108 protein-coding genes, 2 tRNA genes, 1 pseudogene and 2 riboswitches (2 of these 113 cut by a window edge) are annotated in these 110,893 nt (G+C 70.7%); of the genes and pseudogenes, 56 read left to right on the top strand and 55 right to left on the bottom strand.

Features of this window, described 5'->3' with window-relative positions:
- The 3 genes from AC3RXY_RS01045 to AC3RXY_RS01055 form a co-directional block, all read left to right on the top strand.
- Positions 1-163, top strand: the 3' portion of a protein-coding gene (locus AC3RXY_RS01045) for a cyclase family protein (protein ID WP_491509022.1). It extends 617 nt beyond the left edge of the window; the window shows 163 of its 780 coding nt (coding positions 618-780); the start codon falls outside the window, past its left edge; the stop codon is at positions 161-163.
- The gene (locus tag AC3RXY_RS01050; RefSeq protein WP_491509023.1) at positions 160-1,869 is read left to right on the top strand and encodes a thiamine pyrophosphate-binding protein; all 1,710 of its coding nucleotides are present in this window, start codon (positions 160-162) and stop codon (positions 1,867-1,869) included. Before AC3RXY_RS01045 ends, AC3RXY_RS01050 begins: the two co-directional genes overlap by 4 nt.
- Positions 1,870-1,946: 77 nt before the next feature.
- Positions 1,947-2,729, top strand: a complete 783-nt coding sequence (locus tag AC3RXY_RS01055; protein WP_491509024.1) for an alpha/beta fold hydrolase — start codon at positions 1,947-1,949, stop codon at positions 2,727-2,729.
- A gap of 219 nt (positions 2,730-2,948) precedes the next feature.
- Here the strand turns inward: AC3RXY_RS01055 and AC3RXY_RS01060 are convergent, their stop codons facing one another.
- Positions 2,949-3,620, bottom strand: a complete 672-nt coding sequence (locus AC3RXY_RS01060; protein ID WP_491509025.1) for a FadR/GntR family transcriptional regulator — start codon at positions 3,618-3,620, stop codon at positions 2,949-2,951.
- A gap of 175 nt (positions 3,621-3,795) precedes the next feature.
- Between AC3RXY_RS01060 and AC3RXY_RS01065 the strand changes: the two genes are divergently transcribed.
- From AC3RXY_RS01065 to AC3RXY_RS01085, 5 genes are all read left to right on the top strand, one after another.
- Positions 3,796-5,574, top strand: coding sequence for a 2-isopropylmalate synthase (locus AC3RXY_RS01065; RefSeq protein WP_491509394.1), 1,779 nt, complete (start codon positions 3,796-3,798; stop codon positions 5,572-5,574).
- Positions 5,575-5,655: 81 nt separating this feature from the next.
- Complete coding sequence (locus AC3RXY_RS01070; protein ID WP_491509026.1) at positions 5,656-6,882, top strand: serine hydrolase domain-containing protein; 1,227 nt, start codon at positions 5,656-5,658, stop codon at positions 6,880-6,882.
- A gap of 108 nt (positions 6,883-6,990) precedes the next feature.
- The gene (locus AC3RXY_RS01075) at positions 6,991-7,884 is read left to right on the top strand and encodes a hypothetical protein (RefSeq protein ID WP_491509027.1); all 894 of its coding nucleotides are present in this window, start codon (positions 6,991-6,993) and stop codon (positions 7,882-7,884) included.
- A gap of 81 nt (positions 7,885-7,965) precedes the next feature.
- Positions 7,966-8,778, top strand: coding sequence for an alpha/beta fold hydrolase (locus AC3RXY_RS01080; protein WP_491509028.1), 813 nt, complete (start codon positions 7,966-7,968; stop codon positions 8,776-8,778).
- Positions 8,771-9,334 carry a TetR-like C-terminal domain-containing protein gene (locus AC3RXY_RS01085; protein ID WP_491509029.1) on the top strand — a complete coding sequence of 188 codons (564 nt, stop codon included), beginning with the start codon at positions 8,771-8,773 and terminating at the stop codon, positions 9,332-9,334. Before AC3RXY_RS01080 ends, AC3RXY_RS01085 begins: the two co-directional genes overlap by 8 nt.
- Before the next feature lie 52 nt (positions 9,335-9,386).
- On the opposite strand, the gene AC3RXY_RS01090 is transcribed toward AC3RXY_RS01085, so the two are convergent.
- From AC3RXY_RS01090 to AC3RXY_RS01105, 4 genes are all read right to left on the bottom strand, one after another.
- Positions 9,387-10,181: a FadR/GntR family transcriptional regulator gene (locus AC3RXY_RS01090; protein ID WP_491509030.1), complete on the bottom strand. Its 795-nt coding sequence runs from the start codon at positions 10,179-10,181 to the stop codon at positions 9,387-9,389.
- 71 nt (positions 10,182-10,252) lie between these two features.
- Positions 10,253-11,263 carry an ABC transporter substrate-binding protein gene (locus tag AC3RXY_RS01095; RefSeq protein ID WP_491509031.1) on the bottom strand — a complete coding sequence of 337 codons (1,011 nt, stop codon included), beginning with the start codon at positions 11,261-11,263 and terminating at the stop codon, positions 10,253-10,255.
- Complete coding sequence (locus AC3RXY_RS01100) at positions 11,260-12,066, bottom strand: ABC transporter ATP-binding protein (RefSeq protein ID WP_491509032.1); 807 nt, start codon at positions 12,064-12,066, stop codon at positions 11,260-11,262. The genes AC3RXY_RS01095 and AC3RXY_RS01100 overlap by 4 nt, the downstream gene beginning before the upstream one ends.
- On the bottom strand, positions 12,063-13,070 hold the full coding sequence (locus AC3RXY_RS01105; protein WP_491509033.1) for a FecCD family ABC transporter permease: 1,008 nt from the start codon (positions 13,068-13,070) through the stop codon (positions 12,063-12,065). Before AC3RXY_RS01105 ends, AC3RXY_RS01100 begins: the two co-directional genes overlap by 4 nt.
- 255 nt (positions 13,071-13,325) lie before the next feature.
- Between AC3RXY_RS01105 and AC3RXY_RS01110 the strand changes: the two genes are divergently transcribed.
- A complete protein-coding gene (locus tag AC3RXY_RS01110; RefSeq protein WP_491509034.1) occupies positions 13,326-14,441 on the top strand; it encodes a ferrochelatase in 1,116 nt (371 codons plus the stop codon).
- 53 nt (positions 14,442-14,494) lie between these two features.
- On the top strand, positions 14,495-15,199 hold the full coding sequence (hemQ, locus tag AC3RXY_RS01115) for a hydrogen peroxide-dependent heme synthase (protein WP_491509035.1): 705 nt from the start codon (positions 14,495-14,497) through the stop codon (positions 15,197-15,199).
- 131 nt (positions 15,200-15,330) lie between these two features.
- On the opposite strand, the gene AC3RXY_RS01120 is transcribed toward hemQ, so the two are convergent.
- From AC3RXY_RS01120 to galU, 3 genes are all read right to left on the bottom strand, one after another.
- Entirely contained in the window at positions 15,331-16,215 is an 885-nt protein-coding gene (locus tag AC3RXY_RS01120; protein ID WP_491509036.1) for a hypothetical protein, read from the bottom strand.
- A 123-nt stretch (positions 16,216-16,338) separates the two neighbouring features.
- Positions 16,339-16,986 (bottom strand): GNAT family N-acetyltransferase, encoded by a 648-nt coding sequence (locus AC3RXY_RS01125; RefSeq protein ID WP_491509037.1) that lies wholly within the window; start codon positions 16,984-16,986, stop codon positions 16,339-16,341.
- Between the two features lie 4 nt (positions 16,987-16,990).
- Positions 16,991-17,881 carry a UTP--glucose-1-phosphate uridylyltransferase GalU gene (gene galU, locus AC3RXY_RS01130; RefSeq protein WP_491509038.1) on the bottom strand — a complete coding sequence of 297 codons (891 nt, stop codon included), beginning with the start codon at positions 17,879-17,881 and terminating at the stop codon, positions 16,991-16,993.
- Positions 17,882-17,917: 36 nt separating this feature from the next.
- Here galU and AC3RXY_RS01135 point away from each other — a divergent pair, with 36 nt between their 5' ends.
- From AC3RXY_RS01135 to mscL, 3 genes are read left to right on the top strand one after another with little or no spacing between them, the layout of a single operon-like run.
- On the top strand, positions 17,918-18,511 hold the full coding sequence (locus tag AC3RXY_RS01135; RefSeq protein WP_491509039.1) for a 5-formyltetrahydrofolate cyclo-ligase: 594 nt from the start codon (positions 17,918-17,920) through the stop codon (positions 18,509-18,511).
- A gap of 25 nt (positions 18,512-18,536) precedes the next feature.
- Complete coding sequence (locus AC3RXY_RS01140; protein WP_491509040.1) at positions 18,537-18,824, top strand: FmdB family zinc ribbon protein; 288 nt, start codon at positions 18,537-18,539, stop codon at positions 18,822-18,824.
- Between the two features lie 39 nt (positions 18,825-18,863).
- Entirely contained in the window at positions 18,864-19,259 is a 396-nt protein-coding gene (mscL, locus tag AC3RXY_RS01145) for a large conductance mechanosensitive channel protein MscL (RefSeq protein ID WP_491509041.1), read from the top strand.
- 80 nt (positions 19,260-19,339) lie between these two features.
- On the opposite strand, the gene AC3RXY_RS01150 is transcribed toward mscL, so the two are convergent.
- Both AC3RXY_RS01150 and AC3RXY_RS01155 read right to left on the bottom strand, forming a co-directional pair.
- Complete coding sequence (locus tag AC3RXY_RS01150; protein WP_491509042.1) at positions 19,340-19,537, bottom strand: hypothetical protein; 198 nt, start codon at positions 19,535-19,537, stop codon at positions 19,340-19,342.
- A complete protein-coding gene (locus AC3RXY_RS01155; protein ID WP_491509395.1) occupies positions 19,534-23,166 on the bottom strand; it encodes an AAA family ATPase in 3,633 nt (1,210 codons plus the stop codon). The genes AC3RXY_RS01150 and AC3RXY_RS01155 overlap by 4 nt, the downstream gene beginning before the upstream one ends.
- Positions 23,167-23,443: 277 nt before the next feature.
- Here AC3RXY_RS01155 and AC3RXY_RS01160 point away from each other — a divergent pair, with 277 nt between their 5' ends.
- The 3 genes from AC3RXY_RS01160 to AC3RXY_RS01170 all read left to right on the top strand — a co-directional run bounded on the left by AC3RXY_RS01160 (position 23,444) and on the right by AC3RXY_RS01170 (position 24,883).
- Entirely contained in the window at positions 23,444-24,013 is a 570-nt protein-coding gene (locus tag AC3RXY_RS01160) for a methylated-DNA--[protein]-cysteine S-methyltransferase (protein ID WP_491509043.1), read from the top strand.
- A 53-nt stretch (positions 24,014-24,066) separates the two neighbouring features.
- Positions 24,067-24,133: riboswitch (guanidine-III (ykkC-III) riboswitch) on the top strand.
- A gap of 11 nt (positions 24,134-24,144) precedes the next feature.
- A complete protein-coding gene (locus AC3RXY_RS01165; protein ID WP_491509044.1) occupies positions 24,145-24,471 on the top strand; it encodes a DMT family transporter in 327 nt (108 codons plus the stop codon).
- Between the two features lie 55 nt (positions 24,472-24,526).
- Complete coding sequence (locus tag AC3RXY_RS01170) at positions 24,527-24,883, top strand: histone-like nucleoid-structuring protein Lsr2 (protein ID WP_491509045.1); 357 nt, start codon at positions 24,527-24,529, stop codon at positions 24,881-24,883.
- Positions 24,884-25,075: 192 nt separating this feature from the next.
- Here the strand turns inward: AC3RXY_RS01170 and AC3RXY_RS01175 are convergent.
- From AC3RXY_RS01175 to AC3RXY_RS01190, 4 genes are all read right to left on the bottom strand, one after another.
- Positions 25,076-25,150: transfer RNA gene (locus tag AC3RXY_RS01175), tRNA-Arg, on the bottom strand.
- A gap of 32 nt (positions 25,151-25,182) precedes the next feature.
- Positions 25,183-25,680, bottom strand: coding sequence for an HNH endonuclease (locus tag AC3RXY_RS01180; RefSeq protein ID WP_491509046.1), 498 nt, complete (start codon positions 25,678-25,680; stop codon positions 25,183-25,185).
- Between the two features lie 312 nt (positions 25,681-25,992).
- Positions 25,993-26,859: a M23 family metallopeptidase gene (locus tag AC3RXY_RS01185; RefSeq protein ID WP_491509047.1), complete on the bottom strand. Its 867-nt coding sequence runs from the start codon at positions 26,857-26,859 to the stop codon at positions 25,993-25,995.
- Between the two features lie 235 nt (positions 26,860-27,094).
- Complete coding sequence (locus tag AC3RXY_RS01190; RefSeq protein ID WP_491509048.1) at positions 27,095-27,796, bottom strand: iron-dependent transcriptional repressor DtxR; 702 nt, start codon at positions 27,794-27,796, stop codon at positions 27,095-27,097.
- A 133-nt stretch (positions 27,797-27,929) separates the two neighbouring features.
- Here AC3RXY_RS01190 and serC point away from each other — a divergent pair, with 133 nt between their 5' ends.
- On the top strand, positions 27,930-29,039 hold the full coding sequence (gene serC, locus AC3RXY_RS01195) for a phosphoserine transaminase (protein WP_491509049.1): 1,110 nt from the start codon (positions 27,930-27,932) through the stop codon (positions 29,037-29,039).
- 90 nt (positions 29,040-29,129) lie between these two features.
- Here the strand turns inward: serC and AC3RXY_RS01200 are convergent, their stop codons facing one another.
- Positions 29,130-29,753 (bottom strand): DUF3027 domain-containing protein, encoded by a 624-nt coding sequence (locus tag AC3RXY_RS01200; protein WP_491509050.1) that lies wholly within the window; start codon positions 29,751-29,753, stop codon positions 29,130-29,132.
- Entirely contained in the window at positions 29,737-30,117 is a 381-nt protein-coding gene (locus AC3RXY_RS01205) for a cold-shock protein (protein ID WP_491509051.1), read from the bottom strand. Before AC3RXY_RS01205 ends, AC3RXY_RS01200 begins: the two co-directional genes overlap by 17 nt.
- 118 nt (positions 30,118-30,235) lie before the next feature.
- Between AC3RXY_RS01205 and AC3RXY_RS01210 the strand changes: the two genes are divergently transcribed.
- From AC3RXY_RS01210 to AC3RXY_RS01235, 6 genes are all read left to right on the top strand, one after another.
- Complete coding sequence (locus AC3RXY_RS01210) at positions 30,236-30,508, top strand: multidrug ABC transporter ATPase (protein WP_491509052.1); 273 nt, start codon at positions 30,236-30,238, stop codon at positions 30,506-30,508.
- Positions 30,509-30,530: 22 nt separating this feature from the next.
- A complete protein-coding gene (locus tag AC3RXY_RS01215) occupies positions 30,531-32,225 on the top strand; it encodes a helicase-associated domain-containing protein (protein WP_491509053.1) in 1,695 nt (564 codons plus the stop codon).
- Positions 32,226-32,360: 135 nt separating this feature from the next.
- Complete coding sequence (locus AC3RXY_RS01220) at positions 32,361-34,001, top strand: DNA repair helicase XPB (protein ID WP_491509054.1); 1,641 nt, start codon at positions 32,361-32,363, stop codon at positions 33,999-34,001.
- A 159-nt stretch (positions 34,002-34,160) separates the two neighbouring features.
- Positions 34,161-34,847: a response regulator transcription factor gene (locus AC3RXY_RS01225; RefSeq protein WP_491509055.1), complete on the top strand. Its 687-nt coding sequence runs from the start codon at positions 34,161-34,163 to the stop codon at positions 34,845-34,847.
- Positions 34,848-34,907: 60 nt separating this feature from the next.
- Positions 34,908-36,677: a sensor histidine kinase gene (locus AC3RXY_RS01230; protein WP_491509056.1), complete on the top strand. Its 1,770-nt coding sequence runs from the start codon at positions 34,908-34,910 to the stop codon at positions 36,675-36,677.
- Between the two features lie 162 nt (positions 36,678-36,839).
- The gene (locus AC3RXY_RS01235) at positions 36,840-37,127 is read left to right on the top strand and encodes a WXG100 family type VII secretion target (protein WP_491509057.1); all 288 of its coding nucleotides are present in this window, start codon (positions 36,840-36,842) and stop codon (positions 37,125-37,127) included.
- 113 nt (positions 37,128-37,240) lie between these two features.
- Here the strand turns inward: AC3RXY_RS01235 and groL are convergent, their stop codons facing one another.
- The 4 genes from groL to AC3RXY_RS01255 form a co-directional block, all read right to left on the bottom strand.
- On the bottom strand, positions 37,241-38,860 hold the full coding sequence (gene groL, locus AC3RXY_RS01240) for a chaperonin GroEL (protein WP_491509058.1): 1,620 nt from the start codon (positions 38,858-38,860) through the stop codon (positions 37,241-37,243).
- A gap of 105 nt (positions 38,861-38,965) precedes the next feature.
- Positions 38,966-39,520, bottom strand: coding sequence for a LytR C-terminal domain-containing protein (locus tag AC3RXY_RS01245; protein ID WP_491509059.1), 555 nt, complete (start codon positions 39,518-39,520; stop codon positions 38,966-38,968).
- A gap of 45 nt (positions 39,521-39,565) precedes the next feature.
- Positions 39,566-39,856, bottom strand: a complete 291-nt coding sequence (locus AC3RXY_RS01250) for a DUF3263 domain-containing protein (RefSeq protein WP_491509060.1) — start codon at positions 39,854-39,856, stop codon at positions 39,566-39,568.
- Positions 39,857-39,916: 60 nt separating this feature from the next.
- Complete coding sequence (locus tag AC3RXY_RS01255; protein WP_491509061.1) at positions 39,917-40,882, bottom strand: DMT family transporter; 966 nt, start codon at positions 40,880-40,882, stop codon at positions 39,917-39,919.
- Between the two features lie 125 nt (positions 40,883-41,007).
- Between AC3RXY_RS01255 and msrB the strand changes: the two genes are divergently transcribed.
- Together msrB and AC3RXY_RS01265 are read left to right on the top strand one after the other, a co-directional pair.
- Positions 41,008-41,418: a peptide-methionine (R)-S-oxide reductase MsrB gene (msrB, locus tag AC3RXY_RS01260; protein WP_491509062.1), complete on the top strand. Its 411-nt coding sequence runs from the start codon at positions 41,008-41,010 to the stop codon at positions 41,416-41,418.
- Entirely contained in the window at positions 41,415-41,948 is a 534-nt protein-coding gene (locus tag AC3RXY_RS01265) for a nitroreductase family protein (protein WP_491509063.1), read from the top strand. The genes msrB and AC3RXY_RS01265 overlap by 4 nt, the downstream gene beginning before the upstream one ends.
- Before the next feature lie 102 nt (positions 41,949-42,050).
- Here AC3RXY_RS01265 and AC3RXY_RS01270 read toward each other — a convergent pair.
- The 6 genes from AC3RXY_RS01270 to AC3RXY_RS01295 all read right to left on the bottom strand — a co-directional run bounded on the left by AC3RXY_RS01270 (position 42,051) and on the right by AC3RXY_RS01295 (position 47,160).
- Positions 42,051-42,123, bottom strand: a tRNA-Thr gene (locus AC3RXY_RS01270).
- 286 nt (positions 42,124-42,409) lie between these two features.
- Positions 42,410-43,726 carry an NtaA/DmoA family FMN-dependent monooxygenase gene (locus tag AC3RXY_RS01275; protein WP_491509064.1) on the bottom strand — a complete coding sequence of 439 codons (1,317 nt, stop codon included), beginning with the start codon at positions 43,724-43,726 and terminating at the stop codon, positions 42,410-42,412.
- Entirely contained in the window at positions 43,723-44,457 is a 735-nt protein-coding gene (locus AC3RXY_RS01280) for an amino acid ABC transporter permease (RefSeq protein WP_491509065.1), read from the bottom strand. The genes AC3RXY_RS01275 and AC3RXY_RS01280 overlap by 4 nt, the downstream gene beginning before the upstream one ends.
- Positions 44,454-45,101: an amino acid ABC transporter permease gene (locus AC3RXY_RS01285; protein ID WP_491509066.1), complete on the bottom strand. Its 648-nt coding sequence runs from the start codon at positions 45,099-45,101 to the stop codon at positions 44,454-44,456. The genes AC3RXY_RS01280 and AC3RXY_RS01285 overlap by 4 nt, the downstream gene beginning before the upstream one ends.
- A complete protein-coding gene (locus tag AC3RXY_RS01290) occupies positions 45,098-45,877 on the bottom strand; it encodes an amino acid ABC transporter ATP-binding protein (protein ID WP_491509067.1) in 780 nt (259 codons plus the stop codon). The genes AC3RXY_RS01285 and AC3RXY_RS01290 overlap by 4 nt, the downstream gene beginning before the upstream one ends.
- Positions 45,874-47,160 (bottom strand): Zn-dependent hydrolase, encoded by a 1,287-nt coding sequence (locus AC3RXY_RS01295; protein WP_491509068.1) that lies wholly within the window; start codon positions 47,158-47,160, stop codon positions 45,874-45,876. The genes AC3RXY_RS01290 and AC3RXY_RS01295 overlap by 4 nt, the downstream gene beginning before the upstream one ends.
- A gap of 213 nt (positions 47,161-47,373) precedes the next feature.
- On the opposite strand from AC3RXY_RS01295, the gene AC3RXY_RS01300 reads away from it, so the two are divergent.
- Positions 47,374-48,225, top strand: coding sequence for an ABC transporter substrate-binding protein (locus AC3RXY_RS01300; protein WP_491509069.1), 852 nt, complete (start codon positions 47,374-47,376; stop codon positions 48,223-48,225).
- Entirely contained in the window at positions 48,222-48,935 is a 714-nt protein-coding gene (locus AC3RXY_RS01305; protein WP_491509070.1) for a maleate cis-trans isomerase family protein, read from the top strand. Before AC3RXY_RS01300 ends, AC3RXY_RS01305 begins: the two co-directional genes overlap by 4 nt.
- A 63-nt stretch (positions 48,936-48,998) precedes the next feature.
- On the opposite strand, the gene AC3RXY_RS01310 is transcribed toward AC3RXY_RS01305, so the two are convergent.
- Both AC3RXY_RS01310 and AC3RXY_RS01315 read right to left on the bottom strand, forming a co-directional pair.
- Positions 48,999-50,165 carry a helix-turn-helix domain-containing protein gene (locus tag AC3RXY_RS01310; RefSeq protein ID WP_491509071.1) on the bottom strand — a complete coding sequence of 389 codons (1,167 nt, stop codon included), beginning with the start codon at positions 50,163-50,165 and terminating at the stop codon, positions 48,999-49,001.
- A 174-nt stretch (positions 50,166-50,339) separates the two neighbouring features.
- Positions 50,340-51,332: a DsbA family protein gene (locus tag AC3RXY_RS01315; protein ID WP_491509072.1), complete on the bottom strand. Its 993-nt coding sequence runs from the start codon at positions 51,330-51,332 to the stop codon at positions 50,340-50,342.
- Positions 51,333-51,607: 275 nt separating this feature from the next.
- On the opposite strand from AC3RXY_RS01315, the gene AC3RXY_RS01320 reads away from it, so the two are divergent.
- Positions 51,608-52,705 carry an ABC transporter ATP-binding protein gene (locus AC3RXY_RS01320; protein ID WP_491509073.1) on the top strand — a complete coding sequence of 366 codons (1,098 nt, stop codon included), beginning with the start codon at positions 51,608-51,610 and terminating at the stop codon, positions 52,703-52,705.
- 109 nt (positions 52,706-52,814) lie between these two features.
- Positions 52,815-54,122, top strand: coding sequence for a DUF4032 domain-containing protein (locus tag AC3RXY_RS01325; RefSeq protein WP_491509074.1), 1,308 nt, complete (start codon positions 52,815-52,817; stop codon positions 54,120-54,122).
- 63 nt (positions 54,123-54,185) lie between these two features.
- Here the strand turns inward: AC3RXY_RS01325 and rlmB are convergent, their stop codons facing one another.
- The 4 genes from rlmB to AC3RXY_RS01345 form a co-directional block, all read right to left on the bottom strand.
- Complete coding sequence (gene rlmB, locus AC3RXY_RS01330) at positions 54,186-55,196, bottom strand: 23S rRNA (guanosine(2251)-2'-O)-methyltransferase RlmB (protein ID WP_491509075.1); 1,011 nt, start codon at positions 55,194-55,196, stop codon at positions 54,186-54,188.
- Positions 55,189-56,643 (bottom strand): cysteine--tRNA ligase, encoded by a 1,455-nt coding sequence (gene cysS / locus AC3RXY_RS01335; RefSeq protein WP_491509076.1) that lies wholly within the window; start codon positions 56,641-56,643, stop codon positions 55,189-55,191. Before cysS ends, rlmB begins: the two co-directional genes overlap by 8 nt.
- Positions 56,644-56,721: 78 nt before the next feature.
- Positions 56,722-57,909 carry a 2-C-methyl-D-erythritol 4-phosphate cytidylyltransferase gene (ispD, locus tag AC3RXY_RS01340; RefSeq protein ID WP_491509077.1) on the bottom strand — a complete coding sequence of 396 codons (1,188 nt, stop codon included), beginning with the start codon at positions 57,907-57,909 and terminating at the stop codon, positions 56,722-56,724.
- A 216-nt stretch (positions 57,910-58,125) separates the two neighbouring features.
- Positions 58,126-58,608, bottom strand: coding sequence for a CarD family transcriptional regulator (locus AC3RXY_RS01345; protein ID WP_491509078.1), 483 nt, complete (start codon positions 58,606-58,608; stop codon positions 58,126-58,128).
- A gap of 188 nt (positions 58,609-58,796) precedes the next feature.
- On the opposite strand from AC3RXY_RS01345, the gene AC3RXY_RS01350 reads away from it, so the two are divergent.
- The gene (locus AC3RXY_RS01350; protein WP_491509079.1) at positions 58,797-59,270 is read left to right on the top strand and encodes a DNA modification methylase; all 474 of its coding nucleotides are present in this window, start codon (positions 58,797-58,799) and stop codon (positions 59,268-59,270) included.
- 70 nt (positions 59,271-59,340) lie between these two features.
- Here the strand turns inward: AC3RXY_RS01350 and AC3RXY_RS01355 are convergent, their stop codons facing one another.
- Positions 59,341-60,093, bottom strand: a complete 753-nt coding sequence (locus AC3RXY_RS01355) for a phosphoglyceromutase (RefSeq protein ID WP_491509080.1) — start codon at positions 60,091-60,093, stop codon at positions 59,341-59,343.
- Positions 60,094-60,247: 154 nt separating this feature from the next.
- On the opposite strand from AC3RXY_RS01355, the gene AC3RXY_RS01360 reads away from it, so the two are divergent.
- Complete coding sequence (locus AC3RXY_RS01360; RefSeq protein ID WP_491509081.1) at positions 60,248-61,084, top strand: class I SAM-dependent methyltransferase; 837 nt, start codon at positions 60,248-60,250, stop codon at positions 61,082-61,084.
- A gap of 113 nt (positions 61,085-61,197) precedes the next feature.
- Positions 61,198-62,133 (top strand): hypothetical protein, encoded by a 936-nt coding sequence (locus AC3RXY_RS01365; protein ID WP_491509082.1) that lies wholly within the window; start codon positions 61,198-61,200, stop codon positions 62,131-62,133.
- Positions 62,134-62,316: 183 nt separating this feature from the next.
- Here AC3RXY_RS01365 and AC3RXY_RS01370 read toward each other — a convergent pair whose 3' ends face one another.
- The 5 genes from AC3RXY_RS01370 to AC3RXY_RS01390 form a co-directional block, all read right to left on the bottom strand.
- Complete coding sequence (locus AC3RXY_RS01370; protein ID WP_491509083.1) at positions 62,317-63,039, bottom strand: YidC/Oxa1 family membrane protein insertase; 723 nt, start codon at positions 63,037-63,039, stop codon at positions 62,317-62,319.
- 110 nt (positions 63,040-63,149) lie between these two features.
- Positions 63,150-63,452 (bottom strand): DUF6412 domain-containing protein, encoded by a 303-nt coding sequence (locus tag AC3RXY_RS01375; protein ID WP_491509084.1) that lies wholly within the window; start codon positions 63,450-63,452, stop codon positions 63,150-63,152.
- Positions 63,449-64,585, bottom strand: a complete 1,137-nt coding sequence (gene ygfZ / locus AC3RXY_RS01380; RefSeq protein ID WP_491509085.1) for a CAF17-like 4Fe-4S cluster assembly/insertion protein YgfZ — start codon at positions 64,583-64,585, stop codon at positions 63,449-63,451. Before ygfZ ends, AC3RXY_RS01375 begins: the two co-directional genes overlap by 4 nt.
- Before the next feature lie 2 nt (positions 64,586-64,587).
- Positions 64,588-65,190, bottom strand: coding sequence for a heme-binding beta-barrel domain-containing protein (locus tag AC3RXY_RS01385; protein WP_491509086.1), 603 nt, complete (start codon positions 65,188-65,190; stop codon positions 64,588-64,590).
- A gap of 257 nt (positions 65,191-65,447) precedes the next feature.
- Positions 65,448-65,735: a hypothetical protein gene (locus AC3RXY_RS01390; protein ID WP_491509087.1), complete on the bottom strand. Its 288-nt coding sequence runs from the start codon at positions 65,733-65,735 to the stop codon at positions 65,448-65,450.
- 138 nt (positions 65,736-65,873) lie between these two features.
- Here AC3RXY_RS01390 and AC3RXY_RS01395 point away from each other — a divergent pair, with 138 nt between their 5' ends.
- The 5 genes from AC3RXY_RS01395 (at position 65,874) to AC3RXY_RS01415 (ending at position 71,158) form a co-directional block, all read left to right on the top strand.
- Complete coding sequence (locus AC3RXY_RS01395; protein ID WP_491509088.1) at positions 65,874-66,554, top strand: winged helix-turn-helix transcriptional regulator; 681 nt, start codon at positions 65,874-65,876, stop codon at positions 66,552-66,554.
- A 101-nt stretch (positions 66,555-66,655) separates the two neighbouring features.
- Complete coding sequence (locus AC3RXY_RS01400; protein ID WP_491509089.1) at positions 66,656-68,818, top strand: RNA degradosome polyphosphate kinase; 2,163 nt, start codon at positions 66,656-66,658, stop codon at positions 68,816-68,818.
- The gene (locus AC3RXY_RS01405) at positions 68,815-69,753 is read left to right on the top strand and encodes an NUDIX hydrolase (protein WP_491509090.1); all 939 of its coding nucleotides are present in this window, start codon (positions 68,815-68,817) and stop codon (positions 69,751-69,753) included. The genes AC3RXY_RS01400 and AC3RXY_RS01405 overlap by 4 nt, the downstream gene beginning before the upstream one ends.
- A 140-nt stretch (positions 69,754-69,893) precedes the next feature.
- On the top strand, positions 69,894-70,628 hold the full coding sequence (locus tag AC3RXY_RS01410) for a DUF6882 domain-containing protein (RefSeq protein WP_491509091.1): 735 nt from the start codon (positions 69,894-69,896) through the stop codon (positions 70,626-70,628).
- A 65-nt stretch (positions 70,629-70,693) separates the two neighbouring features.
- Entirely contained in the window at positions 70,694-71,158 is a 465-nt protein-coding gene (locus tag AC3RXY_RS01415) for a hypothetical protein (RefSeq protein WP_491509092.1), read from the top strand.
- Between the two features lie 22 nt (positions 71,159-71,180).
- Here AC3RXY_RS01415 and AC3RXY_RS01420 read toward each other — a convergent pair whose 3' ends face one another.
- Together AC3RXY_RS01420 and glyA are read right to left on the bottom strand one after the other, a co-directional pair.
- Positions 71,181-72,062, bottom strand: coding sequence for a bifunctional methylenetetrahydrofolate dehydrogenase/methenyltetrahydrofolate cyclohydrolase (locus AC3RXY_RS01420; RefSeq protein ID WP_491509396.1), 882 nt, complete (start codon positions 72,060-72,062; stop codon positions 71,181-71,183).
- 108 nt (positions 72,063-72,170) lie between these two features.
- On the bottom strand, positions 72,171-73,445 hold the full coding sequence (gene glyA / locus AC3RXY_RS01425) for a serine hydroxymethyltransferase (RefSeq protein ID WP_491509093.1): 1,275 nt from the start codon (positions 73,443-73,445) through the stop codon (positions 72,171-72,173).
- A 37-nt stretch (positions 73,446-73,482) separates the two neighbouring features.
- Positions 73,483-73,565, bottom strand: a riboswitch (ZMP/ZTP riboswitch).
- Between the two features lie 108 nt (positions 73,566-73,673).
- Between glyA and AC3RXY_RS01430 the strand changes: the two genes are divergently transcribed.
- The gene (locus AC3RXY_RS01430; protein WP_491509094.1) at positions 73,674-75,200 is read left to right on the top strand and encodes a beta-N-acetylhexosaminidase; all 1,527 of its coding nucleotides are present in this window, start codon (positions 73,674-73,676) and stop codon (positions 75,198-75,200) included.
- 538 nt (positions 75,201-75,738) lie between these two features.
- Positions 75,739-76,386, top strand: a pseudogene (locus AC3RXY_RS01435) (sigma-70 family RNA polymerase sigma factor); the annotation flags it as partial.
- A gap of 211 nt (positions 76,387-76,597) precedes the next feature.
- On the opposite strand, the gene AC3RXY_RS01440 reads toward AC3RXY_RS01435, so the two are convergent.
- Positions 76,598-77,284, bottom strand: a complete 687-nt coding sequence (locus tag AC3RXY_RS01440; RefSeq protein WP_491509397.1) for a pentapeptide repeat-containing protein — start codon at positions 77,282-77,284, stop codon at positions 76,598-76,600.
- 719 nt (positions 77,285-78,003) lie between these two features.
- On the opposite strand from AC3RXY_RS01440, the gene AC3RXY_RS01445 reads away from it, so the two are divergent.
- From AC3RXY_RS01445 to AC3RXY_RS01455, 3 genes are read left to right on the top strand one after another with little or no spacing between them, the layout of a single operon-like run.
- Positions 78,004-78,378 carry a YrdB family protein gene (locus tag AC3RXY_RS01445; RefSeq protein WP_491509095.1) on the top strand — a complete coding sequence of 125 codons (375 nt, stop codon included), beginning with the start codon at positions 78,004-78,006 and terminating at the stop codon, positions 78,376-78,378.
- Complete coding sequence (locus AC3RXY_RS01450; protein WP_491509096.1) at positions 78,375-79,733, top strand: FAD-binding oxidoreductase; 1,359 nt, start codon at positions 78,375-78,377, stop codon at positions 79,731-79,733. Before AC3RXY_RS01445 ends, AC3RXY_RS01450 begins: the two co-directional genes overlap by 4 nt.
- On the top strand, positions 79,726-80,127 hold the full coding sequence (locus AC3RXY_RS01455) for an NUDIX hydrolase (RefSeq protein WP_491509097.1): 402 nt from the start codon (positions 79,726-79,728) through the stop codon (positions 80,125-80,127). The genes AC3RXY_RS01450 and AC3RXY_RS01455 overlap by 8 nt, the downstream gene beginning before the upstream one ends.
- Before the next feature lie 21 nt (positions 80,128-80,148).
- Here the strand turns inward: AC3RXY_RS01455 and AC3RXY_RS01460 are convergent, their stop codons facing one another.
- Positions 80,149-80,631: an Lrp/AsnC family transcriptional regulator gene (locus AC3RXY_RS01460; RefSeq protein ID WP_491509098.1), complete on the bottom strand. Its 483-nt coding sequence runs from the start codon at positions 80,629-80,631 to the stop codon at positions 80,149-80,151.
- A gap of 113 nt (positions 80,632-80,744) precedes the next feature.
- Here AC3RXY_RS01460 and AC3RXY_RS01465 point away from each other — a divergent pair, with 113 nt between their 5' ends.
- Positions 80,745-81,950, top strand: coding sequence for a trans-sulfuration enzyme family protein (locus AC3RXY_RS01465; RefSeq protein WP_491509099.1), 1,206 nt, complete (start codon positions 80,745-80,747; stop codon positions 81,948-81,950).
- A gap of 127 nt (positions 81,951-82,077) precedes the next feature.
- Positions 82,078-84,471, top strand: coding sequence for a transketolase-like TK C-terminal-containing protein (locus AC3RXY_RS01470; protein ID WP_491509100.1), 2,394 nt, complete (start codon positions 82,078-82,080; stop codon positions 84,469-84,471).
- 80 nt (positions 84,472-84,551) lie between these two features.
- Here AC3RXY_RS01470 and AC3RXY_RS01475 read toward each other — a convergent pair whose 3' ends face one another.
- Both AC3RXY_RS01475 and AC3RXY_RS01480 read right to left on the bottom strand, forming a co-directional pair.
- Positions 84,552-85,331, bottom strand: a complete 780-nt coding sequence (locus tag AC3RXY_RS01475; RefSeq protein ID WP_491509101.1) for a glucosamine-6-phosphate deaminase — start codon at positions 85,329-85,331, stop codon at positions 84,552-84,554.
- A 41-nt stretch (positions 85,332-85,372) separates the two neighbouring features.
- On the bottom strand, positions 85,373-86,554 hold the full coding sequence (locus AC3RXY_RS01480) for an ROK family transcriptional regulator (RefSeq protein WP_491509102.1): 1,182 nt from the start codon (positions 86,552-86,554) through the stop codon (positions 85,373-85,375).
- 189 nt (positions 86,555-86,743) lie between these two features.
- On the opposite strand from AC3RXY_RS01480, the gene AC3RXY_RS01485 reads away from it, so the two are divergent.
- Complete coding sequence (locus AC3RXY_RS01485; protein ID WP_491509103.1) at positions 86,744-89,221, top strand: L,D-transpeptidase family protein; 2,478 nt, start codon at positions 86,744-86,746, stop codon at positions 89,219-89,221.
- 186 nt (positions 89,222-89,407) lie between these two features.
- Here the strand turns inward: AC3RXY_RS01485 and AC3RXY_RS01490 are convergent, their stop codons facing one another.
- Positions 89,408-91,627: an NADP-dependent isocitrate dehydrogenase gene (locus AC3RXY_RS01490; RefSeq protein ID WP_491509104.1), complete on the bottom strand. Its 2,220-nt coding sequence runs from the start codon at positions 91,625-91,627 to the stop codon at positions 89,408-89,410.
- A 166-nt stretch (positions 91,628-91,793) separates the two neighbouring features.
- Between AC3RXY_RS01490 and AC3RXY_RS01495 the strand changes: the two genes are divergently transcribed.
- Positions 91,794-92,252, top strand: coding sequence for a GNAT family N-acetyltransferase (locus tag AC3RXY_RS01495; protein ID WP_491509105.1), 459 nt, complete (start codon positions 91,794-91,796; stop codon positions 92,250-92,252).
- A 664-nt stretch (positions 92,253-92,916) separates the two neighbouring features.
- Here the strand turns inward: AC3RXY_RS01495 and AC3RXY_RS01500 are convergent.
- The 4 genes from AC3RXY_RS01500 to AC3RXY_RS01515 are packed head-to-tail and all read right to left on the bottom strand — an operon-like array spanning position 92,917 to position 96,918.
- Positions 92,917-94,290 carry an FAD-dependent oxidoreductase gene (locus AC3RXY_RS01500; RefSeq protein WP_491509106.1) on the bottom strand — a complete coding sequence of 458 codons (1,374 nt, stop codon included), beginning with the start codon at positions 94,288-94,290 and terminating at the stop codon, positions 92,917-92,919.
- Positions 94,291-94,299: 9 nt separating this feature from the next.
- A complete protein-coding gene (locus tag AC3RXY_RS01505; RefSeq protein ID WP_491509107.1) occupies positions 94,300-95,358 on the bottom strand; it encodes a polyprenyl synthetase family protein in 1,059 nt (352 codons plus the stop codon).
- The gene (locus tag AC3RXY_RS01510) at positions 95,355-96,134 is read right to left on the bottom strand and encodes a class I SAM-dependent methyltransferase (RefSeq protein ID WP_491509108.1); all 780 of its coding nucleotides are present in this window, start codon (positions 96,132-96,134) and stop codon (positions 95,355-95,357) included. The genes AC3RXY_RS01505 and AC3RXY_RS01510 overlap by 4 nt, the downstream gene beginning before the upstream one ends.
- 34 nt (positions 96,135-96,168) lie before the next feature.
- Positions 96,169-96,918, bottom strand: a complete 750-nt coding sequence (locus AC3RXY_RS01515) for a hypothetical protein (protein ID WP_491509109.1) — start codon at positions 96,916-96,918, stop codon at positions 96,169-96,171.
- 149 nt (positions 96,919-97,067) lie between these two features.
- Between AC3RXY_RS01515 and AC3RXY_RS01520 the strand changes: the two genes are divergently transcribed.
- The 4 genes from AC3RXY_RS01520 (at position 97,068) to AC3RXY_RS01535 (ending at position 100,925) form a co-directional block, all read left to right on the top strand.
- On the top strand, positions 97,068-98,030 hold the full coding sequence (locus AC3RXY_RS01520) for an ABC transporter substrate-binding protein (protein ID WP_491509110.1): 963 nt from the start codon (positions 97,068-97,070) through the stop codon (positions 98,028-98,030).
- A gap of 80 nt (positions 98,031-98,110) precedes the next feature.
- Entirely contained in the window at positions 98,111-99,058 is a 948-nt protein-coding gene (locus AC3RXY_RS01525; RefSeq protein WP_491509111.1) for a FecCD family ABC transporter permease, read from the top strand.
- Positions 99,055-100,134 (top strand): FecCD family ABC transporter permease, encoded by a 1,080-nt coding sequence (locus tag AC3RXY_RS01530; protein ID WP_491509112.1) that lies wholly within the window; start codon positions 99,055-99,057, stop codon positions 100,132-100,134. Before AC3RXY_RS01525 ends, AC3RXY_RS01530 begins: the two co-directional genes overlap by 4 nt.
- Complete coding sequence (locus AC3RXY_RS01535; protein ID WP_491509113.1) at positions 100,131-100,925, top strand: ABC transporter ATP-binding protein; 795 nt, start codon at positions 100,131-100,133, stop codon at positions 100,923-100,925. The genes AC3RXY_RS01530 and AC3RXY_RS01535 overlap by 4 nt, the downstream gene beginning before the upstream one ends.
- Positions 100,926-100,985: 60 nt before the next feature.
- Here the strand turns inward: AC3RXY_RS01535 and AC3RXY_RS01540 are convergent, their stop codons facing one another.
- The gene (locus AC3RXY_RS01540) at positions 100,986-101,549 is read right to left on the bottom strand and encodes a DUF402 domain-containing protein (RefSeq protein WP_491509114.1); all 564 of its coding nucleotides are present in this window, start codon (positions 101,547-101,549) and stop codon (positions 100,986-100,988) included.
- Positions 101,550-101,943: 394 nt separating this feature from the next.
- Here AC3RXY_RS01540 and AC3RXY_RS01545 point away from each other — a divergent pair, with 394 nt between their 5' ends.
- Together AC3RXY_RS01545 and AC3RXY_RS01550 are read left to right on the top strand one after the other, a co-directional pair.
- Complete coding sequence (locus tag AC3RXY_RS01545) at positions 101,944-102,402, top strand: hypothetical protein (protein WP_491509115.1); 459 nt, start codon at positions 101,944-101,946, stop codon at positions 102,400-102,402.
- A 17-nt stretch (positions 102,403-102,419) separates the two neighbouring features.
- Positions 102,420-103,646: an isochorismate synthase gene (locus AC3RXY_RS01550; protein WP_491509398.1), complete on the top strand. Its 1,227-nt coding sequence runs from the start codon at positions 102,420-102,422 to the stop codon at positions 103,644-103,646.
- Between the two features lie 19 nt (positions 103,647-103,665).
- Here the strand turns inward: AC3RXY_RS01550 and menD are convergent, their stop codons facing one another.
- Positions 103,666-105,345, bottom strand: coding sequence for a 2-succinyl-5-enolpyruvyl-6-hydroxy-3-cyclohexene-1-carboxylic-acid synthase (gene menD / locus AC3RXY_RS01555; RefSeq protein ID WP_491509116.1), 1,680 nt, complete (start codon positions 105,343-105,345; stop codon positions 103,666-103,668).
- Entirely contained in the window at positions 105,342-105,710 is a 369-nt protein-coding gene (locus AC3RXY_RS01560; RefSeq protein ID WP_491509117.1) for a PLD nuclease N-terminal domain-containing protein, read from the bottom strand. Before AC3RXY_RS01560 ends, menD begins: the two co-directional genes overlap by 4 nt.
- A gap of 113 nt (positions 105,711-105,823) precedes the next feature.
- Here AC3RXY_RS01560 and AC3RXY_RS01565 point away from each other — a divergent pair, with 113 nt between their 5' ends.
- On the top strand, positions 105,824-106,141 hold the full coding sequence (locus AC3RXY_RS01565) for a DUF4229 domain-containing protein (RefSeq protein WP_491509118.1): 318 nt from the start codon (positions 105,824-105,826) through the stop codon (positions 106,139-106,141).
- Here the strand turns inward: AC3RXY_RS01565 and AC3RXY_RS01570 are convergent.
- Together AC3RXY_RS01570 and AC3RXY_RS01575 are read right to left on the bottom strand one after the other, a co-directional pair.
- Entirely contained in the window at positions 106,105-107,067 is a 963-nt protein-coding gene (locus AC3RXY_RS01570; protein ID WP_491509119.1) for a 1,4-dihydroxy-2-naphthoate polyprenyltransferase, read from the bottom strand. The two genes, AC3RXY_RS01565 and AC3RXY_RS01570, sit on opposite strands and share 37 nt — an antisense overlap.
- Before the next feature lie 123 nt (positions 107,068-107,190).
- A complete protein-coding gene (locus AC3RXY_RS01575) occupies positions 107,191-107,640 on the bottom strand; it encodes an Lrp/AsnC family transcriptional regulator (protein ID WP_491509120.1) in 450 nt (149 codons plus the stop codon).
- Between the two features lie 72 nt (positions 107,641-107,712).
- Between AC3RXY_RS01575 and AC3RXY_RS01580 the strand changes: the two genes are divergently transcribed.
- Both AC3RXY_RS01580 and AC3RXY_RS01585 read left to right on the top strand, forming a co-directional pair.
- The gene (locus AC3RXY_RS01580) at positions 107,713-109,143 is read left to right on the top strand and encodes a DUF6421 family protein (protein ID WP_491509121.1); all 1,431 of its coding nucleotides are present in this window, start codon (positions 107,713-107,715) and stop codon (positions 109,141-109,143) included.
- Between the two features lie 29 nt (positions 109,144-109,172).
- Complete coding sequence (locus tag AC3RXY_RS01585) at positions 109,173-109,835, top strand: SDR family NAD(P)-dependent oxidoreductase (protein ID WP_491509122.1); 663 nt, start codon at positions 109,173-109,175, stop codon at positions 109,833-109,835.
- On the opposite strand, the gene AC3RXY_RS01590 is transcribed toward AC3RXY_RS01585, so the two are convergent.
- The gene (locus AC3RXY_RS01590; protein WP_491509123.1) at positions 109,801-110,127 is read right to left on the bottom strand and encodes a hypothetical protein; all 327 of its coding nucleotides are present in this window, start codon (positions 110,125-110,127) and stop codon (positions 109,801-109,803) included. The two genes, AC3RXY_RS01585 and AC3RXY_RS01590, sit on opposite strands and share 35 nt — an antisense overlap.
- A gap of 128 nt (positions 110,128-110,255) precedes the next feature.
- On the opposite strand from AC3RXY_RS01590, the gene AC3RXY_RS01595 reads away from it, so the two are divergent.
- On the top strand, positions 110,256-110,893 hold the 5' portion of the coding sequence (locus tag AC3RXY_RS01595) for a threonine aldolase family protein (protein ID WP_491509124.1). It continues 430 nt past the right edge of the window; 638 of the gene's 1,068 nt are visible here — the first part of the coding sequence; it begins with the start codon at positions 110,256-110,258; the stop codon falls past the right edge of the window.

A 110,893-nucleotide genomic window follows, 5' to 3' on the forward strand; every position in this document is an offset into this window, starting at 1 on the left:
GCACTATCACCTCCTCGGTCACGACAAGTACGGCATCACCTCACTGCAGAATCTCGGCGAACTGCCCACCACGGGCGCCGTGATCGTGGTGGCTCCGCTGCCTCTGGTCGGCGGCACCGGCAGTCCGGCGCGCGTGCTGGCCCTCGTGGAGGCGCAGGCATGACCGCCACCGACATCCGGCCTGCCACGGAAGCCCCCGATGCTGCGAGCACGATCAGCGTCGCTGAGCTCGTCGGCCGCGTGGTCGCGCGCCTCGGCGCCGGGCACGTGTTCGGCGTGGTGGGCTCGGGCAACTTCGAGGTCACGAACGCGTTGCGCGCCGCGGGCGTTCCGTTCACGGCGACGCGGCACGAGGGGGGTGCCGCCACGGCGGCGGACGCCTATGCCCGGGTCAGCGGCACGGTCGCGGTGGTCAGCGTTCACCAAGGCTGCGGATTGACCAACGCGACCACCGGCATCGGCGAGGCGGCCAAGAGCCGCACCCCGGTTCTCGTGCTGGCCGCGGAGAATGCGCGGGCCGCCGTCCAGTCGAACTTCGCCATGGACCAGTCGGCACTCGCCGACAGCGTGTACGCCACCCCAGAGCGCGTCAACAGCGCCGCGACCGCCCTGGTCGACACGGTGCGCGCATTCCGCATCGCGCAGAACGAACGCCGGACCGTCGTGCTGAACCTGCCGCTCGATGTGCAGCACGAGCGGGTGGCGGCGACCCTGCTCGATCAACTGCCTGCCGTCGAGCCACCCGCCGCGGTACGCCCCGGCGTCGAGGCCATCCGCCGGCTCGCGGATCTGGTCGAGGCCGCGCAGCGGCCCGTCATCGTCGCCGGACGCGGCGCCCGTCACGCCGGCCCGGCACTGCGGGCTCTGGGCGAGCAGGCGGGCGCACTCGTGGCGACCTCGGCCGTCGTCAAAGGACTGTTCGCCGGCGATCGCTTCGATCTGGGCATCTCCGGCGGGTTCTCCTCGCCCACGACCGCGGACCTGGTGCAGAGCGCCGACCTCATCCTCGGTTTCGGCTGCGCCCTGAACATGTGGACGATGCGACACGGCACCCTCATCGGCGAAAGCGCCAAAGTCGTTCAGATCGACGTGGAAGACGCCGCGCTCGGTCGTAACCGCCCGATCCACCTCGGGATCCTCGGCGACAGCGAGACGACCGCGATCGAGCTCACGAAGGAGCTCGCGGCACGCGGCGATGCGCGAACCCGTTATCGCACAGAGGAGGTTGCGGCCACCATCGCCGCGACGAGCCGCTGGGCGGACACTCCCTACGAGAGCCTGTCCACCACGACGCGGATCGACCCGCGCGACCTCACCCTGGCGCTCGACGAGATGCTCCCGGAGCAGCGGATCGTCTCGATCGACTCCGGCAATTTCATGGGTTACCCGAGCCAGTTCCTCCGCGTCCCGGACGAGCAGGGATTCGCCTTCACCCAGGCCTTCCAGTCCATCGGGCTGGGCCTCGCCACGGCCATCGGCGCAGCACTCGCACAACCGCACCGCCTTCCCGTGCTCGGCACCGGCGACGGCGGTTTCCTGATGGCGATCGCCGAGTTCGAGACCGCCGTCCGGCTGCGGATACCGCTGTTGGTGATCGTCTACAACGATGCCGCCTACGGCGCCGAAGTGCATCACTTCGCCGCCGAGGACCCCACGGTCGACACCGGCATCGTCGAGTTTCCGGAGACCGATATCGCCGCCATCGCCCGCGGGTACGGGGCACAGGCGACCACGGTGCGCAGTCTGGACGATCTGGCTCCGGTGGCGCAGTGGCTACGCAGTGATCCGACCGTTCCGTTCCTGATCGACGCCAAGATCGCCTCCGATCAGGGCTCCTGGTGGCTGAAGGAGGCGTTCCAGGGCCACTGAGACCGCCCGGTCGGGCGACGTCGGCCGGGGTGGTTGCGTTCTGGGCGGTGGGGCCGGCCCGCCGGTAATCTTGATCGATGCATGTCGTCGAGCGAGGGTCGGGCCGCCCCCTGGTGTTGCTCCATGGTTTCGGCGTCGACCACCGGCTCCTGCTTCCGTTGGACCCGGTCATCGATGCCACGGGGAGCTGGCGACGGCTTTACTTCGACCTCCCCGGCCACGGCGCGTCTCCCGCAGGGGATGTATCGAGCAGCGAAGACCTCGTCGCAGCAGTGGAGGCCGAGCTGCGTTCTCGGGTCGGAGCAGAACCGTTCGCCATCATCGGCAATTCCTTCGGCGGGATGATCGCCCGGCGTGTCGCACACGACTTCCGCGATCAGGTGATCGGGCTCGCGGTGATCGCCCCGGTCATGGTCGCCTCTCACCACCGACGGGTGGTGCCAGAGCAGGTCGTGCTGTCTGCCGATCCTGCCCTCCTGGAAGAACTCGGGGACGCCGGCTCTGCGTATGCGGACATGGCCGTCGTCCAGTCCCGCACGAACGCCGAGGCGTTCTTTTCGCACGTTCAGCCGGGGCTGGCCGCGGCAGACCAGCTGGCGTTGCGTCGCATCTCCGAGAGCTACCCGCTCGACGAGGAGCCCGAACGGGCTTCCCCTGGGCGCTTTACCCAACCGGCGTTGTTCCTGACCGGGCGACAAGACCAGGTCGTCGGGTACGAGGACGCGTGGCGGAATGTCGAGCACTATCCACGCGCGACGTTCGCCGTGCTGGACGCGGCCGGCCACAATCTGCATCTGGATCAGCCTGTTCTCACAGGTGCGCTCATCACGGATTGGCTCACCCGGGTCGGCGCTCCGTAGTCTGCGTGGTGTTCCGGGTTCGGCCGTGAGGACAGGACCACGAGAATGCGCGGCTCCTGCCCACGGCCCGCTGCGTGGCCGTCTCGGTGCGATGGCCACCGCTCTTCTGCGTGCGTCAGGCGGATGACCGGGCGGTGTGTGTTCCTGCTCCGGCGTGGCGATCTTGCGTTGTGCGTGAGGCGCCGGTGAGCGCCCACGCGCCGTCCGAGCCCGACGCGCTCACGCCAGTCCGTCCTTGAGGGTCAGCAGATGCGTGCGGCTGCGGTCGGCGGCTGCCTCCGCGTGACGGGCCGCGATCGCGTCGGCGAGATCGATGTGCGCATCCTGATCGTCGTGGGCATGGCGCGGACGACGGATGCGGAGCATGTCGACCATCGCGTCGCGCAGGCGCGGCGTGAAGCTGTCGAAGAGCTCGACCAGCACCGGGTTGTGCGCCGCCGCCACGACCGCACGGTGGAACGCCATATCCGCGTCGACATACGCCGCCCCGCCCGCGGCAGCGGCACCCGCGCGCACGGCGAGCGCACGCCGGATGCCGCGCAGGTCGGCCGGCGTCCTGCGCGCCGCGGCCAGGGCCGCCGCCTCGGTCTCGATCGCGATGCGCGCCTCGATCACCGAGATGATGTCGGCGCGACGCAGCACCGCGTCCCAGTCCTCGGGGGCATCGAGCGCGGTGACGAAGACGCCGGAGCCCTGGCGCGACGCCAGCACGCCCCGGCCCGCGAGCTGCCGGATGGCCTCGCGCACCGTCGAACGGCCCACGCCCAGCTGCGGGGCCAGCGTGGTCTCGCCCGGGAGCCGCTCCCCCAGCGCCCATTCGCCGGCACGGATGCGCTCGAGCAGCAGCTCGGCCGCCTGGTCGGCCAGCGGTGCACGTCTGATCTGAGCCATCTCGCCTCTCCGCTTCTCTACTTGTCTGAGGAGTTGTGCTACATTCTAGCCGTGCTCGCTCACGTGTTCCTTCTCCTTCGTCGCCACGGCGGGGCCTGATCAGACCGGCTCCCCGTCGTGGAGTCGTCGCCCGCGCCGGTCCAACGACCTCGAAGAGAGAACGCACGACATGACCATGACACCCTTCGCCCGCATCTCGTCCCCCGCCGGCCCCGTACCCGCGCACGCTCCCGCCTGGAACCGCCAGCGCGGCTCGCAGATGCCGTCCCACCGCTACGCCGACGTCTACTCCCGCGTCGACGTGCCGCTCACCGAACGGAACTGGCCGTCACGCCGCCTCACGGCAGCACCGCTCTGGGTGCCGGTCGACCTCCGGGACGGCAATCAGGCTCTCGCCGAACCGATGGATCCGGCCCGCAAACGTCGTTTCTTCGAGCTCATGGTCCGCATGGGCTACAAAGAGATCGAGGTGGGCTACCCCTCTGCCTCGCAGACCGACTTCGACTTCGTCCGCCTGATCGCCGAGACCGACATCGCCCCCGACGATGTCACGATCGTGGTGTTCACCCCGGCGCGACGCGACCTGATCGAGCGGACCGTGGCGTCCATCGCCGGCATCCGCAACGAGGTCGTCATCCACATGTACACCGCGACAGCGCCGACCTGGCGGAGCATGGTGCTCGGCAAGGACCGCGCCGAGCTGCGTGAGCTGATCCTGCAGGGCGGCCGCGACGTGCTCGCGTTCGCCGGGGATCTTCCGAATGTCCGATTCGAGTTCTCCCCCGAGGTGTTCAACCTCACAGAGCCCGACTTCGCGCTCGAGGTCTGCGACGCGATGACCGCACTGTGGGACGCCCGCCCGGAGCGCCCGGTGATCGTCAACCTGCCGGCCACGGTCGAGGTCGCCACGCCGAACGTCTACGCCGACCAGATCGAGTACATGCACCGGAACCTCGCGCGGCGCGACGGCGTGATCCTCTCCGTGCATCCGCACAACGACCGTGGCACCGGCATCGCCTGCGCGGAGCTCGCGGTGCTGGCCGGCGCGCAACGCGTTGAGGGGTGCATCTTCGGAAACGGCGAGCGCACCGGCAACGTCGACATCGCGACCCTGGCGCTGAACCTCCACGCGCAGGGCGTGGACCCGATGATCGACTTCTCCGACATCGATGAGATCCGCCGCACGGTCGAGCACTGCAACCGGATCGAGGTGCACCCCCGGCATCCCTACGTCGGGGACCTGGTGCACACCGCCTTCAGCGGCACCCACCAGGACGCCATCCGCAAGGGCTTCGCGGAGCATCGCGGCCGCGCGGCAGCGCTGGGCCGCACAGAAGGCGAGATTCCGTGGCACGTGCCGTATCTCCCGATCGACCCCGCCGACATCGGGCGCACCTACGATGCGGTGATCCGCGTGAACTCGCAGTCCGGCAAGGGCGGGATCGCCTACCTGCTGGAGACCGAGCACGGTGTGGAGCTGCCGCGGCGGCTGCAGATCGACTTCGCCCGGCGCGTGCAGCAGCGCACGGATGCGAGCGGCGGGGAGGCCACGGCTGCCGAGCTCTGGCAGGCGTTCGCCGACGCATACCTCGCGGACAGCGGCGATGACGTGTCGCTGATCGGCTATGAGACCGCCATCGATGACGACGCGGCACGCACCCGCATCGCACTGCGCGTCGACGGGGTGCAGCACACCTCGGAGCACACCGGCATCGGCCCGGTGGAGGCGCTCGTCTCAGCGCTGGAGCCGCACGGCGTCGGCATCGAGGTCCTCGGCCTGCATCAGACGGCGATCGGCACGGGCAGCGACTCCGACGCGCTCACCCTGCTCGAGTACCGCACCCCCGGGGCGGAAGCCGCGTGGGCGGCCGGGCAGCAGCGATCCGTGCTGGGCGCAAGCCTCGCGGCGGTGATCCGCGCGGCCAACGCGGTCCGCACGGCCGCTGCCCGCTGAGCGCGGCGCGGCAGGCCGGGGCGGGGTGCGTTCACGCCCTGCCCCGGCCTGCCCCAGACCCCGGTCTGACACGATGGCACCATGACCCCCGCAGCCGCCCCCGCTCGCTCCGCCCCCGCCCGCACCGCGATCGCCCTCGCGGCGTCGGCCGGCCTCGTTGCGGGAGGCATATGGCTGTGGCGCAACCAGGGCACGATCGCGATGCGACGACCGGTGAACGAGTGGACGTTCACCCACATGGACGCGCTGATGCCGACCGAGGCCGTCCCCGCCCGCGCTCCGCGCCCGTGGATCGGCGCACCGACCGACCTCCACGGGTTCCGCTACACCTTCGAGGGCCGTTCGCGCGCGCTGGCGGACCTGTACCGCGCCGTGCACACGACCTCCCTTGTGATCGTGCAGGACGGCGTCGTGGTGTTCGAGGACTACCCGGGCGCCTTCGCGAACCCGCGACGGCGGTTCCAGCAGTTCTCCCTCACCAAATCGGTCACCTCGCTGCTGGTGGGGATCGCGCACGGCGAGGGGCTCCTCAACCTCGACGACACCGTCGGCCAGGTCGTGCCGGAGCTCGCCGACAGCCCGTTCGCCACCGCGACGGTCGACGACCTGCTGCAGATGCGCAGCGGCGTGGGCGGCCCGGAGGACTGGACCATCCCGGACGCCCTGATCAACCGCTTCGAGCGCGCCGTGACCGGCGGAGGCTCCGTGCTCGAGGTGCTGCGCACCGCGGAGCAGGCGGGGGCACCCGGCGCCGCATACAACTACTCCACGATCGACACCCACGTGCTGGGATTGATGCTCGAGCGCGCGACGGATACGACGATCGCGGACTGGGCATCGCGACGGCTGTGGACCCCGATCGGCGCGGAGACAGACGCGTTCTACTTCCTCACCCGCGGTCGACCGCGCACGGCGCTCGGCGGCGGCTCGCTCAACGCCACCCCGCGCGACCTCGCTCGCGTCGGTCAACTGTTCCTCGACGAAGGGCGCTGGGGTGACGCGCAGATCGTGCCGAGCCGCTGGATCGCCCGGTGCCGCGTCGCCCCCCACCCCGATCAGCGGGTGGGCTCCTTCGTGGACGCCGGTGACGCTGCGCACTACGGATACGCGACCCAGTGGTGGCTGGCCGATGCCCGGCCGGGGATCGTCACCGGGCGCGGGGTGCACGGGCAGTATCTGTGGACGGATCCGGACGCACGGCTGGTCGTGGTGCACACCGGAGCGTGGCCCAGCGCAGACGACCTGCCGCGCGACGCCGAGTGCTTCGCCGCGTTCTGCGCCCTGGGCGAGCATTTCGCCCGACGCTGAGCGGGAGCACCCACCGGGCACCGATGCCGGCCGGCCGGCCGTGTCGATCTCGTCGCGCGCATCGGTCGCGGGCGGTCATGGCCAGAAGCCTCGGCCTAGGCTGGCGGGGTGTCCACCTCCGAGGACGGCCTCGCCTGGCTCCCCGTGCGGCTGCGCCGCAGACGTCCGGCGACGGGCGCGGATCTGGCCGCCCTGATTCGCGATGCTCTCGGACTCGCGGGCATCTCCGAGCGGATGCAGCGCGCGATCGATGTCCAGGCCGAGATGGACGGCGATGACGTCGCACGCCTCGCACTCACCGCCACGCGACTTCGCCTGGACGAGCTCTGGAGCGCGGAGAATGAGTCCGCCAAGCCCGCCCCCGCATCTGACGTGCCGGCGCCAGCGGCCACGACCGTCGTACCCGCCGTGCTGCGCGAGCTGACACTGCACGCCAGCCGGGTGCGATGGGAGCGGGCGAGCATCGACATCGAGACGCGCCTGCACGAGCTCGCGTTCTCCTGGCTGATGGCGGAGGACACGCTCGTGGGTGTCGACATGCACGCCACGCGACCGCACGGCACCTTCCGGATCGAGACCGATCTCGACCCGCTTGTCGATGCGCTCCGGCGCCGGGTCGACCGCGAAGCCCGGAGCGCGGGCATCCGGGTGCGCCGGCTCGCGGTCGATCTGCACCAGCAGGGGCCGCAGGAGATCGTGGTGAGCGTCCGCGCTGCCGGCCGGTGGCGGGTGCTGCCGCTGTCCGGGCGTTTCCAGGCGACGGTCTCGGTGCTCGCCGAGAACGGCGGACCCACCGCGCTGCGCATCGCCGGTGCACGCATGTCGAGCCGCAACCCCCTCGTGGCCGCGGCCATGCTGGCCGGACGCGGTACCCTGCGGCGCAGCCTGGCCGAGCCGATCCCGCTGCGCGACCTGCTCGGCGGCGGATCCGACGGGCCGGAGCTCACGGACCTGCGGATCCGGGTCTCGCCGCGCCTGCGTGTCGCGGGCGCGTTCACCTGAGCCCCCCGGCGCCCCGGCAGTGCTGGGCCAGGCCATCGCGCCCCCCTCGACAAATGATGTTACGTTGCATAACATATGTCTATGGACCGTAACATCATGGCCGTCGACCGAGGCCGGGGCAGCATCGCCGTGGAGACGCTCGGCGCCGGTCCGCTCATCCTGTGCCTCCCGGGCATGGGCGAGTCGCGGGCCGCCTACCGCCATCTGCTCCCCGGGCTCGCCGCCGCCGGTCACCGCGCCGCCGCTCTGGATCTGCGCGGTCACGGCGACAGCACGACCTCCTTCGACGCGTACGACGACCCGGCCGCGGCCGGCGACGCCCTGGCCGTGATCGACGCCCTCGGTGAGCGCCGCGCCGTGCTGGTGGGCAGCTCGATGGGCGCCGCCGCCGCCGTGATCGCCGCGTCCGAGCGCCCGGAGGCCATCGCAGGAATCGTGCTCATCGGCCCGTTCGTTCGCGACCATGCGACGCCGATCGCGCGGCTGCTGCTCCGGATCGCCCTCACGCGCCCGTGGGGGCGCGCGGTCTGGCGGAGCTACTACGCATCGCTGTTCGGCGCGGAGCGCCCGGCAGACCACGAGGCCCATGTCAGAGCAGCAGACGCGCTGCTCCGACGGCCCGGGCGCTGGCGCGCGTTCCAGAAGACCACGCGCACCAGGCACGCGCCCGCCGAGGCCGCGCTGCCCGGGGTCGCGGCACCGGCGCTGGTGCTCATGGGCGACCGCGACCGCGATTTCGCCGACCCGGAGGCCGAAGCCCGCTGGATCGCAGACGCCCTGACCGGACGATACCGGATGATCCCCGGCGCCGGGCACTATCCGATGGGCGAGCAACCCGACGCCGTGCTCGCCGAGGTCCTCGCCTTCCTGGACGACGAGGTGCACCGTGGCTGAGCGGCTGAGTCGCGCCGCCGTCGTCGCCCGGGCCGCCGTCCTGGCCGACGAGATCGGCCTCGAAGCCCTCACGATCACGCGGCTCGGCCGCGCGCTGGGGATCGCCCCGCCGGGGGTCTACCGGCACGTGGCGGATGCAGACGACCTGCGCCGGGCCATCGCCCGGGACGCCGCACACGACCTCGCCGCGACGCTCGGCACCACGTGCACCGGGCTGGCCGGGCGGGCCGCGCTGCATGCCCTCGCCACAGGGCTGCGCGACTGGGCTGCACACCACCCCGGCCGGTACGCCGCCCTGCAGATCGCCCCGGAGCCCGACGACGCCGCCGGGCAGGAGGCCGCGGGCACCCTCCTCGACGTCATCGCTGCGACACTGCGGGCCTATCCGCTCGCGGACGACGATCTCACCGATGCGGTACGGATGCTGCGATCAACTCTGCACGGCTTCCTCACGCTCGAACAGAGCGGCGGATTCCGGCAGGCGCGCGCCGTCGACGCCTCCCTGGCGCGGATCGTCGACGCCCTCGACACGGCGTTCGCCACCTGGCGCGCCTGACCGCCGCGCCCGCTCACCCGCCCCGCGGAGCCGCCGCCGTTCGCGTCGCCGCTCAGGCGACGCCGCGATGGTGCCCAGGCATCGTGCCGGACCGCGCCGCCTGGGCGAGCACCGTGAGGTCGGTCACCGCCGGGGCATGGGTGATGCCGCGCAGCGCGGCATCGGCGTGCACGGCCATGTGGTGCGCTGCCGCCCCTGGCTCACGTGCGCGGATGGAGACGAAGATGCGATCGTGCTCCGAGATCCGCACCGCCTCGTCCTGCGCGGCGACGATCTCCTCCGCGAGACCGGAGGCCTGCAGAGCGGCGACGAGGCTCGCGTGGAGATCGGCGAGCAGGCGATTGCCGGCGGCCTGGACCACCGCGGCGTGGAACCGCACGCAGCCGCAGACGCCGGTCCCGCCGCCGCGCACGTGCTCGGTGTCCTCCAGCAGAGCGCGCTCCAGGAGGGCGAGATCGCTCTCGGTCCAGCGCGCGGCCGCGGCCTGAGCCGCCTCGACGTCGAGTGCGCGGCGCATACCCACCAGCTCCGCCGGTTCGTACACCGACATGGCGTTGGCGAGGAGGCCGGGTGCCGGAGTGGCCGAGGTGACATAGGTGCCGTGGGCGCGCTTGGTCTCGACCATGCCGAGGGTGGCGAGCGAGCGCACCGCCTCCCGGATGGTGGACCGGCCGACCCCCAGCAGGGCGCTCAGCTCCGGTTCCGTGGGGATGCGGGCGCCGACGCCCCACTCCCCCGATGAGATCCTCTCGCGCAGCGTCGCGAGCGTGCTGCGCGCGAGCACCGTGCCCGTCGCCGTGACACCGGGCATCGTGTCCCGCGTCGCCGGGTCCATGATGTCGTTCACTTCCTCGTCTCCTTCGCCGGGGATCGATGGGTCCTGTTCGCATCCAACCACACGCCCTCGTGCGGGCGCGGTCACCGCAGCCCCGCCACCCATGCGCTGAGCTCGTCGAGTCCGGCCACCGTGCCCCCGAGTCCCAGTGCCTGCACCTGCCGCCCCTCGACGAGAAGCAGCCGATCCTCCGCGACGGCGGAGATGCCGGCGACGGCGGGGTTGGCGAGCAGTTCTGCGAACAGACGGTCGCCGGAGCCGTTCATGTCGATGAGCAGAATGCCGTCCGGCGCCGCCTGGACGACTTGCTCCGCGGTGATGGGCCCGGTCCGCTCCAGACCCAGCTCCGCGCTCGCATCCGCCCCTCCGGCCAGGCCGAGGAGCGCGAGAGGGAAAGCAGCTCCCGCTGTGACGAAGGGCCGCCCGGCCTGATTGCTCAGCACCAGGACGCGCGGGCGCTTCCCGGCGTCCGCCGCCGGCTGCAGGCCGGCGCGGATCTCCTCGGTGAGCGCAGCGGCGGCATCGTCGGCGCCGATCGCCGCTCCGATCAGGCCCACATTCGCGATGAGGTCGTCTGGCGTCGCCCACAGGTTCGGCAGCTGCAGCACGGGAACGCCGGCCTGAGTGAGCGCCTTCCCCACACCGGAGTCCAGCCCGTGCCGCGGACTCAGCAGCACCAGATCCGGCGCGAGCGAGAGGATCACCTCCGGGTCCGTCTCGCTCTCCATCGGAACGGTGGTCTCCACCTCGGCCATCTGGTCGGCATGGTGGCTGAGCACAGGGTTCTGCACCGCGGCCGGCACGACCACGAGCCGGTCGCCGAGCCCGAGGGCGGCCACCGCCTCGGCGGTCTCATAGGTGAGTGCCGCGATGCGCTGCGGCTCCGCGGCGATCGTGAGGTCATAGGCATCCCCGCCCGCCCCGGCCGGCACGGCGACGGTACGCGGGAACGCGCCGTCCTCCTCGTCCGGGGTCTGTGCGGGCGTTGCGCTGGCCGCGATCGACGCCGGCGCGGATGCGGACGTCGCGCACCCCGGGAGTCCGAGCACGGCGACGACGGCGAGGGCGACGGCGGCGAGGCGAAGACGGGTCATGCGAGGTCCAATCGGTGCGGGATGTCGTCTGCCGGGGTGAGGAAGCTGCGGCCGCCGGGGGTGACATGGATGGTGGTGCGCACGCCGTAGACGTCGTGCACGAGGTCGGTGCGCAGGACGTCGGCGGGCGAGCCGTGATGATAGCCGCCCGCACCGTCGAGGAGCATGACCTCTGTGCAGGCGTTGAGCGCGAGGCTGAGATCGTGCACCGCGATGATCACGATGCGTCCGGCGTCTCCGAGGCTCCGGACGACCCGTTCCACGACGCCCTGATGGGTGATGTCGAGGGCGGACGTCGGCTCGTCGAGCACCACGACCGGCGTGTTCTGGGCGAGCACGCGGGCGAGCTGCGCGAGCTGCCGCTGACCGCCGGAGAGGGTGGCGCAGCGGCGATCCGCCAGATGCAGGATGCCGAGGGCATCCAGCGCAGCATCCGGGTCGCCGCCGTCCGCGGATGCGCGCGCTCCGACGGCGACCAGCTCGCGCACCCGCAGCTCCTCGGGGGCGCGGCTGTCCTGGGCGAGCAGGGCGAGGATCGCCGCCCGGCGGCGCGCTCCCCTGGTCGAGAGGTCGTGTGCGCCGTAGCGGATGGCGCCGTCGAAGCGGATGCCGGTGTGCGCGATCGCGGCGAGCAGGGAGGACTTGCCTGCGCCGTTGGGCCCGACCAGGCCGAGCACGGCGCCGGGCTCGAGCCGCAGGTCGACGGGACGGCTCAGGGCCCGTCCGCCGCGGATGGCACGCACGCCGTCGAGCGTGAGCGCCGTGCCCTGATGCGACGCCGCCGCCACGCGAGGGAGCGTCATGCGTTCTTTCCCTTCGCCAGGAGCAGCAGGAGGAACACCGGGGCGCCGACCAGGGCGCAGACCACGCCCGTCTGGAGGATGACCGGGCTGAACGCCGTGCGTGCCACGGTGTCGGCGAGCACCAGGAACACCGCCCCGCACAGCGCCGAGAGCGGCAGCATCCGGGCGTGCGAAGCCCCGACGATGAGCCGCAGCGCATGCGGGACCACGAGCCCGACGAAGCTGATGATGCCGGAGACGGCGACAGCGGCCCCGGTCACGAGCGACGCGACGAGGAGCAGCACGAGACGCTCGCGGTGCACGTTCACCCCGCTCGTGGCGGCGACGTCCTCCCCGAGGGCGAGGGCGTCGAGGCTGCGGATCCGGGTGAGCAGATAGGCGACGCCGGCCAGGATCGGGATGCCCGCGATGAGCGCATGGCTCCAGTCCCGCAGTTCGAGGTCTCCGGCCAGCCAGAACATCGCACCGCGGGCGAGCGCATCGTCTCGCGCATTGGCGATGAGCACCGCGATCCCCGCTCCGGCGAGCGAGTTGATCGACACACCGACGAGGATGATCGACGCCGGCCCCAGGTCGCGCCGGGTCCGCAGCACCGTCTGCAGCACGAGCGCGACCAGGGCGGCGCCGACGAAGGCCGCGATCGGCACACCCCACTGGAGCGAGCCGGCCAGTCCCAGGACGATCCCGGCGACAGCACCCAGCGCGGCTCCCGCCGAGACGCCGGTGACCCCTGGCTCGGCGAGGGGGTTGCGCAGGATCGCCTGCATCACCGCACCGACCGTGGCCAGCGCCGCCCCGACGAGGATGGCGACCACCGTGCGCGGGAACCGGATCGACCACACCACGGCCGCGTCCTGGGGAGACGCGGAGCCCGGGTCGACGAGGGCACCCCAGACGGCGCCGGGCGGGATGGGCACGATCCCCAACGACAGCGAGGCGAGGGACGCCGCGATCAGCAGCAGAGTGCCGACGGCGAAGGCCACCGCGGTCCGCGTTCTGCTCACGTCGCTCCTCAGAGGTTGTGCATAGGGAAATGGTCGAGAATGGGCTCCGTCCGTCCGCCGTGCTCTCATCGAGCACGCGGGTGACAGTCTCCGCCGATGGTGGCGAGACGATCGGGTCCCGGGCTCTTCGGCGGGACAGCCACCCGGGCGGAACCCCCTCGACGAGCTCCGGATTCCGGGGCCGCCCGCGGAGCTCTGCCGCGGGCCCGCCACGAAGAAGCCCTATCATCAGATGATAGGTTAGAAAGCGTGTCTATGACTCCGCATGACCCCGCTGCCGAGCTCACTGCCCCGTATGACGCACTCCTGCTGTGCTCCTTCGGCGGACCGAACCGGACCGCGGATGTCGTGCCCTTCCTGCGCAATGTGACGCACGGCAAGAACATCCCGGAGGAGCGCCTCGAAGAGGTCGGCGAGCACTACCATCTCTTCGGCGGACGCAGCCCGATCAACGAGCAGAACCGTGCTCTGCGCGCCGCGCTGGCCGCCGAGTTCGAGCGTCGCGGCATCCACCTGCCGGTGGTCTGGGGCAACCGCAACTGGCACCCCTACACCGTCGACACCCTGCGCGATGCCGCCGCCTTCGGGGCCAGACGATTCCTCACGCTCGTCACCAGCGCCTATGCCTCCTACTCGGGCAGCCGCCAGTACCGCGAGCATCTGTCCGCCGCCCTCGCCGAGCTCGGCGAGGACGACATCGAGATCGACATGCTGCGCCCCTTCTTCAACGATCCCGGCTTCATCGCAGCCAACCGGGAGCTCATCGCGGACGCTGCCGCATCCCTGGAGGGCGGCGCAGACGACGTGCACATCGTCTACGCGACCCATTCCATCCCCGACGCCATGCAGCGCGGGTCCGCGGCCACCGGCCCGGGTTATGCCGAGCAGCACGAGGACGTACGTGCCACCATAGACCGGATGCTGGGCGAGCGCTTCGGCGTCACGCCCACGTCGTCACTGGCCTTCTGCTCCCGATCTGGCGACCCACGCACCCCGTGGCTCGAACCGGACATCAACGACCACCTCACCGACCTCGCCGCCCGCGGCGTACGCAAGGTGGTCATCGCCCCGATCGGATTCGTCTCCGACCACATCGAGGTGGTCTACGACCTCGACGTCGAAGCGATGGCGACCGCGCGCCGGCTCGGCATGAGCGCCGCCCGCGCGGGAACCGCCGGAACCCACCCCGCGTTCATCTCGGGTCTGGTCGACCTCGTCCTCGAGCGCGCCGCGCGCGAACGCGGAGAGCACACCGAGCCCGTTGTCGTCGGCGCTCTTCCCCCGTTCCCCGACGTCGCACCTCCCGGCAGCTGCCGGATGCGCGACGGCGAGATCACCGGTGTCCCGGTGATCGCCGGAACGGCCGACTGACGTCTCGGGCGACCGCATCCGCCGCCGCCCCCACCGCAACGACAGGAGAGAACATGTCTGACGACGCTGCGCGTCCTCACGTCGACCACTCGGCGGTCGCCGAGTCCGTCAACGCCGCGATCAACTACACGATGTACGCGGTGTTCGCGGCCACCCGCAGCGGCGCCGGCAGCGCTGCGGCCGTCGCGAAGGCGGTCGAGGGCATCGAAGGGCTGACCGTCCGCGGTTGGTACGACGTGTCCGGCTTCCGCGCCGACGCCGACATCATGGTCTGGTGGCATGCCCCGTCCACCGAACCGCTGCAGGCCGCCTACCGCGCTGTCCTGGACGCCGCAGACGGCGGCCTCGAGCCGGTGTGGTCCTCCGTCGGCGTGCACCGCGCCGCCGAGTTCAACCGGGCCCACGTGCCCGCGTTCCTCGCCGGAGACGCACCTCTCGGTTACATCTGCGTCTACCCCTTCGTGCGCAGCCGCGAGTGGTATCTGCTGCCGGACGACGAGCGCAGCCACCTGCTGCGCGAACACGGCATGGCCGCGCGCGGCTACGGCGACGTCCTCGCCAACACGGTCTCGTCCTTCGCACTGGGCGACTACGAGTGGCTGCTCTCTTTCGAGTCGAATGAGCTGGTCCGCCTCGTCGACATGATGCGCGACCTGCGCGCCACGGGCGCCCGCAGGCACGTGATCGAGGAGACGCCGTTCTTCACCGGACCGCGCGTCGAGGCCGTGGAGCTGCTGAGCCGCGTGCTTCCCGCCTGACCGCACGATGCGAACGGGGCGTTCTCCTTCGGGGGTCCGCCCCGTTCGCGTCTGCGTCCGGCGAGGCCGACCACGATACGGCCCGGCTCATCACCGGTCGGCCGCGGGGGGCGTGCGCGGGAACGGGCGGGTCAGCCGGCGCGCGACTGCAGGATCTTCCGCACGTGCGCTTCGATCTCGGCGTCGTCCACGTAGCCCATCCTCGCGAAGGGCGACTCCGGGCGCGGCTCCGGCGCCGGCACCGGCACCGGCACCGGCAGGGGCGTGGGGGCCTCCTCCGCGGCGATCTCCGCAGCGCGCCGACGCAGTTCCTCCAGGCGGGCCGCGCGGGCTGTCGCCTCGCGTTCCTCGATGCGCTGGCGCTCGATGTGCGCGCGGGATCCGGCGACAGAGGTGAGCGGCTCCGGCAGCGCCCGAGGCGTCCAGCTCTCGCCACGGGGGCGCTCGGAGAAGTCCGTCAGCTCCGGTGCGGTGCGCGGCGACGGCGCGACATCCTCCGGCCGGCGTGCCGCGCGTGCGGCGACCGCCGACATACGCTGCTGAACGGCCGCCGCGAGGGCGACCAGGACGACGCCGGCCCAGAAGGTCACGAGCGGCACGCCGGCGACCACCCACTGCCACACGCCGAGTGCGGTGATGCCGAGTCCCATCGCGAGCGCGACTGTCGCAGAGGCGCGCACGCGCCGACGGGCCTTCGCCTGCCGCACAGCCGGATCGGCACGGGTGACGGCCAGCTCCTGGCGCAGCTCCTCAAGCCGCGCCGCCTCACGCTCGGCCTGCAGCCGCTTGGCGAGCCGCTGCTGGGCGAGGGCGGTGCGAGCGTTCAGCTCGAGCTGCACCTCACCGGGCGTCTCACTGGTCTCGGCGAGGACGCGCAGGGCCTGGTTGAGCCGCACGGCGTTACGCTCGGCGGCACGGTACTGGTGCGCTCCTCGCCAGGACGGCAGGAGGTAGAGCATCCACAGGAGGGCAGCGACCAGAACGATCACTCCCCCGCTCAGCACCGGCCCGTCCATGTCCTCAACGGTAGGCGACAGGTCTGCCCTGCTCCGGCATGTCGGCGCGTGTCGTACGACGGATGCGCAGAAGAGATCGCCGGACGTGTCGCGCGGCCCACCGCTGGCCGCGCACCACCGTTGTCAGCGGGCGCCGATCTCCGGCACGCGTCCGACGTCGTCTGGCACGCGGCCCGCCGCGAATCGCGGGAGCACCCCGCTCGGCACCTCGCCCTTGACCAGCGCGAAGGCATGGTGGTCGCGCCAGTCGCCGTCGATGTGGATGTACGACCGACGCATGCCCTCATAACGGAAGCCGAGTTTGCGCACGACCCGCAGGCTCGCGACGTTCTCCGGCCGGATGCAGATCTCGATGCGGTGCAGCCCGAGGTTCTCGAAGGCCATGTCCGTGGCCAGCGCGACCGCCGTCGGCGTGATGCCGCGGCCGGCGAAGCGTTCGCTCACCCAGTAGCCGATCGTGGCGGAGCACAGCGACCCGCGCATCACGCCCCAGATGTTGAGCTGGCCGACCACCTGCCCCTCGTAGAGCATCACGAAGGGGTATCCGCCGCCGTCACGATACTGCTGCAACAGGCGGCGGATGCCCAGACGCATGTCGGTCGTGGTCACCGCGTTCGGCAGGGTCGCCTCCCACGGCTTCAACCAGGAGCGACCCTGCAGAAGCTCGCGTTCCAGAACCCCCGCGTCGCGCGGACGCACGATCCGGATCTCGACCGGTCCATGAGAGGACCCGGCGAGGTCACCGCTGCGGGGGTCGGAACCGAACGGCATCCGCTCAGAGACCCTTCGAGAACTCCTTGAGCCACGGACGCAGCTCCGCGCCGAGGTCGCTGCGGTCGATGGACAGCTGCACGATCGCCTTGATGTAGTCGACCCGGTCCCCGGTGTCGTAGCGCCGGCCACGGAAGATCACCCCGTGCACGCCAGGGCCGTCCGGGTCGGCCGCGAGCTCCTGAAGCGCATCGGTCAGCTGGATCTCGCCGCCCTTGCCCGGCGCAGTGCGCTCGAGGATCTCGAAGATCTCGGCCGGCAGCACGTAGCGGCCGATCACGGCGAGGTTCGACGGGGCGTCCTCGGCGGCGGGCTTCTCGACCAGGCCGGTCACGCGGACGACGTCGTCGGTCTCGGTCGGCTGCACAGCGGCGGCGCCGTAGAGGTGGATGCTGCTCGGGTCGACCTCCATCAGAGCGATGACCGCTCCGCCGCGGCGCTGCTGCTCCTCGATCATGGTGGTCAGCAGCGGGTCGCGCTCATCGATGAGGTCGTCCCCGAGGAGCACGGCGAAGGGGCTGTCGCCCACGTGCGCGCTCGCGCGCAGCACCGCGTGTCCGAGGCCCTTCGGCTCGCCCTGGCGGACGAAGTGGATGTCGGCGAGGTCGCTCGACTCGACGACCCGGGAGAGCCGGCTGTGGTCGCCCTTGTCGGAGAGCTTGAGCTCCAGCTCCGGCACCGAGTCGAAATGGTTCGAGATGGCGTTCTTGTTGCGGCCGATGATCACGAGGACGTCATCGATGCCGGCAGAGACCGCTTCCTCGACGACGTACTGGATGGCCGGCTTGTCGACGACCGGCAGCATCTCCTTGGGCAGCGCCTTCGTGGCGGGCAGGAATCGCGTTCCCAGTCCCGCAGCAGGAATGACGGCCTTGATCTTGTTGTTGTTCCCCACCCGCCCAGCTTAGGCCACCCCTCGTAGAATCAGGACATGGCGACGACGAGCACCGACGAGGCCAAGCGCGCGCTGCGTGCCACCGTACGAGCGCGGCGGCACGAGCGACCCGCTGCCGAGCGCGCGGAGGCGGCCGCCGCCCTGCGCCTCCGTCTCGAAGCCCTGACCGCCGGTCTGTCATCGATCTCGTGCTTCCTCTCGACCCCCACGGAGCCCGGCACCACCGGGTTCGTGGCGGATGCCGTGCGCCGCGGGGTGCGTGTGCTGCTTCCTGTCACGCGGCCGGACGGGCTGCTGGACTGGGCGGTGGCCGGCGAGAGCGAGCTCGCCGAGGGGCCGCTGGGCATCCTCGAACCCGTCGGAGAGCCGCTGAGCCCGCTGGCCGTGGACGAGGTCGAGATGATGCTGATCCCGGCCGCGGCCATCGACACCGACGGCATGCGGCTGGGCTGGGGGAAGGGGTACTTCGACCGCACCCTCGGGTCGATGGCCTCGTGTCCACCTGTGTATGCGATCATCTACGACGACGAGCTGCTCGACGCGCCGCTCCCCCACGACGAGCGTGACCAGCCGGTCACCGGGGTCGTGACCCCGGTCCGCACGATCGATCTCACCTCGTCACGACACTGATCCCCGCACACGATTCGGAGCCGCCATGCCGACCTACAGCTACTCCTGCACCTCGTGCCAGCACCGCTTCGACGCCGTGCAGAGCTTCTCCGACGCCGCCCTGACCGAGTGCCCGGAGTGCGGCGGCCCGGTGCGCAAGCGCTACGACACGATCGGCGTCAGCTTCAACGGCCCCGGCTTCTACCGCACAGACTCGCGCGGATCGGCGGGCGGATCGTCCGACGCGTCCACGTCCTCGAGCGAGGCATCGTCCAGCTCGTCCGGCTCGTCCGGCTCGTCCGGCTCCCCCGCGCCGGCCGCCGCCTCATCCTGAGGCGACGGCTTCACTCCATCTCAGAACAGGAGCAATCGCATGATCAAGGGATTCAAGGAGTTCATTCTCCGTGGGAACGTCATCGACCTCGCCGTCGCCGTCGTCATCGGCGCGGCGTTCACCGCGATCGTCAACGTCATCGTCGAAAGCCTCATCAGCCCGCTGATCGGGCTGCTGTTCAACGCAGAGAGCCTCAGCACCGCGATGGTGGTGACCGTCGGCGACGCCAAGTTCGGCTTCGGCGCGATCCTTGCGGCGATCATCAACTTCCTCGCCGTCGCCGCGGTGGTCTACTTCGTGTTCGTGCTGCCGATGAACAAGGCCAAGGAGGTGCAGGAGCGCCGCGCCGGCACCGCGGCGGCGCCCGTCGAGCTGCCCTCCGAGCAGGAGCTGCTGGTGCAGATCCGCGACCTGCTGGAGAAGAACAAGGCCTGACGGCCTTCCCCCGGAAGCCCTGGTCGATCCGCGCGATCGGCCGGGGCTTTTCGGCGTGCGGGGTGTTCGATCACCCACGGTCAGTAGTGCGGGGGCACCTCGCGCCGCATCCGCTCGTCGTTCGGGCCCGCGTCCGCCCGCCCCGCGCCACCCACGCCCGCGTCGGACGCGGTGAGCGCGTCGGCAGCGGGCTCCGGCTCGGTTCCCGCGGCGGGCGTCAGGCGCGCGCGGCGGCGCCCCGGCACCCGCTCGACGCGCTGCCGCTCAGGCACCGTCATCGCCCTGCCGAACCTCGCGCCCCGGCGACCGGCAACGTCTCGCCGCCCTCCGGTCCGGACGACGGAACGGCTCCCAGCGTCTCTGCCACGCGGCGCGCGGCCGAGACCGGGTCGCTGTAGAGGTCGAACGCATGCACCCGGATGTAATGCCAGCCCAGGCGACGCAGCACATTGGGACGAAGGCGCAGCGACTCCCGCAGCGACTCGCCGCGCGACTCCGGGTCCGGTTCGATGACCGCGGCATTGCCGTTGTGCTGCGCGACCATCGGCAGCACACCGCGGTAGTCGAGCTCGACGCGGATGCCGAGGCGGCGCAGCTCGCGCGCGAGCGCCGACGTCAACGGGTCTGCGTCCTCGTCACGCCGCTCCGCAGGAACCTCGCGGTCGAGCCCCGCGAGGATCGACATGAGGGTGGCAGCCCCGTGCACGAGACGCCCCTCCTCGAACGCGCTCGGCTGCAACGAGGAGACGATCACCATCGACCGGCGCGCGCGCGTCATGCCGACGGTCAGGAGACGCTCGCCGTCGGGCTGCGAGAGATCGCCGAAATCGGTGAGCGCGCGGCCGTGGCGGGTCTTGCCGAAGCCCAGCGAGAAGATCACGCGATCACGGCTCTCGGCCGCGGACTCCTCCAGGGTGAGCACCGCCAGCGGTTCCGCCGTGTCACGGCCCACGAAGTCTGCGACGTCGGATCGCCCGGCGAAGGCCGCCGCGATCCCCGCCATCACGCGTTCGGCATGGCGTTTGCTCACGGTCACCACCATGAGCGATTCCTGTGGTCGGTGCACGGCGTGCTCGACCACAAGGGTGACCACCCGCGCGACCTCGGCATCGGGGCTCTCCAGCGCACCGGACTCGGGATCGGGGGCGACGACGCCGCCCTCGACGTAGTCGACCACGAGGCTTCCCCGGCCGAGGTAGGACCCCGCCCACGGGTAGGAGACGATGTCGCCGCCGTAGAAGGCGTCGTTGATGAGGCCGGCCAGATCCTCTCCTCCGGCGCGATAGCTGCGCGTGAGGGTGGCGACGGGGAGGACGTCTGCGAGCCGCTCGAAGACCGAGACCTCGTCGAAGGGCGCGATCGGCTCCCAGTCCGGCGAGGGGATCGTGGACGTCTCGAAGGGCTGCGGGCGCTGGATCACCGGGTCTCCGAACGCCACGATCTGCTGCGTCCGGCGCACTGCCCCGGCGGCCTCGGCGAGGTTGATCGCCGCGGCGTCCGCCAGGAGCAGCGTGTCGAAGCGCACATCGTCGGGGATCTCGTGCACCTGATAGGGCGAGGCGATCCACACCGGCGCGAGCACGGAGAGCAGTTCTGGCGCCGCGGCGAAGGTCTCGGCGGCGGTCGCATCGCCGTCGCGCAGAAGCCGGCGCAGCCGTGCCGCCTCGGCGGCGTGATCGACGATGCCGATCCGCCACTGGTCTCCGAGCTCGGCGGCGAGCAGCGGGCCGGAGGCGGCGTTGTGGGCGCGATCGACGAGCCGGAAGTCGCGCTCCAGCCGGTCGAGGATCTCGGTGTTCGCCCCCAGCAGCGCTCGACGCTCCCGGAGCTCGTGCTCGAGCAGCGACTGCCACCACGCGAACTCCAGCTCGGCGCCGACGCGGTCCTCCGGGACGTGCCGCACCGACAGGTCCGCCAGCAGCGGACCGAGCCCGAGCCGCGACAGCTCCCCCCGGATCTTGGTGCGCTCGACGAGGTTGTCGAAGACATCGGATTTCGCCGCGAGCTCGGCGAGCGTGCGAACGAGACGGGTGATGGGGAGCGTCGCCAGCGGCTCACGGCGTCCGAGCACGTCGTCGAGCACGGCGAGGTCGTCCTCGACGTGCTGCCAGGCCTCCTGCACCTCCGCGATGCCCAGCGGCACCTCCGGGGCCACGCCGGCGTCGACATAGCGCTGCCACTGGGTGCGCTGCTGCTGAATGCGGACGAGCGGCTCGTAGAGGTCTGCCACGTGCACACCGGGACGCACGTACTCCTTCGCCAGTCGCCGCAGCCTGCGGCGCTGGGCACCGGTCATGTTCTGCGCGTCGCGGCGCGGCCCGTGCGCGAGGATGAGCTCGCCCAGCGGGCGCTCGAAGACCGCAGGGCTGAACCGGTCGAGGGAGTCCCGGATGCCCTGAAGCAGGCTCAGGTAGTCTCCCAGCTCATCGATCGTGGAGAACGCCCGCATGTGGGTCTGCCCGATCAGCTCGTAGCCGCGTTCGAGCAATGCCGGGACGTCCTCGGCGTGCAGTCGGGTGGCCAGATCGTGCGCATCGCGCGCGGCCTGCGCACTGTCGAACGTCACGCCGTACCAGGGCGAGTCGTCCGGCCCGAACCGGAACTCGCCGAGACGAGCCGCCAGCGCGAGCATCTTCGCCGCCGTCCTGCGGTCGCCGGACAGTCGGGCGATCGTCGCCGCGCTGAGCCGCGCCCTGGTCGACGGGGGCGTGGACAGCGAGGCGAGCCTGGTGAGCTCGCGCGTGGCGTCGAGCACCGAAGCGCCGAACTCGGGGTCCGGTTCGGCGAGCGCCTTCCGGTAGTCGCGGAGCACCGCACGCAGGCGAACCAGGGCGTGATCGACGTCGCTCAGGTCTGGTGCTGCGGCCTTCTCGTTCCGGCCGATGGCGCGCACCAGGTCACGCCGCAGCGTCGCCGGCGAGACCGCCAGGCCGTCGAGGCCGATGCCGGAGAGACGGTGACGCACGCCGTCGAGCGTCGAGCGCCTGGCCGAGACCACGAGCACCCGGCGCCCGGCACGGACCAGCTCGCCGATCGCGTTGATGATGGTCTGCGTGCCACCCGTCCCCGGCAGCGTCGAGACGACCAGCGAGCGCCCCGCCACGATCTCGGCCAGCACGGCCTCCTGCTCGGCATCTGCGTCCAGCAGCAGCACATCGGAGGCGGGTGCGCGATCGTCTGCGCTGACCGCCTGCGGTCGTCCGCCGCCCGAACGCAGCCGATCCCGCGCCTCGTCGTCTCCGGCCAGGGCGTTGAGCACCGTGCTGTCGAGGTCGACGGCGTCCTCCCGCATGGCGCGGCCGACCTCCGCGAACGTCGAGACCACGAGCCGGGGATGCACGGAGAATGTGTCGAACGCGGCCGTGGCGGCGCGCAGATGGTCGATCACGGACTGCGGCTTGAAGACGGCGTCGTCATACGCGAGCGCAGCGAGGGAACGCGAGTCCACCACGAGATCGAAGTGCTCGCGCAGCAGCCGCACGAGCGTCGGGTTGACGAAGAACGCGCCGTGCAGCTTGAGCTCGAAGTCGGCGTGGTGGCGGCGGATCGCCAGTGGCCGCAGCAGCACGGGGGCGGCGTAGTCGACGCCGCCGATGCGCCACGTCGCCAGTCCCACCGCGAGGTGCACGGCGTCAATACCCCGCACGGTGCGCAGTTCGATGTTGCGGGCGACGATGCGCTCGGCCGCCCGGCGCGCGGTACGCAGTCCGACCTCGTCACGGAACAGGTTCGACAGCAGCGTCGAACGTCCGGTGATGAACTGCGGGAGGCTTCCGGGGTGCGCTCGTGAGATGTCGACGCCGGACTCGGGGCTGTCGACGAAGCGGGCCAGCGGTGAAGAGCCGCCCAGATCGCCGGCCTCGGAGCGCAGGCGGTCACGCTCGCGGGCAGGGTCGAGCGGCGCCACGGCGTCGATCGTCTCCGCCTGCGAGGGCGATGCGTCGCCCGTCGTCTCGCCACCCGTCTCGGCGGGGGTACCGTCCGGTCGCTCCACAAGACCAGATTAGGCGTGTCATCAGCCGAGACCGCGGATACCGGGCCGGTTTCCCTCGATTCTCCGACCCGCGCGCGCCACGGCGGAGCCGCGCCCGTCGTCCGGATCCACAATCCGGCGGGCGGATTTGTTGCCCACAGCGGGTGCAACCACCGTCCGGCGCGCAGGCCCGGAGCGCGAGGATGGGGCTATGACGTTGCGCTATGACCTCGCACCGACGCCGTTCGGAGATGCCCTCGCGGTCTTCTCCGACGACGGCCTCGTGCTGCTCCAGCTGCCGGAGACCGCCGCGGCGGACGATGGCGCTGAGCGTGTGATGCTCCGCTGGATGCTCTCCGCATCGGCGGAGCGCCTGGGCTCACTGCCCGAGCCGGCGCCGGGTGCGGCCGATGAGCTCACCGGCCTGCTGACCGACTACTTTGCGGGCACCCCCGTGCGCTTCGACACCGAGCTCGCGCTGGACTGGCGCCTGACCGCGGGATTCGCCCGCGACGCGCTCCAGGCGGTGTGCGCGATCCCCTGGGGCGAGACGATGAGCTATGGCGAGGTCGCCATCGTCGCGGGTCGCCCGGGCGCGCACCGGGCCGTCGGGACCGCGTGCCGCCTGACGCCGATCTCGATCGTCGTGCCGGTCCACCGCGTGATCCTCGCCGACGGCGGAATCGGGCAATACGGTGCCCACACCGAACGCAAGCGATTCCTCCTCGACCTCGAAGCGCGCGCCTCGGAGCATCGGAGCAAAAAACGCACCATACGGTGAAGGAATCCGCCGCCGCCGGGACGCACGCATTCATTCGGTGCTATTGTCTGGGGCAGGCGTCGGCGAAGACGACCCCGGACGAGGTGGACCAGTACCCGGAAAGCGACAAGACTGGCCCGAAAGGGATCGCCATGTCATGGCTCGTTCTTGTTCTCTCCGGAATCCTCGAGGCCGTCTGGGCCACGGCCCTGGGGCGGTCGGAGGGGCTGTCCAAGCTCTGGCCGAGCGTCGTCTTCCTCGTGGCCCTGGCCGCGTCCATGGGTGGTCTCGGCTGGGCGATGCGCGAGATCCCGACCGGCACCGCGTACGCGGTATGGGTGGGTATCGGCGCATCCCTGACGGTGGCCTGGTCGATGCTCTCCGGGGAGACCGAGATCTCGTGGATGAGAATTCTGCTGATCCTGGGGCTCGTCGGCTGCATTGTCGGGCTAAAACTGATCGATTCGTCCGCGGAATGATCAGCGCGCCGCCGCAACATTGCGTTCTGCGAAGTAACTCTAATATGCTATCGACATGGCAAAGAAGATCATTCACCAGCTCGTCGACGATATCGACGGTTCCGAGATCGCGGCCGGCGACGGCACCAGCGTTCACTTCTCCCTCGACGGCGTCGCCTACGAGATCGACCTGACGAACGAGCACGCCGCTGAGCTGCGCGCCGCGTTCTCCCCCTACGTCGAGGCCGGCCGCCGGACCGGCTCGGTGTCCTCCGCACGGAGCGCGTCGACCACGCGCTCCGGTGGACGTTCGCCCGGCCGCAGCCCCGAGGCAGCGAAGATCCGCGCCTGGGCCGCCGAGAACGACATTCCGCTGTCGTCGCGTGGCCGCATCCCCGAGCCGGTCATCGCCCAGTACCGCGCCGCACACTGACACCCCTGCACCGCGAGAGCGCCCCGGACTCTGGTCCGGGGCGCTCTCGCGTTCGCGGCGACGGATGTCTCGTCAGAGCGATACGTGCGGAGGACCACCGCGCCCCGCTCGACAGCACAACGATGGACCACCAGGCCGCCCCGCGTGGGGCCGGGCCGGTGGCACGGTCTCGCTGGCGGACAGACAGCACAGTGGTGCCCCTGGAGGGACTCGAACCCCCAACCCTCTCCTTAGGACGGAGCTGCTCTTCCATTGAGCTACAGAGGCAGGCCCGTCCAGTTTAGAGGAACCTGCCGCCCTCACGCCGCGTACGCCAGATAGGGTTCCCACCGCGGGTCACGAGAATCGACCCCGCGCATCGCCCACCCGGTGCTGCGCGGCGGCGCGGGACGGAACAGCAGGCGCCACCCCATCTCCTGCGGCGTGCGGTCGCTCTTGACGTTGTTGCAGCGCAGGCAGCACGCCACCAGGTTCTCCCAGGAGTCGACGCCCCCGCGCGAGCGGGGCAGGATGTGGTCGATCGTGCTCGCCGACGCCGCACAGTATCCGCAGCGGTTGCCGTCCCGTCGCAGCACCCCGCGCCGGGTGACCGGCGTGCGCCGGGCCAGCGGCACCCGCACATACCGGCTCAGCACGATCACCGCGGGACGCTCGTAGCTGCCGCACACGGCGTGGACGGGCTCTCCTTCGACGGTCTCGATCACGGCTGCCTTGTCGTTGATCACCAACATCAGGGCGCGTTTGAACGACACCACCGCGAGCGGCTCGTAACCGGCGTTCAGGACCAGCGTGCGCATTCATGCTCCTCTCGTTCCGCCAGAACGGCTTCCTGGCGCTCACGACGATGTCGCGCGCAGAGCGAGGGAAGAACGAGAAAAGGCGCCGTCTCTCAGCAGAGACAGCGCCTTCCGGCCGAGGCAGCACCGTGGTGCGCCTGGAGGCAATGCCGCCAGAGCCCGCGTCCGTGCACATCCGTGGTTCGGATGTCGAACATGGGCTCCATCGGCTCTCTCCCGTCTCTGTGACGACAACGGGAACAGAGTAGCGCACGCCTCCGACGTTCCGGCGAACATCGGAGGAACGACGCGCGTCGTGTCAGCGCGGGAAGCTCAGCCCGCGTTGGCGTTGAGCCAGTTGAGCGGGTCGACGATGCTGCCGTTGATGTACACCTCGAAATGCAGGTGCGCACCGTAGGAGTTTCCGGTGTTGCCCACGAGACCGATCTGCTGACCAGCGGTGACGGACTGGCCTGCCTCGACGAAACGGCATCCGTAGCACATGTGCGCATACGTGATGCTCACATGCTGGCCGTTGATGACCGAGTCCACGACGACCGCGTTGCCGTAGCCGCCGTAGCTGTCCTGGCCGACGGTGACGGTGCCGCTGGCGATCGCGAAGATCGGGGTGCCCTCGCTCGCGACGAGATCCTGCCCCTGGTGGCCACGCCCTGCCCCCAGGCCCTCGCCCACGTAATAGCTGCCGCCGGCGAGCGGCCAGCGGACCTCACCGGACCCCGGAGCCACCAGGCTCAGATCAACGGATGAAAGAGAGAAGCTGCCGCTGCTGCTGGCCGATGCGGCCTGCTGCTCGGCGAGCTGGCGGGCGCGCTCAGCGGCGGCCTCCTCCGCCTTCTTCTTCTCGATCTCCTCGAGGCTGGTGGCTGTGTACGTGCCGCGATCGATCGGAGCGGCCGTCGCCTCTGAGGCCACGACGAGAGACTGCGCGTCTTCGAAAGCGAGCTGCTGCAGCGTCGTGGGGGTGTCCCCGCCGGACGCGAAGGCCGCAGGAAGCACGGTCGAGCTGAGCGCGGGCAGCGCGATGGCCGCGACAAGAGCACCGACGGCGCCGAGGATCGTCACAGAGCGCACGGCCTTGACCATCCGCCGCGGGGCGGGCGAGCCGGACACCGGGATCGCCGAGGGGCGGTCCAGAGCGCTCTGTTCGGTTGCTTCGGGCTTTTCGACGTCAGATGCCAAGATTCTCCTCCGGCCTCGACGCTCGGGTGCGCCTGACTCGTCCGCACTCATGTCGATCATGCTGCGTAGACCCTGCGGAGGTGACGAGTCAGTCGAGGCGTTCTTCGCAGGTGCCGCTGTCGGGTGTCTTTCGGCGACCGGACCGACGTTACCGGAAGATAACGATCCTGTCACCTCCGAGCGCCTGGGAAACGCCTCCACGCGGCTCCTGCTCCTTCGCCTGCCCGCGGGCAGGTCAGGCGCCCTCGGCGACCAGGAAGATATGCGACGCAAGCTCGACGGGCAGTTCCAGCCCCTCGGTCTTGCCGTCCATCTGGATCAGCACGTAGCCCTCGTTGAAGCGGAACTCCCCGGATGCTCCCGGGACGACACCGGCCTCGCGCAGCTGCGCGAGCAGCTCAGGGTCGACCTGCGCCGGCTCCGCGAGGCGGCGCACCGTGCCCTGCACCGGGGCAGCGGCCTTGTTCATCTTCTCGACAAGTCCCACGACCCCCTCGTCGAACGTCCGCGCTGGCACATCACCGAGGAGGTCAAGGCCCGGGATCGGGTTGCCGTAGGGCGATTCCGTCGGGTGGCCAAGCAGCTCCACGAGACGGCGCTCGACCTGCTCGCTCATCACGTGCTCCCAGCGGCACGCCTCTTCGTGCACAAAGGCCCAGTCCAGACCGATCACGTCGGAGAGCAGGCGCTCGGCGAGCCGGTGCTTGCGCATCACGTCGACGGCCTTGCGGCGCCCGGGCTCGGTGAGCTCGAGGCGGCGATCTTCGGAGACGATGACCAGCCCATCGCGCTCCATGCGGCCCACGGTCTGCGACACGGTGGGGCCGGAATGACCAAGGCGCTCCGAGATGCGCGCGCGCAGCGGCACGATGTTCTCCTCCTCCAGTTCGAGGATGGTGCGGAGGTACATCTCGGTGGTATCGATCAGGTCAGTCATCGCAGCCCCTTGCGCGCCGTGTCATCAGGTATGCCGTGTCATCAGGTATTAGGCAAGCCTACATTCCGCGGAGGGCATCCGCTCCCCTTCGCGCGCGCAAGGCGCGGGTTTTCGCTCCCCTAGAATCGGGCGCATGGTGCTCGAAATCCCCCGCGAACTGCTTCCGTCCGACGGCCGCTTCGGCTGCGGCCCCTCCCTGGTGCGCCCGGCGCAGATCGACGCGCTGGCGGCGGCCGGTCGGTCGCTCCTCGGAACCTCACACCGGCAGGCACCCGTCAAGGGGCTCGTGCGCAGCGTGCGCGAGCGTCTCGCCGATCTGTTCCGGCTCCCCGACGGCTACGAGATCGTCCTGGGCAACGGCGGATCGACGGCCTTCTGGGATGCGGCCGCGTTCGGGCTGATCGACAAGCGCAGCCAGAACCTCGTCTTCGGCGAGTTCGGCGGCAAGTTCGCCGCCGCAGCGCGCGCGCCCTGGCTCGAGGCGCCGGACGTGCGCACCGCGGAGCCGGGGACCCGTGCCCAGGCCGAGGTCGTGGACGGCGTGGACGTCTACGCCTGGCCGCACAATGAGACCTCGACCGGGGTGGCCGTGCCGGTGCAGCGCATCGCCGCCGACGGCGCCCTCACCGTGATCGACGCCACGAGCGCGGCCGGGGGCATCGACGTCGACGCGTCACAGTTCGACGTCTACTATTTCGCCCCGCAGAAGAACCTGGGATCTGACGGCGGCCTGTGGCTCGCCGCGATGTCCCCCGCCGCGATCGAGCGGATCGAGCGGATCGCGGCATCAGACCGTTACATCCCCGACTTCCTCAGCCTGAAGAACGCGGTGGACAACTCCCGGCTCGATCAGACGCTCAACACCCCCGCTCTGGCGACGCTGCACCTCCTCGACTCGCAGCTCGAGTGGATCGGCGAGAACGGCGGGCTCGGGTGGGCCGCAGCGCGCACCGCTGAGTCGTCGCAGGCGCTGTACGCATGGGCGGAGGCTTCCGAGGTCGCAACGCCCTTCGTCGCCGATCCGGCCGACCGTTCACCGGTCGTGGTGACGATCGACTTCGACGACCGCATCGACGCCGCCGCGATCGCCAAGACGCTGCGCGCGAACGGCATCGTCGACACCGAGCCCTACCGGAAGCTCGGCCGCAACCAGCTGCGCGTCGCCACCTTCGTCTCGATCGAGCCGGACGACGTGCGTGCTCTCATCGGCGCCATCGACTACGTGCTGGAGAACCTCGGCTGACCCAGGACCAACAGGTGAGGCCCCGTGCATGCACGGGGCCTCACCTGTCTCGGCGACCGCATCGGATCGGGCGAGCGCCGGAACGGGCGGTCAGTTCTCGCCGGCCGGGCCGACCTCTTCTTCTGCGTTCCGCTCGTCGGCGTCGTCCTGGCCGTCGTCGCCCGCCGCGCTCTCGTCGAGGGCATCGATGTCCACCCCGTCGATGTCGAGATCCGCGCCGTCCAGCGTGTCGAGAATGTCGGCGTCACCGAGCTCGTCGTCGTCGTCGTCGTCGAGGTCATCCTCGTCGTCGAGGTCATCCTCGTCGTCGTCAGTCTCGTCGTCGGATTCCTCCGAGCCGGCTTCGGCTGCGGCCTGTGCGAGATGTGCGCGGTACTCCGCGAGTCGCTCGGCCCACGGCACCCAATCCGGGGCCAGCAGGGCGCCATCGCCCGGGAGCAGCTCGACCTCGAGCACGGTGGGCTCTGCGTCGTCCACTCGGGCGACCGTCACCGTCCAGTACCAGCCCGGGTAGCCAGGGAGGCGGTTCTCGAACCGCAGCGAGACGGGCCCGTCGTCCTCGACGACGTATCCGGCCGGTGGCCCGATCGTCGCCGGCGGGGTGATCTCGTGCAGCGCGGCGAGCGCGAGATCGCGCGCCTCCAGCAGGCGGGCGTCCGGCTCGGCGGCCGCAGCGGGCACCGGGAGCGTCTGGTCCTCAGGCGTCGATGTCATCGGCGACCTTGCGGAGGACTGCGGCGATCTTGCGGCTGTGGCCGGAGGACGGGTATCGGCCGCGCCGGAAGTCAGCGCCGACGCCGTCGAGGAGCTTGACGAGGTCTTCGATGATGACCGCCATATCGTCTGCGGGCTTGCGCTTGGCCTTCACCAGGCTGGGCGGCGCCTCCAGTACGCGCACGGAGAGCGCCTGCGGGCCGCGGCGGCCGTCAGCCACCCCGAACTCGACGCGGGTGCCCTGTTTGACCTCCGCCCCCGCGGGCAGGGCGGAGGCGTGCAGGAAGACGTCCTGGCCTTCATCGCTGGTGATGAAGCCGAACCCCTTCTCGTCGTCGTAGAACCTGACCTTGCCGGTGGGCATGGAACAACCTCGCTGATTGAACTCGCAGTGGGACCAGCACAGTGCGGATGCTGGATTCCGGGAGGAAGATCCCGGCCTTCCAGCCTACCGTGTCGGCGCAGCCGGTAGTCTGGTGCGGATGAGCACGCAGCCCTCCTCGGCAGAGGTCCCGATCCGACGCATCGATCGTCTGCTCGCGTACGCCTCTGTGGGCATCATCGTGGTGTCGGTGGCCTGCTTCTTCACGATCATCATCAGCTCGGCGGCCGGCATGCAGCACACCGACTTCCAGCGGGGAGCGTGGCCGCTGGTCGCCGCCGTCCCCCTGTGGGGCCTGCCGATCGGTCTGCTGCTGATGATCACGCTGCTCGTGACGAGCTTCGTGCGGAGAGGGCGCGCCGCGCGCTCCTGAGGATCAGGACCGCCGCCCGAGCATGAGCACCCACGCCCGCCCGCTGGCCGAGTGGCTGGCCGCTCAGAGCGACGAAACGCTCGATCGCCTTTTCCTCGCGCGAGAGGTACGGCCGGACCCCGGCTGGTCGGACTTCTTCGATGCCGCCGAGGCCCTGCTCTCCCCGCCGTCGATCGATCGGGCGCTGCAGCAGCTGCCCCGCGACGAGATCGCCGCCCTGCTCGCGGCGGCCGAGCGCCGGCCTGCGGACCTCTCCGTCGGCGCCCTGCCTGCCCTCGTGCGCAGCGGGCTGGTCGCCGCCGACGGCGCCCTCTACCCCGAGGTGCGCGACGCGGCGCTCTCCCGCGCCTCCCTTCCGACGGCCCCGCGCGACGCGGCTCCGCTGACCGCCTCCGCCGAGCAGAGCGCCAGGGCGGCGGAACGGGCCGCCGCCGTCGTCGGCGCCGTGGCCGAGCTGGTCCTGCTCGCCGGCCAGGGGCCGCTCGCTCTGCTCACCGACGGCTCGCCCGCTGCCGTGGAACGCCGTCGAGCGCAAGAGCTCGGCATCGTCGTCGACGGCGCGGACCTCGACGACGTCCTCGCGTTCGCCCTCGACGCAGCCCTCCTGGCGGTGCGGGGGCGCAGCGCCGTCCCCGCACCGGCGGCGCAGACGTGGCTGCCCCTGCCCCGCGGAGCGCGCTGGGCGGCGCTGGTGACGGGCTTCGGCGCTGCGCTCCCCCCGGCGCTGCGCACGGACGCGGGCGGATGGCTTCCGCTCGAACTCTGGCCCTATCGCTACCCGTGGCACCCCGAGTGGCCGGATCGCGCTGCGTCCCTCGTCCGTCGGGCTCAGCTTCTCGGGCTCGCCGAGGGTGACGCCGAGCCGGAGTGGGCTGCCGCGGCGCGGGGCGGAAGCACTCCCGTCTCGGCGGGCCTCGAAGCCCTGCTCGGCCCGGAGGTCGACCGCATCTTCCTCCAGAACGACCTCACCGCCATCGCCCCCGGTCCGCTCTTGCCCGCCCTCGACCTGCGGCTGCGGCGTCTGTCTGAGCGGGAGCCGGGTGCGACGGCCTCGTCCTACCGGTTCGGCGAGCGCTCGATCGCCCTCGCCATCAGCAGCGGCGAGACAGCGGAGTCGATTCTCGGTTTCCTCTCCGCGGTCTCGCTCACCGGCATCCCCCAGGCCCTCCGCTATCTGGTGACCGAGGCCGCCCAGCGCCACGGCCTGCTTCACGTGGCGCCGGATCCGAGCGGAGGATCGCGGATCGAGAGCGCCGACGCGACGCTTCTCGCCACGATCGAGGTGGATCAGGCCCTGCGCATGCTACGGCTGGATCGTGACGGCACGCATCTGGTGACGCCGATCGATCCGGTCACGGTTCAGCAGGCACTCTCCGATGCGCGATACCCGGTGCCGGCTCCGCCGCCGACCACCGCACCCCGCACCGAGGCCGCATCCGCCTCTGTGGAGCCTGCCGATCACTCCGTGCTCATCGCCCGGCTCCGTGGCAACCAGGGGGCCGACGCGGATGCCGCCTGGCTGGTGCGCCAGCTCGACGCCGCCGTGCGGGCGCGCGCCACCCTGGTCGTCGAGGTCGGAATGCCCGACGGATCGGCACGCGAACTCACGCTCGAGGCGAACGGTCTCGGTGGGGGCCGCCTGCGCGGCCTCGACCGCGCCGCCGACGTGGAACGCACCCTGCCGCTGAGCAGCATTCGCTCGGTCCGCACGGCGTGACCCCGCCCGAAAACAGGCAAACAACACCAAAACAGGCCGCCTCCCTCGCCATCGGCCTGTCCTCGTGATGATTGCCTGTTTTCGCGCGGGCCCGCGAACGCTGCGCATCCGCTGGCCGCGTAGACTGGAACGCCTATGTCCGATGGCCCCCTGATCGTCCAGAGCGACCGCACCGTGCTCCTCGAGGTCGCCCACCCCGATGCGGAGAGCGCGCGCCACGAGCTGGCCGTCTTCGCAGAGCTGGAACGGGCGCCCGAGCACATCCACACCTACCGCATCACCCGCCTGGGACTGTGGAACGCACGCGCCGCCGGTCACGAGGCCGACGAGATGCTCGCCGTCCTGGACCGTTGGTCGCGTTTTCCGGTACCGCCGTCGGTGTCCACCGATATCCGCGAGACGGTGAACCGCTACGGACGCCTGGTGATCGAGCGGGCCGACGAGCGCCTGCTGCTGCGCTCAGACGACCCGGCGGTGCTCACCCAGGTCGCCGGCAACAAGCGCATCAAGCCGCTGCTGCTCGGCCACCCCTCTCCCGACGCCTATGAGATCGACGCCTGGGCGCGCGGCCAGATCAAGCAGGAGCTGCTGAAGATCGGGTGGCCCGCAGCGGACCGCGCCGGGTACACGCCGGGCACACCGCACCCGATCGCGCTCGCCGAGAGCGGCTGGGAGATGCGGCCGTATCAGCGCGATGCGGTCGACGCCTTCGCCGCAGACGGGTCGGGCGTCGTGGTGCTGCCCTGCGGCGCCGGCAAGACGATCGTCGGAGCCGGGGCGATGGCGGCGACCGGTACCACCACGCTCATCCTCGTGACCAACACCGTCAGCGCGCGTCAGTGGCGCGATGAGCTGCTGCGCCGCACCTCCCTCACCGCGGAGGAGATCGGTGAGTACTCCGGGCAGGTGAAGGAGGTCAAGCCGGTCACGATCGCGACTTATCAGATCCTCACCGCCAAGCGCGGCGGCGCCTACGCGCATCTGTCGCTCCTCGACGAGATGGACTGGGGTCTGATCGTCTACGACGAGGTGCATCTGCTCCCCGCGCCGGTGTTCAAGCTGACCGCCGACCTGCAGGCCCGCCGCCGGATCGGGCTCACCGCGACTCTGGTGCGCGAGGACGGCCGCGAGGGCGACGTCTTCAGCCTGATCGGCCCCAAGCGCTTCGACGCCCCCTGGAAGCAGATCGAAGCGCAGGGGTTCATCTCCCCGGCCGCCTGCTATGAGGTGCGGATCGATCTGCCCCATCACGACCGGATGGAGTACGCCGCGGCGACGGATGAGGACCGGTATCGCCTCGCGGCTTCCGCGCCGGCGAAGATCGATGCGGTGCGCGCGCTCATCGCCCGTCACCCCGGCGAGCGCATCCTCGTGATCGGCCAGTATCTCGACCAGCTCGACGCGCTCTCCGATGCTCTGAACGCGCCGCAGATCACCGGGGCGACCCCGGTCGACGAGCGCGCCGAGCTGTTCCGGCAGTTCCGCGAGGGCGAGATCTCGCTGCTCGTGGTGTCCAAGGTGGCGAACTTCTCGATCGATCTGCCCGAGGCCTCCGTCGCGATCCAGGTGTCCGGGTCGTTCGGCTCGCGTCAGGAGGAGGCCCAGCGCCTCGGGCGGCTGCTGCGACCGAAGCAGTCCGGCCACACCGCGAGCTTCTACACGCTGATCGCGCGCGACACCGTCGACCAGGACTTCGCGCAGAACCGTCAGCGTTTCCTCGCCGAGCAGGGCTACAGCTACACGATCGTCGACGCCGCCGACCTCATCACGGCCTGAGCCCCCCCGGAACCGGTGCTCTCCGGGGCACCGGGCCCGCGCCGCCATCGCCTCCGGCAAGGATCGATATCGGGCGCCGTGCGGTTCGCGGAGGGCGGATACGCACGCGGCGCGCGGAATCATCAGCCAGAACCGGGAAAGCATCACGATAATGGGGGCATGACTGATGCACGCATCCTGGTCGTCGACGACGAGCCGAACATCCGCGACCTGCTCTCGACAGGGCTCGGCTTCGCCGGATTTCAGGTGAAGACCGTCGCCAACGGCGCCGCGACCATCTCCGCCGTGCTCGAGGAGGAGCCCGACCTCATCATCCTCGACGTGATGCTGCCGGACATGAACGGATTCAGCGTCACCAAGCGACTGCGCGGCGCGGGCTTCACGGCTCCCATCCTCTTCCTCACCGCCAAGGACGACACCGAGGACAAGATCGAGGGCCTCAACGCCGGCGGAGACGACTACGTCACCAAGCCCTTCAGCCTCGATGAGATCGTCGCGCGCGTCCAGGCCATCCTCCGCCGGACGATGCAGGCCGACGAGGAGTCGATGATCCGTGCGGGCGAGCTGTCGATGGACCAGGACACCCATGACGTGTTCGTCGGGCAGACGCCCATCGAGCTGAGCCCCACGGAGTTCAAGCTGCTGCGCTACCTGATGCTCAACCCGAACCGCGTGCTCAGCAAGGCTCAGATCCTCGATCACGTGTGGGAGTACGACTTCAACGGCGACGCGGGCATCGTCGAGAGCTACATCTCGTACCTGCGCCGCAAGATCGACCCGCACACCGAGGAGTCGATGATCCAGACGAAGCGCGGCTTCGGGTACATGCTGAAGGTCGGCAAGTAGCCGCACGACGGGCTCCCCGGAAGGGATCCTGGATCGGCACGAGACACGGAGGGAGACCGCATGTCGCGCCAGCCGGATGCGGTCACCCGCTGGTGGCGTCGCATCAGCCTGCGCGCGAAGGTCACCGGCGTCACCGTCGCTGTCCTCGCGCTGGGGCTGGTGGTCACCGGGATCGGGACGATGCCGATCCTGCGCAGCGCGCTGATCAGCAATGTTGACGCCCAGCTTCCGGAGCTGGCCCGCAGCGACGTGTCCAACCGGTACTTCGTGTTCACGCCAGACGGCCGCGGCGGCATCGAGCTCGAGCAGCGCGCCGACGCGCCGCGGCGCACCGACTACTTCTTCGCGGTCTACAGCGCCGACGGGGAGCTTCTCGGCAGCGGCGGGGGGACGGCGGACGCCGTGCACCCGGCCTTCCCGGAGAGCTATCCCCTCACGGCAGCCACGATCGATCAGAGCCGCCCTGACCCGCTCCCCCTGATCGGGGAGGACGGCACCGAGTTCCACGCCGCTGTGGCGGTGCGTCCGGCCCCTGGCCTCGGCACCACGTACACGCAGATGGTGGCGCTGCCCCTCGCAGAGGTCGACAGCATCGTCGCCACCTATTTCGGTGTCTTCACCACCGTCGCGCTCATCACGATCCTGATCGCCGCCTTCCTCGTCCGAGGCCTGGTGACCCTCACCTTCCGGCGTCTCGGCCAGGTGGAAGGCACGGCGATGGCGATCGCCGCCGGCGATTTCAGTCAGCGTCTCACCGACCTCGAGCCGACCACCGAGGTGGGCCGGCTCAACGCCGCGATCAATACGGTGCTCGATCGCGCAGACGCGTCGCTCGCCCAGCGAGACCGATCGGTGCAGCGCATGCGGCGTTTCATCGGAGACGCAAGTCACGAGCTGCGCACTCCCCTGGTGAGCGTACGCGGATACGCCGAGCTGTATCGCATGGGCGCGATCAAGAGCGAAGACGACGTCGCCCGCGCCATGGAGCGCATCGAGAAGGAGGCGGTGCGCATGGGCGCGCTCGTCGAGGATCTTCTCGCGCTGACCCGCCTCGATGAGCGTCGCCCGGTGGAGATCGAGCCGCTCGACCTGCGCCTGCTCTCTCACGATGCCGCCCTCGACGTTCAGGTGGCGGAGCCCGGACGCGCGATCCGGGTCGTCGACACCACCCATGACGCCGCCCCGACCGACGCCGAGCCCGCGACGCCCGCATCGATACCGGCGCTGCCGTCACCCGCGCGCGCACGGACGCGCGCGTTGAACCTGCTCCGCCGTCGACCGCGCGCGGTAGCCGCGGCGGCCGACAGCGCACTCGGAACCGATGAGGTGCCGACGATCGACTTCTCCGCTCCGGCGGTGCCACGTGTGGCGACGCCGCCGATCGTGCTCGGCGCGGAGAACCAGGTGCGTCAGGTGATCGCGAACCTCCTGGGCAACGCCCGGCGGTTCTCGCCCGCCGACAGTCCCATCGACATCGTCGTCGGGGTCGATCGGCGGCGTGCGGTGGGCTGGTTCGCCATCGCTGACCACGGCATCGGGGTGCCGCCGCAGATCCGCGAGCAGATCTTCCAGCGTTTCTGGCGCGCTGACAGCTCGCGTACGCGCGACACGGGCGGATCTGGCCTCGGGCTCGCGATCGTCGCATCGATCGTCCAGGGCCTGAACGGTTCTGTCGAGGTCACAGACACCCCCGGCGGCGGTGCGACCTTCACCGTGTACCTGCCGCTGGCACCGGCCCGCTCGACGCCGGAACACCTGCTCGCCGATACCCAGCCGCTGACCGACGCCGATCTCGCAGAACTGCGCCGTCAGCTGCCGACCGACATCTGAGCGGTCGGCGCCGCGAGCACGGCTTCGCGACCCATCACGGTGGTCCACACCGCATTCCGATGACCGGTTGTCCACCGGACCCGGCGCACCGCCGCACACTCGCCGACCATCCGCCTAGCGTCGGACCAACCCCGCATCCGCGGGCCGGACGAGAGGAACCTGATGGCCGTTTATACCGTCGACACCGATGAGCTCGCCAGCACCGGCGGGGCCGCCCGCAGCATCGGCGAGAACGTGCGCAGCGAGCTCGCCGCGATGCTCGCCCAGCTGGGGCGCCTCGAGGCGACCTGGACAGGCAGCGCCTCGATCGCGTTCCAGAGCGCGGTGCAGCAGTGGCGCGGCGCTCAGACCCAGGTCGAGATCGCGTTCGACGCCCTCATCGCTGCGCTCGACAGCGCCGGCGCACAATACGCCGATGCGGAACGCTACTCCGCGTCGCTGTTCCGCTGAGAGGGCAGAGGCTCCCGGAAACGAGCGCCCGCGTTCGGGCCGGGCTTCGCCCGGCCCGAACGCCAGAAGGCCCCCGGCAGCTGCCGGGGGCCTTCTGAAACAGGGAGCTGGACTCAGAAGTCCATGCCGCCGGTCGGGTCGGCCGGGACGGCCGAGGCCTTCTCCGGCTTGTCCGCGACGACCGCCTCGGTGGTGAGGAACAGGCCGGCGATCGACGCAGCGTTCTGCAGCGCCGAGCGGGTGACCTTCGCCGGGTCGATGATGCCCGCGGCGAACATGTCGCCGTACTCACCGGTGGCGGCGTTCAGGCCCTGGCCCGCGGGGAGCTCAGAGACCTTGTTCGCGACGACACCCGGCTCGAGACCGGCGTTCGCGGCGATCTGCTTCAGCGGAGCCTCGATGGCGACCTTGACGATGTTCGCACCGGTCGCCTCGTCGCCCTCGAGCTGCAGGGTCGCGAGAACGTCCTTGCCGGCCTGGATGAGCGCGACGCCACCACCGGGGACGATGCCCTCCTCGACGGCAGCCTTCGCGTTGCGGACGGCGTCCTCGATGCGGTGCTTGCGCTCCTTGAGCTCGACCTCGGTAGCCGCGCCCGCCTTGATGACGGCGACGCCGCCGGCGAGCTTGGCGAGGCGCTCCTGGAGCTTCTCGCGGTCGTAGTCGCTGTCGGTGTTGTCGATCTCGCGACGGATCTGGGTCACACGCCCCTCGAGCTGCTCGGGGTCGCCCGCGCCCTCGATGATGGTGGTCTCGTCCTTGGTGATGATGACCTTGCGTGCGCGGCCCAGGAGGTCGAGGGTGGTGTTCTCGAGCTTGAGACCGACCTCCTCGGTGATGACCTGTCCGCCGGTGAGGATCGCGATGTCCTGCAGCATGGCCTTGCGACGGTCGCCGAAGCCGGGGGCCTTGACGGCAGCCGACTTGAAGATGCCGCGGATCTTGTTCAGCACCAGGGTCGCCAGCGCCTCGCCGTCGACGTCCTCGGCGATGATGACGAGCTCCTTGCCCTCCTGGATCACCTTGTCGACGATCGGCAGGAGGTCCTTGATGTTGGAGATCTTGGAGTTGGCGATGAGGATGTAAGGCTCCTCGAAGACCGCCTCCTGACGCTCGACGTCGGTGACGAAGTAGGGGTTGATGAAGCCCTTGTCGAAGCGCATGCCCTCGGTGAGCTCGAGCTCGGTGCCGAAGGTCTGCGACTCCTCGACGGTGACGACGCCCTCCTTGCCCACCTTGTCGATGGCCTCGGCGATGAGCTCGCCGATCGAGGGGTCGGCGGCAGAGATCGACGCGGTGGCGGCGATCTCATCCTTGGTCTCGATCTCCTTGGCGTTGTCCAGCAGCGAGGCGGTGATCGCGGCGACCGCCTTCTCGATGCCCTTCTTCAGGGAGATCGGGTCGGCGCCGGCGGCGACGTTACGCAGGCCCTCGCGGACCAGTGCCTGAGCGAGCACCGTCGCGGTCGTGGTGCCGTCACCCGCGACGTCGTCGGTCTTCTTGGCGACCTCCTTGACCAGCTCAGCGCCGATCTTCTCGTACGGGTCGTCGAGCTCGATCTCCTTGGCGATGGAGACGCCGTCGTTGGTGATGGTGGGGGCGCCCCACTTCTTCTCGAGCACGACGTTGCGACCGCGCGGGCCGAGCGTCACCTTGACGGCGTCGGCCAGCGTGTTCAGGCCACGCTCAAGGCCGCGACGGGCCTCCTCGTCGAAAGCGATGATCTTTGCCATGGGTTCTGTCGTCCCTCCTGGACGTAGACGTTGGTCTTTAGCACTCCGACTATGCGAGTGCTAATGCCCATTCTGGCACTCGCCCCAGGAGAGTGCAAGCCGCGTTCAGGAGCCGGCTGAACCGATCCGGTCGAGCCCGATCACGACGGTCAACGGGGCCACTCCGGCGTCATCGGCCTGGGCGTAGACGTCGCTCTGCTCGACCCGCGCACCGCCGATCGCCTCGGCGAGCCCGAGGGCGGCGCCGCGGTCTCCCTCCGTGACGTAGTACACGGTCGTGGTCGCGAAGTCCTGGCTCCCGGCGTCGCTCAGCAGGACGGAAGCGTCATCCCAGCCGGCGTCGAGGAGGGCGGAACGCACGGTCGTTGCCATCGACTCGTCCGGCGTGGCGTTGAGCACCAGCACGGAGTACGAGGTGTCCACAGCCGCCTCCGTCTGAGACGTCCCCGCGGCCGGCCCGAACAGGTTGTCGTCGATCGAGAACCTGTCCATCGCCAGCATCGTGGCGAAGACCCCGCATGCCACGAGGATCAGGGCGGCAACGGCCGACCACAGCAGCACGACCCAGCCGTTCATCCCGGGATTCTCTGCGCGGTGCGCCCCCACACGCCCGTGCGTGCGGGGGGTGTCGTCGAAGCGGTCGCGCACGGGATGAGCCATCCCCCGATCGTACCGGTGGCCCCTGCCGCCGTGCCTGCGGGGCACTCACTCCTCGCCGGAGGCGCCCTCGTCCGCCGCGCGGGCAGCGCTGGCCCCCATCCGCTGGTCCCGCTCGCGGGTGCGGGCCTCGCGCAGGCGCCTCAGGCGCCCGATCAGCAGCGGATCGCGACCGAGGGCCGCCGGCGAGTCGATGAGGCGGTCGAGGAGCTGGTAATAGCGCGCCGGCGCCACCCCGAGTCGCGCGCGCACGGCCTCCTCTTTTGCGCCGCTGTGTCCGGGCCACCGCGCCTCGAAGTCGAGGATCGCCGTGTCGCGCTCCGACAGCTCCTCCGTCATGGCATCGAGGCTACCCGTCCCCGCCGACATCGCGCCGGCGCAGCATCAGCGGCGCAGGGCTCAGCGGCGCGCGCGTCGGCGCCAGGGGAACGCCACCAGCACCGACGCCGCCCCCACCGCCACCATCGCCACCAGGCGCCACAGCTCGGGCCCCGCCGGTGCGGGGAACAGCACGTCGATCACGAGCGCGGTCGCCAGCTGCCCGAAGACAGATCCGAGCGCGAGCAGGAGCACGCCGGTGCGCGCCACGAGGAACGCGGCGAAGAAGATATAGGTCGCTCCGAGCGGACCGCCGAGGTAGAGCCACGGATCAGCCGGGAGGCCGGACGGCGCCCCGCGGAACAGCATCGACACACCGAGAGCGGCCAGCAGCACGAGAGTGCCGACCGCGAAGCTCACCACGGTGGCCGCCAGCGGGGACTCCACCCGCTGCGCGAGCCGCCCGTTCGCGGCCTGCTGCCAGGCGATGCCCACCCCCGTGAGGAAGGGCAGCACCAGCATCCAGAGGGGGGTCCGTGCCAGCGTGTCGCCGACGAGCGACACGCCAACCGCGGCGAGCGCGAGCAGGCCACCCGCCACGCGCCCCATCGTCACCGGCACGACGCCCGCCGGCCCGAACCCGATCCGGTCCAGCACCAGCCCGTGCAGCGTCTGGCCCGCCACGACCCCGACGGTGAAGACCGCGACTCCCAGGGTCGCCGCCGTCACGCCCTGCGTGATGACGGTGAGCGATCCGCACGCACCGCCCAGCAGCATCCAGAACGGGATGCGACCCGCGCGCATCCCCGCCCCCACGCGTGCGAGCCCGGCGCGCCCCGCACGGCCCAGCAGCGCGACGACGAGGACGAGGACGAACCCGACCGCGAAGGAGATCAGCCCGGCGAGCACGCCGTCGTCGAGACGCACCCCGAGGCTTCCGTTGACGCGGGCCTGCACCGCGGTCATCGCCCCGACGAGGATCGTGCCGCCGAGGGCGACACCGGTTCCCATGCGCCGTTCGGACGACGGCGAGGCTGGGGAGGTCACCGGGAGACCCTATCGCGCCCGACTGGCAAGGACCTGCGTTCGGGTCTCGGAGGGTCCGCGTACCCGGCGAGCGCGCGAGAATGGAGCCAGCACGGCGCTCCGCGCCGGAAGACCCAGGAGGAGACATGTCCTACAGCGTGAGCAAGACAGACGAGGAGTGGCGCGCACAGCTCGGTCCCAGCGAGTATGCGGTGCTCCGCCAGGCCGCCACGGAACCGGCCTTCACCGGACCGCTGCTCGATGAGCATCGTGCCGGTCTCTACACCTGCGGCGCGTGCGGCGCCGAGCTGTTCCAGAGCGGCACGAAGTTCGAGTCCGGCTGCGGCTGGCCGAGCTTCTACGAGTCGATCCGCCCCGACGCGGTAGAGCTCATCGAGGACAACAGCCACGGCATGGTCCGCACCGAGGTGCGATGCGCGGCCTGCGGCTCGCACCTGGGACATGTCTTCCCCGACGGCTTCGGAACGCCCACCGGCGACCGCTACTGCATGAACTCCGTCGCGCTGACGTTCCAGCCAGAGCAGGACGGCGCGTGAGCGCGCTCGAGGCCGTCCGCGACCGTCGCTCCTGGTCGAAGGTCGGCGACGAGGCCCCCTCGCACGGCGAGCTCGCCCAGCTCGTCACGGCCGCAGCGCGGGTGGCAGACCACTCCGCCCTGCGGCCGTGGCGGCTGATCGAGCTGCGCGGCGATGACCGCCGCGTGCTCGGAAAGGCGCTCGCGAAGGCCGAAGGGAAGAAGGGCGTGAACTCCAAGCCGATGCGGGCGCCCCTGCTGATCGCTGTGGTGTTCCGACAGAAGAAGAGCAAGGTTCCCGCCTGGGAGCAGGAGGCGGTGGCCTCCGGGGTCGCGCACACGCTGAGCCTGCTGCTCGACGAGGCAGGCTGGGGCGTGTTCTGGCGCACCGGCGACCTCACGCGCAAGAAGGCCGTCGCGAAGGCGCACGGACTGCGCAAGGGCGAACAGCTGATGGGCTGGCTGTACGTCGGCGACAAGCCGTCGCGCGACCGGCTTCCCCGCCGCAAGACGATCGACCCGGAGGACTTTCTCAGCCGGATGCCACGCTGAGAGGCGGATGCCGCTCTCGGAAGGAAGGCCCGCGCGCCAGGCGGACAGGGCGACCAGAGACGGTCAAGGCCCCGGAGTGATCTCCGGGGCCTTGACCGTCTGAGCCGACGACGGGACTCGAACCCGTAACCACCTGTTTACAAGACAGGTGCGCTACCAATTGCGCCACGTCGGCGAACCGCGGAATTCCGCGGGCTGGAGGGATCGGCGCGGAGCCGGTGAGACCGACCCCGCAGGAGCCCCGCACGTTCACGACCTCTGAACGCGCACCATCGAGTCTAGAGCGTCTGCCGCCGCGCCGCCTCCCGCTGTCGTCGACATATCGGTACGCATGGCGACGTGCGCATCTGCACGGCCCGCGCGCTCCGCGACGTGGCGGGGCGCGTCCGGCGTGAGCCGGGGCCGCGACGACGGTGGTTCCGAAGCGCTGGAAGGCGTTGTCGCCCGGCCCCGGTGACAGGCTAGAACGCGCGGAGACGGTCACGCAGCCGCGGCCGGCTGCCGTCGGCGACACTGTCGCGCACCAGTCCGCGCCGCCGTAGCTCGGGGATGAGCCCGTCGACGACCTCGATCACGTACTTGCGGTTGATGCGCATGCCGGGCGCGTGGATGAGGAAGCCGTCTCCTCCGACCTCGCGGTGGATGTGCTCGAGGCGATCCGCCACGGTCGTCGGCGATCCGATGAGGTCGCCCTTGCGCCGCCCGCTGTCGCCGAGGATCAGTTCGCGCAGGGTCTTGCCCTCGCCGCCCGTGAGCATGGCCCGCAGCGTCCCCTGTTCACCGTTGGTCATGAGATCGGCCGGCAGGGGCTGATCGAGATCGAACCGCGAGAAGTCGATGTCGGTGACGTCTGCGATCCCGACGAGCGTGCGCTCCAGGAACTCGGGGTCGGCGATGCGAGCCTCGGCACGCTCCTGCGCGTGGGCATCGGTGTCGCCGAGCGTCGGCGACACGAGGAAGAGCACCTTGATGTCATCGGGACGACGCCCGAGCTCCGCGGCTCGCGCGCGGATGTCGTCGCGGTACGCCCGCATGTCCGCGACGGTCGAGGCCGGCGACACCACGACGTCCGCGTATTTCGCCGCGAGCGCGCGTCCCCCGGGAGAGCCGCCGGCCTGCGACACGACGGGGCGGCGCTGCGGCGACGGCGGGGTGTTCAGCGGGCCGCGCGATGCGTAGAAGCGCCCCTGGAAGTCGATGTCGTGCACCTTCGCACCGTCGGCGTAGGTGCGGGTCGCACGGTCGCGCACGACCGCGTCCTCGTCCCACGATTCCCAGAGCTGCTGCACGAGGTCGACGTACTCGTCGGCCTTCTCATAGCGCAGGTCGTGCTCGGGCATGCGGTCATAGCCGTAGTTCTGCGCTGCGCGATCCTCCCCCGACGTCACCACGTTCCAGCCGACGCGGCCGCGGGTGAGGTGGTCGAGTGTCGCGGTGAGGCGCGCGAGCAGGTACGGCGGGTAGAACGTGGTCGAGAGCGTCGCGATGATGCCGAGCCGCTCCGTCGCCTGCGCGAGGAGCGGCACGAGCGGTGCGGGGTCGAGCTTGGGCGCGTGATACGCGTGCTTCAACTCCGCGACGAACGAGCCGCCATAGGTGTCTGCCACCATCGACTTGTCCTCGAGCAGCATGAAGTCGAAGTCGGCGCGGTCGAGCTGCCGGGCGACATCGATGAGCGTCTCTCCTGACCAGTCCCGGCCGCCGTCACCCCACTGCCCATCCCAGTCGTCGACGGTGAAGTTGAGGAACCACCCGAGGTGGAAGCGCGAGTCGGTCATGATGCTCCTGTCGGCTGAGCGGATACGGTCGAGGGGGCAGTGGGTGCGGGATGGGGCCCGGAGGCCGGCGTGCCGGGGGCCGCGCGACCGCCGGCGCTGCGCCGCTCCAGGCGCGCAACGAGCCGGATCAGCGGCAGCGTGATGATCGCGTAGACGGCGCCGGCGATGACGAGCACCCGCAGGTACTCGAAGGTGATGGCTCCGATGTCGTACGCCCGGCTCAGCAGTTCCGGCAGCCCGAGCGCGAAGGCGAGAGACGTGGCCTGGAACATCTGGATGCAGAATCCGAGCAGCGGGGCGAGCGAGATGCGGACCGCCTGCGGCAGCACGACGGCGATGAACGTCGCCGGTCGGGAGAGCCCGAGCGCCCGGGCGGCTTCGCGCTGGCTGGCGGGCACGGCGAGCAGGCTCGCGCGCAGGATCTCGCTGCTGTACGCCGCCGTCGTGAAGGAGAGGCCGATCCATGCGGCAAGCCGCGCATCGAGCACGATGTGCACGCTCGGCAGCCCGTAGTAGACCAGCAGCAGCACGATGAGCACGGGGGCACCGCGCCCGAGCTCGACGACGGCGATGGTGGGCCAGGTGATCCAGCGCGATCGACGCGTCGCGAGCAATGCGAGCAGCAGTCCGACGAGCACGCCGACCACCGTGCTCACGCCCGCGAGCTGCAGCGAGAGCCCGAGGCCCGGCAACAGGTGCCGCAGGGTGTCCGCGAGACCGTCGGTGATCATGCGCGCACCGGCTTGCGCAGCGCGTGCTCAGCGGATCGGCCGATGATCGCGATCGGAATGCTGAGCACGAGGTAGCAGACGACGGCGACGAGGTACGCGTCGAGGCCGGCCCCCGCCGTGCGATTCGCCTGCGTCGTGAAGTAGGCGATCTCGGTGACGCCGATCACCGAAGGGATCGACGAGTCCTTCAGCAGCGTCAGTGCGAACGTCGTGGCCGAGGGCAGCGCGACGGGGACCGCCTGCGGCGCGATCACGAAGCGGAACCGGTCGACCACAGAGAGCCCCAGGCCGCGCGCGGCATCGCCCTGCCCCACCGGCACGGCGGCGAGCGCCGTGCGGAACACCTCCGAGAGGTATGCCGCGGCGACGATTCCGAGCACGAGCACGGCGGCGGGGAGCGGGGCGAAGTGGAATGTGCCGACGGAGACGCCGAAGTACAGGATGAAGAGCCAGACCAGGATCGGCACGCTCCGCACGAGGTCCACGACGATGCGCACCGGCATGCGCAGCACCGCCCGCTGCGACGCGAGCGCGAGCGAGCCGGGCACCGCGAGCGCCGCGCCGAATGCGAACGCCGCGACGGAGATGAGGATCGTGAGCGGGATGCCCGTCGCGATGCTCGTGATGATCTCGGCCAGGGTCACTGCTCGCGCACGACCTTCAGAAACTGCCGGGTGCGCTCGTGCTGCGGGTCGGAGAAGAGCTGCGCCGGCGGAGCGTGCTCGATGACCTGACCGTCGGCCATGACGAGCACATCGCGGGCGACCTGCTCGGCGAAGCGCATCTCGTGGGTGGCGACGAGCATGGTGATGCCGGTGCCGACGAGCCGGCGCAGCACCTGCAGCACTTCGGCCCGCAGCTCGGGGTCGAGCGCGGACGTCGGCTCGTCGAGCAGGAGCACACGGGGTTCCAGGGCGAGAGCCCTGGCGATGGCCACCCGCTGCTGCTGACCACCCGAGAGCTGCGCGGGGCGGTACCCGGCCCGGTCGGCGAGGCCGACCTGGGCGAGGCCGGAGAAGGCACGCGCGGCCGCCTCGGCGCGGGAGAGCTTGCGCACCCGGCGCAGCGCGAGCGCCACGTTCTCCTGCGCGGTGAGGTGCGGAAACAGGTTGAACGCCTGGAACACCATGCCGACGTCGGAGTGCAACGCCTGCTCGGCGGCGTGCGACAGCCTCGTCCCGGCGGCGTACGCGGTGCCCGCGATCGTGACCGTACCCTGATCGGGCGATTCAAGCCGGTTCAGGCAGCGCAGCATGGTGCTCTTGCCAGAACCGCTCGGACCGATCACCGCGGTCACGGAGCCGGCGGGCACGTCGAAGCTCACGCCGGAGAAGACGAGGTGATCGCCGAACGATTTGGCGAGGCCGCGCACGGCGATGAACGGCTCCGGCTGCGCTGCGGGCGGCGGCAGTGCGGTCATCGCAGGGCTCCGCTCAGCTCGGCGACGACGTCGAACAACACCCGAGCGCCGTTCGCCGACCATTCCGGGGTGATGTTCTCAGCCTCGGCATGGCTGATGCCATCGACGCAGGGGATGAAGATCATGGCGGTGGGAACGTGCGGAGCGAGCTGCATCGCGTCGTGACCGGCTCCCGACACCAGCTCCGTGCCGGTCAGGCCCTGGCCGGCGATGGCACGCCGGATCACCTCGAGCACATCGCGGTCGAACGCCACGGCGGGTTGCACGAGGACGGTTTCGACGGCGATGGTCGTGCCGTTCTCCGTGCCGACTCGGCGGGCGGCGTCCCGGATCCGCTGCTCTGCGCGATCCAGGACCGCCGCGTCGGGGTGCCGCAGGTCGACCGCCAGACGGGTCTGCCCGGGGATGACATTGCGGGAGTTCGGCACGACGGAGAGCTCGCCGACGGTGGGCCGGATGTCGGGATGGACGGTCGACCCGAGCTGCGCGACGACCTCGACCAGGCGCGCACCCGCCACGAGCGCATCGTGGCGACGATCGATCGGCGTGGTGCCCGCGTGTCCGCTCGCGCCGGTCACGGTGACGTCGAGCCACCGGATCGCCTGAACACCCGTGACAAGGCCGATATCGGTGCCCGTCGCCTCGAGATGCGGACCCTGCTCGATGTGGATCTCGACCGACGCATGCAGCGCGCCGATGGCGGGGCGGTCATGCGTCGTCGCAGCGGGGGCATCAATGCGCCCGAGGGCCTCTGCGACCGAGATGCGGTCCGCATCGGTGCGCGCGAGCGCATCGTCCAGCGCGAGGGCGCCGGTGAAGACAGCCGACCCCATCATGCTCGGGCTGAAACGCGCACCCTCCTCGTTGGCCCAGTTGACGAGCACGATCGTGCGCCCGTGCACGACACCGTGGTCGTCGAGCGAGCGGAGCACCTCCAGCCCGGCCAGCACACCGTACACGCCGTCGAAGCGGCCGCCCAGCGGCTGACTGTCGAGGTGCGAGCCGATCAGCACCGGCGCAAGGTCGGGCTGAGACCCCGGCTTCACCACGAACTGGTTCCCGATCTCGTCGCCCTGCACGGCCCAGCCGGCCGCGACGGCGGTCTCCCGGAGCCACCCGCGTACCGCGCCGTCGGCTGCTCCCAGGGCGAGCCGGTGCAGCCCACCACGGCTGGTGCCGCCGAAGGCCGAAGTCTCCATGAGCGTCTCCCAGAGGCGCGCCGGGTCGATGCCGGGCGCGGCGTCCTGGACCTCTCCCCCGGTCCTCCGTGGCGAGCCGCTCATTACTCTCTCCGATGCTCGTGGTTGGCGATCCGCCGATCATAGGAAGAGCGTGGTGGAAACGATCTCGACAGGTGTTCAAAGACCGTTCCCGTTGGGTCACGGCCTGTCACAGTCGGTAACCTGAGGACCTTTTCGACACTTGTCTAAGGGGCGAACGGACGCGGAGGGCGACAGTGGTGTTCCGCAGCCAACCGCATGCCCCTGGGAGACATCATGAACCGCCGCTCGCTCTGGTCCCTTGCCGCGGTCGCGGCCCTCACCGTCGGCCTCACCGCCTGCGCCTCGTCCACGCCTGATCCGTCAGCGACAGCCTCCGACGGCGCTGCCGGCACCGCGGGGTCGTTCCCGACCATCACCGACGGGGTCCTCACGGTGGGCGTCCCCAACTTCCCGCCGTTCGTCGGTATCGACGCCGGGGAGCTGACCGGACCGGATGGCGAGATCATCACCGCGCTGGCCGAGGCGTACAACCTCGAGGTGCGGGCAGAATCGTACGAATTCTCCGCCCTCATCCCCGCGATCCAGCAGGGGCGCATCGACGTTGCGATCGGCTCGATCTTCCGGACCGCCGAGCGCGCGGAGGTGGTCGACTTCTCCGACCCGCTCTACATCGAGCCGGGCGGCGTCATCTCGAAGGACGGCATCGACGCCGTGGACGACTTTGCGACCCTCAGGGTCGGAACGATCCAGGGATACAACTGGGTCCAGGACGTCCAGCAGGTGCTCGGCGACAACAAGCTCACCCTCTACCCCTCGTCTGCCGAGCTGCAGCAGGACCTCACGGCCGGCCGCATCGACGTCGGAATCGACAGCTACGGCACCGCCCTGTACCTCTATGAGGACAGCGGTTTTCGGGTTGCACGGCTGGCCGCAGACGATCGCATCGCTGCCGCGACAGAGCCGGGACAGACGGCTGTTCTGGTGTCGAAGGCCAACCCGGAGCTCACGGCGGCGCTGAACGCGGGGATCGCCGACCTGCATGAGAACGGCCTCATCGCCGCCGCTCTTGAGCGCGCGGGCCTCGACCCGAACGCGGCGGACACCGGCGCACCCCGCATCCTGTGACCGAGGCAGCCGTGCGGCCCAGAATCGCGGTCCTCCTCCCCTCGAGCGACACGGGTGTCGAGATCGAGCTGCCGCGCTTCACGGGCGGGGCAGCATCCCTGCACGTCGCGCGGATGCCTCTGGCCGCTGTCACTGCGGCTGATCTGCTGGCACTCGAATCGGCAGCGCTCGAGCAAGCGGCGAGCCTGCGGCAGATCAGTCCAGCGCTCGGCCTCTTCGCCTGCACCAGCGGCACCTTCCTGCGCGGCGCCGCATTCGAGAGCGGCTTCGTCGCAGACCTCGAGGGGATCCTGGGCGCGCCGGTCATCACCGCGGCGCAGGCGATGGCGCTGGCACTCGCGGCGCGCGGATCCCGGGTGCGCCTCATCGCGACGTACTCGGACAAGATCGTCGCAGCGGAAGCCGACTATCTCCGCGGGCAGGGACTGGAGGTGGTCGCCGCCAGAGGCCTGGGAATCGTGGACGATGAGAAGACAGCGGCGGTCGCCCCGGAGCACCTGCTGGAGGAGTCGGCGCGCTTCTCCGGCGACGGAGCAGACGTGATCATGCTCAGCTGCACCAATCTCCGCACCTTCGACGCGATCCCGCGCATCGAGGCCGCGCTCGGTATCCCCGCCGTCAGCTCGAACTCCGCGCTGGCCGAGGCAGCGCTCCGCGCGATGACGACGCCGGACGCACGTCGGGCGCCGCTGTTCCGCATCACCGGCTGATGACGATGCGCGCGTCGATGCGGGGATTCCGGCCACGAGGGCCGCCGGCAGAACGACGACCGCTCAGATCAGCCCCTCGATCTGCGCCGCTGTCAGACCCAGGTGAAGCGCGACCCGGTGATCGCCCCGTTCCAGGTCGAAGCCGGTATGGTCCTCGATGCGCGCGATCCGGTAGTACAGCGTGCCGCGGTGCACCCCGAGCTCCGACGCGGTCCGCCCGGCGTTCCCTCCCGCGTCGAGAAATGCCTTCGCGGTACGCGCGATCGTGCGGCCCCGTTCGGCCTCGAGCAGGCTCCGCAGGGACCGCGGCACCTCCAGACGTCTGATCGGTGCGATACGGCCGAGCTCGACGAGCAGTTCGTACGCAGGCATGTCGTCGGCGAACATCACGGTTGCGGCGTTGGTCGCCACAGCATCGGCGACCGCATGGACCGCCTCGATCTGATCACGCACCTCATGGGAGGTGAAGAGCACCGGCGAGACGAACACCCGGATACGTCCGATCGTCTCGGCGTCGGCGCTCACGGCGTGCGCCGCGCCGACGACCTCGTGTTCCAGCGCACGCCGGCTCAGGGCCTCGGCCGCGCCGCCCGCGACGAGCACCTCGCGCCCGGCGTCATCACGCGCAACCGACCATCGCAGCGCAGCGGCCGCTGTGCGGAGTCGCTGCAGCACGCGATCGACCGCCGAGAACCCGACGACCCCATCGGGATCGATGATCGGCGGGGTCCGGACTCCGATCGCGAACACCCGGAAAGACCGACACGATGCCAGCAGATGGTCCAGCGGAGCCCGGTGCGCCGCCGCGGCGTGTCCGGTGCCCCCGAGAACCCGCGGAAGCTCGGCGGCAGCCGCATGCTGCAGCCGGAGCCAGTCGCCGTCGGCAACGGCACGATCGCCGTCGATGGCCCAGAGATGACCGACCAGCTCTCCCCGGTGATCGCGGACAGGAAGGTGCACGCGACCGAGCTCGAGACCGGGGAAAGGAGCGATGCGCTGAGGAGCACGGCCGATGAAGATCCCCGCATGGTCGGAGAGCCGACGGCGCACATCGTCGGTGACTGAGCGGCCGAGCAGCAGGGCGAGCCGGCTCCCGTCGAGCGGTCCGGCATGCGGCATCGATGTGAGGGGCCGCATGTCCGCCGTGTTGAGCGCGATCGGCACGTCGACGAGCGCACTGAGACCGGCGAGTGCCGTGATGAGGCTCGGGGGGACGCTCGCCGAACTCATGCTGCGATGATAGGACCATCCGCCCGAACGGTCATCCGCCGTGGACATATCGCTTCACAGAGCGACCGGCGTCTCGGACGTCGTCCGGCCGGACGAGGCACCGTTGGTCACCGGCGGGTCGCCCAGAGCATCGGTGCGGCCGGAACGGTTCTCACCGTCCGGGCAGCACCGCGCTCAGCCCGCGGGGCTCTCTGCGGGAGCCGGGCTCTCGGCCGGCGCCGGGCTGTCGGTCGGCACGGGCACCGGCGCGGGGGTCGTGGACTGCAGGTAGGCGTCGCTGGCGACAGAGAGGACGAACTGCGAGAACTCTGCGGGATTGTCCAGAGCTCCCACGTACACCTGTCCGCTGACGACGATCATCGGCGCGCCGTTGAGGGCGAGGTCGTCAGAACCCGGCAGCGGCCCCTCCAGGGCCCGTGCTGTGGCGTCCTTCGCCCACCCGAGGTAGTCGCCGTCCTCGATGCAGGAGCGCACGCCGCGCGGGTCGCTGACGCCCACCGCGACGGCGAGGTCGGCGAGCTCCTGGTCGCTGCGGCCGTCGGTGTCGATGTCCGGCTGGCTCACGAGCAGCTCATGGTTGTAGGTGGCGAACTGCTCCGCCGAGTGGGTCGCGACGCACGCCGCTGCGGCAGCGGCGCGCAGGGAGTACTTGGTGCCGTTCGAGTTCGCCGTCAGGAGAGCCACCGGGTGGTAGGTGACGTTCGCGGCGCCCTGGCTGACCCAGCTGCCGAGCTGGCGAGCGTTCGCGCTCTCGAAGACACCGGCGTCCGGTGCGAGATAGTCGACATAGATGTGGATGTCGACGGTGTCCGTGGCCGGGTCTTCGGTCTCCACCGGTGCCGGGCTCGCGTCGGTGCCGGACGGCGTGGGGCTCGCGTCGGGGGCGGGCGCGGGCGTTGCCGGGCCGCTCACCGGGAACTGGGTGACGACGACACCGTCGGAGTCCATATTGGCCGGCAGCAGCAGCGGCTTGGAGGCCGTCGAGCCCACCGCCATGTACACGCCGAAGCCGATCGCACCGACTCCCACCAGCGCCAGGGCACCCAGGAGCGTGCGTCGCATCACCCTCGCCCTGGACTGCTGGGCCTGGACCTGCTGGGCTTTCTCTCGTGCCGCCTCGCGCGTGCTGCGGGGGCTGGGCACGTTCGGCGTCTCGTCGCTCGACATCGTTCCCCTTGGAGGCTCCGGCGGCCTCATCGGACTTGCGGCGGAGCCGTCCGCCCCGCGGGCTGCTCGGGTGGCAGCACCTCCGATGGTAGCCACGATGACTGGGAAAAGCCCTGACGGCGGCCGACAGGTGCATCCGAAACCCGCGGTCTATACAAGCACAGGGCCCCATGCCATACTGGCGCTGGCCCGATGGCGGGCCTCGGGGGCCGTGAGGCCTCCGTCCATTCACTACGGATCGTCCGGCACGTACCTGCCGGTGAAGGAGAAATCTGATGGCCTCTGTGACCTTCGACAGCGCAACGCGCATCTACCCCGGCGCCACGCGCCCCTCGGTCGACAAGTTCGACCTCGAGATCGGAGACGGCGAGTTCCTCGTCCTCGTCGGCCCGTCCGGCTGCGGCAAGTCCACCACGCTGCGCATGCTCGCCGGCCTCGAAGAGGTCAACTCCGGACGCATCATCATCGGCGACCGCGAGGTGACCGATGTCCCGCCGAAGGACCGCGACATCGCCATGGTGTTCCAGAACTACGCGCTCTACCCGCACATGACCGTGGCGGAGAACATGGGCTTCGCGCTCAAGATCGCCGGGGTCAGCAAGGAGGAGCGCGCCAAGCGCGTCGAAGAGGCCGCGAAGATCCTCGACCTCGAGCAGTACCTCAACCGCAAGCCGAAGGCCCTGTCCGGTGGTCAGCGCCAGCGTGTCGCGATGGGGCGAGCCATCGTGCGCAGCCCGAAGGTCTTCCTGATGGACGAGCCGCTGTCCAACCTCGACGCCAAGCTGCGCGTGCAGACCCGCACCCAGATCGCCTCGCTGCAGCGCCGCCTCGGCGTGACCACCGTCTACGTCACGCACGATCAGACCGAGGCCTTGACCATGGGCGACCGCATCGCGGTGCTCAAGGACGGCGTCCTGCAGCAGGTCGGCACCCCGCGTGACCTGTACGAGCGCCCGAACAACGTCTTCGTCGCCGGCTTCATCGGCTCCCCCGCGATGAACCTGTTCACCGCCGACCTCGCCGAGGGCGGGGTCCGCTTCGGCACCAAGGTCGTCCCGGTCGAGCCGAGCGTCCTCACGCAGGCGCGCGGGAACGAGGCCACCATCGGTATCCGTCCCGAAGACGTCATCGTCGCCCCCGCCGATGGCCAGGGCCTGTCGGTCGTCGTCGACCTCGTCGAGGAGCTCGGCGCCGACGGCTACCTCTACGGCCACACCGACATCAGCGGCCGGCGCACCGAGATCGTCGCGCGTGTGGACGGTCGCAACCACCCCAACGCCGGTGAGACCGTCGTCGTCGCACCCGTGCCCGGCCACCTCCACGTCTTCGACGTCGAGAGCGGCGAGCGGCTCAACGCGGCGGCGATCAGCTGACCGCAGCAGCGTATGATGCGGCGCGGGCGACCATGTGGTCCCCGCGCCGCTTCGCTGTTCGCCATCCGGTGCGGACAGCGTTCGCCCCCGAACCGCCCGAGGAGGACGGATGCCAGAGGCCCTGACGATCACGACGAGCCGCGTCGACCCGAGCCTGCTGGCCCTGCCGTGGTCACGGCCGCTGGAGTCGTGGCCATCGAGCGCGATCGTCTCCCTGCCCAAGGGCATCTCCCGCCACCTCGTGCGGTTCGCCGATCTCTCCGGCCGGGTCATCGCGGTGAAGGAGACCACCGGGGCGATCGCCCGTCGCGAGTACGACATGCTCGGCAACCTCGACCGCCTCGACGTGCCCAGCGTCGAGCGCATCGCGGTGATCGACGGGCGCCGCGACGATGCCGGACGCCCCCTGCCCGCTGTCCTCGTCACCGAGCACCTGCGCTTCTCGCTCCCCTATCGCGCGCTGTTCACGCGCGTACTGCGTCCCGACACCGCCACCCGCCTGACCGATGCACTCGCGGTGCTCCTGGTGCGGCTGCACAACGTGGGGTTCTTCTGGGGCGACGTGTCGCTGTCGAACACGCTGTTCCGCCGTGACGCCGGGGCGTTCGCCGCCTACCTCGTCGATGCCGAGACGGGGGAGCTGCACGAGGGCGGCCTGAGCGACGGGCAGCGCGAGCACGATCTCGATGTCGCGCGCGTCAACATCGCCGGCGAGATCATGGACCTCGACGCCGGCGGCCGGCTCGAGCACGGCATGGACGCCGTGGCGATCGCGGACAGCGTCGTGGAGTCCTATCGCTCGCTGTGGGCAGAGCTGACCGCGCAGGAGTCCTTCGCGGCCGCCGAGGCGTGGCACCTCACCGAGCGGGTGGAACGGCTCAACGCTCTGGGATTCGACATCGGTGAGATGTCGATCGAGGCCACCGCAGACGGCACCAGGGTGGAGATCCAGCCGAAGGTGGTCGACGCGGGTCACCACCAGCGCCGGCTCATGCGCCTGACCGGCCTGGATGTCGAAGAGAACCAGGCCAGACGGCTGCTGAACGACCTCGACGAGTACCGCGCCCGCTCGGCGCGCACCTGGCCGGACGAGGAGATGTACGCCCACGAGTGGCTGACCCGCGTGTTCGAGCCGGTGGTGCGCGCGGTTCCCCCGGAGCTCAGCGGCAAGCTGGAGCCCGCCGAGGTGTTCCACCAGGTGCTCGAGCACCGCTGGTACCTGTCGCAGGCGCAGGGGCGCTCCGTGCCGCTCGCCGAGGTGCTCACCTCATACATCAACGACGTGCTGCGCCACCGTCGCGACGAGGCCACGCTCACGGCCCCCACGACGGAGACGATGTCGCTCCCGGTGATCACCGGTGCGATCGACGCAGACGCCGACGGCGAGCCCGACGTCGACTGGCGCGACCTGGTGTGAGGCCGTCGGCCTCTCCTGTGACGCCGCTCGGGAGAGGCCGTCAGCCGGCGGGGCGCCCCGCGGTCACCCCTCCGCGGCCGCCCGCAGCGTCGAGACCTGGTACAGCGCGACGGATGCCGCGATGCCGGCGTTGAGCGACTCGGTCGACGCGGAGATCGGGATCGACACGACCTGGTCGCACGTCTCGGTCACCAGGCGCGACAGCCCCTTGCCCTCGGAGCCCACGACGATCACCAGCGGCCGGTCTGCGAGCTCGAGAGCCGGCAGCGACACATCGCCGCCGCCGTCCAGGCCGAGCACGAACACGCCCTGCTTCTTGAACTCCTTGAGCGTGGTGGTGAGGTTCGCCGCGAGCGCCACCGGCACCCGGGCAGCAGCTCCCGCACTGGTCTTCCATGCGGCGGAGTTGACGCTCGCGGACCGGCGCTGCGGCAGGATGATGCCCTGACCACCGAACGCGGCTGTCGAGCGGATGATCGCGCCGAGGTTGCGCGGATCCGTCACACCATCGAGGGCGACGAGCAGCGGCAAGCCCTGCTCCGACGCCTGCTCGAGGAGATCCTGCGGGTGGGCGTACTGATACGGCGGGACCTTGATCGCGATGCCCTGGTGCACACCGTCGAAGCCGGCCATCCGGTCGAGCTCCTGACGGGTGACCTCCAGCACGGGCAGCTCGCGATGCGTCGCGATCGACAGGGTCTCCTTGATGCGGTCGTCCATCTCCACGCGCTGGGCGATGTAGAGCGCGGTCGCCGGAATCTTCGCACGCAGTGCCTCGAGCACCGAGTTACGACCGGTGACGAACTCAGTGTCGTCCGTCGCCTTGCCCTGGCGGGTCGCGCGGTTGGGGTTGGACCCCTGCGGCGAGCGCTGCCCGCTCGGTTTGCCCTTGCCGCCCGCGGCCGCGTAGCGCTCCTGAGCAGCCTTCCGCTTGCCGGCGACGTGCCACGCACGATCTTCCGCCTTCGGGGTCGGCCCGCGGCCCTCCAGGGCCTTACGGCTGTGACCGCCGGTGCCCTTCTGCGGGCCCTTCTTCTTGCTGTTGCCCGCGCCGGGGCGGCCTGGCTTAGCCATCAATGCTCCAATGGGTTCCGTCCGGAGTGTCCTCCAGGGTGATGCCGGCGGCGGCGATCGCATCGCGGATGCGGTCCGCCCCCGGCCAGTCCTTGTCTGCGCGCGCCTGAGCGCGCTGGGTGATCATCGTCTGCACGAGCGCGTCGAGCGCGGCCGCCGCCGGGTCTGCGGCCGCGGTGCGCCCCGTCGCATCCGTGGGGTCGATGCCGAGCACGCCCGTCATGGCCCGCACCTCGATCCGGGCGCGATCAGCGCCCCCGGCGTCGCCGACGTCCAGGGCCTGGTTGCCCTGCCTCACCCGCTCGTGGACGACGGCGAGCGCCTGCGGCACGCCGAGATCATCGTCCATCGCCCGCGCGAAGTCCGCAGGGATCAGAGGGATGTACTCGACATCGGCGGACTGATCCCCCCGTGCGCCGAGCGCCGCGCGGCCGACCGCCGTGCGCTCGGCCGCGCGCTCGGCACGTGCGAGGAAGGTGCGGATCCGGTCGAGCGCGGCCTCGGCCTCGTCGAGCGACTTGGCCGAGACGTCGAGACTCGAACGATAGTGCGCGGCCGCGAGCGCATAGCGCACGACGATCGGATCACGGCGTGCGAGCAGATCAGCGGCGAGGACGACATTGCCGAGCGACTTCGACATCTTCTGTCCGCCCACGGTGACCAGGCCGTTGTGCACCCAGTAGCGGGCGAAGGCATCACCCGCGGCCGCCGACTGGGCCAGCTCGTTCTCGTGGTGCGGGAAGCGCAGGTCGAGCCCGCCTCCGTGGATGTCGAACTCCGGCCCGAGGTACCGACGCGACATCGCGGAGCACTCGATGTGCCAGCCGGGGCGACCGGCGCCCCACGGCGAAGCCCACACGGCGTCCGCGGGCTCATCCGGCTTGGCGCCCTTCCACAGCGCGAAGTCCTGCGGGCTGTGCTTGCCGCGCGGATCCGCGTCCTCCGCGGCCTCCATCGCGTCGACCGACTGATGGGTCAGCGCACCGTAGGAGTCCCACGAACGCACGTCGAAGTACACGTCGCCAGAGCCGTCCTCTGCCGCATAGGCGTGCCCGCGCTCGATCAGCAGGGCGATGAGATCCTGCATCTGCGGGATCGACGCGGTCGCGCGCGGCTCATAGGTCGGCGGCAGGATGCCGACCGCTGCATATGCGGCGGAGAACTCCTGCTCCATGCGGTACGCGAGCGCCCACCAGGGTTCCTCGTCCGTCGCCCCCGCGAGCACCTTGTCGTCGATGTCGGTGACGTTGCGCACGAAGGTCACTCGCCCGAACCGGTTCGCGAGCCAGCGCCGCAGGATGTCGAAGCTGAGCGCCGCACGCACGTGGCCGATATGGGGGCCGGACTGCACCGTCGGACCGCACACGTACATCGTGACGTTTCCTGGGTCGACGGGCACGAAGTCGCGCAGCTGCTGGGCGCGGGTGTCGTAGAGCCGAAGAGTCACTGGTACAGCCTACCGGCGGCCTCGATTCCACGCCGGATGATCGGTGCAAGAACCGCCCGGCTCCGACCGGGGACCCGGCTAGAGCCGGGGAAAGACCAGGGCGACGGCGGTCACCGCGACGCCCTCGCCGCGGCCGGGAAACCCCAGGCCGTCCGTCGTGGTCGCCGACACCGCGACGGGCGCGCCCCCCAGGGCCGCCGACAGCGCGGCCTCCGCTTCGGCCCGCCGCGCGGAGAACCGCGGGCGGTTGCCCTGGAACTGCACAGCCACGTTGCCGATCCCGAACCCGGCCGTCGCGAGCAGATCGCGTGTCCTGCCCAGGAAGACCTCGGCATGGGCGTCGGCGTACTCGGGATGGTCCGTGCCGAAATGCTGGCCGATGTCGCCGAGGCCGGCGGCGGCGAGCAGCGCGTCGACGATCGCGTGGGCGACGGCGTCGCCGTCGGAGTGGCCGGAGAGCGCCGGTTCACCGGGCCAGGAGAGCCCGGCGAGCCAGAGCGGCCCGTCTGCGGCGAAGGCATGGACATCGGTGCCGATACCGACCCGGGGCAGGCCTGCGGCCGGATCCGACGCGGCGAGCAGCTGCCGCGCACGGGCGAGGTCCGCCGGAGTGGTGATCTTGAACGCCCGCGCGGAGCCGGGAATGTGCTGCACCGGGTGCCCGGCCGCGGCGAACAGTGCGGCGTCGTCGGTGTAGTCGACGCCCTCAGACGTGGCCAGGGCATAGGCGGACTCCAGCGGTCCGCGTGGGAACCCCTGCGGAGTCTGCGCCGCGGCGAGATCGGCGCGGTCGACCGCTGCGACGACCTGAGATCCCGCGACGCGTTTCAGCGTGTTCACCACCGGGAGCGCCGGGATGACGCCCTCCGCACGCGTGACGGCATCCGCCACCGCATTGATCTGCTCCGGCGGCGTCAAGGCGCGCGCCGCGTCGTGCACGAGCACGGTGCGCACATCTCCCCAGAGCGCGTCGAGACCCGCGGCGACCGACTCCTGCCGGGTGGCCCCGCCCGTGGTCACCGTGACGAGATCGGCGCGGTCGCCCGCGGCGGCCAGCGCCTCGCTCTCGGCCTCCCCCTCATGACCGGCCGGGGCGACGATCACGACCTGCATCGGTCGCGCAGCGAACACGCCGTCGAGCGCGTGGCGGAGGATCGAGCGCGCGTCGATGCCCACGAACGCCTTCGGCGCGCCGGCCCCCAGGCGCGTGCCGGATCCGGCGGCGACGACGACGATCGCGGTGTCGGGAACGGGGATGGTGCTCACGCCCCCACGCTACCGCCGCCGCGCTCGGGAACCCCGACCGTGTCGCCCGTGCGGGGTGCGCCCGATCTGCGGGCTTTGCTCCATTCTGCGGGCTGTCGGCAGGAATCATGACGGAGATCGGGACAAAGCCCGCAGATCGGGCGCACCCCGCACGACGGAGAGCGGCCCGGGGACGCCGAAGGGGCGGATGCCGCAGCATCCGCCCCTTCGGGAAACTCAGGAGGCGAGGACCTCGTCCAGCAGGGTGCCGGCCTTCTCCTCGTCGACCTTCTCCGCGAGCGCGAGCTCGGAGGTGAGGATCTGGCGGGCCTTGGCGAGCATCCGCTTCTCTCCCGCCGACAGACCGCGGTCCTGGTCACGGCGCCAGAGATCGCGCACGACCTCGCTCACCTTGATGACATCACCCGACGCGAGCTTCTCCAGGTTCGCCTTGTACCGGCGCGACCAGTTGGTGGGCTCCTCGGTGAACGGCGCCCGGAGCACCTCGAAGACCTGCTCGAGCCCCTCCTTGCCGATCACGTCGCGAACGCCGACGAGGTCGACGTTCTCTGCGGGCACCTCGATGATCAGATCGCCCTGGGTGACGTTGAGCTTCAGATACTTCTTCGTCTCTCCCTTGATCACGCGATCTTTGACCTCAATGATCGTCGCAGCTCCGTGGTGCGGGTAAACGACCGTCTCGCCAACCTCAAAAAGCATAGATCTTGCATCCCTTCGGCAAGTTCTAGGATACCACAGGGCCTCTTGCGCTAAGGTCTGCCGAGCACTGCCCCGATCCACAGCACCACGCCGTCCCCCTGCGCCCGGCCGCCGCCCCCGCGCACACGGGAAGACTCGGCAAACCCATAGAATGGGAAGGATCGCCAGGCCCGAACCGAGGAGGACCCGTGAAATCCCGCATCGTCGCAGCCGTCGTCATCAGTGCAGCGGTGCTGCTGGGGAGCACCGGCTGCAACATGATCGCCCCGCAGGCGACCACGATCGAGTACGCACCCTCCGACGGCGTGAACATCTCGGACGACGGCCCCATCGTCGCCCGCAACGTCCTGATCATCGCGACCGAGGACGGCCAGGCCGGCAACCTCGTCGCGGGCTTCGTCAACGAGTCTCCGCAGAACGCCACCGTCAACGTCGCCGTCAGCGACGAGATCATCCAGATCCTCGTCCCCGGCGGCGAGGGCCTGAGCTTCGGCGGCACGGACGAGCCGATTCTCATCGAGAACCTCGGCGCGAAGCCGGGCGCGACCATCGAGGTCTACTTCCAGTCCGGCGACAGCGAGGGCGTGGCCGTGCAGGTGCCCGTCCTCGACGGCACGCTGCCCGAGTATGCCGACCTGGTGCCGGAGGTGCCAGAGGTCTGACCCTCCCTTCTTGACGAAGAGGGCCCCGCCGATCGGCGGGGCCCTCTTCGTCATCCGGGACGGTGTCGCGTCAGTGCTGCTTGCCCTGGGCAGCCACGGCCGCCGCACCGGCGGCAGCGGCCTCCGGGTCGAGGTAGCGGCCGGGGCCGATGGGGACGTTGTTCTCGTCCAGCTCGTAGACCAGCGGGATGCCGGTGGGGATGTTGAGCTCGGCGATGTCGGCGTCGCTGATGCCGTCGAGGTGCTTCACCAGCGCGCGCAGGGAGTTGCCGTGCGCGGCGACGAGCACGGTCTTGCCCGCCTCGAGGTCGGGAACGATGGCGTTCTCCCAGTAGGGCAGCATGCGGTCGATCACGAGGCTCAGCGACTCCGTGCGCGGCATCTCGTCGTCGATCCCGGCGTAGCGCGGGTCGTTCGCCTGGCTGAACTCGCTGTCGTCGGGAAGGGGCGGCGGCGGGGTGTCGAAGGAGCGGCGCCAGGTCATGAACTGCTCCTCGCCGAACTCCTCGAGCGTCTGGGCCTTGTCCTTGCCCTGCAGGGCGCCGTAGTGCCGCTCATTGAGGCGCCAGCTGCGCGACACGGGGATCCACAGCCGGTCGGCGGCGTCGAGGGCGATGTTCGCGGTCTGGATGGCGCGGCTGAGGAGCGAGGTGTGCAGCACGTCGGGCAGGATGCCGGCCTCCGCCAGCAGCTCGCCGCCGCGCCGGGCCTCCTCCTTGCCCTGCTCGGTGAGACGCACGTCCACCCAGCCGGTAAAGAGGTTCAGGCGGTTCCACTCGCTCTGCCCGTGGCGCAGCAGGATCAGGGTTCGGGTCGCAGTCATGCGCCCAGCCTATTGCGTTGCGCGCGCCCGTTCCTCGTTCGCCCGTTCCTCGTTCATCGTCCCGATCCGCGGGCATTATCGGCCCGTCGGTCCGCGGATCGGGACATCGCCCGCAGATCGGGCGACGGGATGGGGGATGCGGCAGGATTGACCCATGGCGTCATCTCCGGTCGGGCACCCCACCCGCGGGACGACCGGCACCAACCGGCTGCGACGCAACGACCGCGCGATCGCGGCATCCGCGGCGCTCCGCACGGCGCACGACCCGCTCGTGGTCGACCTCGGTTACGGGGCGAGCGGGGTCACCGCGTTCGAGCTCGCCGACCGGCTGCGCCGGGTGCGACCGGACGCCCGCGTGCTCGGTCTCGAGCTCGACCCCGCCCGCGTGGCCCTGGCTCGGGCGCAGCTGGCCGACGTGCGTGCCGGCCGGACGTCCTTCCCCGCCGATCTGCGGGTGTCGTTCGACCGCGGCGGGTTCGAGGTTCCCCTCCCCGGCCGGAGCCGGGCCGCGGTCATCCGCGCGATGAACGTGCTGCGCCAGTACCCCGAGGAGGCCGTGCCCGACGCATGGGCGACGATGGCCGCGCGCCTCGCCCCCGCCGGATTGCTGTTCGAGGGCACGTGCGACGAGATCGGCCGCATCGCCAGCTGGGTCGAGGTGGGGGCGGACGCCGGGCCCCGCCGCTTCACGATCTCGCTGCGCCTGGCCTCCTTCGGCGCGGGCGGTCACGAGCACCCGAGCATCGTGGCCGAGCGGCTTCCGAAGGCGCTCATCCATCGCAACATCCCGGGCGAGCGCGTGCACGACCTGCTCGGCGACCTCGACCGCGAGTGGGACCACGCGGCCCCGCTGTCGCCGTTCGGCCCGAGACAGCGCTTCCTCGCCGCCGTCGCCGCGCTGCGCGACCGCGGCTGGCCGGTGCTCGACGGGCCCCGGCGCTGGCGCCTGGGCGAGCTCACCGTGCCGTGGAGCGCGGTGGCGCCGCGCTGAGGCGACCGCATTCCCCTGCCCGCGCATACATCGTTGCCCGGGGCGTGCTCCGGTGTTAGCGTCAGCCGAGGTGGGTGCTAGTACCCGGTGACGAATCATCCTCCGGGGAGACCATGCGGAGAAGAATCACCTGTCTGAGCGCGCTCGCTGCCGGCAGCGTCGTGGCGCTGACGCTGGGCGCCATGCCGGCGTTCGCCGATACGACCGAGAACAAGACGGAGGAGGCGATCGAGGCGATCCAGGCCGCCCCCGAGGTGGATGTGTCGGCCGTCGCCGACACGGTCGAGACCGACGCGGACATGACCGCCGAGGTGCACGAACTCGACATCACCGTCCCCTGGGACGCGTCGGAGGGGCTCCAGCTCGACGTCGACGGCACGACGAAGGAGGTCATCAACATCCAACGGCACGGCACGGCACGGCACGGCACGGCACGGCACGGCACGGCACGGCACGATACCGAAGTGGAAGTGCCTCAACGTCTCGTACGCCGTGGTCTCCGCATCGATCGGCGTCACCAACGGAGCAGGCTACTCGATCACGGCGACGTGCGGAGTCCAGAAGGGCCCCGGCACCGTCACGCTCTACGCGGGAGCGACGAAGACGACCTATCAGGTGCGCACGGTACGACGGTGACGGTACGGCGTTCCCAACGCGGGAGCCAACGGCATGAAGACCGAGATCAAGACGAGCGGGACGCTGACCGCTTTCAAGCCGAACGGGAGATACGTATGCGCGTGAGAGCGTTCGTCCTCTGGGGCGCCGGCATCGGGCTCGCCGGGTCGATCGCAGTCTTCGCCTTCGCCCTCGCGAGCATGGACGCTGCCAACGCACCCTGCACGAACGACTTCGACATCGCGCTCTGCGACATCGCGCTGCTCCGGCACGCGATCCCCGGAGCGATCCTCGCCGGGACCGGCCTCGTCGCTGCGGCGGTCACCGCGGGGCCGGGGCTGATCTCTGCGACGATCATCGCAGGCACGGGCTGTTCTCCTCACCATCCGCTGTCCGCGGATCAGGAGAACCAGGAGACCACGCCGACCCAGTAGGAGCTCGCGCCGAGAGGTGCTGATGCACGCTCAGGAACATCCGTCGCTCGCCGAGGCGAACGCTAACTCAGGAGAAATCAGGCGCGGAGACCCCGAACCGGGGGTTGGCGTAGCCTGGGCGCCGATTCTTCCTGAGTTAGCTTCAGCGCTGGTCGCCCCGCGAGCAGGTGCCCGCGGGCCGGCTCAACGATCGGTCGCCGGGGGAAAGCGGCGCCGGAGCACCAGACGCTGCACCAGGGTCCAGGCGACCGTGATCACGAGGTAGAGCACCGCGGCGAGCGGCAGGAACAGTGCCACCACCGCTGTGATGTAGTGCAGCGCCGACATCGCTCCCCCCAGGCCCGGCAGCTGGGGCAGTTCCGCAGGCCGGAACGCCCGCCGAGACAGCTCCGCCACCAGCACGATCACCGCGATGAGCGCGCCGAAGACCAGCATCGCCTCCGGCGACCCGAGTGACGCCGTCGCGCGCATCCCCAGGGGCACGCCGAGCAGCCGCTCATCGAGCAGGAGATTCGGGTGCCCCGCCACCGAGGTGTGCAGGAACACCGCGTAGATGATGCCGACGAACGGGGCCTGGACGAGCACCGGGAGGCACCCGGCCAGGGGCGAGGCTCCCTCGTCGGCGTAGAGCTTCATCGTCTCGCGCTGCAACCGTTCCCGGTCGGAGCCGTGACGTCTCTGCAGCTCGGCCAGGCGCGGCGCGAGTCGCGAGCGCATCTGCTCCGCCTTGGCCTGCGAGACGCCGACGGGGATGAGTGCCGCGCGCAACAGCAGTGTGACCAGGGCGATCGCCGTCGCGGCCGACGCACCGCCGGCAAGGGGCTCGAGCGCCTCGCTCAGGGCGAGGAGCGCACGGTAGGCGCCGTCGAAGACGGGCGCGATGAGGGGCAGGGAGAAGAGGTCCAAGGATGAGTCCGTTCGTGTCCTGGTGCGCGCAGAAGGCGCGCGGATGCGGTGGTCAGCCGCATGCGGGGACGCGAAAGGATGCCCCGGTGCCGGGGGCGGGTCGGTCGGCGCTACGCGGCGATCGCCGCAGCTCCCGGAGCCCGGGGACGCGGGTGTCCCGCGGCATCCGGATCGCTCTGGGGAAGGAGGACAGAGCGTCCGATGCCCCGGCTCGGATGGCAGGGCAGCTCCGCGGACGACGAGAGCGAGCGCGCTGTGAGCAGCGCGAGCGCCAGCACAGACAGTACGGCGATCGCCACCGCGACGCCGAGGAGACCGGCGCCGGAAGCGCTGAGGCCGGCGACCTCGAGCACGACGAGCAAACCGAAACCCGCCAGCAGCAGGCGGACCAGTGCCCGCAGCGTCGCGATCATGCGGTCGTTCCCGTGCTGCGCGGATCCTGCGCGGTCTTCCGCCGCGACAGACGGGTGATCCGCGGAAGATCAGCGGTGGCACCGGCATCCGCCGGCACGATGACCTCCTGCGCTGCGGCGACGTCGACATCGCCCGCACGCACGGTCAGCTCACTCACGGGCGCCCGACGCGACAGGATGGCCAGCGCGACCGGCCCGTCCTCGTAGTGCTGCGCCGCGGAGGTGACGTGCCCGACTTCGTCGTCACCGGCGAAGACGACATCGCCGGGGGACGGCAGCACGTTCTGGCTGCCGTCGAGCAGAAGCGCGGCCAGACGACGCGGCGGGTGGCCGAGGTTGTGCACCTTCGCGACCGTCTCCTGCCCGCGGTAGCACCCCTTGTTCAGGTGCACGGCGCTGCGCAGCCAGTCGGTCTCGTGCGGGATCGACCGCTCGTCGACCTCCCGCGACCAGCGCGGACGCCATGCGGCGATGCGCAGGGCCTCCGCGGCCAGCGCTCCCGCCCAGCCACCGTCCCAGCTCTGCGCGAGAGCGACGCCGCCGTCTTCATCGATCACGGCGAGACGCCAGTGCAGCTCGTCCCCCGGGTGCCGCGACCCGACGTGGTACTGGTGCCCGCCGGGCGTCACCGCATCCCACGGATCGGACCACACCACGGGCACATCGTTCGGAGCGAACGCGGCGGCCGCGCCCGCCTGCTCGGCGGCGCCTCCGGCGACGAAGCCGACCACCGCCAGCTCTGGACGCGGTGTCACGACCACCTGAGCACGGAACACCATGCGTTTCAGCCAGTTTCCGAGGCCGTCGGCATCACCGTCGTCGACGATGAGCCAGGTCGACCCGCCGTCGTCGAAGACGGCGGCGGCATGCTCCACACGACCGTTCGGATCGAGGACGAGCAGCTCGGTGCTCTCCCCCGGGCCGAGCGTCCGAACCGCCTGGGAGGTGATCGCGTCGAGCCAGCTGAGCCGTTCCGGTCCCGCGACCTCGATCACTCGGCGGTCGCCGAGGGGTGCCAGCGCGGTTCCTGCGGCGAGCGCACGCTGCTCACGGAACGGATCGCCGACGTGCAGCACCAGCGCGCCGGCGTCGTCCAGCACCGCACCCGGCAGCGCACGGAGGGCGGCGCCCATGATCAGACCTTGGCCAGGCGCGCGGAAGCGTGCGATGCGAGGCTCTCCCCGAGAGCGGCGATATCCCACGCCCACAGCAGATGCCCCTCGACGAGACCGTAGAGCCGACTCGCGGCGGCGTACGCCCGCGCCCCGGGAGGACGAATCACGGCGTCGGTCGCGATGTCGACGCGCGGGCCGTTGATGTCCCCCACGTAGAACTCCAGGGTGCCATCGGAGTGCACGAGAGACACCTCCAGCGGGAATCCGCCGGAGGCCTCGCGCAGCGCTTCGACATCGTGCACCGTCCGCACGACGCCCGGCGCGATGGCCGGCAGGAGCGCGGGGCCGGGATCGGCATCGGATGCGGGGCGCGCCAGGCGCCAGAAACCGGTCTCCGACAGGAGGGGAGCCCCCTCCTGACCGTCTGCCGAGACGAGGTATGCGGACGCGGAGTAGTTCAGGAAAGCGCCGCCGTCATGGCTGAAGCTCACCCGCTGGAAGAACTCGCCCTCGAAGCGGCGGTCAGCGGCGACGTACGCGATGACGCCGGTCCCCTCCCACACGCCGAGGAGCCACGACAGCGGCACCAGGTCGGCGGGGAGATCGGTCGGCAGTTCCTGCACGGTCTCAGAACCTCCGGGGGTGCGGTCGCGGAGCGCTCAGCGCTGACCGCGGAACAGGTTGACCAGGACCGCGCCCGAGACGAAGACGATCGCCAGGCTGGCGAGACCCAGCAGGCCCACGAAGAAGAGTTCGAGCGCGACGACATCCATACGCACACTCTAACCCGTTCGCGCCGCGAGCGCGTCACGACGAGAGGCCGGCGCCGGTGTAGACCTCGGGAGCCGCCGGTCCCGCCCGGCCCGGCGCCGGCGTCACATCAGAGCCCGCTGATCACGAAGGCCAGCGACGCGACTCCCATGATCGCCATCAACCCGAGACAGCCGATCGCCACCCGCACGATGAACCCCTGCGTGCGCCCGTAGAGCAGCTGCACGCCGAAGGAAGCCAGCACGCCGAGGCCGAAGGCCACGAGGAGCCAGGGCATCCGCCAGCCGCTGGGAACGGCGAGCCCGATCGCGATGACGGCGACGAGCGCCGCGCCCCACAGCGTCACGAAACCGACGGTGGCCCGCGGCGGTGCGAGCTCGGACTCGGGGGCTGACATGCCCCCATTGTGTCTCATCGGCGGAGGAGATTCTGCGCACGAGCCGCGAGCGATCGCGTTCTGGGCCGTCCGGAGCAGCCGCCCGGGCTCGCTATCATGGTGCGCACGGCGCGGCGTCCGTGCCCGGAAGGATCCCGTGTGGCACGTCTGCTGGTCTTGACCTCCGACCCGGTACCCGATGCTGTTCTGCCTGCGCTGGACCTGCTGGGTCACCGCGTCGCTTCGCTGCCGGCCGAGACCTCCCGGCTGGTCGACCTCCCCGACGCCGATCTCGTGATCGTCGATGCGCGCGGCGATCTGGTCTCGGCGCGCGCGCTGTGCCGCCTCGTGCGCACCGTGCAGCCCGGCACGGCGCTGATCGCGGTCGTCACGGAGGGCGGCATGAGCGCGGTCGCCGCCGACTGGGGGATCGATGACGTTGGCCTGCCCACCGCCAGCCCGGCCGAGATCGACGCGCGCATCCGCCTGGCGATCGCGCGCGAAGCGGCCAAGAGCGCCGGTGTCGCCGACCAGGACGGCGTGCGCGCCTCCGGCATCACGATCGACGAGCGCTCTTATTCCGCCAAGCTGCACGGACGCCCCCTGGACCTGACCTACAAGGAGTTCCAGCTGCTCAACTTCCTGGCCGCCAACCCGTCGCGCGTCTTCACGCGTGAACAGCTCCTCAGCGAGGTGTGGGGTCACGACTACTTCGGCGGCACCCGCACGGTCGACGTCCATGTGCGGCGCCTGCGTGCCAAACTCGGCGACCACGAGCAGATCATCGGCACCGTGCGCAACGTCGGCTACCGGTTCAACCTCTACGACGACGAGTCCTGATCGCGCCGCCAGAGCCCGACGTCACCGTCCGGCAACCTTCCCGACATCCTGGGTTGGCCCTGGCGTCGCTCGCTGACAGACACCGCTGACAGAATGTCCCCATGATCCACACCGTACTCGCCGACTCCGGCCTCGGCGACGCCGAGGACGACGACTTCGATGACGCCGTCGAGGCTCCTGGCGTCGAGCTGCCAGAGCACCGCTATCTGGACAGGGAGCTGAGCTGGCTCGCGTTCAACCAGCGCGTGCTCGAGCTCGCCGAGGATCCCAAGCTTCCCGCCCTGGAGCGGGCGAACTTCCTGGCGATCTTCGCCAGCAACCTCGACGAGTTCTTCATGGTGCGTGTCGCCGGGCTCAAGCGCCGCATCGTCACCGGTCTCGCGGTGCCGACGAACGTCGGGCGCTCCCCCAGCGATGTGCTCGCCGACATCTCCGGCGCCGCTCACGCCCTGCAGCTGCGCCACGCGGATGCGTGGACCTCGCTGGTCAAGCCGGCCCTCACCGAGGCCGGCGTCGAGATCCTCGAGTGGGACGACCTGGCCGACACCGAGCGCGCCGACCTGTCGGAGTACTTCCAGGCCCATGTCTTCCCGGTGCTGATGCCGCTCGCCGTCGATCCGGCCCACCCGTTCCCCTACATCTCGGGACTCTCGCTGAACCTCGCGATCCGCATCCGCAATGCCCGCACGGGCCGCCAGGAGTTCGCGCGCCTCAAGGTTCCGCCGATGCTGCCGCGCTTCGTCACCGTGCCCGGCGGCGCAGGCACGCGCTTCGTACGCCTCGAAGACCTCATCGCGAACCACCTCGAAGACCTCTTTCCCGGCATGGAGGTGCTCGACCACCACGCGTTCCGCCTCACCCGCAACGAAGACGTGGAGATCGAGGAGGACGAGTCGGAGAACCTCATCCAGGCCCTCGAGGCCGAGCTGCTCAAGCGCCGCTTCGGCCCTCCGATCCGCCTCGAGATCACCGACGATATGGACGAGGTGACCCTCGACCTGCTCCTCAGCGAGCTCGCGATCACCGATCAGGAGGTCTACCGCCTGCCCGGCCCGCTCGACCTGCGCGGCCTGTTCAGCCTGCGCGTGGACCGGCCGGACCTGCGTTACCCCCCGCACGTTCCCACCACGGCGCTGGCGTTCCAGCCCGGTGCCAACAACGAGCGGATGGACATCTTCGCCGCGATCCGCAAGTCGGACGTGCTCGTCCACCACCCCTACGAGTCCTTCGCGACGAGCGTGCAGGCCTTCCTCGAGCAGGCCGCGCGCGACCCGCACGTGCTCGCGATCAAGCAGACCCTGTATCGCACCTCCGGCGACAGCCCGATCGTCCAGGCCCTCATCGACGCCGCCGAGGCCGGCAAGCAGGTGCTGGCGCTGGTCGAGGTCAAGGCCCGGTTCGACGAGGCGAACAACATCGTCTGGGCGCGCAAGCTCGAGAAGGCCGGCGTGCACGTCGTGTACGGCCTGGTCGGTCTGAAGACCCACTGCAAGCTCGTCAACGTCATCCGCGAGGAGGACGGCGTGCTGCGCTCGTATTCGCACATCGGCACGGGCAACTACAACCCCAAGACCAGCCGCCTCTATGAAGACCTCGGGCTGTTCACCGCGGACCCGCAGGTGGGCCGCGACCTCAACCGCCTGTTCAACCAGCTCAGCGGCTACGCGATCGAGAAGAAGTTCCGTCGCCTCCTCGTCGCCCCGCTGCACCTGCGCAAGGGGCTGCTGCGCCACATCGATCGCGAGCGGGAGCACGCCCTCGCCGGACGACCGGCGCACATCCGCATCAAGGTCAACTCCATGGTCGATGAGCAGATCATCGACGCGCTGTACCTCGCAAGCCAGGCCGGGGTGAAGGTCGACGTGTGGGTGCGCGGCATCTGCAGCCTCCGCAGCGACCTTCCCGGCGTGAGCGACAACATCACCGTGCGCAGCATCCTGGGCCGGTACCTGGAGCACTCGCGCATCTTCGCGTTCCACAACGACGGCGACACGCAGATCTACATCGGCTCCGCCGACATGATGCACCGCAACCTCGACCGCCGCATCGAGGCGCTCGTGCGCGTGACGGATCCCGACCACATCGACGAGCTGATCGGCTTCTTCGACCTCGCGATGGACGCCGGAACATCCTCCTGGCATCTGGGCGAAGGGGGTCGATGGGTGCGCCACGCCCTGGCCGAAGACGGTTCCCCGCTGATCGACCTGCAGGATTGGACCATGCATCAGATCCAGCGACGCCGGCGGAAGCGCACGGCCCGATGACGGAATCTGCGGTCTATGCCGCCGGCGGCGTGGTCTGGCGCGTCGTGGACGGCAAGGTCCACACCCTGCTCATCCATCGCACGAAGTACCGGGACGTCACCCTGCCCAAGGGCAAGGTCGACCCCGGCGAGATGCTCGCCGAGACGGCCGTGCGCGAGATCTTCGAGGAGACCGGCATCCGGGTCAGCCTCGGCGCCCCGGTGGGCGTCTCGCGCTACCGGATGGCGAACAAGCGGCAGAAGGTCGTGCACTACTGGGCGGCCGAGGCGACCGAGGAGGCCATCCGAGCGTCGGCATTCGTGCCGGGCCGCGAGATCGCCGCGATCGAGTGGGTTCCGCTCAAGCAGGCGCGTGCCCGGCTGAGCTACCCGGTCGACCTGGAGATCCTCGACGAGTTCGACAAGCTCGTCGCCGACGGAGCGCTGCGCACGTTCCCGGTGGTGATCCTGCGCCACGCCAAGGCGATGCAGCGCTCGGAGTGGGATGGTCCGGACGCGACGCGGCCGCTCGCGGCGCGCGGCACGCGGCAGGCCAAGGCGATCGTCGGGCCGCTGCGCGCCTTCGGCGTGCAGCGCATCGTCACGAGTGACGCGACGCGCTGCCAGGACACCGTCGCGCCTCTCGCGGCGGCCCTGGGACGCTCGCCGCGCGTGGAGCCGCTGATCAGCCAGGACTCCTGGGAAGAGGGCGTGTCCGATGTCCGCACCGTGGTCGGCAAGCGCGTGCGCAAGCGCCGCCCGGTGGTGCTCTGCAGTCACGGGCCGGTGATCCCCGCTCTCCTCGAAGAGCTCGCCCTGGCCACCGGCACCCTGCGCGGTTCATATCTCAGCAGTGCCGCAGCGCTGGATCCGGCGGCGTTCTCCGTGGCCCACCTGTCTGTGACCAACCCGGGCTCCGGCATCATCTCGATCGAGACACATCTGCCCAAGGTGTAGCGCGCGCCTCGCTCGCACATGTGCCGTGGATTCCGGCAGACCCCGGAGTTCCCTCCGAGGAAAGCGCACGTGTGCGAACGAGGTGCGCGGGATGCCGGTGCGGATGGAGGCGCGGAGCACGGAGGTGCCAGGATAGATCCATGAGCTTTCCCGCCCTCGCGTCCCTTGCCGCTCGCGTCGCCCTGTTCACCGCTCTCCGCCAGGACCAGCTCTCGATCGCGGCCGACGCCCTCGGCGAGCACCGCTGGGACATCGACATGACGGCCGGCACCCTCACCTTCACCGCCGAGTCGGACCCGCAGCGCACACTCGTCTCGCGTATCCATCTGATCGCCTCGATCGCGCCGGGGCCGCGCTCCCTGCTGTGGGGATGGGCCAATCCGTACGGCGACCCCGCCGGCGTCAGCACCGCGCTGCGCGACTACGGCACGACCTACGGCATCCGCGAGCTGAGCGAGGGCGAGGTGCCCTTCCCCGGCGATGCGCCCCCGTCGGACTCCGCCGAGGAGATCGAGGCGTGGGTCGCCGCGGCAGCCCACGAGGTGGGCGCGGTCGCCATCGAGCTCACCGGGCGATCGCCGTACTACTCCGCCCCGATCGGCGGCGGGTCGCGCGCGGTCTTCCTGCTGGATGCCCCGATCCCGCCGCTCACGGTGCAGGCCGCTGTGATCGCCCTTCCGCGCGTGCTGTCGCAGATCGCGCCGGCGGATCCTCGCACGGCGGTCTGGGATCTGGCGCGTCTCGCGGGGTGGAGCATGCGATGGACCGATGAGTCCTATGGCGGCGCCGTGGTGAACGACGCGACGGGATCGGCGACCTTCACCTTCGACGAGTACGCCCGCATCACGAACGTCTCGTCCTCCTTCGGCGGCTGACGCGCGTCGGGGCGCCCGCCGCGGATGCCCCCGTCCCGGCCGTCGGGATGTGCGAGCCTGGGGACATGAAGAACGCCGTCGTCCGGTTCTGCTCGCTCGCTGTGTTCAATGTCGTGGCGCTGCTGCTGATCGGCATCATCCTGCCGGGGGTGCAGGTCGGTGTGCATGCCCTGTGGGCCGCGGTCGTCCTCACCGCGGCGACCCTGCTGGTCCGCCCGGCGCTGCGCGGCATCGCCGGGCTGTTCCTGGACCGCCGTGGCGCGGACGAGAGAGCATCTGCGCGCGGCAGAGTCGTGCAGTACGCGGCGGTTCTCGCGGTCGATCTCGTGATCTGGCTGCTGACGGTATGGCTGAGCGGCGTGCGCGCCCAGGGATTCTTCTGGGGGTACGTCGTGCCCCCGGTGCTGTTGTTCCTCACGTGGTCGCTCTACGACGCCGTGCTCGCACCGGTGCTGCAGGGCAAGGCTGCGGACGTCTACGACGCCACCGAGGCACGTCTGCGCAGAGGCAGAGTGGATCCGGCACCGTGAGGGTGGACTCGCGGCAGGGCGGCTAGCGGGAGGAGCGCTCGGCGGCTTCCACCACGTTCGTCATGAGCAGCGCGACCGTCATCGGTCCGACGCCCCCGGGATTCGGCGACACGAAGCCCGCCACCTCCGCGACATCCGGGTGCACGTCGCCGAAGATGAGGTTCTTGCCGGTCTCCGGATCCGTCTCCCTCGTCACACCGACATCGAGCACAGCCGCGCCGGGCTTGACGTCCTCCGGGCGGATCAGGTGCTTCACGCCCGCACCGGCCACGATCACGTCGGCCTCCCGGAGGTAGGGCGACATGTCGGGGGTTCCGGTATGCACCTGCGTGACCGTGGCGTTGACGGAACGTCGCGTGAGCAGCAGGCCCATCGGGCGCCCGATCGTCACACCGCGTCCGACCACCACCACGTGCTTGCCGCTGAGGTCGTAGTCGTTGCGCAGCAGCAGCTCGATGACACCGCGCGGGGTGCACGGCAGCGGGGTGTGGATGGGCCCGTTGACGTTGAGCACCAGTCGGCCGAGGTTGGTCGGATGGAGGCCGTCGGCGTCCTTGGCGGGATCGATCCGCTCGAGGATCGCGTCGGTGTCGAGATGCTTCGGCAGCGGCAGCTGCACGATGTAGCCGTGGCACGCCGGGTCGGCATTGAGCTCGTCGATCAGGCGCTCGACGTCCTCCTGCGTGGCGTCGGCGGGCAGCTCGCGCTGGATCGAGTTCATCCCGATCGCGACCGACTGCCGGTGCTTCATCCCGACGTACAGTTGCGAGGCCGGGTCTGCCCCGACGAGCACCGTGGCGATGCCCGGGGTCACCCCGCGTTCTTTGAGGGCGGCGACCCGCTCGGCCAGCTCCGCCTTGATCGCGGCCGCGGCCGCCTTGCCGTCGAGGACCTTCGCGGTCATCGGGCGCTCCTTCCAGCTGGTGTCGCCCGTCGGTCCGTCGCGGAGGACGGCGTCAGGCACCCTGAACGCCTCCTCCGCGGCGGACCGAACGGAGCGGAGTCGGGTGCGTTACTGCTGCAGGCCGGGGTACAGCGGGAAAGCCCCGGCCAGGGCGTCGACGCGGGCGCGCAGCGCGTCGAGATCGGCACCGGGCTGGAGCGCCAGCGCGATCACGTCCGCCACCTCGGTGAACTCGGCATCGCCGAAGCCGCGGGCCGCGAGCGCCGGCGTGCCGATGCGCAGGCCGGAGGTCACCATCGGCGGCCGCGGGTCGTTGGGCACCGCGTTGCGGTTGACGGTGATGTGGATGTCGTGCAGGAGGTCTTCTGCCTGCTTGCCGTCGATCTCCGCATCGCGCAGGTCGACCAGCACGAGGTGCACGTCGGTGCCGCCGGAGCGCACGCCGATGCCGGCCGCGGCGACGTCCTGCTGGGACAGCCGGTCGGCGAGGATGGCCGCGCCACGGACCACGCGCTCCTGGCGCTCCTGGAACTCCGGGGTCGCGGCGAGCTTGAACGCGGTGGCCTTCGCCGCGATCACGTGCATGAGCGGGCCGCCCTGCTGGCCGGGGAAGACCGCGGAGTTGATCTTCTTGGCGAGCTCGGCGTCATTGGTGAGGATGAAGCCGGAGCGCGGGCCGCCGATGGTCTTGTGCACCGTCGAGGAGACCACGTGAGCGTGGGGCACCGGGTTGGGGTACAGACCGGCGGCGACGAGGCCCGCGAAGTGGGCCATGTCGACCCAGAGGTAGGCGCCCACCTCGTCGGCGATCTCGCGGAACGCGGCGAAGTCGAGCGTGCGGGGGTACGCGGACCAGCCCGCGATGATGACCTTGGGCTTGTGCTCCAGAGCGAGCGCGCGCACCTCGTCCATGTCGATCAGCGAGGTCTCCGGGTCGACACCGTAGGCGACGATGTCGTAGAGGCGCCCGGAGAAGTTGATCTTCATGCCGTGCGTGAGGTGACCGCCCTGGTCGAGTGAGAGGCCGAGGAGGGTGTCGCCGGGGCGCGCGATCGCGTGCAGGACGGCGGCGTTGGCGGTCGCGCCGGAGTGCGGCTGGACGTTGGCGAACTCGGCGCCGAACAGGCTCTTCGCCCGCTCGATGGCGAGCGACTCCGCGACGTCGACCTCTTCACAGCCCCCGTAGTAGCGGCGGCCGGGATAGCCCTCGGCGTACTTGTTCGTGAGCACGGAGCCCTGCGACTGCAGCACAGAGACCGGCACGAAGTTCTCCGAGGCGATCATCTCGAGGAAGGTGCGCTGCCGCTGCAGCTCGCGGTCGAGCACCTCGGCGATCTCGGGGTCGACCTCGGAGAGCGGGGCGTTGAAGTAGGGATCGGTCATGGCGTACTCCTGTTTCGCACGGTGAAATCGGGAAGGTCTCATCGGCCCAGGCGCGCGGTCGAATCCCGTCAGGTCGCTCCCCGGTGGTAGCCCACCCAGACGCCAGTCGCGACGAGGCCAGCATATCCGATTCCCTCCACGGCGCCGCTCGTCGAGGATGCCCGCTCCCTGCGGCCGGCTCCCGGCTCCCGCTCGCCAGATGCGGTCGCGTGCGGGTAGATTTTGTTTATGGTCCTTCCAGATCCCCTGCCGCTGGTGCCCTACCCCGTCTCGGTGCGGCGCGGAGACGGGGTCGTCCGTCTCGCCGGCGCCCGTGTCGCCGGAGACCAGGCGGCGATCGCCGCCCTGCGCGGGGCACTGAGCGGGCGCACCGGAATCGACCCGGAGGTCGCTCCGGCACCGGATGCCGACATCGTGCTGCGCGTCGCGGCGAGCGGGAAGGGAGCCGCCGAGGGGTACACGCTGCAGGCGGACGAACGCATCGAGATCGTCGGCAACGACGACGCAGGACTCTTCTACGGCATCCAGACCCTCGCGCAGCTCGCCCGCGAGACCGCGGACGGCTGGGTCGTGCCCCGGGTGGCGATCGACGACGCCCCGCGCTTCCGCTATCGCGGCACGATGCTCGACATCGCCCGCAACTTCTTCCCCGTGGCGGCGATCACGGGCGTGATCGACCGGATGGCCGTGCTCAAGCTCAACCATCTGCATCTGCACCTCACCGACGACCAGGGCTGGCGCATCGAGATCCCCCGCCGCCCGCTGCTGGCGGAGCGCGCCTCGCGCACCGCGACACTCGGCGACGGCGGCTTCCTCACGGCCGCCGACTATGCCCGCATCGTCGACTACGCAGCAGCCCGGCACATCACGGTGGTGCCCGAGATCGACGCGCCCGGCCACACCCAGAGCGTGAGCCTGGCCTACCCCGATCTCGTCGCGGAGCCGGTGCTGAGCGACGAGATCGTGCGCACCGCCGCCGAGCTGGGCCAGGACCTGCCGGTCAACGGGGTGCCCTACCGCGGCTGGACGGTGGGACACTCGTCGCTGCGCATCCGCGATGAGCGCACCTATGCCTTCCTGCGCGACGTCTATACGGCCATAGCCGAGATGACTCCCGGTCCGTATCTGCACATCGGCGGCGACGAGGCGCTGGGAACTCCGCCGGAGGACTTCGCCCTGTTCATGCGCCGGGCCACGGCCCTCGCGCGCGCGGTGGGCAAGACTCCGGTCGTCTGGCACGAAGCGGGCGTCGTCGACGGCCTCGCGCCGGGCACCATCGGGCAGTACTGGGGCTACGCGGAGCCGGAAGGCGCCGAGCATCCCCGCGTGGCCGAGCGGTTCGTCGCGAACGGCGGCCGTGTGATCGCGTCGCCCAGCGATCGCGCCTACCTCGACATGTCACCGGAAGAGGGCTTTCCGATCGGGCAGACCTGGGCGAAGGGGCCCACGAGCGTGGCCGAGTCGTACGAGTGGGAGCCCACGGCGATCTTCGACGGATGCCGCGATGAGCACATCCTCGGCGTCGAAGCCGCGCTGTGGACGGAGACGGTGGCGTCCCCCGCGGACTATGACGCCCTCGCGTTCCCGCGGATCGGGGCGCAGGCGGAGATCGCGTGGTCTCCGGCGGCCGATCACGACACGGCGACCGAACGCACCTGGGAGTCCTTCCGGCGGCGCGTCGGGGCGCAGGCGCCCGCGTGGCGCGCGGCCGGGATCGCCTTCCACGCGTCGGCAGAGATCCCGTGGGCGGAGTGACGCCCGTGCACGATGACCGGCTGGACGCCTCGCCGTCGACCGCATCGGCGGATCCTCAGGAGCCGCTCCCCCGAGCGGCTCCTGAGGATCGGATGACCCGGGCTCCGATGGTCCAGGACCATGCGTGGATGCCCAGGCCCTCCGGCCAGGACGTGCACGGCGCCGGCGTCCGAGTTCCTCCCCCAAGGAGCTCGATGCCGTCCCCGACACGAGTCCGCGACTCCGAAGCCCCCCGGCTCGGCATCGCGCACCCACAAGAGAAGATCAGGGTTCTCGTGATTCCTTACGCGACATCGTCGAATTCTTTCGAGATCGTCCTCCCGGCCGCTCGGCGAGAACGGCCGAGCGCAGCCGGGCCCGCCGGCCGACGCGAGCCGAGCCGGCCCAGAACGGTCCGATTTCTGACCCGATTCCGACCCTGGGGTGGTCGGATCCATCCGAACAGGACACAATGGAGTGCCCCCGTGCACCCCGTGCCTGCTGACCCGGAGGCCACACGACCATGACGATCACCCACGACAGCGCCGCACCGACCGGCATGCCCGACCGCGGCGACACGGATCTCGTCCTGCGCTCACGGTCCGGTGACGCCGAGGCGTTCGCCGAGCTCTGGCAGCGTCACTATCGTGCCGGGATCCGGATGGCCCGCTCGGTGACCACCGCTTTCGATGCGGAAGACCTCGTGCAAGAGGCCTTCGCCCGCATCTACCAGGCGATCCGCAAGGGCGCCGGCCCGACGGCTGGCTTCCGGTCGTATCTCTTCGCCAGCATCCGCAACACTGCCGCGGCCTGGGGCCGAGCGTCGCGCGAGGACACGGTCGAGGATCACGATGTGATCGACCACGACACCCCGGAGTCGGCGGCGGATGCCGCGCTGGAACGCGGCATCACCGCGCAGGCGTTCCTCAGTCTCCCCTCCCGCTGGCAGGAGGTGCTCTGGTACAGCGAGATCGAGCAGATGAAGCCGGCTCAGATCGCGCCACTGCTGGGCATGACCACCAACGCCGTCTCGCAGCTGGCGTTCCGCGCGCGGGAGGGCCTGCGCGACGCCTGGGTGCAGGGTCATCTGTCGAGCCTCGCCACCGACCCGGCATGCACCTGGACCGTGGAACGCCTGGCAGCGTACTCGCGCAGCACGCTCGGCGCCCGCGATACCCGCAAGGTCGAGTCGCACCTCGCGGAGTGCGAGGGCTGCCGCAGCGTCAACGCCGAGGCCACGCATGTCTCGCACCGCCTCGCCTTCGTGCTCCTGCCGCTCACCGTCGGCACGGCCGCGGCCAGCACCTACCTCGCATCGGTCGCCCAGGGCGCCGCGGCACCCGCCATCGCGCTGGCTGCGATGCCCGCAGATCTCGCGACCGACGCTGTTCTCGCCGGGGGGACGGCCCTGTCCGGACTCATCGGAACCGGCATCGGCGCGGGCGGCTCCGGAGCCGGCGGCTCTGGTGCTGCCGGATCCGGCGTCGGGGGATCCGCCGTGGTCGGCACGACCACCAGCACGCTCGGAGTGACCATCGGTGCCGCGGCAGCGGCGGTCGGGGTCGCCGTCGCGGCAGCCGTCGTGGTGCCCTCTGCGCTGTTCCCCCCGGGAACACCGAGCGCCCCCTATGCGGCATCGGCGGCGTCGGCAGCAGGCGCCCCACCGGTCGCCGCCGATATCGCGCCGGACCCGACGTCGGTGCGCCCCGCTCCCGTTCCCGGCAGCCCCGTGGCCAATCCTCCGTCGACGACGCCGCGGGAGGACGAGCGTCCGCGCGAAAACGTCCGCCGCACACCGACCACATCGCCGACCATCTCGATCCCGCCGGAGCGCCCCGTGCCGCCGGTGCAGCCTCCGGTCGTCGAGCCTGTTCCCGAGGCTCCGGCACCCGAGCCCGCCCCCGAGCCCGGCACAGAGCCGGGCGGCGAGGACCCCGGCGGCAACCAGGGCGGCGAATACCCCGGAGGAGAGAACCCCGGAGGCGAGAACCCCGGAGGCGAGAACCCCGGCGGCGAGAACCCCGGAGGCGAGAACCCCGGAGGCGAGAACCCCGGAGGCGAGAACCCCGGAGGCGAGAACCCCGGCGGCAACCAGGGCGGCGAATACCCCGGCCCCGGCGTCGAGGTGAGCACCCTGCAGTTCACGTCGATCTCGGCAGAGTGCGTCATCGAGGACGACCAGCAGGGCAGCATCCGCGACATCTCGGTGAGTGTCGAGGGCGACCCGCTGCGGCTCGTCTCCGTCGCCGTCGGAGACGGAGAGCCGACCTGGGCCATCCTGGGCTTCGACGGGCGGGCGATCGTCTCCGTGGCCGGCTCCTTCGCCGCCTCCGAGGATCTGACCACCGTCCCGGTGCACGTGCGCTACGTGTTCGACGGAATCCTGGGCGACACCGGCGGTGCGGACACCACCCTCGGAGCCCTGCTCCCGGCGGACGTCTGCGCCCCGCTCGACCCCGGTGCTGTCGACCCGGGTGCTGTCGACCCCGGTGCTGTCGACCCGGAGCCGGAAGACCCGGCGCCCGAGCCAGAGGGACCAGAGTCGTCACCAGCCGACCCCGAGGAGCAGCCCGCCGTCCCGGACGATGCCGCGACAGAGGCCGCGCCGGAGCCCGAGGCGACGGACACCGCGCCGGACGACATCGACTCCGCCGAGACGGAGACGGACGACGCCGTGAACGCGGAGCCGGACACCGGTCTCGTCCTCGCCGTGGCCCCTGCCGCGCACCCCGAGGCCGACCCCGTCACGGAGGACGCTGCTCCGTAGGGCACGACCGGTCGCGACGCGCCTCCTCGGAGACGTGCCCCCTCGTAGACTGGGGGCATGGCAACCGCTTCCTCGCCGTCCGGCGACACCGCAGCCCCGCGCCCCGCGAGCGCGCTCGAGATCGTTCGCGTGCTGATTCTGATCGTCGCGCTCGCCTCGCTCGCCCTGTGGGGCCTGGGTGCGTGGGAGACACCCTGGAGCATCGTGGCCGCGATCGGGGTCCCCGCGGTGACCCTCCTGGTGTGGGCGCTGTTCCTCTCGCCCCGGCCCGTGCTCTACGTGCATCCGTTCGTGCGCGCCGCCCTCGAACTGCTCATCTACGCCGGGGTCACCATCGCTTGGTGGTCGATGGGGCACGCGTGGATCGGCCTCGGCTTCGCCGTCGTCGCCATCGCGGCCGGTCTCGTGTCCGGCCGCCGCCGCCTGGCATGAGCGTCGTCGAACGCCTCCGCGCGGAGCTCGGCGACCGGGTCGACACGACACCGGACGCGCTCGAGGCCGCGCGACGCGACGAATCCGGTCACGCATCGGGCGGTGCTCCGCTCGCGATCGTGCACGCTGAGAGCGTGGCGGACGTCCAGCGCACGCTGCGCATCGCCACGGCCAGCCGGACCCCGGTGGTCACCCGCGGCGCCGGCACCGGCCTCGCGGGCGGTGCCAACGCCGGCCCGGGCGAGGTCGTGCTCTCCACCAGACGGATGACGCGCGTGCTCGAGGTGCGCCCGGACGATCTCCTCGCCGTGGTCGAGCCCGGCATCCTCAACGCCGACCTCAACCACCACCTCGCCGAGCACGGCGTGTGGTGGGCACCAGACCCCGCGAGCCGCGAGATCTCGACGGTGGGCGGCAACATCGCCACCGGCGCCGGCGGTCTCCTGTGCGCCAAGTACGGTGTCGTCCGGGACGCCGTCCTGGGCGTCGACCTCGTCCTCGCCGACGGGCGGCTGCTGCGGCTGGGCCACCGGAGCGTCAAGGGCGTGACCGGGCTCGACCTCACCTCGCTCGTGATCGGCTCAGAGGGCACGCTCGGGGTGATCGTGGGGGCGACGTTGAAGCTCCGCCGGCTCGTGCCGGGTGCGGTGTGCACGATCAACGCCGTCTTCCCCGGGGTCCGCGAAGCCGCCGCCGCATCGGCTGCGGTCACCGCGGCCGGCCTGCAGCCCGCCATCATGGAGCTCATGGACGCGCGGAGCCTCGGCGCCGTGCACGCGCTGCTCGACCTCGACGCACCGGACCAGGGCGCCGCTCAGCTGACGATCCAGACCGATGGGCCGGCGGCCCCGGACGAGGCAGACCTGATCGCCGCCGTCCTGCGCGGGTCCGGAGGCCAGGTGGCTCTCTCCCACGATCCGGAGGAGAGCGATCGGCTGCTGCGCATCCGGCGTTCGGTCCACCCGGCTCTGGCCGCACTGGGGACCTCTCTCATCGAGGACGTCGCCGTGCCCCGCAGCGCGCTGCCGGCGATGTTCGACGAGATCGCGCGGATCGAGCAGGAGCACGGCCTGGCGATCCCGACGGTCGCGCACGCCGGCGACGGCAACCTGCACCCGAACTTCATCGTCGACGGACCGGACGTGCCGGACGAGGTGTGGGAGGCCGCTGCCGACCTGTTCCGCTCCGCGCTGCGCCTGGGAGGCACCCTGACCGGAGAGCACGGCATCGGCGTGCTCAAGAAGCGGTGGCTCGCGGAGGAGCTCGGCGACGACCAGTGGGAGCTGCAACGACAGATCCGGCGGGTGTTCGATCCGCTCGGCATCCTCAACCCCGGAAAGGTGTTCGATGCCTGACATCCATGTGAGCGCGGCAGTGGTCACCGATGCCGACGGGCGCGCGCTCGTGGTGCGCAAGCGCGGGACGCAACGCTTCATGCAACCCGGCGGGAAGCCGGAGACCGGGGAGACGCCGGTCGAGACTCTCGTGCGCGAGCTCGAGGAGGAGCTCGGCCTGCGCGTGCCGGTGACGGCGCTGCACGCGCTGGGCACGTTCGTCTCGGACGCCGCGAACGAACCGGGTCATCGCGTGGTCGCCACGGCGTTCTCGCTCGTGGTCGACCCGGCGAGCGTGCGTGCGCAGGCGGAGCTCGACGAGCTGCGGTGGATCACCCCGGCGGACGCCGCCGCCCTGCCGCTCGCGCCCCTGAGCGTCGATCACCTGCTGCCCCTCGCCTGGCCGACCGCCTGAGCCGAGCGGCATCTCGCCGGGCTACGCCCCTGGCACCCAGCTGCCGTCCTCCACGCGGAACGCGATGTGCGTCTCGGTGGCCCGCACGAAGGGCAGCGTCGTGACGTGGTCGAGCACGAACGTGCGCAGCTCCTCCGCATCGGCCACGGCGACGGTGACCATGAAGTCGAACCGCCCCGTCAGATTCATCACGCTGAGCACGTTGGCACGCGTCCGCATGTTCTGCATGAACTCGTCGACCACCTCACGGGTGTGCCGGGCGAGCGAGACGATGACGACAGCTTTGAGGGGATAGCCCAGTCGCGCGTGATCGACCTCGAGACGCGCCCCGCCGATCACCCCCGTCTCGCGCAGCCGGCGCAGGCGGTAGGCACACGTCGACTCCGCGATCCCGAGCGCCGCGGCGAGCGCGCGGTTGCTGCGGCCGGGATCATGGCTGAGGGCCCGGATGATCGCGAAATCGACCTCGTCCAGGCTCTCCTGCGCGCCTCGCGAATGCTTCACTCGGACCGCACTCTCCCCGCCGTTTCTGTGATGTTCTTCAAAATAAGGCTATCTGACGGGGATATCAGCAAGCATCATTTCTTTCTGCTGCAGTATCCACCACACTGCGGGACATGAATGCACTGTTCCTCGATGCCGTCCCGGATGCCGCGCAACAGGCAGGACTGCGGTTCGACACCGTCGCCGTCCACGCCGGGCGGGAAGACCTCACCGGCCTCGGCGTGCACGCGCTCCCCCTCGATCTCTCGACGACCTATCCCCTGCCCGACATCGAGGTCGGTGGAGACTCCTATGAGGCCCTGGCGACCGGCGGGACGATGCCCGACGGCGGGAGCGCCGTCTATGCGCGCCTCTGGAATCCGACCGTCGCCCGATTCGAGGCCGCGCTGGCACGCCTCGAGCACGCGGCAGACGCGGTCGCGTTCGCCTCCGGCATGGCGGCCACGACCGCTGCGCTGATGGCCTTCACCACCGCGGCCCGCAAGCCCCACGTCGTCGCCGTCCGGCCCCTCTACGGCGGCACCGATCACATCCTCGCCTCGGGGATCCTCGGTACCACCGTCACCTTCTGCGCCCCTGACGAGGTTGCCGCCTCCCTCCGCCCCGACACCGGTCTCGTGATCGTGGAGACCCCGGCCAACCCGACCCTGGAGATCGTGGACATCGCCGCGGTCGCCGCGCAGGCGGGCGACGTGCCACTCCTCGTCGACAACACCTTCGCGACCCCCGTGCTCCAGAACCCGCTCGACCACGGCGCCTCGCTCGTGCTGCACAGCGCGACCAAGTACCTCGGCGGTCACGGCGACGTCGTCGGCGGGGTGATCGCGTGCTCATCGGCGCATGCGGAGCTCCTGCGCCCGGTGCGGGCGATCACCGGCTCGATCCTGCACCCCCTTGCCGCGTACCTCCTGCACCGCGGATTGACCACCCTCCCGCTGCGCGTCCGCGCCCAGCAGGCCTCGGCCGCTCGTATCGCGGACTGGCTCGCGGAGCACCCGGCGGTCGACGAGGTCTTCTACCCCGGACGCGACGGCGACCCGCTGGGCGTCATCGGCCGACAGATGCGCGGCACCGGCGCGATGGTGTCGGTGCGCCTGCGCGGCGGCTACGAAGCCGCCCTGCGGGTGACCAATGCCACGCAGCTGTTCACCCACGCCGTGTCCCTCGGCGGCGTCGACTCGCTCATCCAGAACCCCGCGGCCCTGACCCACCGGCCGGTCGCCGCGGAGGCCAAGCCCGACGCCGGCGTGCTGCGCCTGTCGATCGGCCTCGAGGACGTCGACGACCTGATCGCAGATCTCGCCCGCGCGCTGGACTGAGGGACAGGCTGCCGCGTCGTGCACGGCCAGACGATTCATCGGCGGATCTGCGTCATGATGTATCCCGGCGAGGCCAAATCCGGTTTACTCGTCGTCAAGCGATCCCTGACAACGAGGTGAGGACCCGATGACGCAGGACCAGGACGAGCACCAGTTCGAAACGTCGGTGCAGACCGACCCGCCCCGCGCGAACTCCCGCCCGCTCTCCGCCTCCTCGGGCGAGCACCCGCTGCGCGAGATCTCGCAGCGGGTGCTGTGGACGGCGACCGCGATGATCGACGCCGCCAACCGGGGTCGGGAGAACCCCGACGGCGTGAAGGTCGGCGGACACCAGGCGTCATCGGCCTCGATGGTCGGAATCATGACCGCGCTGTGGTTCTCGGAGCTGACAGCGCTGGACCGGGTCTCCGTGAAGCCGCACGCGTCCCCGGTCCTGCACGCGATCAACTACCTGCTGGGAGAGCTCGACCCGGCCTACCTGCCGACACTGCGTTCGCTCGGCGGCCTGCAGCCCTACCCCTCACGCACGAAGGACCCGGATCGCCCAGACTTCTCCACCGGATCGGTGGGAATCGGCGCAACCGCCCCGCTGTGGGCGGCGCTCACCCACCGTTACCTCGAGGACCGGTTCGAGGGCACCCCTCCGGCGGGACGCTTCTTCTCCCTCCTCGGCGACGCGGAGATGGACGAGGGCGCCGTGTGGGAGGCGATCATCGACCCCGAGGTGCGCAACCTCGGGGAGGTGGTGTGGATCGTGGACCTCAACCGGCAATCGCTGGACCGCGTCATCCCCGACGTCCAGATCGAGCGGCTTCGCGGGATGTTCGCCGCCGCCGACTGGCAGGTGCTCTCGTGCACCTGGGGGCGCCGGCTGCGGGAGGCGTTCGCCTCCCCGGGCGGTGCGGCGTTCGAGCGCCGGATGCGGGAGATGCCCAATGAGGAGTATCAGCGCATCCTCCGCGCACATCCCGAGGAGGTGCGCTCACGCCTGCTCGCCGGTCTCGACCCTGCCGACGCCACGGCCATCAGCGACGTGCTCGCGCCCTTTGACGACCTCGGTCTCGCGGAGCTCGTCCGCGACCTCGGCGGCCACGACCTGGAGGAGCTGCAGTCCACGTTCGCGAGCATCGAGGACACTCGCCCGACGGTGATCTTCGCGTATACGATCAAGGGTCGCGGTCTGGCGATCGAAGGCCATCCCGGCAACCACTCCGCCCAGCTCACCCTCGAGCAGATGCAGGAGCTCGCCGAAGCCTCCGGCATGAGCCTGACCGACCCGTGGCAGCGGTTCCCCGCCGACAGCGAAGCGGGCCGGATCTGCGCAGACGCCGCCGCGCGGCTGCGCCGGGAACCGATCGTGCCGGTCGCCGTGGCCGCGGTGCCGGCCGAGCTCGGGTGGCGCCACCGTGCGGTGACATCCACCCAGGCGACTCTCGGACGATTCCTCGGCGACTTGCGCCGGGCCGCACCCGAGGTCGCCGAGCGCGTGGTGACCGCGAGCCCGGACGTCGCGAGCTCGACGAACCTCGGCGGCTGGATCAATCGCACCGGTGTGTGGTCTCTCGCCGGCCGCCAGGACTGGTTCGCCGACGACGACGAGCGCCTGCTCAAATGGCACGAAAACGCGCGCGGACAGCACATCGAGCTCGGTATCGCTGAGGTGAACCTGGTGGGCCTGGCCTCGGAGCTCGGGCTCGCGGGCGCCCGCTGGGGCCAGCCGCTCCTCCCGATCGCGACCCTCTACGACCCGTTCATCAATCGCGCACTGGAGCCCTGGACCTTCGGGCTCTACGCCGGCGGACGATCGATCGTCATCGGCACCCCGTCCGGTGTGACCCTGGCCCCGGAGGGCGGCGCACACCAGTCCATCAACACGCCATCGGTGACCCTCGAGATCCCTGGCCTGACCAGCTGGGAGCCTGCCTTCGCGCAGGATCTGGAATGGACGATGCTGGAGGCGCTGCGCTCGCTCACCGACCCCGATGGCGGATCGGGGTACTTCCGGCTGTCGACCCGTCCGGTGGATCAGTCCCTCGCCCGCCTTCCGGAGGACCCCCTGCTGCGCGAGCGGCGGCGGCAGGAGGTGATCGCAGGCGGATACCGCCTGAGCGAGCATCCGGCCGAGCGCGACGACGTGACCCTCGTGGGCGCCGGGGCGATCATGACGGAGGTGTGCGCGGCCGCCGAGCGGCTCGCGCACCTGGGCGTGACCGCCGGCGTCGTGTGCGTGACGAGCCCCGGTCTGCTGTTCGAGGCGTTGAACGCCCGGGGCCGCGTGGCGGCGAGCCCGCGATCGGCCGTCCTCGACCGGCTCTTCCCCGCGGAGCACCCCGCGCCGCTGGTGACGGTGATGGACGGGCATCCCCACACCCTGGCGTTCCTGGCCGGGGTCCGCGGCGACCGGGTGCGGACGCTCGGCGTGAGCACCTTCGGCCAGGCGGCGAGCGTGTCAGACGCCTATCGTCTGCATGGCATCGACGCCGAGGCGATCGCCGGGGCGGCCCTCGACCTGACCCGCTGAGTCTGCGCACCGTTCAGGACGGGGACGGCTCCCCCGCCGTCCCCGTCCTGAGCCGATCCCCCCGGCCTCATACGACCGTGTCAGATGTGCTGCCAGGCCATCTTGTTGTCGTAGGTGTAGCGGTAGTAGTCGGCGAGGCGCAGCCGCGATGCCGCCGCTTCGTCGACCACCACGGTCACATGCGGATGCCGCTGAATCACCGAAGCGGGCAGGAACATGCTCTGCGGCCCCTCGACCGCAGCCGCGACGGCCTCGGCCTTCCCCGCGCCGAAGGCGAGCAGCACGAGGTGGCGGGCGTCCATGATCGTGCCGAGCCCCTGGGTGATGCAGTGCATCGGCACCTCCTCCGGCGAGGAGAAGAAGCGCGCGTTGTCGGCGCGGGTCTGCTGTTCCAGCGTCTTCATCCTGGTTCGTGAGGCGAACGACGAACCCGGCTCGTTGAAGCCGATGTGCCCGTTGGTGCCGATGCCCAGGATCTGCAGATCGACGCCGCCCGCCGCGGCGATGGCCGCCTCATACGCCGCCCCCGCCCCGGCGATGCCGTCGACGGCGCCGTCCGGCACGTGCACACGTGCCGGATCCAGGCCCAGCGGCTCGACGACCTCGCTCGTGATGACCGATCGATAGCTCTGCGGGTGCTGCGGGTCGATGCCGACGTACTCGTCGAGGGCGAAGCCGCTCACCTGGGACACATCGATGCCCGCGAGACGCGTACGCAGCGCCGCGTACACCGGCAGCGGGGTCGAGCCCGTCGCCAGCCCCAGCACCGTGTCGGGCTTCTCGGTGATGCGACGCGCGATCTCCTCGGCGACCAGCGCGCCGGCCTCTTCCGCATCCGCCACGATCACGATCTCGGCCATGCGGCCCTCCTCTACTCTCGACGACTCTGGAACACGCGCGCTCAGGAGACCCCGAGGCGCTCCCGCAGCACCGTCACGGCAGCACCCCGCAGGACGATGTCTTCCTGGGCGGTGCGGCGCACGACGATCCCGGCGGACACGCGCTCCAGCGTACGGGCACGCAGGGTCTCGACGACGGCGCCGAGCACGACCGCGTCGATGATCTCCGGCGTTCCCGCGAGCACGACCTCGGAGAGGTCGAGCGCGCTCACGATCGGCGCGAGAGCGATGCCCAGACGGGTCCCGGTGTCGCGCAGCACGGCGTCCCGGCCCTCCGGGCCGGCGTCGGCGATGCGTCGTCGCAGCTCGTTCTCGCCGATCCACGCCTCCAGGCAGCCATCCCGGCCGCAGACGCAGCGCGGGCCGTCGTCCGTGCCGATGACGACGTGGCCGATCTCACCGGCGGCGAAGCGGCTGCCGACCATGGGCTGCCCGCCCGAGATAACTCCGGCCCCGACGCCGCGACCGACCTTCACGAGGATGCTGTCTGACCGTCCGCTGCCGAGCGTGTACTCCGCGAGCGCAGCGCCGTTCGCGTCGTTGCAGAGCGTCACCGGCAGACCGAGCTCCTCCTCGAGGAGGCGCTGGAGCGGCATGTCTGTCCAGCCGAGGTTGGGCGACTCGAGCACCACGCCGTCGGAGCGGACGATGCCGGGGCTGCACACGCCCACGCCCAGGATCGATGCGGACGCCGCCGCGACGAGCTCATGCGCGAGGCTGCGGATGGCTTCGAAAGACCCCTGTCCGTCGGGTTCCGCAGGACGCGGCACCTCGTGACGGGTGTTCACCTTGCCGTCGAGGCTCATCACTGCGCCGCGGAACACCTGCGGCTCGGAGAGATCGATGCCGATGATCTCGTGACCGGCGCGATCGATGTCGATGAGGATCGCGGGCTTTCCGGGACCGCTGACCTCGCGCATCCCCTTCTCGACGACGAAGCCCTCACCGATGAGCTCGGCGACCAGGTCGGAGATGGTGACGCGGGTGAGGCCGGTTTCGCGGGATAGATCCGCACGGCTCATGGCACCAGCGTGGTACAGATGCTGCAGGACGAGAGCGCGATTGTGGTCGCGTGCCTGCTCGGGAAGCATCTTCCCCTGCGAGCGCAGCCGACGACCCGTTCCCTGGGCTCCCGGTGCCGGGGCACCGGGCCAGGACAGCGAGGGTTCGTGGGGCGCGGACATATTTGTTAGTACACCTTACGAACACAGATCGCGCAAGCGCTTCGATGGGACGATGCGCTACGGGTTATGAAAACGTTACCGCCCTGCCGCATCGTTCCGCGGCTCTCCGGGCATCTCTCCCGGCTGGGACACCAGCACCCGACCGTAGAATGGACTAATGCATTCAACCGCATCGGGAGGTACACACCCATGAGCGAACGGACGCCCGCGCCCGCCCGCCCGGGGGAAACCACCGGATCCCTCCCGGTCATCGCGCAGCACCCCTCCGGCGACGAGATCGTCACGGAGCACGTCGGCGACCTCGAAGCCTCCGACCGGCACGCCACCGACACGCTCTCCCCCGCAGACCCGGAGAACGCCGCCGACACCGCGGGTACGGCTCCGGAAAGCCCGGCCGAGACTCCCGAGGGCTCCGTCGAGACCCCGGAGAGCCTGGCCGAGACCCCCGTGCCCTCCGATGAACCCGTGCCCTCCGATGAACCCGTGCCCTCCGATGAACCGGTCCCGGCCGGCGTGCCCTCCGAGGACGTCGCTCCCGCTCCGCAGGCCGACGCGCCAGCGACGGACGACCCGGCAGACGACGAGATCGCCGCCGAGGCCGCCCCGGTCGCCGCGGAGGACACCTCCGCATCCGCCGCCGCCGACACCGCCGAGACCGCTGACACCGTCGCGACAGGCGAGGCCGCGGCCCCCGACAGCGCCGAGCCTGCCACGGAGGAGGAGCCCTTCGACATCTCCCGGCTCTTCGACGCGCCAGAAGCAGACACCGACGTTGCGGCCGTGGTCGGCGCCGCGACGGCCGACGCCATCGTTTCCGCACCCGCCGAGGCGTCGCCGACGGACGAGAGCGCTCCGATCCCGGAGACCGCAGCGACCGAACCGGAATTCTCCGGCGTCATGGCGCCGCCTGCTCCCCCGGCCCTCCCCGACGCAGAAGTCCTGCCCGCGCCGACGGGCACGAGCACCTCGGACGCCGAGGCCCGCGACGCCGCACCCGCTGGGCCCGGCCTGGACGACACGGCCGCCTCCGACGACGATGCCACCCGAGAGACCCCGGTGACCGGAGAACAGGCTCCCGCGGCGCTCCATCCTGCGGTGGCGACCATCGCGGCCACGCCCGTCGTCGCCGCGGCACCGCCTGCGCCGCCGACGCCGGCGCCCACCCCGATGTCGGCGGAGGCCGAGACCATCGCATTCGCCCCTCCCGCTGCACGCACGCCCGCCGAGACCGCCCCCCTCTCGGCGGCCGCCGGCGGGGACGGCTCGTCCGGCACGGGCGACGACGACAACAGTGGCGCGCAGTGGGCTCCGCCGCCGCCGCGCAAGAAGCGCCGTGTCGGCCTCTGGGTCGCCGCGGCCGCCGGTGCGCTCCTCGCCGCGGCAGCCGTCACCGCCTCCCTCGTCCTCATCGCGCCCGGCGTGACCGTCGCCGGCGTTCCGGTGGGCTGGCACACCGCCGGCATGGCGACAGACAAGTTGTCCGAGCGGCTCTCCGACATGAGCGTCACCTTCACCGGCGCCGACGGGGAGGTGACCGTACCGGTCACCGACCTGGGCGCGACGATCGACGCCGATGCCCTCGCGGCGGAGGCCTTCGAGAAGTTCCCGCTGTGGAACGTGGACGGCTGGCAGGCGCGGGACATCGACGCGGCGATCACGCTCGACCCGGAGCCTGCGGAGGCGGCCCTGCGCGCAGCACTCCCGGCGCAATACATCGAGCCCATCGACGCGGGCATCGTGTTCGATGCGCAGAGCGCGACCTACACCTCCACACCCGCCGTGCTGGGCACCGGCATCGATCTCGATGCCGTCACCGAGACCATCGCCGATGCCTTCACGGCCGGCGTGGCCAACCCCACGATGGAGCCCGTGGTCACCGACGTGGCCGCCCCCATCGACGACGCTTCGGCGAACGAGACCGTGGCCGAGCTCAACACCACCCTGGCGTCGGTCGGGTTCTACGTCGACGCGGAGCGTACCGTGCCGGTGTCTCCCGCGACCGCGGCCGGATGGCTCGCGATCGACGACGTGGACGGGGAGTTCGTGATCACCGCGGACGCCGCGGCCATCCAGAAGACCGTCGACACCCTGCCCGAGACCGTCAACCGTGAGCCGATCAACGCGATCGCCGTGGTCGACGGCGACGGCGGCGTGCTCGAGACCCTGCGCGAAGGCGTGACAGGGCGCGCGATGGAAGGCACAGCGGGGGTCGGAGAACGCTTCGCCGCACAGCTCCAGTCGGGTGACGGCGTGCTCGCGCTCCCCGTGAAGGAGACCCCCTTCACCACCGACGAACGACACCGCAGGATCTCCGTGAACCTGGCGACCCAGACACTGACAGCGTGGGAGAACGACACCGCGGTGGACTCCTGGTCGATCTCCTCGGGAGCTTCGGGCTTCGAGACGACCCCCGGTTCGTTCACCATCGGCTGGAAGACCACCCAGCAGAACATGGGCAACCGGGACGTCACGCAGGCGCCGTACTACTTCCAGCCCGACGTGAAGTGGGTGATGTACTTCCACGGCGACGAGGCGTTCCACGGCGTCTACTGGCACTCCAGCTGGGGCACGCCGACGAGCCACGGCTGCGTGGGGATGCCGGAATGGCGCGCTCAGTGGCTTTTCGACTGGGCTCCCGAGGGTGTCCAGGTCGACATCCACTACTGATCCCATCCGGCGCGGCGCCGACGGCCCGCACCACCCTGTCCCGGACTCAGGCAGAAGGCGGGTTGGAGGCGGTATGCCGCCTCCAACCCGCCTTTTGCGCACTGTTTGCCTGAGTACGGGATCGCGCGCGCAGACACGAAAGCGGGGGCGGATGCCACGGCATCCGCCCCCGCTTTCGTCGGTGGATCAGCGCAGCGCGTCGATCACGCCGTTGAGCGTCGCGGACGGGCGCATCACGGCCTCCACCTTCGCGACGTCCGGGCGGTAGTAGCCGCCGATGTCGGCCGGCTCGCCCTGCGCCGCGATCAGCTCGGCCACGATGGTCTCCTCGTTCGCGGCCAGCTCCTCGGCGATCGGTGCGAACGCCGCCGCCAGCTCGGCGTCGACGGTCTGCTTCGCCAGCTCCTGCGCCCAGTACAGCGCCAGGTAGAAGTGGCTGCCGCGGTTGTCGATCGTGCCGAGCTTGCGCCCAGGGGAACGGTCCTGCTCGAGGAACGTGCCGGTGGCCGCGTCGAGCGTGTCGGCGAGGATCTTCGCGCGGGCGTTGCCGGTGAAGTCCGAGAAGTGCTCGAAGGACGCAGCGAGGGCGAAGAACTCACCGAGCGAGTCCCAGCGCAGGTAGTCCTCTTCGAGCAGCTGCTGGACGTGCTTGGGAGCGGAGCCGCCCGCGCCCGTCTCGAACAGGCCGCCCCCGGCGAGCAGCGGCACGATCGAGAGCATCTTGGCGCTCGTGCCGACCTCGAGGATCGGGAAGAGGTCGGTCAGGTAGTCGCGCAGCACGTTACCGGTCACCGAGATGGTGTCCTTGCCCAGCCGCATGCGGGCGACGGTGTACCGGGTGGCCTCCTCGGGCGAGAGGATCGAGATCGTCGCGCCCTTCGTGTCCAGCAGGGCCAGGGCCTGGTGCACCTTGGCGATCAGCTGGGCGTCGTGCGCGCGGTTGAGGTCGAGCCAGAACACCGCGGGAGCCCCGGTGGCCTTCGCGCGGTTGATGGCGAGCTTGACCCAGTCCATCACCGCGACGTGCTTGGTCTGCGTGGCACGCCAGATGTCTCCGGCCTGCACATCGTGCTCGATGACGACGTCTCCGTCTCCGTCGACGACCTGGACGACACCCGCCGACGGCACCTCGAAGGTCTTGTCGTGGCTGCCGTACTCCTCGGCGGCCTGCGCCATCAGACCCACGTTGGGAACGGTGCCGATGGTCGCAGGGTCGAGCGGACCGTGCGCGATCACGTCGTCGATGACGGCCTGGTAGACACCCGCGTAGGAGGAGTCCGGGATGACGGCGATCGTGTCGTCCTCCGCACCGTCGACGCCCCACAGCTTTCCGCCGTTGCGGATGAGCGCGGGCATCGACGCGTCGACGATCACGTCGCTCGGCACGTGCAGGTTGGTGATGCCCTTGTCGCTGTTGACGTAGGACAGCCGGGGGCCGTCGGCGATCGCGGCGCGGAAGGCGCCGGCGATCTCTGCACCGCCCTCGATGCCGTCGAGTCCTGCGAGGATCGAGCCGAGGCCGTCGTTGGCGCTGAGACCGGCGGCCTCGAGCTGGTCTCCGAACCGGTCGAAGACGTCGGAGAAGAAGGCACGCACGACGTGACCGAAGATGATCGGATCACTGACCTTCATCATCGTGGCCTTGAGGTGCACCGAGTAGAGCACGTCGTCCGCCGCGGCCTGGGCGAGCGTCTCGGCGAGGAACGCGTCCAGCGCCGCTGCGGACAGGAAGGTCGCATCGACGATCTCGCGCGGCAGGACCTTCAGGTTGTCCTTGAGCACGGTGACGGTGCCGTCCTGCGCGACGTGCTGGATGGTGAGCACATCATCGTGGGCGGCGACCCACGACTTCTCGTTGTGCTTGAAGTCGTCCTCCGTCATGGTGACGACGCGGGTCTGGGATCCGGCGCCGAACGGCTTGTTGACGTGCGGGTGCTTGCGGGCGTAGTTCTTCACCGACAGCGGGGCGCGCCGGTCGCTGTTGCCCTCACGGAGCACCGGGTTGACCGCCGAGCCCTTGATGCGGTCGTAGCGGGCGCGCACGTCCTTCTCGTCGAGCGTCGCCGGCTCGTCCGGGTAGTCGGGGATGTCGAAGCCCTGCGACTGGAGTTCGGCGATGGCGGCCTTGAGCTGCGGGATGGACGCCGAGATGTTGGGCAGCTTGATGATGTTCGCCTCGGGGAGGGTGGCGAGTCCGCCGAGCTCTGCCAGTGCGTCGCCGACCTGCTGCTCCGGGGTGAGCCGCTGCGGGAAGGCGGCGAGCACGCGGGCGGCGAGCGAGATGTCGCGCGTCTCGATCGGGACGCCCGCCTGGCCGGCGAACGCCTGCACGATCGGGAGGAGGGAGGCCGTCGCCAGTGCCGGCGCCTCGTCTGTGTGGGTGTAGATGATGGCGTCGTCGGTCACCGGGATCCTCTTCCGTTCGCGAGCTTTTTTCTCTCGATACCAAGATACCGGAGCGCAGGCGCGCCGCCCTGGCCCCGGCCGACCCGGCGGATACCGCGGGACGACGGGCAGGGAAACTTCCGATGCGGCGGTCCCGGCGGCGGCGACGACGCGTTAGCCTGTTCCCATGACGAACTTGCGACTGGTCGAACTCTCCGCCGCGACGATCGTCGCGGTCAACAACCTCTCCCTCAAGCCAGGCCAGGAGCAGTTCCTCGCTCCGGTGTCGTACGGCACCGCCGCCACCGTGCTCGATCCGCAGACCACCTGGCAGCGCGTGGTGCTGGACGGCGACGAGGTCGTGGGCTTCATCAGCGCGAACTTCGATCCCGAGCAGCAGGAGGAGCACTTCCGGTGCGTGCTGTGGCGGATCAACGTCGACGCCGACGACCAGGGTCGTGGCGTGGGACGGTTCGCCGTCGAGTCCCTGGTCGCCGAGGCGCAGGAGCGCGGCTTCGATCACGTCGACGTGGTCTATGAGGCCGGCGAGGGCGGCCCCGAGGCGTTCTTCCTGCGCGTGGGCTTCGAGCCGGTCGGTGAGACCGAGTACGGCGAGGTCATCGCATCAGTGCGGTTCGGTTCTTGATTCCCTGGCCGACTCCGGCCAACCGGCCCGTCGTGGTCATCCGCGGGTCTTCGCCAATGGCAGACTAGAGGGTGCGGCGGGGCCTCGGATCCCCTCCCCCACCGAGACCCCGTCGCACCGGCCCGGCTGCGCTCAGCGCGCCGGGCCGCTCTCGTCTCTCCCCCCCGATCCCCGCGCGCGCTGGGAGCACGCTCGTCACGAGCGCGCTCCGCTCCCGCGCAGCCCAGCCGCGCAACGCAGCCGCGCACCGCTGCCGTCCAGCCCGACCGCACAGCCCTGCCGCGCAGCCCGACCGCACAGCCCTGCCGCGCAGCCCGACCGCACAGCCCTGCCGCGCAGCCCGACCGCACAGCCCGACCGCACAGCCCGACCGCACAGCCCGTGCGCGCAGCCGTGCGCGCAGCCCGTGCGCGCAGCCCGTGCGCGCAGCCGTGCGCGCAGCCGTGCGCGCAGCCGTGCGCTGCAGCTCACGCTGCGCGCGCGAGCCGAATCACCAGGATTTTCAGGCCCGCGGGCCTGAAAATCCTGGTGATTCGGCAGACCGAGCGCAGCGAGGTCCGCGATCCGCGATCCGCGATCCGCGATCCGAGGTCCGAGGGAGACGACGCGACGGGACGCGACGGGACGCGCGGGGACGGGACGCGACGGGACGGGCGGGGCGCGGTCACTCCCCGCGGGAGACGGTCACCATCTCATCGCGGTCGACGACCTTCACCCGCGCGCGCTCATGCGGCGCACCCAGGGCCATCTCGTGCTCGTCGAGGCGGTGCCAGCCGTCGAGGTCGGTCCAGCGCACGCCGCGCTCGAGGAGCAGAGCGGGGATCGCCTCCTCCGACGGGTCGACCGGCTGCCACCAGGATCCCTGGTCGTTGACCAGATGGCGCACCGTCTCCATCGCATCCGACTTGGTGTGGCCGATCAGGCCGACCGGGCCGCGCTTGATCCAGCCGGTGGCGTACACGCCGGGCACCCGCTCGTTGGAGTCCGGGTGGAGAACCTGGCCCTCATGGTTGGGGATCACGCCGTGGTGCTCGTCGAAGGGCACGCCCGGCAGCGGGGAGCCGAAGTAACCCACGGCGCGGTAGAGCTGGCCGATCGGAACCTCGCGCAGCTCGCCGGTGCCTTCGACGCCGCCCTCGCCGTCCGGCCGGGTGCGCTCGTACACGAATGTCTCCACGCGGCCGTCGGCGTCCGAGCGCACCTCGACCGGCCGAGCGTAGAAGTGCAGGTGCAGTCGGCGCGAGGCCTCGCCGCCGGCATTGTTCACACCGGGGCGCTTCCGCCACGACTGCAGCACGCGGTCGATGACCATGACCTGCTTGTTCGACGCGATCGCATCGCGCGAGGCGTCGTCGTAGTCGAAGTCCTCGTCGTAGACGACCATGTCGACATCGCGCAGCTCACCGAGCTCACGAAGCTCCAAGGGGGTGAACTTCACCTGCGCCGGCCCGCGACGACCGAACACGTGCACATCGGTGATCTTCGAGGCCGCGAGCCCCGCGTGCACGTTCTCGGGGATCTCGGTGACGAGGAGGTCCTCGGCGTGCTTCGCGAGGACGCGGGCGACGTCGAGCGCGACGTTGCCGTTGCCGATCACGGCGACCGACTCGGCATCCAGCGGCCACTCGCGCGGGAAGTCCGGATGCCCGTCGTACCAGCTCACGAAGTCGGCCGCACCGTACGAGCCGGCGGCCTCGATCCCCGGGATGTCGAGGTCGGCATCGCGCACCGCACCGGTGGCGAAGATGACCGCGTTGTAGTGGTGCTTGAGGTCGTCCAGCGTGATGTCGACGCCGAAGCGCACATTGCCGAAGATGCGGATGTCTCCACGGTCGAGCACCTCACGCAGAGCCGTGATGATGCCCTTGATCCGCGGGTGGTCGGGGGCCACGCCGTAGCGCACGAGCCCGTAGGGCGCGGGCAAGTGGTCGAACAGATCGATCGAGACGTCGAACGAGCGCTCCGTCTTGAGCAGGATGTCTGCGGCGTAGATGCCCGCGGGGCCTGCTCCGACGATGGCCAGCCTGAGCTTGGTCATGGGGTCCTTTCAGCTGTGACGTTCGGCCAGGGACCGCGCGAAGCGCACAAGCGCCTCCCGCACCGGGCCGGAGGGCAGCGGATCGAGAGCGGCGACGGCGTCGTGCGTCCACTCCCTCGCGAGCGCCTCGGTGCGCGCGGTGGCCTCATGCTCACGCAGATCGGCGAGGGCGCCGTCGAGGATCGACGGGTCTTCGCCCGCAGCGATGCGCGCGATCCCGGCGTCGATACGGTCGGCCAGCTCTGCCCCCGGGGCGTCCGTGCCCCGCAGCAGCAGGTACGGCATCGTCGGCACGCCGGCACGCAGGTCGGTGCCGGGGACCTTGCCCGTCGTGTCCGGGTCTGCGGAGAGGTCGAGAACGTCGTCGAGGAGCTGGAAGGCGACGCCGATCTTCTCGCCGAACACCCGTACCGGCTCCTCGTACTCCGCTGGTGCGCCGGAGAAGATGACGCCGCCCTGCGCGGCCGCCGCGATGAGCGAGCCGGTCTTGTCCGCCAGCACCTGCAGATAGAACTCGATCGGGTCGTCGCCCTCCTGCGCTCCGACGGTCTCATGCATCTGCCCGAGCACGAGACGCTCGAACGTGTCGGCCTGCAGGCGGATGGCCCGCTCGCCGTGGCGCGACATGAGCTGGCTGGCGCGCGAGAACAGCAGGTCTCCGGTGAGGATGGCGATGCTGTTTCCCCACACCGTGTGGGCGGCAGCGACGCCCCTGCGCCGGTCTGCGCCGTCCATGACGTCGTCGTGGTACAGCGAGCCGAGATGGGTCATCTCGATCGCCTTGGCGATGTCGATGACCGCGGGCACATTGCCCTTGCCGAGCTGTGCGGTGAGCACCATGAGCATCGGACGGACGCGCTTGCCGCCCGCCTCGTACAGGTAGCGGCTGGTGGCGTCCGCGAGCGTGTCGGTGATGCGCAGGTCCTCGGCCAGACCCCGCTCGACGAGGTCGACGCCCTCCTCGACGCGGCCGGCGAGCCGACGCGCGCCGGGACCAGCGAACATGCGGTCGCTGAGACCGAGGCGGCTCGCAAAACGCGAGCCCGCGGCGGCGGGGCTCGAAGTCACGCCTCCACCCTACCCGGGCGGACCGGAGCGGACGCCGTCCCGTCGGGTGCCGGCGCCGGCTTCCGCGCGCGGTGCAGGGCGACGATGCCGAACGACAGGTTGCGGTAGGCGACGTCGACCCAGCCGGCGTCACGGATCCACCTGGCCAGCACACGCTGATCCGGCCAGGCGCCGATCGACTCGTTCAGGTAGTCGTACGCGCCCCCGTTCGTTCCGGCGACGCGGGCGAGCCGCGGCAGAACGGTTCCGTTGTAGAAACGATAGAAGCCGCGGAACAGCGCGCTCGGCGGTGTCGAGAACTCGTTGATCACGAGGCGCCCCCCGGGCTTCGTCACGCGCAGCAGCTCCCGCAACGCCTGACGGGGGTCTTGCACGTTGCGCAATGCATAGGACATCGTCACCGCGTCGAAGGATGCGTCGTCGAAGGGGAGGTCCATCGCATCGGCCTGCACGAACGACAGGTTCGCGAGGTGCCCGTGCCTGCGTCGCCCCTCGGCGAGCATCCCCGGCGAGAAGTCGGCGGCGACGACGTCCGCGCCGCTCCGAGCGAGAGCTGCAGACGACGACGCCGTGCCCGCCCCCAGGTCGAGGATGCGCTCACCGCGGCGCGGCGCGACGGCGCGGGTGGTCGCGGCGCGCCACAGCTGGTCGTTGCCGACCGTCATCACCGTGTTGGTGCGGTCGTATCCGGGTGCGACCTGGTCGAACATGCCGCTCACGCGAGCCGGGTCCTTCTCGAGGTCGGCTCGGTTGGGCTCTGCGGGATGCGGGCTCATCCGTTCGAGTCTACGCAAGCCGGTGCGACCGTGCTCAACGCGGGGGCGCCGGCGGGAAGACCTGGGCGATGAGATCGTCGGGGGTGAGGCCGGCCCGTTCCGCCTCAGCGACGACCCGGGCGATCGAATCCGCCGAGAGCGGCCCCCGGCTCTCCCCCTCCGATGCGGCGCCGACCGGCTCCGGGCCGCGATCGCGCAGGAACAGGGACATCACCGGAACGATCACGATGCCGAGCGCCGCGAGGATCCAGACGGTGCCCGTGATCCGCCAGAACCCGTCACCGCGGGGCGTCAGTTCCCAGATGAGCAGCACGCCCAGGAGCAGGCTGATGCCCACCAGCGCGACCGTGGTGCGCAGCCCCGTCCGCACCGCGGCTCTGCGGTGGTCGGAGAGGAGAAGCAGCAGCGACACGAGCGCCCCGGCGAGCGTGCCGGCCCAGAGCGTCCACAACACCCTCCAGAAGGACGAACCCAGCGACCACGACCCGTCATGCCACACGACGAAGACGGCCAGGGATCCCGCGATGAGCGAGACGAGCGCACCCAGATAGCCCACCCACTGTTGTGGACGCCCGATGAGCGCGGCGCAGCACAGCACAGCCACGCTGAACACCCCGACCAGGGCCGTCGTGGCCAGGACCCGGCCGGCCGTGTCGGAGAGGGCCCCGGTGAGCAGCACGAAGATCCCGCCGAGCGCGGCGACGCTGAAGGATCCGATGATGACCCAGACCAGCACCCGCCGGATGGTTCGCGCTGGTGTCGTCATCTCGGTCTCGGTGGCCACAGCCCTCACCCTACGCGCCACGCACGCCGGTCAGGCGCCGGGCATGTCTCGCGGGAACGATGCGCAGGGAACCCCGCCCACGAGGGCTGCGGGACGGGTCGACCGGGGGTTGTTCATTCACTTGAATTAAGTAAGGGTAGGCTAATCTTATGAACTCTGGTTATCGTGCCCTCGCGGCCGTGTCCCTCCTGCCCGCCCTGCTCCTCACCGGTTGCGCCGGCCAGGAGCAAGCAGCGGACGACGGCGGCGCACCCGGCGAGTACCGCACGGTCGAGACCGTCCTCGGGGAGGTGAACGTCCCGGTCGAGCTCGATTCCGTCGTCGTCCTGGAGGGGCGCCGAGACCTGGATATCGTGCTGTCGCTGGGGCTGCCGCTGACCGGTTATCCGTACGAGAAGGCGGGATCCCTCGACCTCGAGTCGCCGATCGCCGACGCCCTCGCCGCGGCACGGGCCGACGGCGCACAGGAGCTGTTCCTGGCAGACGAAATCAATCTGGAGGCGATCGTCGCGGCCGAGCCCGATCTGATCGTCAGCCGCCTCGACGACATCGAGCCGATTCGCGAGGAGCTCGAGGCGATCGCGCCCGTGCTCGCGATCGGTGAGCAGAACACGAGCACGTGGCAGGATGACCTGCGTCTCGTCGCCGCAGCGACGGGGACAGAGGAACGTGCCGAAGAGCTCATCGTCACGTACGAGGACGGGGTGGCCTCCCTCGCCGCGGAGTACGCCGACGTTCTCTCCGCCAACGCCTTCGTGCCGATGAGCTACAACGGCGAGAGCGTCGAGACGCGTCCGAACCGACTGCTGTCGCTGACGCTGCGCGACGTCGGCGCCACCCCGTCGGCCGCTTTCCAGGCGGCGATCGACGGCGCGGAAGCCAAGTACAGCCTCGAGCAGATGCTCGCGGGCTTCGGCGACGCCGATGCGATCGTGGCGCTCGTCAACGACCCCGCTGTCTGGGAGCAGCTGCAGAACGACAGCCTGTTCCAGCAATTGCCCGCCGTGCAGGAGGGTCGCCTCGTGCGCTCGGACAAGCAGACGCACGAGGGCGGGGCGCTCACGGCGATCCACACGCTGGGCGTCGTGAAGCAGCTTCTTGAGATGTTCTGATCGACGTCCCGGAGGCGCCTGCCCGTTCCTGGCGCGGAACGGGCGCGCTCACGGCCGCCGCGGCGGGGCTCGCGCTCGTCATGCTGGCCAGCATCTTCATCGGGTCTCGCGGGCTTGATCCCGTGACCGTCCTGTCTGCGCTCGTGAGGAATGGCGGCGCGGAGGCCGAGGCGATCGTGTGGGATCAGCGCGTGCCGCGCACCGTCCTGGGTCTCCTCGGGGGAGCGGCACTCGCCGTGTCCGGAGTCGTGATGCAGGGGCACACCCGCAACCCGCTCGCCGATCCCGGCCTCCTGGGCGTCACGGCAGGGGCATCGCTCGCCGTCGTCCTGAGCATCGCGTTCCTGGGCCTGTCGACGCCCTCGGGGTACTTGTGGTCGGCATACGCGGGCGCCGCGCTCGGCACGGCCGCCGTCCTCGCGATCGGCGCTGTCGCGGGACGGCGCCGAGACGCGTCACCCGCCTCGCTGGTGCTGGCGGGTGCGGCGGTCTCCGCGCTGCTCAGCGCGATCACCGGCGTGGTCCTGCTGCTCGACGCGACGACGCTCGACCTCTACCGGTTCTGGACGGTCGGATCGCTCGCAGGAGGGCGAGGCCTCGACGAGGTGTCCCTGGTCGCGCCCCTCATGCTCGCGGGCGCTGTGCTCGTGGCCGCTCAGGCACCCGCCCTCGACGCGTTCGCGCTGGGCGACGACGTCGCCCGGTCGCTCGGAAGACGCCTCATGCCCACCCGGATCATCGGCCTCGCGAGCGTCACGCTCCTCGTCGGAGGTGCGACCGCGCTGGTCGGCTCACTCGGCTTCGTCGGGCTCGTCGCGCCCCACATCGCTCGCGGTATCGTCGGGCCGACCCACGCACGGCTGCTCCCCCTTTCCGCGCTTCTCGGCGCTGCTCTGGTGCTCGCCGCAGACACGCTGGGAAGGACGATCGTCGCGCCGGCTGAGCTGCCGGTCGGCATCGTGATGGGCGTCGTCGGCGGTCCTGTGTTCCTGGTGCTCGTCGTCCGCCTGTTCCGGGGGCGGGAATGACGGCCCCCCGATCCCGCCGCCGCATTTTTCGCGCCGGCCGGGTCTCGTTCCGCTGGTCGCCGCGTGTCCTGGGCATCACGGCCGTGTCCGTGGTCGTGGTGGCGACGCTGTGCGTCGTCTCCCTCGGAACGGGCGATGCGCCGTTGTCGCCCCGGCGCGTGGTCGAGGTGCTGGCCGGCGGCGGCACCCCCCAGGAGCGCCTCGTCGTGATGACGCTGCGTCTCTCCCGGATCGTCCTGGGTCTCCTCGTCGGCGCGATGCTCGCCCTGTCCGGGGCCATCGTGCAGACGACGACCCGCAACGGTCTCGCGAGCCCTGACCTGCTCGGCGTGACCGCAGGTGCGAGCACCGGGGCCGTGGCGGTGATCGTCCTCGGCGGAACCGGCCAGGCCACCACGGGTATGGCGTCGCTCCTGCACGGGGCAGGCACATCGGCGGCAGCCCTCGTGGGCGGACTCACCGCGGCAGCCCTCGTCGGCACGATCCTCAGGCTGGCCTCGGGTGGCAGCCTTCACATGCTGCTCGTCGGCGTCGGATCGTCAGCCCTGTTCAGCGGGCTGACCAGTTGGATGCTCGTCATCGCGTCGCTCAACGACGCCGAGCGTGCGAACGCGTGGCTGGCAGGGTCTCTCAACGGGCGCGGCACGGTCGAAGTGGTCGTGGCGGCATCCGCACTCGTGCTCGTGCTCGCCATCCTCATTCCGCTGTCGACCCGGCTTCCGGCTCTCCAGCTCGGGCCCGACATCGCGTCAGCCCTCGGGCAGGACGTCCGCAGGACTCGCGGCCTCCTGCTGGTGTGCTCCGTCGTCCTCGCGTCGATCGCGGCCGCGGTGGCCGGACCCATCGGGTTCGTCGCGCTCGTCGCACCGCACATCGCGCAACGCGCCGCGAAGGCGCCCCGTCCGCCCCTTCTCGCCTCCGCGATGATCGGCGCCGCGATCGTCTCCGCGAGCGACCTCGCCGCCCGCACCGCGACAGCTCCGATCCTGTTGCCCACGGGCGCGGTGACAGCGATCGTCGGCGCACCCTTCCTCATCTGGCTGCTTGTTCGGCAAGGAAAGGAGACCATGCGATGAGCGAAGCCTTCCGCATCCACGACCTGGAGGTCGCCCTCGGCGGCAGCACCGTCCTGCGCGGGGTGACGCTGAGCATCCCGCGGGCGCGGACGACCGCGATCGTCGGACCGAACGGGTCAGGGAAGTCGACGCTGCTGCGCGCGATCGCGGGTCTCCAGAACCGCCAGGGCACGATCCTCCGCGGCGGCACGGACATCGCGCGGATCCGCGCCCGCGAATACGCCCGCCAGGTCGCGCTGCTGCCGCAGGGCCCTGATGCGCCGGAGAACCTCGCCGTCATCGACCTCGTGTCCCGCGGGCGCGACCCGCACCGACGCTGGTACGACCAGTGGTCGCACGAGGACGAACGCATCGTGCGTGACGCACTCCGTGCGACGGGGATCGAGGAGCTCGCCGAACGCGCGATCGGCACCCTCTCGGGGGGTCAGCGGCAGCGGGCATGGATCGCCCTCGTGCTGGCGCAGTCGCCGGAGGTCCTCCTGCTCGACGAACCCACCACCTATCTCGATGTCGCCCACCAGATCGAGGTGCTGGAGACCGTGACCGAGCTGCAGCGCCAGCGCGGCCTCACGGTGGTCATGGTTCTGCATGATCTCGGTATGGCTGCGCGCTACGCCGACCACATCATCGCGATGAGCGACGGGAGAGCAGCCGCAACCGGCGACCCCACGACGACGCTGGCGCCCGACCTCCTGCGCGACGTGTTCGGCATCGACAGCCGCATTCTCACGGACCCCGTCACCGGGAGACCCGTGATCGTGCCGCACCGCCTGAACAACAGGACCCCCTGAGCAACAGGAGGGAGAGCCAATGACCGCCGGATGGTCGGCGCTGGTCACATCGCCTCGATCTCAGCGCTCACGAGCGTCACCCCACGCACCGCGAACGCCCCGGGGCGGGTGCTGCTCGGTCAGCGCGTCCAGCCGGGCGAGCCACCCTGCTGCGGTCGCCCCGTCGAAGGGAGCGCGCCTGGCCCGCACCCGTTCCTCGAGGTCGAGCGCGAGCGCCTCCAGGTGCGCCATCACCGCGGCCGGATACCCGTAACGGACGCTGTGCTCTGCCCATTCGTCGCGGTCGTCCACCCATGTGCCGCGCCCATCAGCGACCCGGACGACATCGAGATCCATGTCGATCCCGGTCACCACGAGCGGGTCATCGCTCCAGCGCACGTCCCACCCCAAGTCGATATAGACCTCCATGCCGTCGGCATGGTCGCGGTACAGGGTCGACGCATGGTCACCAGCGGCCGGGATACACGTGACGTTCGCGACGCGCGCCGCTCCCGCGCGGCCCGGGCGGGAGCTCCACCACGCGGGCAGCTGACCGAGCCAGTCACCCCACTCGTCCGATCCGAGGTAGACGCATTCGTGCTCCCAGTGCGGGCTGCCGTCCCACTTGCGCCACCGGAAAGTCACCAGAGAGGGTATATCCGGTCTTCCCGCTGCCATCTGCCTCCGCCAATCTCTCGATCACGAAGAGGGTAGTTGAACCGGCCTGCCTGTGGTTCCCCTCGGGAGCCTGTGCCGGTGGATGCCGGCTGGGCGGATTCGAGGCCGACATCGGCGGCGTCCCCGACGTGTTGGGAGACGCCGGCCGCGCGTCCGCAACGCGCGCCCGCGCGTCTCCGGTGAGCGGTTCGTCCTCATGGAGATCCCTGCTCACGTGAAGAACGGAAAGAAAGCCAGACCGCGCCTGTCCCCGAAGACCCGACAGACATCCGGTACTCGATATCGATATCGTCGATCCCCGGGGAGGCCGCCGGACCGCTCGAAACACCGGATCTCAGAGGACAGAAACACCGGGGCTCAAGTGATCGGCGCGACCCCCTCACCATCGCGACTGTCGTCATCCCCGACTTTCGTCATCCCCGTCGGGGTAGCCATCGGCTACTTCTCGTGCGCCGTGGCCTGGACGATCGATCCCTCCCCGGTCGCCGCCACGGGATGGACGCACGCCGCGCTCGCACCCCTGTCGGGCGTGACCTTCTCTCTCGCCATCACGGCCTTCAGCGGACAGCGGGTCATGGGCATCGCCGTCGGGGTCACCGGTGCGGTTGTGTGGTACCTCCGCGCCATCATCAACGCTCGGCGCAACTCGAAGGACACCGCGCTGCGACCCGGCATTCTTCGCTCAGCGCGCGGACTCACTATCGGTGTGACACGAGGCACCACCGGAACAGGACCCGGGTTCCGGGTGCCGGCCTGCACGTCATGGTCCCCTCCCTGCGCCGAGCAGACATCCCCGGCGCAAGTAGGCTGGGGCACGTGACGGAACCCGGTCGCCTGATGGTGCGCACGCACGAGATCGACCCGACCGACGACCCTCTTCGCTACGCGGCGCCCCGGGACGGACTCGCGGTCTGGCAGCGACGCGGCGACGGCATGGTCGGCTCCGGGGCTGCCGCCGTTCTCGAGGCCACCGGCCCGGAGCGCATCACCACCCTCTCCCGTCGCTGGCGGGCGCTCGCGGCCGCCGCGGTGGTCGAAGACACCGTGCGCGTGCCGGGCAGCGGCCTCATCGGCTTCGGCGCGATCTCCTTCGATGCAGCCTCCGCGGCCGTGAGCCGCATCCACGTGCCCCGGCAGATCGTCGGACGGCGAGGCGGGCGCACCTGGCTCACCACCATCTCGCGCGACGACGAACCGCACCCCGGCATGCCTCCGGCATGCGCAGACGGACCGGCCTGGTCGGCGTCCCTCGGGCCGGGACGCCAGGACGCCGCCGGCTACGAGACCTCGGTGCGCACGGCGCTCGGCGAGATCTCCGCGGGCACCGCAGACAAGATCGTGCTCGCCCGCGACCTGCGCGGCACGGCCCCCGCCGACGCCGACCTGCGTCGTTTCGTGCGCGCCCTCGCCAGCGGCTATCCCGACACCTGGACCTTCGCGGTCGACGGTCTGATCGGGGCGAGCCCGGAGACCCTCGTGACCGTGCGCGGCGGCACCGCCACCGCCCGTGTGCTCGCGGGCACAGCGGCACGGGGCGCCGACACGGACGGCGACACCGCGGCCGCCGCCGCGCTGGCCTCCAGCCGCAAGGACCTCGAGGAGCACCGCTACGCCGTGCAGAGCCTGCTCGCATCCCTGCGGCCCCACGCCCGCGCACTCGCGGCGAGCGACGAGCCGTTCGTGCTGCGACTGCCGAACCTGTTCCACCTCGCCACCGACGTCGAGGCCGAGCTCGGCGACGACGCAGGGTCCCTCGATCTGGTGGCGGCACTGCACCCGACCGCAGCGGTGGCCGGAACGCCGACGGCGACGGCGATCGAAGCCATCCGCCGCATCGAGCCCTTCGACCGCGGACGCTACGCCGGACCGGTGGGGTGGGTCGATGCCTCCGGTGACGGGGAGTGGGCGATCGCGCTCCGCTGCGCGCAGTTCGACGTCCCCGGTGCGGGAGCGATTCCGGTCACGGCCTATGCCGGCGCCGGCATCGTCGCGGGCAGCGATCCGGAGCAGGAGCTGCTGGAGACCAGGGTGAAGTTCCGCCCGGTGGTGGACGCACTCGCCTGAACGCCGCGGAGCGGCAGGCTCAGCGGTCCAGCGGCACCTCGATGAGCTGCGGGCCGGTGATCGGCGACGTGAGCGCCTGGTCGAGCGCGCCACGGGTCTGCACCCGGCGGTACTCCCACCCATACGCGGCGGCGAGGTGTTCCAGCGACACGTGATGCGGGGTGTAGAACACCCGATCCAGATCGGACGCCGACGCGGTCGCCGCGACCTCGAGACCGTCGAAGATCGTCCCTCCCCCGTCGTTGCCCACGATCACCTGCAGGCGCGGCGCGGGCTCATCGGGCGGGAGGGCGAGCGCACCGGCGTCATGCAGCAGGGCGAGGTCGCCCAGCAGCACGCGCGTCACCCCCGGCGCTCCGGCGGCCTGGCTGGCCAGCGCGATCCCGGTCGCCGTCGCAACAGTGCCGTCGATACCGGCCAGGCCGCGGTTGGCGTGCACCGGCACCTTCCGGCCGCTGAGGACGGCATCGGCCACGCGCACCAGCCGGGACGAGCCGAACACCAGGCGATCGTGCGGCCAGGTCGCCCGCCACACGGCGTCGGCCAGCAGCGCGCGATCCAGCGGCCGCCGCACGGCGTCGAGCTCGATCCGCACCGCCTCGCGCCTGGCGACGTTGTCCGGCGAGTTCAGCCGCTCCTGATCGGGCGGCGGAGCGTCGAGATCGACCGCGAGCGGTGCGGCCGCGCGCATCCAGGCACCCAGCCACGCCCGGTCGGCCGGGCCGTCCGCCACCACGACACGATCCGCCACCGTGCCAGGGACACTCTCCCCGCCTGAGCGCACCGCGACCACCTCGACCCCGGGTGCGGCCAGCAGGGCGGCGACCTCACGGCTCAGGGTCGGGTGCCCGAACACCACCACACGCTCGATCTGCTCTGCGAGCCCGGGCGCCTCCTCCCCGGACAGCAGGGCACGGTAACCGTGCACCACCTGGCGGCCAAAGCGGGCACCGCTGACGATCTCGGCGATGAGCGGCCAGCCGCCGGCATGCGCGATCTCCTCGGCATCCGGTCCGGCGTCCGCTCCGGCGACCACGACGGTGCGCCGATCCCGCTCGAGCACGAGGGGTGCGCCGGCCGTGCGGGCCGCCACCGGGCCGGGAACGGCAGTGAAATCCGCCGGCAACGGCGCCGAGAGCGGAGCGCGCATCGGCAGGTTCAGGTGCACCGGCCCCGGCACGGGCACGCCGGCATCATCCAGACCCATCGCCGCGCGCGCGCCCCGCCGCCCGAGGCCGTCCCATTCCGTCCCGTCGACCGGCGTCGGGGCATCGATGGACCAGCGCGCCCACGGCTCGAACATCCCCGGCTGCACCGTGGCCTGGTTGGCGGCGACGCCGCGCAGCTCCGGCGGGCGATCGGCGGTGAGCAGCACCAGCGGCACCCCGGCATGGTGCGCCTCCATCGCCGCAGGGAGCAGATGGGCCGGCGCTGTTCCGGACGTGCAGACGACCGCTGTGGGCGCCCCGGTCTCCCGGGCGATGCCGAGGGCGGTGAAGCCGGCCACCCGCTCGTCGGTGCGCACGTGGACGCGCAGCAGATCGTGGTGAGCGAGGTGCGCTGCGGCGAGCGCGAGGGCCTGCGAACGAGAACCCGGCGAGATCACGACGTCGGTCACGCCGTTGGCGATGAGCTCGGCGAGCAGGGATGCTGCCGCATCCGCCGCCGGAGAAACGGCGGCGTCAGGTGGCGCGGTCACGACCGCTCGCCGGAATGACCTGTCGGCCCTGGCTCGTCGTCGAGGCGGGCGAGCTCTTCCTCGAGCTGGCGGATGCGCTCGTCCTGCTCGCGACGACGCGCCTCGTCCGCCTGGGCGCGCGCAAGCGCGGCGGGGTCGTCGTCGAGGGGGAGGAATCCGCCGGCCTCAGCCCCGGGGCCGCGCGACCCGCGCCCGAGCGCGAACCACAGGATCCCGCCGATCACGGGCAGCACGGCGACGATCACGATCCACAGCTGCTTGGAAACGCCCCGATGACGCGTCGCCGGCTGCAGTGCGCAGTCGACGATGCTGTAGATCCAGAAGGCGGCGGCGAAGACGCCACCGATGATCAGCCCGCGTGCCATCCCTCCAGTCTAGGCGGCGGGTCGAGCATGCGCCCCGGCTTCGCGAGCACCGTGCACCGCGCTCCGACCGCTGATGTCAGGGCTCGCCAAGCAGCCCTGCCTAGACTGATCGGGTGAAGCTCCCGCCCCTCCTCGTGTATACCGTGCTGCGCCTGCTCGCGTTCCTCGTGCCGCTGGGGCTGATGTGGCTGCTCCCGATCTTCCGCGAGTACTGGTGGCTGACCGCGATCTTCGCCGCGCTCATCGGCATGAGCATCTCGCTGATCTTCCTCCGCAGCCCTCTGACGGCCGCCTCCCAGGAGCTGTACGAGCGACGCCGGCGCAAGGGCCTCATCGACGACGAGGAGATCGAAGACGCCGAGGCCGCAGCGGGTTCAGCGCCGGATGACTCCGGTCAGCCCACGAACGCCCAGAACAGCGCCAGCGAGTAGGCCAGCGACGTCAGCGACGTCAACGCCAGGGCTACCACCAGCTCCTGCGCGGCGCGGTACGTCCAGACGATCAGCACCGCGGGCAGGGCCGCCAGCAGCGCCAGCAACGCCAGCCAGGCGATCGGGTAGAACAGCGCCAGCAGCGCCGCCAGCACGAACGGCGCGAGCATGAACACCGTGTAGACCACCTGCGTCGCCCGGCGCCCGATCAGGACGGTGAGAGTGCGCTTGCCGGCCGCGCGGTCCTGGTCGATATCGCGCAGGTTGTTGCTCAGCAGCACGGCGCACGCGAACAGGCCCACCGCGATCGCCCCGATCCACGCCTCCTGCGGCAGGAAGAACGCCTGCACCCAGGTGGTGCCGAGGGTCGCCACCAGCCCGAAGAAGACGAAGACGAAGACCTCGCCCAGACCCGCGTAGCCGTACGGGCGCTTCCCGCCGGTGTAGAACCAGGCCGCGATGATCGCCACGGCGCCCACCGCCAGCATCCACCACTGCCCCGTGCGGATCACGATCGCGAGCCCGACGAGCGCGGCGAGCGCGAAGCAGCCGAGCGCGATGGCCAGCACCGCCCTGGCCGGCACCCGGCCGGAACCGGTGAGGCGGGCAGGGCCCACCCGGTAGGCGTCCGTGCCGCGGACGCCGTCGCTGTAGTCGTTGGCGAAGTTCACGCCGATCTGCAGCAGGAACGACACCGCCAGGCACGCCAGCGCGATGACCCAGTGGAACTCGTGGTCGATGATGCGCGCGGCGCCCGTGCCCACGATGACCGGTGCCGCCGCGAGCGGGAGGGTGCGGGGGCGGGCGCCCTCGATCCAGTCCTTCACGGTCACGGGCGGAAGGGCCTCCACGGGGCGCTTGGCCGGGTTGCCGGAACGGTGCGGAACAGGGCGCGCATGCGCGCGCCGCTTCGAGGGTGCAGCCACTCCGGCATCCTACGACGCGCCGCGTGCCGCGCCCTCGCCCGTCCCCGAATCCGCTCTCGGTGCGCCGGGTCCCTGCCGCGTGGACGGTCAACCGGGGCGGATTCGGGAGCGGCGCCGCGGGGATTAGTCGCCGGAGACGATGGGGCGGTGCTCGTAAAAGGTCTGCAGCACGACGGTGGTGCGCGTTCGCACGTTCGCCACCAGCCGGATATCCCGCACCAGCTCCTCGAGCGCGCGCGGGGAGGGGACGCGCACGAACAGCATGTAGCTCGCGTCTCCCGCAATCGAGTGGCACGCCTCGATCGCGTTGAGATGCTCGAGAAGCTCGGGGGCGTTGTCCGGCTGTGCCGGGTCGAGCGGTGTGATCTCGATGAACGCCGACAGCGGCACGCCCACCGCCTCAGCGTCGAGCACGGCGCGGTATCCGGCGATCACCCCCCGCGCCTCCAGCCGGCGAATGCGCGATTGCACAGCGGAGACCGAGAGACCCACCGCATCGGACAGCTGGGCGAGCGTGGCTCTTCCGTCGCGGGAGATGGCAGCGAGCAGTGCTCGGTCGACAGCGTCATCCATACGTGAAATAATATCGGTTAGATCCGGCTGAAACCGGAAATTTTCCTCTACACCTCATGATCGGAGGTTCCGATGTCCACCATTCCTGCACAGAGCCAGGCCATCGTCGGCGAACCCGAGGTCGTCGAGGACGCCCGCACCGCCGAGCACTCGGCCGCCTGGCGGCTGCTGAAGTCGTCCGCCGAGTCCCTGCGCCTGCTGCAGGCGCAGGACGGATCGGTGCCGAACGAGGCAGACCACGACGCCGCGCACCAGTACGTCGCCGAAATCATCGCGGGCATCACCGCCCTCGCCCCCGCGTTCCCGCACGATGCGTCCTACCTCACGGCATCCGTGGCGGACTTCCAGCGGTGGGCGGCGGAGGGCTTCGGCGTCCCCGACTTCCTCGACTCCCTCGTCGAGTTCCAGCCCCAAGAGAATCGGGTGGACGGCATCCGCCACCTGGTGGTCTTCCCGATGTACACCCAGAACGGCTCGGCCGACCGCCTCGTGGAGGCCCTGATCGTCGAGGTCATCTGGCCGGAGTTCATCGCGGAGCTCGAATCCGGGGACTACGGCAACAAGCTGTTCGTGTCGCTGCGTCTGGTCGACTTCACGCCCGGATACGACACCAACTCGGCCGTGCTGTTCCCGGAGACCGTCGCGATGCGCGAGATCCCGACCTTCACCTGGGGGGCGATCTTCCAGGACCGCGAGGCCGCCCGCTACCGCCGGGTGGTGCGCGCTGCGGCAGACATCACCAAGCTCGACCTGCCGGAGCAGGCCGCGCAGATGCTCGAAGAGCCCACCCTCACCGAAGACACCTTCGTGATGTGGGACATCATCCACGATCGCACCCACATGCGCGGCGACCTGCCGTTCGACCCCTTCATGATCAAGCAGCGGATGCCCTTCTTCCTCTACTCGCTCGAAGAGCTGCGCTGCGATCTGACCGCGTTCCGCGAGTGCGTCAGGATCGAGCGAGCCCTGTCCGCGCGCAAGGACGGCGGGGAGAACCTCACCGCCGTCGAGGAGAAGACGCTCGAGACGGCCCGCCTCGTGCAGTACGCGGTGATCTTCGATCGCATCTTCCGCTTCGCCATCACCGGCTCGCGCGTGCGCAACTACGACGGGCTCGGCGGTCAGCTGCTGTTCGCCTGGCTCCACCAGCGCGGCGACCTCAACTGGACCGACACGCAGCTCACCTTCGAGTGGGATCGTGTTCCCGACGCCGTGGTGGCGCTGGGCGACGCGATCGACGAGCTGTACTGGCACTCGATCGACCGGCCGAAGACCGCGCACTGGCTCGCCGCCTACGACCTCATTCGCAGCGTCGTCGAACCGCACCCCGCGTCGACGTGGGCCCGCGGCCTTCCCGATGAGATCCTCGCCGGCGCCCCGAAGGGATACACCGACGCGGTGATGGACGACGAGTTCCCGCTGTCGATGTTCTTCGAGGCCCTGGAGAAGAAGATGCGACCGGTCATCGAGTCGACCGTGGGCATCCGCGGCGAGGACGCCTGACCCGGCAGCGGTCTGACAGTCTGAGACACATGACAGAGAGCACGGCCGCCGGCCGCACCGTCCTTCTCGCCGGAGCGACCAGCGCCGTCGGGCTCGCCCTGACCCTCGCCCTGACCGCGGTCGGGGCGAGGGTCATCGCCGTCGGCCGCACGCCCGCGAAGCTCCGCGCCATCGCCGGAGCGGGAGCGGAGACGGAGGTCTGCGACCTGACCGACGCGGCCGCCGTCGCCGATCTGGCCACCCGGATCGGCCCCGTCGACGCCGTTGTGCACCTCGTGGGCGGATGGCGCGGCGGGGGTGGCCTCGCCGGGCAGACGGAGGAGGACTACCGGTTCCTGGAGCAGTCGTTCACCGCTCTGCGCACGGTGACCAGGGCCTTCGACCCGGCGCTGCGGGCATCCGACGCCGGGCGCCTGGCGATCGTCTCCTCGACCGCCGTCGCCCGCCCGCTGGCGGGCGGCGCGAACTACGCCGCTGTCAAGGCCGCGAGCGAGGCCTGGGCGCGGGCTGTGGCGCAGGGGTTCTCGAAGGCCGCTCGCGATGCCGGCGAGCCGCTGCGCGCCGCGTCGGTGATCTTCCGGGTGAAGTCGCTCGACGATGCGCAGGACGACTTCGTGTGGGCCGTCGAAAGCCTCTGGGACACCGACGCCGCCGACCTCAACGACCGTATCGTCGACCTGACAGCGACATAGACCCGCGGTCGAGGGCGGGATGCACGGCGCCCACCTTCCCCAGCTCAGGCAAAATCCCCGTTCCGAGGCCGAACCGGCCGCTTTCGGGCGATCCGGGCTGACCCTGCCTGAGTCGGGCATCGACCCCGCCGATCAAGCCGGCGGCCGGCACGCTGCGCGTCTCGAAGGAGACCCAGAACGTCGAGGCGAACCACAGGAAGCTCGTCGTGACGTTGGCGGTCATGGTGTTCGCCACCAGATGCCTGAAGACGCGCACGCCACCCGGAGGGGTACGCGTCTCACGGTCCGTCATGGGCGGAGAGCACCGCGAGCCACCGGTGTCGCGACAGCCCCGCATCGCATCCGCAGGCCGCGGGCCCGCGCCCCGCAGAAGCCGTCGAGCAGCCGTGCTGCGGCACCCCGCACCGGTAGAATCGACAGGTGACGACGATCCACGACACCGACCTGCGCGGCTTCGCCTCGGACAATTACTCCGGCATCCACCCCGAGGTGCTCGCGGCCATCGCCGCGGCGAACGAGGGGCATCAGGTCGCCTATGGCGAGGATGTCTACACCGCACGCCTGCAGGAGATCTTCCAGCAGCACCTGGGCGCGGACGTCGTGGCGTTCCCGATGTTCAACGGGACGGGAGCGAACGTCACCGGCATCCAGTCGATGCTGCCCCGCTGGGGCGCGGTGGTGTGCGCATCGACAGCGCACATCAACGTCGACGAGGGGGGCGCACCGGAGCGCATCGGCGGAATGAAGCTGCTCACCGTGCCCACCGACGACGGCAAGCTCACCCCCGAGCTCGTCGACCGCGAGGCATGGGGCTGGGGCGACGAGCACCGCGCTCAGCCGCTGGTGGTGGCGATCACGCAGTCGACCGAGCTCGGGACCCTCTACACGCCGGACGAGATCCGGGCGCTGGCCGACCACGCCCACGAGCGCGGGATGAAGCTCTACCTCGACGGCGCGCGGCTCTCCAACGCCGCCGCGGCCCTCGACCTCCCGCTGCGGGCTTTCACCCGCGACGCCGGGGTGGACGTGATGAGCTTCGGCGGGACGAAGAACGGCGC

It is taken from the genome of Microbacterium longlingense (assembly GCF_058349825.2).

Coding starts and splice junctions, on each gene's coding strand:
- AC3RXY_RS01050 (WP_491509023.1), top strand. CDS start 160: ATGACCGCCACCGACATCCGGCCTGCCACGGAAGCCCCCGATGCTGCG.
- AC3RXY_RS01055 (WP_491509024.1), top strand. CDS start 1,947: ATGCATGTCGTCGAGCGAGGGTCGGGCCGCCCCCTGGTGTTGCTCCAT.
- AC3RXY_RS01060 (WP_491509025.1), bottom strand. CDS start 3,620: ATGGCTCAGATCAGACGTGCACCGCTGGCCGACCAGGCGGCCGAGCTG.
- AC3RXY_RS01065 (WP_491509394.1), top strand. CDS start 3,796: ATGACACCCTTCGCCCGCATCTCGTCCCCCGCCGGCCCCGTACCCGCG.
- AC3RXY_RS01070 (WP_491509026.1), top strand. CDS start 5,656: ATGACCCCCGCAGCCGCCCCCGCTCGCTCCGCCCCCGCCCGCACCGCG.
- AC3RXY_RS01080 (WP_491509028.1), top strand. CDS start 7,966: ATGGACCGTAACATCATGGCCGTCGACCGAGGCCGGGGCAGCATCGCC.
- AC3RXY_RS01095 (WP_491509031.1), bottom strand. CDS start 11,263: ATGACCCGTCTTCGCCTCGCCGCCGTCGCCCTCGCCGTCGTCGCCGTG.
- AC3RXY_RS01100 (WP_491509032.1), bottom strand. CDS start 12,066: ATGACGCTCCCTCGCGTGGCGGCGGCGTCGCATCAGGGCACGGCGCTC.
- AC3RXY_RS01110 (WP_491509034.1), top strand. CDS start 13,326: ATGACTCCGCATGACCCCGCTGCCGAGCTCACTGCCCCGTATGACGCA.
- hemQ (WP_491509035.1), top strand. CDS start 14,495: ATGTCTGACGACGCTGCGCGTCCTCACGTCGACCACTCGGCGGTCGCC.
- AC3RXY_RS01120 (WP_491509036.1), bottom strand. CDS start 16,215: ATGGACGGGCCGGTGCTGAGCGGGGGAGTGATCGTTCTGGTCGCTGCC.
- AC3RXY_RS01125 (WP_491509037.1), bottom strand. CDS start 16,986: ATGCCGTTCGGTTCCGACCCCCGCAGCGGTGACCTCGCCGGGTCCTCT.
- AC3RXY_RS01135 (WP_491509039.1), top strand. CDS start 17,918: ATGGCGACGACGAGCACCGACGAGGCCAAGCGCGCGCTGCGTGCCACC.
- AC3RXY_RS01140 (WP_491509040.1), top strand. CDS start 18,537: ATGCCGACCTACAGCTACTCCTGCACCTCGTGCCAGCACCGCTTCGAC.
- mscL (WP_491509041.1), top strand. CDS start 18,864: ATGATCAAGGGATTCAAGGAGTTCATTCTCCGTGGGAACGTCATCGAC.
- AC3RXY_RS01150 (WP_491509042.1), bottom strand. CDS start 19,537: ATGACGGTGCCTGAGCGGCAGCGCGTCGAGCGGGTGCCGGGGCGCCGC.
- AC3RXY_RS01160 (WP_491509043.1), top strand. CDS start 23,444: ATGACGTTGCGCTATGACCTCGCACCGACGCCGTTCGGAGATGCCCTC.
- AC3RXY_RS01165 (WP_491509044.1), top strand. CDS start 24,145: ATGTCATGGCTCGTTCTTGTTCTCTCCGGAATCCTCGAGGCCGTCTGG.
- AC3RXY_RS01170 (WP_491509045.1), top strand. CDS start 24,527: ATGGCAAAGAAGATCATTCACCAGCTCGTCGACGATATCGACGGTTCC.
- AC3RXY_RS01180 (WP_491509046.1), bottom strand. CDS start 25,680: ATGCGCACGCTGGTCCTGAACGCCGGTTACGAGCCGCTCGCGGTGGTG.
- AC3RXY_RS01190 (WP_491509048.1), bottom strand. CDS start 27,796: ATGACTGACCTGATCGATACCACCGAGATGTACCTCCGCACCATCCTC.
- serC (WP_491509049.1), top strand. CDS start 27,930: ATGGTGCTCGAAATCCCCCGCGAACTGCTTCCGTCCGACGGCCGCTTC.
- AC3RXY_RS01200 (WP_491509050.1), bottom strand. CDS start 29,753: ATGACATCGACGCCTGAGGACCAGACGCTCCCGGTGCCCGCTGCGGCC.
- AC3RXY_RS01205 (WP_491509051.1), bottom strand. CDS start 30,117: ATGCCCACCGGCAAGGTCAGGTTCTACGACGACGAGAAGGGGTTCGGC.
- AC3RXY_RS01210 (WP_491509052.1), top strand. CDS start 30,236: ATGAGCACGCAGCCCTCCTCGGCAGAGGTCCCGATCCGACGCATCGAT.
- AC3RXY_RS01215 (WP_491509053.1), top strand. CDS start 30,531: ATGAGCACCCACGCCCGCCCGCTGGCCGAGTGGCTGGCCGCTCAGAGC.
- AC3RXY_RS01220 (WP_491509054.1), top strand. CDS start 32,361: ATGTCCGATGGCCCCCTGATCGTCCAGAGCGACCGCACCGTGCTCCTC.
- AC3RXY_RS01225 (WP_491509055.1), top strand. CDS start 34,161: ATGACTGATGCACGCATCCTGGTCGTCGACGACGAGCCGAACATCCGC.
- AC3RXY_RS01230 (WP_491509056.1), top strand. CDS start 34,908: ATGTCGCGCCAGCCGGATGCGGTCACCCGCTGGTGGCGTCGCATCAGC.
- AC3RXY_RS01235 (WP_491509057.1), top strand. CDS start 36,840: ATGGCCGTTTATACCGTCGACACCGATGAGCTCGCCAGCACCGGCGGG.
- groL (WP_491509058.1), bottom strand. CDS start 38,860: ATGGCAAAGATCATCGCTTTCGACGAGGAGGCCCGTCGCGGCCTTGAG.
- AC3RXY_RS01245 (WP_491509059.1), bottom strand. CDS start 39,520: ATGGCTCATCCCGTGCGCGACCGCTTCGACGACACCCCCCGCACGCAC.
- AC3RXY_RS01250 (WP_491509060.1), bottom strand. CDS start 39,856: ATGACGGAGGAGCTGTCGGAGCGCGACACGGCGATCCTCGACTTCGAG.
- msrB (WP_491509062.1), top strand. CDS start 41,008: ATGTCCTACAGCGTGAGCAAGACAGACGAGGAGTGGCGCGCACAGCTC.
- AC3RXY_RS01275 (WP_491509064.1), bottom strand. CDS start 43,726: ATGACCGACTCGCGCTTCCACCTCGGGTGGTTCCTCAACTTCACCGTC.
- AC3RXY_RS01280 (WP_491509065.1), bottom strand. CDS start 44,457: ATGATCACCGACGGTCTCGCGGACACCCTGCGGCACCTGTTGCCGGGC.
- AC3RXY_RS01290 (WP_491509067.1), bottom strand. CDS start 45,877: ATGACCGCACTGCCGCCGCCCGCAGCGCAGCCGGAGCCGTTCATCGCC.
- AC3RXY_RS01295 (WP_491509068.1), bottom strand. CDS start 47,160: ATGAGCGGCTCGCCACGGAGGACCGGGGGAGAGGTCCAGGACGCCGCG.
- AC3RXY_RS01300 (WP_491509069.1), top strand. CDS start 47,374: ATGAACCGCCGCTCGCTCTGGTCCCTTGCCGCGGTCGCGGCCCTCACC.
- AC3RXY_RS01310 (WP_491509071.1), bottom strand. CDS start 50,165: ATGAGTTCGGCGAGCGTCCCCCCGAGCCTCATCACGGCACTCGCCGGT.
- AC3RXY_RS01315 (WP_491509072.1), bottom strand. CDS start 51,332: ATGTCGAGCGACGAGACGCCGAACGTGCCCAGCCCCCGCAGCACGCGC.
- AC3RXY_RS01320 (WP_491509073.1), top strand. CDS start 51,608: ATGGCCTCTGTGACCTTCGACAGCGCAACGCGCATCTACCCCGGCGCC.
- AC3RXY_RS01325 (WP_491509074.1), top strand. CDS start 52,815: ATGCCAGAGGCCCTGACGATCACGACGAGCCGCGTCGACCCGAGCCTG.
- rlmB (WP_491509075.1), bottom strand. CDS start 55,196: ATGGCTAAGCCAGGCCGCCCCGGCGCGGGCAACAGCAAGAAGAAGGGC.
- AC3RXY_RS01345 (WP_491509078.1), bottom strand. CDS start 58,608: ATGCTTTTTGAGGTTGGCGAGACGGTCGTTTACCCGCACCACGGAGCT.
- AC3RXY_RS01355 (WP_491509080.1), bottom strand. CDS start 60,093: ATGACTGCGACCCGAACCCTGATCCTGCTGCGCCACGGGCAGAGCGAG.
- AC3RXY_RS01360 (WP_491509081.1), top strand. CDS start 60,248: ATGGCGTCATCTCCGGTCGGGCACCCCACCCGCGGGACGACCGGCACC.
- AC3RXY_RS01365 (WP_491509082.1), top strand. CDS start 61,198: ATGCGGAGAAGAATCACCTGTCTGAGCGCGCTCGCTGCCGGCAGCGTC.
- AC3RXY_RS01375 (WP_491509084.1), bottom strand. CDS start 63,452: ATGATCGCGACGCTGCGGGCACTGGTCCGCCTGCTGCTGGCGGGTTTC.
- ygfZ (WP_491509085.1), bottom strand. CDS start 64,585: ATGGGCGCCGCCCTCCGTGCGCTGCCGGGTGCGGTGCTGGACGACGCC.
- AC3RXY_RS01390 (WP_491509087.1), bottom strand. CDS start 65,735: ATGTCAGCCCCCGAGTCCGAGCTCGCACCGCCGCGGGCCACCGTCGGT.
- AC3RXY_RS01400 (WP_491509089.1), top strand. CDS start 66,656: ATGATCCACACCGTACTCGCCGACTCCGGCCTCGGCGACGCCGAGGAC.
- AC3RXY_RS01405 (WP_491509090.1), top strand. CDS start 68,815: ATGACGGAATCTGCGGTCTATGCCGCCGGCGGCGTGGTCTGGCGCGTC.
- AC3RXY_RS01410 (WP_491509091.1), top strand. CDS start 69,894: ATGAGCTTTCCCGCCCTCGCGTCCCTTGCCGCTCGCGTCGCCCTGTTC.
- AC3RXY_RS01415 (WP_491509092.1), top strand. CDS start 70,694: ATGAAGAACGCCGTCGTCCGGTTCTGCTCGCTCGCTGTGTTCAATGTC.
- AC3RXY_RS01420 (WP_491509396.1), bottom strand. CDS start 72,062: ATGACCGCGAAGGTCCTCGACGGCAAGGCGGCCGCGGCCGCGATCAAG.
- glyA (WP_491509093.1), bottom strand. CDS start 73,445: ATGACCGATCCCTACTTCAACGCCCCGCTCTCCGAGGTCGACCCCGAG.
- AC3RXY_RS01430 (WP_491509094.1), top strand. CDS start 73,674: ATGGTCCTTCCAGATCCCCTGCCGCTGGTGCCCTACCCCGTCTCGGTG.
- AC3RXY_RS01445 (WP_491509095.1), top strand. CDS start 78,004: ATGGCAACCGCTTCCTCGCCGTCCGGCGACACCGCAGCCCCGCGCCCC.
- AC3RXY_RS01450 (WP_491509096.1), top strand. CDS start 78,375: ATGAGCGTCGTCGAACGCCTCCGCGCGGAGCTCGGCGACCGGGTCGAC.
- AC3RXY_RS01455 (WP_491509097.1), top strand. CDS start 79,726: ATGCCTGACATCCATGTGAGCGCGGCAGTGGTCACCGATGCCGACGGG.
- AC3RXY_RS01465 (WP_491509099.1), top strand. CDS start 80,745: ATGAATGCACTGTTCCTCGATGCCGTCCCGGATGCCGCGCAACAGGCA.
- AC3RXY_RS01470 (WP_491509100.1), top strand. CDS start 82,078: ATGACGCAGGACCAGGACGAGCACCAGTTCGAAACGTCGGTGCAGACC.
- AC3RXY_RS01475 (WP_491509101.1), bottom strand. CDS start 85,331: ATGGCCGAGATCGTGATCGTGGCGGATGCGGAAGAGGCCGGCGCGCTG.
- AC3RXY_RS01480 (WP_491509102.1), bottom strand. CDS start 86,554: ATGTCCGCGCCCCACGAACCCTCGCTGTCCTGGCCCGGTGCCCCGGCA.
- AC3RXY_RS01485 (WP_491509103.1), top strand. CDS start 86,744: ATGAGCGAACGGACGCCCGCGCCCGCCCGCCCGGGGGAAACCACCGGA.
- AC3RXY_RS01495 (WP_491509105.1), top strand. CDS start 91,794: ATGACGAACTTGCGACTGGTCGAACTCTCCGCCGCGACGATCGTCGCG.
- AC3RXY_RS01500 (WP_491509106.1), bottom strand. CDS start 94,290: ATGACCAAGCTCAGGCTGGCCATCGTCGGAGCAGGCCCCGCGGGCATC.
- AC3RXY_RS01510 (WP_491509108.1), bottom strand. CDS start 96,134: ATGAGCCCGCATCCCGCAGAGCCCAACCGAGCCGACCTCGAGAAGGAC.
- AC3RXY_RS01520 (WP_491509110.1), top strand. CDS start 97,068: ATGAACTCTGGTTATCGTGCCCTCGCGGCCGTGTCCCTCCTGCCCGCC.
- AC3RXY_RS01525 (WP_491509111.1), top strand. CDS start 98,111: ATGCTGGCCAGCATCTTCATCGGGTCTCGCGGGCTTGATCCCGTGACC.
- AC3RXY_RS01530 (WP_491509112.1), top strand. CDS start 99,055: ATGACGGCCCCCCGATCCCGCCGCCGCATTTTTCGCGCCGGCCGGGTC.
- AC3RXY_RS01535 (WP_491509113.1), top strand. CDS start 100,131: ATGAGCGAAGCCTTCCGCATCCACGACCTGGAGGTCGCCCTCGGCGGC.
- AC3RXY_RS01550 (WP_491509398.1), top strand. CDS start 102,420: ATGGTGCGCACGCACGAGATCGACCCGACCGACGACCCTCTTCGCTAC.
- AC3RXY_RS01560 (WP_491509117.1), bottom strand. CDS start 105,710: ATGGCACGCGGGCTGATCATCGGTGGCGTCTTCGCCGCCGCCTTCTGG.
- AC3RXY_RS01575 (WP_491509120.1), bottom strand. CDS start 107,640: ATGGATGACGCTGTCGACCGAGCACTGCTCGCTGCCATCTCCCGCGAC.
- AC3RXY_RS01580 (WP_491509121.1), top strand. CDS start 107,713: ATGTCCACCATTCCTGCACAGAGCCAGGCCATCGTCGGCGAACCCGAG.
- AC3RXY_RS01585 (WP_491509122.1), top strand. CDS start 109,173: ATGACAGAGAGCACGGCCGCCGGCCGCACCGTCCTTCTCGCCGGAGCG.
- AC3RXY_RS01590 (WP_491509123.1), bottom strand. CDS start 110,127: ATGACGGACCGTGAGACGCGTACCCCTCCGGGTGGCGTGCGCGTCTTC.